Here is a 102,494-nt window from a genome sequence, read left to right on the forward strand (position 1 = left end):
GCAGCCAGCCAAAGAACTGCGGCGACAGTGGGGCTTTGACGGTCGCCAGCAAGCGCCCATCCTGGTTCTCAAACACAACGGCGTCGAGCCCGAACTTGTCGATGAGCGGGTTCATCGCACGATCGTCGAGTTCCAGTACCACGGTGGTTTTGTCGGCAGCATAAACACCAAATGATGGTGAAACGTGATCCTCAAGCACATAGCCCGCAATACGCGGATCTTTGGTCGCGGACTCTTCGGACACCGCAACGTCGAGCATACGATCGACGCGATAAGGCGTGAACGGCTGATGACCCGAGCCGGCATTAGCCCATTTATCTCGAAACCCGATCATGTAATAGAGTTCGTCGGAGTAGATAAGGCGCACGGGTGTGAGCTCGTAGGCCTTTCCGTCATGATTAAGGGCCTTTTGCTTGGCGGCGTCGTAGTGGAAGTAACGAAACCGAATCTTGCGTTTTTCGCGCATAGCCTGCTGAATCAAGTCGATGTTGAGCAGGGCATCGGAGTTTTGCATCTTCACGCGCGAAGGCACATCGACGCGCTTGTGCATCAGCTCGCGTTCGTCCAGGCTGGCGAGGCTCTGCAGCTTGCCGATGAGGTGGTCGGTCAACTCATCGGTCAAAAACGGCGAACTCTGCACGGCGTCAACAAGCATGATGAGCTCTTGCAGGTCGAGCGGGCGCGAAGCCAGGGCCCATTCCCTGCCACCGCGCTGGTCAATATCAAGTCCAAAGTCGCGAAGTGTTTGCAGGTCGCGATAGATGGCCTTTCGTTCGGCCTCAAGATCGTGATAGGCGAGCTCCTCGATGATCTGCTGTGTTGTGAGCCCGTGCGCGCTGTCGGTCTTTTCCATCAAGGTTTTAAGCAGGAACAGAAGCCTGAGCTTTTGATTTGGTCTGTTCGCCACGTTGTCTCCTTTCGCCGGCAGGGTAACAGCCGAAGATACAAAACAAGACCCGTTATTGGGACTCATTGTAGCCCGCGCGACCGTAGTATTCGCAGCAATAAGAGTCCGAATAGGGCGAAAGGTGGTTAAACGGAAATCGGCGGTTTGGCTGGCTGGTGTGACATGCGCTCTATTGGCTTGGGGCCGGTTCCGGTTTACAAGGATCAGAACAGGAGAGATGCGATGGCAGACATCAAAGTCTTTGCCGAGAATCTTGAGGATTCAACCAAGGAGCAGATCGAGGAGATTTCCAGCTGCCCGGCGTTTGAAGGCGCCAAGATCCGCATCATGCCCGATGCCCATAAGGGCAAGGGCTGCGTGATTGGCTTTACGGCAAACTTGGGCGACAAGGTGATTCCCAACCTGGTGGGGGTCGACATCGGATGCGGGATGTATTGTGTGCCGCTTGCGGAGACCATTGCGCGCGACGACCTCATTCAGTTCAATCGCGATGTGAAGCGCGCGGTGCCCACGGGCTTTAGCCTTCATCGCGATCCTGCCTGCGTACTCGCGGACTTTGACATGGAGTCGCGTGATTGGCTGCAGGATAAACGCAAGGTTGAGCGCTCCATGGGCACGCTGGGCGGCGGCAACCACTTCATTGAACTCGACGAGGACGAGGATGGGTGCCAATATCTGGTCGTGCACACCGGCTCGCGCAACATGGGCAAGCAGACGGCGGAGCACCATCAGACGCTGGCGCAGAAGACGTGCACGGCAGACATCCCCGACGAGCTTAAGTATCTCGTGGGAGATCTTTCTGCCGAGTATCTCGTCGATATGCATAACTGCCAACGCTTCTCGAATCAGAACCGCAAGGCGATTGTCGCACAGATCGTTGAGCGTACGGGAATTCGACTCGACGGCGACGGCTTTACTACCATGCACAACTACATCTCGGAAGGTGGCATGATTCGCAAGGGCGCCATTAGCGCTCATGCGGGCGAGATGGTGCTGATTCCGTTTAACATGCGCGACGGTGCCGTTATTGCGCGCGGCAAGGGAAACGAGGACTGGAACTGCTCGGCGCCGCACGGGACGGGTCGCGCGATGAGCCGCACCAAAGCGTTCCAAACGCTCGATACCGGGTCGTTCGTTAACGAGATGCGCGATGCCGGCATCTACTGTCCGAGCGCATGCGAGACGACGCTCGATGAGTCGCCCGAAGCGTATAAGCCTGCGGAGGATGTACTGAGACTCATGGACCCGACGGTCGATGTTGTTCACCGACTCAAGCCGATTTGGAATTTTAAGGCTACTGGTAAACGTGGTGGGCGTTAGGAGGGTTGCGATGACGCTAAAGATGGACTCCAGGGACGACCGAATTGGACGCTCCGTGAGCATGGACGAGATGCTGAGCTTCTCGGGCGTGATGTCGCCGTCCGCGAATCGGTGTGGCGGGAATCGTGGAGAGCGTGATGATGAGGGTTTTGACCTCAGCGGTTTCCGCAACCGACTGGCTTCTGGACTCGACCGTGGTGTGGAGACGTCGCTTTTCGAAACTCCTCGTGTGTTGAAAACCGGTATGTCGGTTGATGATGCGCTAGGCGGTGGCGTTGGGTTGGGCAAGCTCAGCGTGATTGGCGGTGCGCATGAAGACGTTTCGAACGTGCTGACACACGCGGTACTGCGCTTGAGCGAGCAGTGCGCTGTGCTTTACGTGCCGATTCGGGAGCGTGAAGAGGATGCGATTGCCCGGCTTATTCGCGCCGAGATGGATGACAAGGTGTCAGAGGATCCCGAGGAACAACAGGTTGAGACAATCCGCGCAACGATGCGCCTCAAGCAGCGCAACTTGGGCATCTTTGCCGAAGACAACATGACCATGGACCTTTTAACGAGCTGGTTGCTCGGCGACCAAACGTGGAACAGAGCAGTGCTAAAGGACGCCGTAGTCGTAATCGACGGACTCGAAATGCTCGACGACAACCGCCCGGTAAATGTGATCCTGCGCGACCTGCGCAACATGCTCAGCCCAACATCCGCCATCCTGGCAGGTTGCTTTGCGGCGGAGGGCCAAGACAACGATGTGGCATTCGCCGAGACCCACTGCAATGCAGACGCTTTAGTCTGCATACTTCATGGGGATCAGGTCGACAAAGACGACGTAAAGCTCATTTATAGGCGTGTTCTCAGTTGGAGCTCAATGCGGTGACGGTTTGGCCCCGAGACACGTGTGCCTCGGGGGTCATTTTGTTATTAGGGGATGGAAAACTGTATTCAACGCAGGAGACGTAACCATCGATGCAATCCGCGACCATCTGGACTAGGGACAGGGTGATAGGGCAATGATTACGTTCGTGCAAAAATTCTTGCAGCTTCGAACCGTTGCATCCAATGTCCGAAGAGCCCCTTGCGCCCAATTTGACCTGCTACAGCCAAGCCTGTGAAAAGCGTTTCAGCACATAGTTATTAATCCGCAGGGGCCTGTTGCCTGCAAAACCACACCGCTAGCCTAAATGTTGCCTGTTGGGAAGGCCGGGCGAATTAGCCTTGTATCGTAGGACGTTTGAGATGCCGAAGTATCGAAAGGGATGCTGCAATGAGTTGGGAAAATGTTGAAATTAACAGAGAAAAGCTAATGGATGTTAAGGGAGTGCTTCAGTTATCGGCGGATTTCTCTCCAATCATTCAGAACCAGATGTTCGATGTCGATATGCATGGATTCCCAGTCTTTACAGATAAGAACATGGCATTATTGAATATGTTGTTTGACAACGATGTTGCGTATGCCAAGGTCGCAGAGTCTAGCTATGAAAAAGAAATGAAAAAAATATTTAAGGGGATGTTCAATTCGGCCACTCCAGAGGAACAGCAAACGAACATCCGACGTGCTGTCTATCGAGTTAATAGGGATAACTCGACAAGCTTGCCAACTCTGTCCGGAAGTAAAAAGGAAAGCGCGTCTAAGAAGCCAACACAGAAATATATCGTTGAGCTACTGAAAATATCGAGCGGAGAACGGCTAGATGGAAAAGAGCCGGACAAAAAAGCCGAGAACAAGGAGCTTGAAAGTAAGCTGACGGGTGGGTCCTTGCTTACAGCTCGGGCAATTATTGACATGATTCCATTTGATCGCAATTCGAACAAAGCTGTCGAGAACGCCCTTTTGGCGGGCGAAGCTGACTTGGTTTATAAAATTGCTCACGCAGCCGAAGAAGCAGTAAATAACGCGTTGATACGGGAAGCAGAGGAGAAGAATGATACGGGCACTGCCGTAAATAGGGTCGACAAGAACAATTTTTCTTTTGCCACCAAATTCTGTCACCACGCATGCAGAAGAATAGGTGGGGGATATGGCAAGTACTGTATTTATGATTCAGTGGTCCATGAATTTCTTCCTTATTACGCGTGCGAATATTTAGATGCTGATACCCTCGGCAAAATTTGTGGGTTCAAACCAGAGCGCACTACGTTTAAAGAGCAATACAAGAAAGTAAATGAGCAAATTGAAGCATGGAAGCGACTCTCGGCTCAAGATGCTTCTGAAAAAGGCGAAGGCTATGGATACGAGTGCTATCGAAATCTGTATGATGCGGTTCTCGACGCCATCAATAGATGGAGGGATGCTTGGAGGCTTTGCCCAGATAGCCAAAGCTGCGTAATTCATCATCACTTGGATGGTGATCAATGCGAGAAGTTGGATTATTGCAATTTCGATCGTTTTGTTTGGTATTTCTTTAAAAATCAATGGCGCAAGGAAAAGGCAAAAGAACTGCTAAAAGATTGGGGAGAACTTCCTTACAACTTATAGCTATGAATCCGAACGGTCCCAGACGTTCTTCCTGGAGTTGCGCCTTTTTCGGGAGCAACTCCTTTTTCTCTAGACCCAGGCTTTTAGGACGAATAGTGTGCCCACGTCAGGGGTATCGGCGCAGGCCGATGCCCCTATTTTAGCTGCTAAATCCACGGAGTATCTGCTGTCTTTGAAGCTCTGCAGGATCCGTCAACGCGAGCGATGCCGATATATATCCAACCAGCCGGGTTCTTCTTCTTTGTTGTCGGTGCACTCTTCTAGCAAGTCATCTATCCGGTCCAGCTTGATCTCTTGCAAGGCAGCGCATTCTTCCGGTAAGGGTTGTGTCACTTTCTTTGCTTTGAACACGGGCGACAGCATCAAGTTCGTATGTGCCCATCCGGCAAAGCAGCTGCCGTAGGGGATAGAGCCACATCTGATCCGCCCATCGCCATCGGGATACAGGCAGTCCAATTTCGAGTTTGCTACCAGACAATAACAAGGACCTGGTGCCCATGGCCGGCAGTCGATCTCAAGAATGTCGCCCTTTCTGTACGGCGTGGGCAGGTCGACATATGCCCCCTTGAACCACGGGCCAAAGATTCCACCCACAATGCAGTCGAGCACCTCGCCACATTCGCCCTCTTCTTCCCTGCAGATGTACTGGATTTCGCCGCCGGCGTTTGCGTAGTAAGTGTAGTCTGGCTGTAGAAAGCCGTCGTATGGATATGAACAGCTCGGGTCGTTGGCAAGGTTGAACAGCTCGATCATCCAGTATGAGGACGACAGGTCTGTCATTTTGCTCCACTTGTCTGCGTATGCCTTCATTGCCGCAAGGGCGGCCTGCCACGATGCCACGGGGAAGGGGCCATGCGTGATGGCGGATCCCACTTCGTTGTCGACAAAGCTAATTTCGCTAATAAGCAGTACCTTCCTGTTCCCGTCGACGGCCTTTAGCGCGTTCAAGCAGTCATCGATGTAGTTGATACAGATCTCTGGTCCGTACCAAGAAAAGGTCTCATCTGACGAGCTGCGCTCGGCAGCAACCAGCCTGCTGAGCATCTCCCGTTTGCGGTTGATTTCTATCGACGCGCCACCGATGATTTGCGAGTAATGATCGCCATTCAGGAGCTGCGGATTATGCAGCAAATGCTCTCGCAGCTCCGGAGAGTCGATCAAGTTGATTATTTCTTCGTGCACGATAGTCTCCGAGTTGTTGGTGCGACTTCTTGTGGATTCGGACATGGCGGCCTTTATTCAAATAGCTGCGGGTACTTCTCCTTGAGCGGCGCCTGATCCAGACGCAGCTCTTCCAGGTTGCGCTTTGCCTTGGACTCCATCCTTATGGTGTCGATAAACGCGATGAGTGAGTCGACATACAGGTCGCCGCGCAGGTACGCCTGGGCTGCGATTAAAATTCGCTGCTCGTCTTCGAGTGGTTTGCGATAGTACTCAAGATTTAGGTAAAGCGGGTCTGGCTCGCCGATGTAGAGGGGAAACGTCTCGTTGTAGGTAATCGAGCAGCCAGTGGCACACATGTTGCTGATATCCCCTGCATGGCGATAGTGCTCGAGGCGCTGCTGCGCATGATCAAGCCATTCGTCAGAACGGTCTGCCTGCCGAAGCTCTGCCTCGAGCTTTGTCCGGTCCCACGTGGGCAGATCGAACAGCGTGAACGGCTCGCGGGCACTGCCTTGCGGCGTCCAGACGATATCGCCGGTGTGGAACGGCGTGGGGATATCGACCCAGATGAACTCGAATGCGATCTCCCAATCGTTCTCAACGGGGCCGGCGGAAGGGCAATAGACGGAAAGGGCCTCGCCTTTACCGTTCACCATGAGCCAATCTTCCCGGTGATGTTCTTCGTCGGCATCGAGCGGACACCGGGTGATGCGTACGCGTGCCTCTGGACGGCTCGCCAGCTCATCATCACCGCGCAACGCCTCGGCACATTTCTCATAACAGCTGAATGGCGCGCCGAAGGCCCCGCAAAGTTGCCCATCGGGTACAATCTCCTCTTCATACTGATATACGTAGCCCGTCCCACTCGTAAACGCATCGACGCACCGCTTGTTGTAATCGATTGTCCAGCGCAAAAAAGCATGGAAATCGGGGATGGCCGGCCTTCCAAGACCGGCAAGGGTTGCCTCCAGCGAACAATTGGGCATGGTTCGGGCGATCTCCTGCCAAGCTTCGCATTTCTGATCGAGCGTGGCGGTCTTCGAAAACCAAACCAGATAGGCGGCCTCAATGGTGTCGGGTTGAAAATTGATGCGGCGGAGATGCTCCCGAATGTCCCGGGAGTCCACAAAATCCAAGATGTCCATGGTTAGCTCCTCTTTGTTTTGAATCGTGCCGGCGGGGCTATCGTGTCATCGAACAGCTCCGGATAGCGGGTCTTGAGCCCGCCGTCTTCCCCTTCAAACCGCTCGGCTTTTTTCTTGACCAGCGCCTGCAGCTCGTAAAGGCTCGATAGCGCAATAAGTGAGTCAAGACCCAGATAGCCGTCGAGATATGCCCGCACGCCGTACAGAATTCTCGCCTCCGGCTTGAGCGGGGTACGGCAGTATTCCATATCGAGAAGAAAACAACTCGGCTCTCCGATATAGACGGGGTACTCCAGGGGATATTCAATCTGACAGCCGTAGGCGTACATGTCGCTCGTATCGCCATTTTGCCGATGGTGTCTGAGCAGGTCGTCGGCATTTTTTGCGGCGCATTCCCTGTAGGTGGAAGGCGGAAGCTCATCCATGACCCGCTGCGTGGTCCATGTCTGCATATTGAGAAGCAGCATGGGGTCGCCAGGGTCGCCGTGACGACAAATGATGTCGCCGGCGTGGAATGGCGTCGGGATGTCAAACCACATCAACTCAAAAGCGAAAGTGGGGTCTTCGCCCTCGCGTTCCATGTCGATGCAGCTCAGCTGGCAGTCCATAATTTCGCCTTTTGCGTTGAGCATGAGCCTGTCGGCGGCATAGTAGTCTTCGTCCGGATCGATCGGGCGGCGCGTTATTTCTATCGAGGTAGGATTTTCCTCCTCAAGCTCATTCCAGATTGCCTCGAAACATTTTTCGTAGCTGGTGTAGGGGCCATAATTGCACCCGCTCTCATGGGGACTTCCCGTCTTGTCCTCAAAGAAATACATGTGCTTGCCAGGCTGTTTGAACCGGGCGATTTTCTTGCGCTCCCATCTGATGACGTCGCGAAGAAAGACATGGAAGTTGGGGATATTGAACGTGCCGTATCGCCTGTTCATCGCACAATTGGGCATGTTGTTGATAATCTTTTGCCAGCCCTTGATCTTCTGCCGTAGCGCCTTTTCGTTCGAACGGGCAACAATAAATGCCGCCTCGGACGTGGTGAACTCGTAGCCGATGTCTCTCAAATGCTCCTTGATGTCAGGCGAGTCGAGAAACTCGAGAATGTCCGAACGTATAGCGTTGGCACTGGGACCGGCCGATGTGCGGTATGGCTGCAGGCAGTCGTGTACGACCGATCCGTCCGACCATTGTTTGCCGTAGCTGGGGTCATCGTGCAGCTTTTTTGAGAGTTCGAGCATAAAGGAGCAATCATCGGGCAATTCGCCGGTATAACGTTCGGCGGTATAGAGGGCAGAGGGCGTGAAGTCGTCGAGGAAGCCGTCCGTGAAATCCCTCAAGCGGAGATTGCCTTCCTCAACGCCGTAGATTTTGCTCGGATAGGCACACCAAACCTGGCCTTTGAACGAACTATCGTAGTCGTCTTCGAGCACGATGGCGAAACGGGGGCCGTGGTCGAAGGGCCGACTATCGATCTTGATGATGTCGCCGGGGGACCAGGGGGTGTAGAAGACCTCGCCATTGGCGCAGAAGTGCTTGCTATTGTTCCACGGCAAGTGATCGATGCTTTGGTGCGGAGTCCGCTGATTCCGGCGATCGCTCAAAAAGACCAAATCGCCAGCCATGGTCGCGGCGAATATCAGCGAGGCTTGAGCGCACGGGCGGTCGTGTAAGTCTTCGGCGGTATAGAGCTTAATCTGCCAGAATGATTCGGACCAATCTTCATCGGGGTCATCATCGACGTATTGCTTCATGAGGGTTTGCGCAGCTCCCCATGAGGCAACGGGGAAGGGGCCGTCAAAGGTGTCGTGCCCGCGCTCCTCTTCACTGTAAAACATGCCGGAGACCAGCAAGATGCCGTGGTCGCGGTCAACGTTGTAAAGCATATCGAGCGCGCTGTTGAGCTGGTCAAGGCCGGAGTCAATCGCTTCAGCGTAATCCGATGAGACCTCTTTGCGAAGCTGCTCGAGCATGGCTCGTTTTTCGTCGAGCGTCTTGAGGGAACCGCCGATGATTCTACAGAGGGAGCCATCTGCCATTCCCATGTGTTTGAACATATGAACACGCAGCTCATCGTCCTTGATGCAACTGCAAACGAGCTCCCTGCCGGCATCGGTGATCACGGTATCTGCTTTGCTGTCCATAGCAACCTCCAATTCGGTCGTTGCCGTTAGCATCCATCAGAGGTTGTGCTTTGTGGTCCCATTAACGGGTCTGATATGAATCTCGCGGCAAACATACTTTTGGAAACGCACTGGTGCATGGGGGGTGCGCGTACTGAAAGGATTGCCATGGAGAATATGATGCTGGATCTTGTGACGAATAGCGCCGGTATGGCGTTGACCCTTTAATCCTGGCAACCGGCGCAACCTTCCTCTAAGAAGGGATCGACCGTCGCATCGAACAGCTCCGGGTAGCGGTCCTTGAGCCAACCGTCTGCATCCTCGAAGCCGCGTGCCTTTTTCTCCGCTAGTGCTTGTAGCTCGCACGCGCTGGCCATCGCGGCGAGTGAGTCAACCGCCAGGTCGCCTTTGGCATATGCCCTGACGCCGTAAAGGATTCGCTCCTCTGACTTGAGCGGCTTGCGGTAATAGTCGATGTCCAAAAGAAAGCCCTCAGGCTCCCCAATGTAGAAGGGGAAATGCAAGGCGGATGAGACTTGGCAGCCGTAAGCGTACATGTCGCTGGTGTCGCCGTCATATCGGTGCCAGCGCAATAGCTTGTCGGCCTTTTGAACGAGCCGCTCTTTGTAGACGGAGGAGGCCAGTTCTTTGTCGACTCGTTCGGATCCCCAGGTTTGCAGGTCAAACAGCACCATCGGCTCGTCGGGGCGTTGGAGGTTGCAGACGATGTCTCCGGCATGGAAGGGCGTTGGGATATCAAACCACATGTCCTCGAAATCGCTGGCAGTGCCCGCCTCGTCCCACTCGCTTTTGTTGCGGTAATCGCAAGACATTACTTCGCCGTTCGCATTGAGTAAGACCATGTCGTCAGCATAGTGGTCTTCGTCTGGGTCGATGGGACGACGAGTGATTCTGACGGCTTTGGGATCGTCACCGTCGAGCTCTTTCCAGATTGCATCGAAGCACTTTTGATAACTGCTGTACGGGCCGTAAAGAAGGTCGTATTGGTCACGCCTGCCCCACGAGTGGTCCTCAAAGAAATATAGACAATGGCCGTCCGTCATTTTAAAGTGCGCGAGCTTTCTGCGCTCCTGCTTAATGACATTGCGCAGAAAGGTATGGAAGTCCGGGATGCTGACCGTGTCATTTCTGCGGCTCATGGTGCAATTGGGCATATTGTCGATGATCTTTTGCCAGCCTTCGAGCTTTTGCTGTAGCGTTGCTTTATGCGAGCAATTGACGATGAAAGCCGCTACGGGCGTGGTGAGCTCGTAGTTGATTCGTTGAAGATGCTCCTTAATGCTGCGCGAGTCCAAAAACTCAAAGATGTCCGGACGAATATCCAGCTCACTTTGGCTGGTGGGTTTGCGGTGCGGCTGCAGGCAATCGTGCCCGACCGAGCCTTCGGACCACTGCTTGCCGTAGTCAGGGTTGTCGTGCAGCTTCTGCGAAAGCTCGAGCATAAAGGCACAATCGTCCGGCAGGTCGCCGGTGTAGCGCTCGGCGGTGTAGAGGGCAGAGGGGATGAAGGGGTCCAAGAGACTGTCGCTGAAGGTGCCGGATGAAAGCGAACCCTCCTTAACGCCGTGATATTTGCTGGGGCCTGCACACCAGATCTGTCCTCGGAGCGTGTGCTCGTAGTCGTTTTCGAGCACAATGACAAAGCGAGGCCCGTGGTCGAAAGGCCGACCGTCGATTTTGAGGATGTCGCCCGGTACCCACGGCGTGTAGACGGGCTCGTTGTTCGCGCAGAACCGCCTGCTATCGTTTCGCCAGGCGCTTTCGACATGCGATCTGCGAGTGCGGTGATTGCTCAGATCGCGGAGGAATATGAGCTCGCCATCCTTGGTTGCCGCAAACGACAGGGAGGGCTGCGCCGCTTGATGCTCGTGCAGGTCTTCCGAGGTGTAGAGATTAATCTTCCAGTACGATTCGGACCAGTCGTCGTCAGGATACTCTTCGACGTAGCGCTTCATGAGCGATTGCGCGGCTTCCCAGGATGCGGTGGGGAAAGGGCCATCAAGGGCGTCGGCGTCGCGCTCCTCCTCGTTGTAGAACATGACGTGCAGTAGGAGGATTCCGCGGTCGCGCTCGACGCTGTCGAGCATTTCAAGCGCGCTGTTGAGTTGGGCGAGATGCGAATCGATATCTTCGGCCAGCTCCGGCGAAACCTCCTTGCGGAGTTGCTCGAGCATGGTGCGCTTTTCGTCAAGCGTCTTCATCGACCCGGCGATGATTGGCGCCGGCCAGTATAGGTATTTGCGCATGTGGTCTCGCAGCTCTTGGCTTTTGATGCAGCCGAGGACGAGGTCCTTGCCGGCATCGGTGATGCCATCGCTTGCTTGGTTGTTCATGTCGGCCTCCTTATCGATTGTTACCGGCATGATGAAACGGACGCGGCGATAGCTAGTCCCATTAACGGGACCAAGTTGCAGTTCGATGTGACAAAGGGACAGTCCCTCTGCCACATTCCAAATATTGCCTTTACGTGTTGATGCACACGGTGTGCAATAATACTCGCACTGTGCAATAGCGCACAGGATGAGTAACAAGGAGGACGCTTGTCCCAGCTCGAGAAATGTGATCGCCGGTCCCTTCGCTCGCAGCGTGCCCTTCGCCAGGCACTTGCTAGCGAGCTTGCCGAAAGCGGCGACCTTTCGCGCATTAATGTCGCGTCGCTCACCGAGCGCGCTGGCCTTACGCGTCGCACGTTCTATTCGCACTACCGCGATATTCCCGACTTTATCAATCAAATCGAGGACGGTTTGCTGGCCGAGATTCGTGAGCGCATTGAGCTCATCACTGCAGCTCAGCTGCCCGATCTCTATCACAACATCGATGAGCTCGAGCCGGCGCCCGGTTCGGTTGAGCTGCTGCGTTATCTTGCGGCCAACCGCGACTTAATCGGTGCGCTGCTGGGTCCGGGCGGCGACCAGGCCTTCATTAAAAGGATTATCGACACCGCACGTGAGGCCGTGGCGCCGCGTGCGCAGACGGGCATTTTGGGCCTGGCGCTGGGCACGTTCTTTGACTACTACGTCACCTACGTCGTGAGTGCCGAGGTCGGCATGATTCAGCGCTGGTTTGAGCGTGACCTTTCCGAATCGCCCGAGACCATGGCGCGCATCATGACGGTTATCGCCTTTGTGCGCCCCGGCGACCTGTATGGCCAACCCATCGATATCAACGTGCCGGAATACGGCATGAAGCTATTGAATCTGCAGCTCGAGAACGCGGCCGACACCGCCGCAACCGTCGAGTCCAACAACTAAGAGGAGAAACAGATGAGCAAACTCGTCGAGGGCATTAAAGACCGTGTGGTCGCTGCCGCACGCGAGGCCGCGCCCGCCGTGGTGGACGCTGCGCAGAAGGCCGCGACCGCCGCTGCCGAGAAGGTCGCCGAGGCAGTTACCGATGCCAAGAACACGGCAGGGGAGACGTCCATCGCTAGTGAGCCCGCCATCGCCGCCGAGCCCGCAGCCGCCACCGCCGCCCAGGCCCCCGAAGGCGCGATCTTCAACCCCGAGGCCGCCCGCGGCAACCTGCACCTGGGCATCGATGTGGGCTCTACCACCGTCAAGCTCGCCGTGCTCAGCGACGACAACCAGATCGTCTACGCCAAGTACCAGCGCCATCACACCGACGTCCGCGCCTGCGCCCGCGACCTGTTCGAGGGCGCTGCGACCGTGCTGCCGACGGCCCAGATGACCTGCGCCATTACCGGTTCGGGTGGTCTGCTGCTCTCCCAATGGCTCGACCTGGAGTTTGTCCAAGAGGTCATTGCCAGCAAGCGCGCCGTCGAGACCCTCATCCCGTCTACCGATGTCGCCATCGAGCTGGGCGGCGAGGACGCCAAGATCATCTACTTCGACAACGGTATCGAGCAGCGCATGAACGGCACCTGCGCCGGCGGTACGGGCGCCTTCATCGACCAGATGGCAACCCTGCTGCACACCGACGCGAGCGGCCTCAACGAGCTCGCGGCCAACGCCACCACCATCTATCCCATTGCCAGCCGCTGCGGCGTCTTTGCCAAGACCGATGTGCAGCCGCTGCTCAACGAAGGCGCCCGCCCCGAGGATGTGGCCGCTTCCATCTTCCAGGCTGTCGTGACTCAGACCATCTCGGGCCTGGCGTGCGGCCGCCCCATCCGCGGTAACGTCGCCTTCCTGGGCGGCCCGCTGCAGTATCTCTCCGAGCTGCGCCACCGCTTCTACCTCACGCTCAACCTGGACGAGGAGCACCGCATCGTGCCCCAAAACGCCCACCTGTTTGTGGCGAGCGGCGCCGCCATGGCGCACGAGTCCAGCAAGCTCAGCACGTTCCCACAGCTCATCGAGGCTATCGATGCCCTGGGTGACACACAGGGTGTCGAGGTCGAGCGCCTGGATCCGCTCTTTGCCACCGACGAGGATTTTTCCGAGTTCAAAACCCGCCACGACCAAGAAGTTGTCCCCAAGGGCAAGCTCGACGGCTACACCGGCCGCGTGTTCATCGGCATCGATGCCGGCTCCACCACCATGAAGGCCGCGCTCGTGGGGGAGGACGGTCAGCTGTTGCACACCTGGTACGGCAACAACAACGGCGACATCCTGGGCACGGCCAAGGTCATCATGGCCGATTTCTACAACCACATCCCTGCCGGCTGCACCATCGGCCACGTGACCACCACCGGTTATGGCGAGGCGCTGCTCATCGAGGCGCTCAAGGCCGACTCCGGCGAGATCGAGACCGTCGCGCACCTGCGTGGCGCCAAGGCGTTTCTGCCCGGCGTCGAGTTCATTCTGGACATCGGCGGCCAGGACATGAAGTGCCTGCGCGTGAAGGACGGCGTCATCGAGCACATCATGCTCAACGAGGCTTGCTCGTCGGGCTGCGGCAGCTTTATCGAGAGCTTCGCCGTCTCCATGGACATGGACGTGCGCGCGTTCGCCGATGCCGCCATCCATGCCAAGGCCCCCGTCGACCTGGGCAGCCGCTGCACCGTCTTCATGAACTCTCGCGTGAAGCAGGCGCAAAAGGAGGGCGCCACGGTGGGCGACATCGCCGCCGGCCTGTCCTACTCCGTCATCAAGAACGCCCTGTTCAAGGTCATCAAGCTGCGCGACCCCAAGGAGATCGGCAGTCAGGTGATCGTCCAGGGCGGCACCTTCATGTCCGATGCCACGCTGCGTGCGTTCGAGCAGCTCACCGGTGTTCACGCCGTGCGTCCCGACATTGCCGGCTGCATGGGCGCCTATGGTGCGGCCCTGCTCGCCCGCGATCGCGCCGGCGCCGACGGCACCTCGACCATCCTTTCGGCCGAGGACATCGCGCACCTCACTGTGACGCAAAAGCACGTCCGCTGCGGCCGCTGCTCCAACAACTGCCAGCTTACCGTCAACGACTTTGGCGGCGGTAGGCGCTTTATCACCGGCAACCGCTGCGAAAAGGGCGCCGGCCACAAAAAGCAGAAGACCGAGGCTCCCAACCTCTTCAAAAAGAAAAACGAGCTGCTCTTTGGCCGCGAGGTCCTGAGTCCCGACGAGGCCCCGCGCGGCACCGTCGGTATCCCGCGCGCGCTCAACATGTACGAGAACTACCCCTTCTGGCACGCGTTCTTTACGCGCCTGGGCTTTAGCGTGCAGCTGTCCGACCAGTCGAGCAAGAAGACCTACCAGGCGGGCATCGAGTCCATGCCGTCCGAGAGCGTGTGCTATCCGGCCAAGATGAGCCACGGCCATGTGATGAACCTTATCGACCGCGATGTCGACTTTATCTGGATGCCGTGCGTGCGCTGGGAGCGCAAGGAAGATCAGACGGCTGGCAACTGCTACAACTGCCCCATCGTCATGAGTTACCCCACGGCGCTGGCGCTCAACATTGACGAGATCCGCGAGCAGAACATCGAGTTCCTGTACCCGTTTGTGCCCTATCACGATAAGACCGAGCTCAAGCGCCGCTTGTACCAGGTGCTCGCCGTCGACCGCGTGGCCGACGCCGAGGCCGGTCGCGGTCGCGTGCGCGGACCCAAGATCACCCGCTCCGAGATCGATGCCGCCGTCAATGCCGCCTATGAGGCCGACGCCCGTTTCCACGAGGATATCCAGACCATGGGCGAGGAGGCTCTTAAGTGGGTCGAGGACCACGGCGGCCACGGCATTGTGCTCGCCGGCCGTCCCTACCACAACGACCCCGAGATCAACCACGCCCTGCCCGAGCTTATCTCGAGCTTTGGCTTTGCGGTCTTTACCGAGGATTCGCTCGCGCATCTGGTGAAGCCCGAGCGCCCAATCCGCGTTGTCGACCAGTGGATGTACCACTCGCGCCTCTACGCCGTGGCCCGTTTTGTGACGATGCGCAACGATCTGGACCTGATCCAGCTCAATTCCTTTGGCTGCGGCCTCGATGCCCTGACCACCGATCAGGTGCAGGAGATTCTGGAGGCCAGCGGCAAGATTTACACCGTGCTCAAGATCGACGAGGTGTCCAACCTGGGCGCCGCGCGCATCCGCATCCGCTCGCTCATGGCGGCGCTCAAGGACCAGGAGGCCGAGCGTCTGGCCGAGGCAACCGCTGCGGGTGAGGCCTACGAGCAGGGCGATGCCGCGCCGGTGGCGCCCTCCACGGATGCCCCTGCGTTCGCGAGCCGTAAGTACACGTTCGAAGCGCAGCGTGAGAGCGCCTCGACTGCATGGCCCAAGGTGCCCTTTACCGAGCAGATGCGCGACGAGGGCTACACCATTCTGTGCCCGCAGATGGCGCCAATCCACTTTGACCTGGTCAAAGAGGTGTTCCGTGGTGCCGGCTACAACCTGGAGCTGCTGCCCTCGACCGATCACGACGCCGTCGAGGCCGGCCTGCGCTACGTGAACAACGACATCTGCTACCCGTCCATTTTGGTGACCGGTCAGATTATGGAGGCCATCGAGAGCGGCCGATACGACCTGTCCAAGACCGCCGTAGTCATCAGCCAGACCGGCGGCGGCTGCCGTGCCACCAACTACATCGCGCTCATCCGCAAGGCCCTGCGCGAGAGTGGTCATCCCGAGATCCCCGTGATCTCGCTTTCGGCCGTGGCGCTCGGCGAGGACAACCCCGGCTTCAAGATTACGCCGGCGCTGCTTAAGCAGGCTGTGTACGCGGTGCTCTTTGGCGACGTGATGATGCAGATGCTCTACCGCTGCCGCCCGTACGAGGCCACGCCCGGTGCCGCCAACGCGCTCTACGAGGAGTACATGGCGCGCGCCCGCAAGCTCGCGCCCAAGTTCAACAGGCATAACTACACCAAGCTTGCTCGCGAGGCCATCCGCGCGTTCGACACCATGCCGCTTGTGGGCGAGGGCACCAAGCCGCGCGTAGGCGTGGTCGGCGAGATCCTGGTCAAGTTCCACCCCACGGCCAACAACCACGTGGTCGATGTCATCGAGCGCGAGGGTTGCGAGGCCGTGGTGCCGGGCCTGCTCGACTTCTTCCTGTACTCCATGAGCAACGCCGAGCTGCAGAAGGACGAGCTGGGTAGCTCTGCTACCACGCGCGCTGGTATGCAGGCGCTTATTAAGCTCGTGGACTGGATGCGCACGCCGGTGGAGGAGATGCTCGAAAAGTCCCGCCGCTTTGAGGCGCCCGAGCGCATCGGCACCATGGCGGACAAGGCCCGTACGGTTCTTTCGGTGTGCAACAACATGGGCGAGGGCTGGCTGCTCACGGCCGAGATGCTCGACCTGATCGATCACGGCGCACCCAATATCATCTGCACGCAGCCCTTCGCGTGCCTGCCCAATCACGTGGTGGGCAAGTCTGTGATTAAGGAGCTGCGCCGCCAGCATCCCGAGAGCAACATCGTCGCGGTGGACTACGACCCCGGCGCGTCCGAGGTCAACCAGCTCAACCGCATTAAGCTCATGATCAGCGTGGCCAAGGAAAACATGCGCGCCGGCAAGGGCTTTAAGCTCGAGAAGGTGGCGCCGCTCGCGATGGACGAGGTCACCGGCCAGATGCGTGCCCACGATGGCTGCGTGAGCTGCGGACCGGCCAGCGAGGAGGCCGTGGCGTCGGTCGCCGAGCGTCTGGGGCGTGGCATTAAGAAGTAACTGGCCTGCTATGGGCTAGATATGAGACAAACGGGTGGTAGCCGTACCGGCCACCACCCGTTTTTGCTGGACATATGTTGCGTAAATGGGCTTGTTAACGCCTTCAGCGGACTCGGATTTCGGAAGTGCGGGGAAAAACGCGAACCTCCCGAGCACACTCCTCTTTTGGGCTCTCGTTACCTGCGGTTTTGTTGCTAGAATAGTCGGTCTGGTCGACGAAACTCATTTTTTCACCGCACTTCCGAAAACGACGTCTCGGTGGCACAAAAAATCGCCCTCGGAGCCCTGAGTTAATGAACAGGTGTAGCCGTTCACCGCGTAAAAGCGTCCGTTTGTAGAACCAGCCCCCGGCTCGTAGCCTCCATACGGTTGAATAAAAACACATCTATGGAATTACGTAAGAGAGGACCGTTTCATGAGCTACAAGACCGTTTGCGTTGCCGGCGGCGGCGTGCTGGGAAGCCAGATTGCCTTTCAGGCTGCCTACTGCGGCTTTGATGTAACGATTTGGCTGCGCAGCGAGGGCAGCATCGGCCGCACTCAGCCCAAGATCGATCATGTGCGCGAGGAGTACATCGCTGCTATCGAGGGCATGGCGGACGGCACGGGCGAGTGGTGCGCCGGTATCGCCGATAGCGACCAGACCTTCGATAGGGAGGCGGCACTCGCCGCCGTTGAGCGCGCCTACTCCACACTCAAGCTGGAGCTCGATCTTGCCGAGGCCGTGGCCGACGCCGACCTGGTCATCGAGTCTATGGCCGAGGACACCCAGGCAAAGATCGACTTCTACAAGAAGCTCGCCCCGGTTCTCCCGCAAAAGACCGTTGTCGTGACAAACTCCTCCACGCTGCTGCCGAGCACCTTTGCCAAGTACACCGGCCGCCCCGAGAAGTACCTATCGCTACACTTTGCCAACTCTATCTGGAAGAACAACATGACCGAGGTCATGGCCCAAAGCCAAACCGACAAGCGCTATTTCGATGAACTCGTCGACTTTGCCAACGACATCCGCATGCTGGCGCTTCCCGTCAACAAGGAAAAGAACGGCTATCTGCTCAATTCCATGCTGGTGCCATGGCTGCTTTCGGGCCTCGACCTGTATGTCTCGGGCGTGAGCGATCCCAAGAGCATCGACCTCGCATGGACGCGCGGCACCGGCGCTCCCAAGGGCCCGTTCCGCGTATTCGACACCGTGGGCATCCAGACGGCGTACAACATCGTTATGCAGTATCAGAAGGTCCCGGGCCTGGTGAGCCCGCTGCTCAAGAAGATGATGATGCCCTACAACTTTAAGGCTATGGCGTCCGTCCTCAAGAAGATGCTCGACGAAGGCAAGCTGGGCGAAAGCTCGGGCGAGGGCTTCTTCAAGTACTAAAAAATGATCCCTCGGCAACATTGGGAAACGTATCATTTGCAGCGTCATGCGCCGCATGGCCCGTGTGCTATTTCGGCGCATGACGCAAAAGAAACTGATGTGTGGGGATAGAGAGGAAACGGTAATGAATCGGCAAATCGTGCTTAAGCAGGATATCCTCGACGCGCTTTCCGCCGTCGGTATGTGCGCAGGGCAGACGGTTATGGTCCATTGCTCGCTCAGCGCGCTTGGATATGTGTGCGGCGGCGCGCAGCCGGTGATCGAGGCGCTGCTCCAGATGGTGGGCGAGGCCGGTACCATCATGATGCCGACGCAATCATGGAAAAACTTGGACCCCGAGAGTGGTGTCCATTGGCAAGAGCCGCAAGAATGGTGGCAGCTGATTCGCGATAACTGGCCTGTCTATGACAAGCGCATTACGCCCACCAACACGATGGGTGCCGTGGCTGAGATGTTCCGGACGTGGCCGGGCACGTTTCGCAGCGATCACCCAGCGCGTTCAGTGGCGGCAAACGGCCAGCATGCGCAATTCCTGACGGAGAACCACGACCTGAGCAACATCTTTGGCGATGGATCGCCCATCGCGCGTCTGTACGATTTGGACGGCTATGTTCTGCTGGTGGGCGTTGGCTATGACAAGAATACGTCACTGCATTTGGCAGACGCCCGTGCGCAGTACCCCGGCAAGCACGACTGCGTGGAACACAGCGCGATCATGGAAAACGGCCAGCGCGTGTGGAAGGAGTACCGCACACTTTTTGTCGACGGCGAGGACTTCGACGAGATCGGCGCTGCTTTTGAGCGTGAATGCCCGGTGCGTACGGCGCCTCTCGGTAACGGAATGATTCGCTTTATGCGCCAACGCGAGCTTGTCGATTTTGCCGTGGACTGGATTGAGCGGCATCGCGGCTGCCTTGAATAGTTCGGGGGCGGAAGCATTGGGGGTTTACGGTAGTATGCGACAAGATCTGAATAGGTCGAGCAAGAGCTGTGGCGCGCGTTGACGTTTGCCCAATAGAACGCAAAAAAATGCACCGTTCGCCGATACTCCTCTCGCGAGTGGTTGCCATATGGTTTGATGTTAGAAACACATAGTTTCCGGCGGGCCGCGGGTGACGTTTGCTTTGATATCGGAGGTACCAAGTATGTTTTGCACTCCGTTAAACAAGTATCGGGCTGGTTAACATGAGCCGCCGTGCTATCTCGATAGCCCTTGCAGTGGTCTGCCTGGCTGTGCTCCTGGGCGCTGCAGGGCAGTTTGCTATAAATCGAGAAACATCCTATATGCAGGAATGCGTTTCCGAAGGCTTTGCCATTGATGGTTACTATCGGGATGACAAAACAAGTCTGGAAACTCTGGCCTTTCATGAAGAGGATAACCATCGTTGGCAACTGGTCGACAAAGACGGCAGCTGCGTTGACGGGCAGTTTAAGCGTACGGACGACCCCAATATTTTGGTATTAACGAGGGAATACGGCGAAAAAATCGGTACGGTCCACGTGGCGTATATATCGCGCCGACGCAATCAGGGGCAGATTTACCTAATTAGAAATACTGAGGTGACCCGATTTTATCTTGTGAGCACCGATCCGGCGTTTACGGTGGAGTCTGGCGATGTCGATGCGGACGTCTGATTCACGGCAATAAAGCAGCGAGCGGGGCGCGAGTGTGAGCTGCACCCCGTTATTTGCCCGTGTCCGTATCGCGTCTGCGCCTCGTCGTAACTTGTGTCTGTGCGAGCATTCATCCCGCGCCGGCATCACTTCACATCGAACTCCACGCGATCGAGTTCGGGCACGTTAAGGTCGATGAGCTTGCGAGCGACGTGGCGGTCGCGTGCCCCGAGCGCCTCGCTTGTCGTCACATGGGCGACAATCTCGCGCTCGACGATGCCTTCCTCGTCACCTTCGGTAGCCGAGGTCTCGACGGCGACGGTGTAATCCTTAAAGCCTGGCAGCACCGCCGCAAGCTCGCGCGTGGTTTCGGTCACGCCGTAGCCGTCCTGCACGCCGGCCTGCGCCGAGCCAATGGACCCCGCGGTCATAACGATGCAGGGGATGGCAAAGACTACCGTGCCCACAATGATGCGGCTGCGCACCTTGCGTGACAGCTCGTTGACCTCGGCGTCTTCCTCAGCGGTCACAATACCGTCGCCGTTCAGGTCGCGCTTGAGCGGCACGCGCAAAAGAAGCAGCACGGCTTCGGCAGCCAGCGCGATAAAGACCACGTTGATGCCAAACTCGTAGAGGGCTGAGAGGAACAGCGACCCGCTCGCGATGGCAATGCCATAACCCGCCGCGCACAGGGGCGGCATGAGCGCGGTTGCCACGGCCACGCCGGCGATGAGCGTCGAGGGCTCCTGGTCGCGCGAGTTGCCCAGGCCGCCCGCAAAGCCGCCCGCGAGCGCGACGGCAAGGTCCCACACGGTGGGCGTCGAGTTGTCGACGATGGCGGCCGTGGCGGTGCCAAGGGGCGAGAGCTTAAAATACAGCGTGGACGTGACCAGGCAAAAGGCCATTTGTAGAGCCAAGCCCGCGACGGCTTCGACGGTAATCTCGCGGTCGAGCGTGGCGATGCCGTATGCCATGGCAAGGACCGAGCCCATGAGCGGGCAGATGAGCATGGCGCCCACGATGGCGATGCTCGAGTCGATATCGAGGCCGATGCTTGCGATGAGCATGGCGATGATGAGGATGCACAGGTGAGAGCCGGTCAGGCGTGCCCCGTTTACAAAGCGCTTGCGGATTACGTGGTAGGGCGCGCGTCCCTCGCGAATGTTGAATGCGCGCTTTAGGAAGCGGGTGGCGTTCTCCATGGCCTCGCTATGGGCGGGGCGGATGCCGTGGCGCCGGTGATGGCGTTCGCGTAGTCGCTTGATCTGTTGTTTATCGAGTTCCATGTCCACCTCGTTCTGGCACGGGCCGCGCAACGCGCCCGTTGTCTTAACTCTACACCGTGGCGGGCAGGGTGCTAGTTGGATGCGAAATCCGATAGGGCGGATGACGCGGGAGCAAATGCAAATCACAGACTCAATTCCATCCCGCAAGAATATGATGCATCAGTTCCTACATATGTGACGAAATTGTGTAGCACGAGAGCGCGAATTTCAAAAAATCCGCCGGTGACCAATGTTGCGCAACAGAATTCAAAAAACAGCTCCTACATTTTGAAGCGTATGGATACATCCGTGTCAAAGGGAGAAAGCCATGGCAAACTACAGTCCACAACACTTTGAGCCTCGGGCCAAGGCCGTCAACGTCAAGGGCGTTGCCAACCGCGCCGTCGCAGCCGTTTTGACGGCGGGCCTCATCGCTCAGCCGCTCATGTCGCCGCTGGCGGCAATCGCTGCACCGTCAACCGATAACGGCGATTCTGTTCAGGGGGGGGGTAGTTCTGTAGAGAATACCGTTGCCGCCGGTAACCAAGCGGTCGTAAAGACGGCTGCCCAGCTGGCCGAGGAGTCGGCAAAGCAGCTCAAGGACGCTCAGGCCGCCTACGATGCCGCCCAGAAGAAGGCCGACGCGGCGGGCCAGTCTCAAAAGCAGGCGCAGCAGCAAAAGAATCAGGCCTCGCAGGCTGTGAGCGACAACGAAATCGAGCAGAACGCAGCAGAAGTCGCCGCGCTCCAGGAGAAGATTGACGAGCTCAAAGCCGCCGTCGAAAAGACCGAGCAGCAGCAGAAGAAGCTGGGCGACCTGAACGATCAGCTTGAACAGGCCAACAAGAGTGTCGAGGATAAGACCCAGGCGCTCAAGGACGCCAAGGCAAAGCAGGATGAGGCCAAGAAGGCCCTCGACGATGCGCAGGCCAAGCTCGAGGCCATGGGTATGGACGAGTACGAGGCCGCCAAGAAGGCCGTCGAGGACGCGCAGGCAAAGCTCGATGATGCCAATAAGGCCGTTACTACTGCACAGGCCAATCTGGACCAGGCCAAGGCTACCGAGGCCAACGCTCAGCGGGAAAAGAAGGACACTGAGGCCGCTCTGACTTCCGCCCAGGCCAAGAAGCAGGAGACTGCCGCTGCTCTCGCAGCCGCAACCACCGCGCGCGATAACGCCCAGCAGAAGTTCAACCAGGCGCAGGCCGCGCTCGATGCTGCCGTCTCGGGTACGGGTGTTGACCTGAGTGCGCTTGAGGCCGCCAAGAACGCTGCTGCTGGTGAGCTCAAGACCGCGCAGGCCGCGCTCGAAGCCGCGACGACTGCAGACGCCACCGCACAGGCGAACCTGCAGGCGGCCCAGAATACCGTCGACGCCGCCCAGCAGAAGGCCAACGCCGCCAACGCTGCCGTGGCATCTGCCCAGTCTGCATACGATGCGGCAAACAAGGAGTACAACGCCGCCGCCAGCGAGCGCGACGCCGCCAAGGCCGCATACGAGAAGGCGCAGCAGACCGAAGCAGACAAGAAGGCCGCGTACGATAAGCTTGTCGAAGTTCGCAAGCAGAAGCGCAGCGAGTGGGAGGCAGCCTGCGCCGCTTCGAACGCCGCGGAAAAGGCTTATGACGCTGCTAATGCCCAGGTTGAGGCTCTTGAGCAGCAGATTGCCGACCTCAAGTCGAACATGACCGTTGACCAGGAAGTCATCAGCCAGGGCATATTCGGCTTCATGAATTACATCGTCGGCGGCAGCCAGTTCACAGCCACACAGAAAAAGAACGCCCAGGAAGCCGTATCGATGCTGACCGGTGCCGCTGACAAGGCCGAATGGTATGACCAGTACGTCGATCATGACATGTCTCGCGACACCAACCCGCTCTCCCTGGAGCAGATGCGCAACGCCTTGACATATCTCGACACCCAGAACAACCTCCGCAAGGCGAACGGTCAGTCGGCGCTCAGCGTCAGCCTCCGCATGACTGCGGCAGCCGCCCTTAATGTATCATATTCATCGAACATCTGGGGGCACTCGGGCTGCTACTGGGACAATGGAGAAAATCTTGCCGGCGGCGGCGGCGCATATACCGGCGGCGAGACCGAGGATACGCTTGGCTGGCCATATACCGGTCTCTACACTCAGGAAAAAGAGGCATTCGATAAGTACGTCGAGAAGAATAGTGACCTTGGAAACCATCGATATGATTCCTACTATATCTACCAGCACTACAGCAGCATCTACCATGAGTGCGGGCACTATCTCAACATCATCGATGCCGGCACGAAGGCTATCGGCATCGCGACCGGTAGCGGTAAGAACACCGATTCCGAGGTAACAATCTTCGATTACAGCTCTTTTGACAGTGAGGCTGATTTCACTGTCTCCGAGTTCAAGAAGCTCCTGAACGACTACATCGATTCCGCATACAACGCAGGCGGCACGCAGGAGCAGAAGGAGCAGCTGAAGCAGCTTCAGAATAAGCTGGCGGAAGCGCAGAAGACCTTCGGTACTACCAAGGAAGCTTATTTCGCAGCGGTAAATAAGCAGGATGCGGCGCATGACGCCTATACCGCGGCAGACACGAACGTGAACACCGCCAAGGGCGAGTACGAGAAGGCTAAGTCCGGCACCGCCGCCGCGAAGACGACATACGACGCCGCCGAAGCCAAACTCAAGGGTATCGACGTCAAGACGCCCCAGACCAAGCTCGATGCCGCCAAGGGCGAGGCCGCTACTGCCCAGGCAGCTCTCGATAAGGCAAACGCCACGCTTGCTGACAGCAAGACGAAGGCAGCTGAGGCCGCTGCTCACAAGGCGAAGGCTCGCAGCGCCCGCGACGCCGCCAAGGTAAAGTCCGATCAGGCCAACGAGGCGTATGACAACGCTACCGCTTCGGTCAAGGACCTTGCCGCCAAGTGCGATGCCGCCAAGACGGATCTTGCGAACAAGCAGGGCACGCTTAACGATGCCAAGAAGGCCGACGACACTGCCCAGGCTGGCGTTGACAAGGCTCAGGCCGCAGATGTGCACGCCGCAACCGCTCTTTCGGGCGCCAAGCAGGCAGTTGCCGCCAAGACGCAGACCCTGTCCGACGCACAGGCGAAGGCCAAGGCCGCCGAGGACGAGCTTGCCACCGCAAACAAGGCCTTCGAGCGCTTCGCCGGTGCCCAGAAGGCGGTCGACGACGCCAAGGCCGCCTATGACGCTGCCGTGGCCAGTGTCGCCGATGCCCAGAAGCAGCTCGAGGCCGCCAACGAAGCCGTCGTCGATGCGAACCTCGATATCGTCAAGGCCAAGGCCGAGCTTGCCAGCGATGAGGCACTCAAGGCCGATCTTGAGGCTGTCGACCACAAGGCATCCCTTGCCGCGGGCACGACGGGCAACGAGAAGCTGGTCAAGCTGAACGCTGCCTACGCTCGCTATAAGGCCGCCGTCGATGCCGCCGCTGGCCTCAAGGCTGCTCTGAGCGATGCCGATGCCAAACTGTCCGATGCCAACGACGCCTATGCCGCCGCGCTGGCTGAGCTTGGCGATGCCAAGGATGCCCTGGCTGCCGCGCAGGCCGAGTACGACAAGTATCATCCCAAGGCTGAGCCGCAGGCCAAGCCTCAGGTTGCGCAGGCTGCTGCAAAGGCCCCCGTTGCCAAGAAACAGGCTGCGCCTGCCGCGCTCGCCCAGACTGGCGACAATTCCGCTCTTGCGGGCGAGGTGTTCGTCATCGGCGGTATTACGCTCGTGGCCGCTGGTGTGACGCTGAGCGATCGTCGTCGCAAGCAGATGTAGCGTTTCGAGCGTAGTTTCTGCAACGAACTTCAATTCATAACGGGACCGTCTCGTTAGCCAAACGATAAGGCCGGCGCGCTGTTAAATGCAGCGCGCCGGCCTTTCTTTGCGTTGGTATCAAAAAGCCCGGTCGGTAGCCGCGAAAGCTACCGACCGGGCAAATCGTAGGCAATATGGTCGCTGTCGAGCAACTGCTCGACTTAGCCCAGCAGGCTCAGACCCACGGAGACAAACGCCAGGATAACGCCGACGATGGACTCGCCACCGAGCAGACCGCTGGCGACGACCAGGCCCTGCTCCTGGAAGGCGGCATCCTTGGAGGCCTTCTCCTCGTCCGAAAGACCGGCAGCGGCGTCGCGGCGTGCGGCCCACTTGTCGTAGGCGAGCTTGACGCAGGAGCCCAAGAAGGCCGTGAGCGACATGTAGAACGGCAAGTAGACGCCCAGGCCGATCATCATGGCCGGAATGCCGAGCCAGTACATGACGATGCCGGCGATAAAGCCGCCTGCAAACCACGGCACGCTCGGGATGCCCGAGACCATGGTGGCGACGACGCTTGCCTGCGCGGCTACAAAGCTCTTGTCGGGGCCGAAGGCGTCCGGACCATAGGCGGTGACGAGCGCGACCATGACAGCGGCGGCGACCAGGGCGCCCACGATGCCGCCGATGGCCTGGCCGATCCACTGAGCGCGCGGGTTGGTACCCAGCACGGCGCCGGCCTTAAAGTCGTTCATGACGTCGCCCGCAAGGCCGCACGCCACGGCTACGATGCCGGCGATGAAGAACAGCTTGACCTGAGCGATCTGTGCGAAGGCAGCCACGATGAGCATGACGATGAGGCCAAAGATCTCCATGGGGTCGATGCCCGTCTGGCCGCAGCTCTGTGCGCTCATGATGGTGGTGACAAAGGTGAACAGCGTCACGATGACGGCCGGAACGGGGCCAAGGTCGAGCGCGATGGCGACGATCACGGCGATGGCGGCAGTACCCAGGCCGATGATGCCGGCGTCGAGCTTAAGCGAGCCCGAGATGAGCGACTGCTCGTCGGTGTCGGTGGAGCTGTCGGCGGCAAGGCCACGGACGATACCGGCGACCTGCGGCAGGATGTCCTTGAGGACGACGGCGACGCCAAAGCCCATCATAAGACCCATACCGAGGGACTTGACGATACCCTGGGCGGTTACGACGTCGAATAGACCGGCAGCGGTGCCGCCCACGATGATGCCAAAGTTACCTAGCAGCGCGCCGGCAAACCAGAAGGCAACCGGGGCGAAGCCCACCAAAAAGCCGATGGAGAGCAGCATGGGCGAGTTATAGATGGCAAAGGTCACGCCGGGGATATTGAGCGTGCACAGCATGCTGGGCACCACGCCCAGAGCGTCGCGAAGAACGCTGTAGATGCCTGCGATGGCCATGGAGCCAAAGAGCTGCTTGCCGGTCTTGCCGCCGGCCTCGGTAGCACGCAGGGTCTGAGCTGCGGCATTGCCGGTGGGGAACTCCAGCGCGGCGTCCACGATAAAGTGACGGTGGATGAGTGCCGTGGCCAGCAGGCCCAGGATAGTGCCGGCGAGTGCCACGATAAACATGTCGAGCCAGCTGATCTGGTCGGCATAGCCCAGCATCCAAGCGCCCGGGATGGTAAACGCCAGACCGCCGGCGACCATGGCGCCTGCGGACATGATGGTGTGGGTGACGTTTGCCTCGTTGAGGTTGGCGTTGCCCATGAGCTTCAGGAAGAACAGCGAAATGACGGCAGCGAAAATGATCGGCCAGGGGAGTGCGCCCATCTTGAGGGCCGTGTAGGCCGAGCTTGCCGTGATAATCACGCAGCCAAGGACGCCGACGACGACGCCGCGCAGCGTGAGTTGCCCGCGCATCGAGGCACGGTTCGAGGGATTGCTCATATAAAACTCCTTTGCGTATATCCGCTTCCCCCGGGAGCGCCGTTACGGATACGGCGCGGGAAGTCGGGTTACCAAGGGCCGCCGCGTGAGCTCGCGCGCGACCGCGCATCAGTATAGCGGCAGGGCGGCTCATTTGGGGGTAGTCTTTTTGGGACGGGGCTTTTTTAGCTGCCCTTTGACAGTTGACGAATTATCTGGGATTGGGGCAAATATCAACCGACATATTGGGGTAGCTAAAATTGCCCCGTCCCAAAATGACTACCTGGGATGGCTGGTTCGGGTAGGCGATATACTGCTGGGCAGACGAAAGGAGCGCCGACGATGCTTAATGGGTGCGCATACATATTGACGGTCGACGTGGGCAACACGTTCATTCGCTTTGGTCTGTTTGCCGAGGATTCGGCTGCGGCGCAGGAATGCCCGCTTGCGACGTGCGAGATCACGACGCCGACCCGTATTACGGCCGATGAAGCGCGTATGCGTCTCGCTCAAGTCATGGCCGCGCTGGCGGCCGATGCGGGCATGCCGGGCACACTTGTGCCCACGGCTGCCGTGCTGAGCTGCGTGGTGCCGGCGCTCGAGCGCCCGTGGAAGACGGCGTTTTCTCGCACCTGTACGGGGCGCGTGCTCACTGTGGGACCGGGCCTCAAGACCGGCATGCCTGTGCACTACGATGACCCGGCCGAGATCGGTCCCGACCGCATCGCCGACGCCGTGGCGGCCCGTGCCGTCTACGGCTCTCCGTGCATCGTGATCGACCTGGGCACCACGACCAATATCGAGGTCATCGACGCGCACGGCACCTTTGTCGGCGGCGTTATCGCTCCGGGGCTGGCGCTCGGCGCCCGTTCGCTCTCGGCAGCTGCGGCGCGCCTGCCGCAGGTTGAGCCCTCGGCGCCGACGCATGTGATCGGTCGCAACACGCGCGAGGCCATGCGTTCGGGCGTGGTTCTGGGCGAGGTGGCCCGCATCGACGGCATGCTCGACATGGTGCTCGCCGAGATGCGCGCGACCAAGGCCGCGGGGGAGGGCGACGTGCCCATCGTCATCACCGGCGACGATGCCGACCCGCTCGCGGCGTTGGTCGGCCACAGCCTGACGGTCGACGACGCGTTGACGCTGCGGGGTCTCGCCGAGCTGTACCGCATCAACCAAAAGCCCCGCCGCGTGTAAATGTGAGGGCGCCGGTGGGACAAACGCCCTACCTTTCACCTGCTACAATGGGTCAAACTATTGCGATTACGGAGGTGTCTGCCATGTCGGACGATCTTCATCAAACTTCGTCAGGCAAGCGCCTGGACGTCATTAGCTGGGACGAGTTCTTTATGAGCGTGGCCATCGCCGCGCAGCGCCGCAGCAAGGACCCCAACACACAGGTGGGTGCGTGCATCGCCAGCACCAACCACCGCATCCTTTCGGTGGGCTACAACGGTACGCCCTCGGCGCTCAACGACGACTTTTTCCCGTGGGGTACGAGCGACGACCCGCTGCAGGACAAGCACAACTACGTGGTCCATGCCGAGGCAAACGCCGTGCTCAACTACCGTGGCTCGCTCAAGGACCTCGAGGGCTCCACGGTCTACGTCACGCTGTTCCCGTGCCACGACTGCGCCAAGATTTTGGCGCAGGTGGGCGTGGGCGAGGTTGTCTACCTGGACAACAAGTACGCCGACACCGATGATGGACGCATCAGCCGCCGCATTCTCGACTCCTGCGGCATCAGCTACCGCCAGGTTATCGTCGATGTTCACATCGGCACCGAGGGGCAGGCTCGGCAGTAGCGCGTGGCAACGCCAGCTGGCAACAAAAAGCAGCTAAAAAGGCCCCGTCCCAAATTGACTGCTCGTGAAAGTCGTGTCCGCACGCATGGCTGGCGCCTAAGCGGGTACATGGCTGTAGTAACATAGCCCCTGTCCGCGGGCGTGCCCGCGTTATTGTGAGAAAGGAGCCCCTGTGGCTGTTAACGAAGAGCTGCTTAAGAAGGTTCTTGAAGAGATTCGCCCCAACCTGCAGGCCGATGGCGGCGATATGGAGTATGTGGGCGTCGACGACGAGGGCGTTGTCAAGCTGGAGCTGCAGGGCGCCTGCGCCGGCTGCCCCATGAGCTCCCTAACCCTTTCCATGGGTATCGAGCGCATCCTGAAGGAGCATGTGCCCGGCGTTACCCGCGTTGAGCAGGTCAATGCTTCCGGCGAGGCCGAGGATCTGTACGACGAGTACGCGCCGTTCTAAGATGCGAAAGCTGCGGACGGCATACTCCGCATAGACGTTGCGCCCAAATATGCGGCTGCGAGCGCAAGGCCCGCGGCCGCATTTGTATGTAGGGAGTAGGAGGGTCGACATGCTCAACGACTTCTACCATATGCTTGATCCTGTCGCGATCTCGGCGGGCCCCATCACCATCTACTGGTATGGTCTGGCCTATGTGGTCGGCGCTCTGCTCACGGCGGTCGTCATGTACCGCACACAGCGTCGCTGGGGCTTTAACATCACGATTGACGACCTGACGAGCGTCGTGGTCGGCGTGGTCTTTGGCCTCATTATCGGTGCGCGCCTGTTCTACGTCGTCTTTTACGGTGATGGCTACTACTGGGCGCACCCGCTCGAGATCTTTGCCACCAACGAGGGCGGCATGAGCTTCCACGGTGGCCTGGTCGGCGGCATTATCGGCGGCATCATCGTGTGCCGCATGTATAAGCTCGACGCCTGGACCATTGCCGACCTTGCAGTTATCGGCGCGCCGCTGGCGCTGTGCCTGGGACGTTGCGCCAACTTCGTGAACGGTGAGCTGTGGGGCAAGCCGACCGATCTGCCGTGGGGCGTGGTCTTTGGCGGGACTGCGGGCGAGATGCCTCGTCACCCCTCCCAGCTCTACGAGGCATTTCTGGAGGGCATCGTGCTCTTTTGCATTCTGCAGGTGCTCAGCCGCAAAAAGCCGCTACTGCCCCAAGGCACGTTTATGGGCGTGTTCGTGATGGGTTACGGCATCGTCCGCTTCCTCGTCGAGTTCGTGCGCGTGCCCGATGCGCAGTTGGGCTATCTGCTGGGTGGCGTTATCACCATGGGTCAGCTGCTGAGTTTGCCGCTCGTGATCGCCGGCCTGGCGCTCATTATCTTCGCCCGACACCGCAATCGCCCCCAGCGCATCTACCTCGACGCCTAACCACCACATACCACCACAAAGGGGACAGGCACCTTTGTGGTGGTTTTGCCGAGTTTGATAGGTTTCTAGAAAGGCTCTTTGGACTGTGAAGGATTCCGACCTCTCCACAACGGCTGCGCGCGATGCCGCTCGCATCGTCTGGTTTAAGCGCTACCCCGCCAAGCAGACGCTCATCGCATTTTTGCTCGCGCTGTTGGCGACCACGGCGTTTTCCATCGATCCCGCGCCGGTGTCGAGCAACGCAGTCTTGGCGATTGACCCCAAAGCCTCGGGCATGCTGTACGTGTGCTACGAGGTACTCCTCTCGTTTGCCGGCCATACCGACGCGGTCATGCTGCTTGCACTTGCCTGCCTGCTCACGCTGCCGTTTCGCTACGTGTTCTTTGGCCGCGGCGACACCTGGCGCCCATCAATCATTCTGCCGTCGCTGTTTTTCGCCATCTGCATGGTGTTCGGCCGCAGCTACGACCTCACCGACTCGGCCGAGATCGTCCTTGGCGACAAAGCTCGCATCATCTGCGCCTGGATTGGCGGCGCGGGCTGGATGCTCCTGGCGATCGTTGCCTTCTACCTTGCCTTTGAGTGTCTAGATTGGCTGAGCTCTCGGCGCATTCCGTTTTCCGAAGCGCACTTTGGCCGCATATGGCGTGTGGCTCACGCCGTACTCTCGGTCCATCCCTTTGCCGGGCCCTTCCTGGTGCTTATGATCGCCTGGGCGCCCACGCTCATCGCTTCGCTGCCCGGCCTTTTTATGGGAGATACGGGTGCGCAGATTCGCCAGTGGTTCAACTATCCCAACGGCACGAGCGACTACCTGCGCCTACTCAACCCCAACGTGCTGCTCAACGGACATCACCCCGTGGTGCACACGGCCATTATCGGCTCGTGCGTTCAGCTGGGGCTTTCGCTGTTCAACAGCGCTAACGCGGGCCTCATCATCTATACCTGCACTCAATTTGTCATCACGGCTGCCTGCATGGCCTATTCCATCTCGTCGCTGCGCAAACTGGGCGTGAGCCTGCCGGTCCGCGGCGTGATCTTGCTGTTCTTTGCGTTTATGCCGATGTTCTCTAACTACGCGGCGTTGCTCACCAAAGATGTGCTGTTTGCCGACGCGTTTTTGGTGCTGCTGGTACAGACCGTCAAGCTCGTGGCATGTGGCTTGCCCCGTCGTGATGCCAATGTCGAGCGAGCGGGCGAGAAAGCCCCCGTGCTCTTTGCGCGCCACGACTGGCTGCTGCTCGCTCTGGGCGCCATGGGTTCCACGTTTCTGCGCAACGGCGGCCTGGTGTTTCCCCTGGCGGCATGCGTAATCGCGTCGGCGTTTTGCGCATGGGACGCGCATGTGGCTCGTCGTGCAGCCAAGCAGGCTGGTGCTGCGCCTTCGGGCGCCATCTCGCGCTTCCGCTGGGTGGGAGTTCTTGCGGTGCTTGCACTCTGCCTTGCCTTTAATATGTACTTCACCAAGGTCTTTATGCCGGCGCACGACATCACTCCTGGTTCCAAGCGCGAAATCCTCTCGATTCCGTTTCAGCAGACCGCTCGTTTCGTCCAAAAGCACGACGGCCTCAACTCGGGCGTCAACCCCACGGTTAAGGAGGACGGCACCATCGTGGAGGCTCCTTGCGACGGCTTGGTGACCGACGAAGAGCGTGCCGTGATCGACCGTGTGCTCAAGTACGAGAATCTGGGCCGCCGCTATAACCCGGATAAGTCGGATGCCGTCAAAAATTGCTTTAACGAATACGCCTCGCAGGAGGACATCAAGGCCTATTTTGAGGTGTGGGCCCAGATGTTCAAAAAGGATCCTGAGTGCTATATCTCGGCGCTCATCAATAACTATTACGGCTACTTTTATCCGAGTGCCCGCGATGCGTGGGTCTACAGCACGGCGCGCAGTGCCGAGATTATGGCGCGTCCCGACAATCTCAAGTACTTCGACTTCCATCCGGTCGATAGCAAGGTTGTGCGCTGGTGCGACCACCTGATCAACCTGTATCGCGTGGCGGTGCAGCGCATCCCGTTTATCTCGCTCACCATGAGCTCGGCCACTTATGTGTGGATCATGATCGCCGCGGTGGTCTACCTGCTGCGTCGTCATTCATGGCGTGCGCTGGCGATTTGGGTGCCACTGATGGGTGTGCTCGCCATGTGCCTGATTGGCCCGTGCAACGGGTCGACCTACATGCGCTACCTGTATCCGGCCATCGCCTGCATGCCCTTCGCCATCGGCGCCACCGTCACCCGCAGCGACTTCCTCTGGTCCTAACTTGGTGCATTGGGGTCAGGTTACTTTGCACCAAAGGGTGGCATCATCACGACGCCTTCATTTTGGGGTTTATCTCGCAGGCCAGTAGGTATATCATAACGACGTTTGTTTATATTGCCCGAGCATCTGCGCTGGGCTTTAGGTCGAAACCGATAGGAGACACGTATGTCCGGACACTCTAAGTGGGCCACAACCAAGCATCGTAAGGGCGCGCAGGACGCCAAGCGTTCCGCCCTTTTCTCCAAGCTCAGCCGCAACATCACCGTTGCTGCCCGTCTCGGCGGTGACCCGCTGCCCGAGAACAACGCCAGCCTCGCCGCTGCCGTTGCCAAGGCCAAGGCTCAGTCCATGCCTAAGGACAAGATCAAGTCCGCTATCGACAAGGCTTTTGGTTCGGGCGCCGATGCTGCCGTCTACGAGAACATCGTGTACGAGGGCTACGGTCCCGCCGGTGTCGCCGTCTACGTCGACTGCCTGACCGACAACCGCAACCGTACCGCCGCTGATGTCCGTTCCGCCTTCTCCCACGCTGGTGGCAACCTGGGCACCTCCGGCTCCGTTGCCTTCCAGTTTGAGCGTAAGGGCCAGATCGTCGTCGCCAAGGAGATCCTGGACGAGAACGCCAAGAAGGAGACCATGATCGCCAACGGTGCTGCCGGTGACGAGGATGAGTTCATGATGGCCATCGCCGAGGCCGGTGGCGAGGACTACGAGGACGCCGGCGAGGAGTGGATCGTCTGGACTACTGCCAACGAGGTTATGGCTGTCTCCAAGGCGCTCGAGGAGCAGGGCGTCCAGGTCAAGGGTTCCGAGACTACCATGGTCCCGACCACCCCGACCGAGGTCTCCGGCGCCGACGCCAAGAAGGTTCAGCGCCTCATCGACCGTCTTGAGGAGCTCGACGACGTCCAGGACGTCTACAGCACCATGGACATGACCGACGAGGTCATCGCTGCCCTCGAGGAGGAGTAGCGCCTGCACGGGTTAAGCCGTGCATATCTGGGCATAATGAAGCGAGCATGCAAGCCTCGTGGAATAGATGAGCCGGATCCGCGTGCGTAGAGCACCGGACCCGGCTCTTTTATAATGATGCGAACCGTTTTGCATTTCGAGAGCCGAGATTTGAAGGGAGCGCCGCGTGCGCGTACTCAAACGAGCCCTAGCGATCGTGTACCTTGCCGCTACCATCGTGGCGCTGGGTACGCTTGTCTGCCAGTTTTGGGGGCCGTATACGTATCGCTTTATGTTGCTGATGCGCGACTCCATGCCGCGCATCGTCGTCACGGCGTGCGCCGGCGTCGTGGCGATCGGCGTACTGGTAAGCTTCTTCCGCCTGATGTTCGCCCGTCGCGAACCGTCCTGCGTGCATCCGGCGGGGGAGCGCAATATCGAGGTTACCCTTGCGGCGCTTTCTTCGTGCGCCAGGGCCGCTGCCGAGCGCGACGACCGCGTGATGGTCGAGCATGTCGAGGCCCGCGTCCAAGGCTCCGACGATTCGCACGTCCGTTTTAAGGTCGAGGCTATCGCGCTTGACGACCGGGACGTGGCCTCCCTTGCAGCCGCGATGCAGCAACGTATCGAGGAGGCCTGCGACACCATGCTCGGCACGCCGGGCACGACCGCACGCGTCCGTTTTTTGCCGTCCAAGACTACCGTCCAGACCGTGGAGGTTTCCGGTGAGTGATACCAATCAAGATAAGACCGCTCGTACGCCGCGCCTGACGATTGACCAGAGCGCCACGCCGGCGAACGAACCTGTTGATTCCAAAGCAGAGGCAACCGAGTTACAAGACGCGGCAGCCGCGGATTTTGACGAGGCTATGGGTCTCATCAAGGGTACGGGCGCTGCCATCTGGAGCTATGCTGTGCGTCATCCCAACACCACGCTTGGCGCCGTCGCTGGCTTTATCCTCGCCGTGTTGGTGCTCACGCTCGGCCTGTGGGACACACTTGTCATTGCATTCTTCGTGCTGATCGGCGCCGTGATCGGCCAGATTCGCGACGGCGAGAACGGGATCGTCAACTTCTTCGGCCGTCTGTTTAGCGGCCGCTAATATGTATTCGACTGTCGCATCCGCGGCAGGCATAAGGAGGAACCATGGCTTTTAATACGAAGGTCGATGTGGCCGATACCGAGCTCGAGGCAGACGAGACCGTCACCGCCGAGGCCGAGGACGTAACGCTCGAGGATGAGGCGCTCGTCGAGGCCGAGTCCGCCGATGATGCGGACGAGGATGATGAGGAAGCAGACGAGTCCGAGGACTCGCTGACCTATTCTAACGGCGTGATCGAGAAGATCGTCGCCATGGCCACTCGCGAGGTGCCGCACGTCTTGGGCATGAAGGGCAACCTCATGCACTTTGTACAGGAGCAGTTTGGTGCCGAGAACCTGACCAAGGGCGTGACGGTCGAGGTCACCGATGACAACCGCGTGGTCGTCAACATTTCCGTCATTATCGAGTATGGCGCCTACGCGCCCGCGATTTTCGACGACGTTAAGGCGCGTGTGTCCGAGCGCCTCGCCGCGATGACCGGCCTTGAGGTGGCGGGCGTCAACCTACGCATCGAGGATGTCATCACCCCCGAGGAGTACGAACGCCGCACCAACCAGCACGAGTAACCTGTCAAAAAGGGACAGGTTTATTTTGGCAGGTTTTATCTGCGAAAACGTCAAACGGCCGGCCGCGCAGGAACATGCGCGGCCGGCCGTTCTTTGTATGCCCCCGATGCGGGCATACCGCTCGTCTAACTAAGGGTTGCAATTGCCGCGTTCCGCGTTACCCTAATGGGCGCATTGTTTCCAAATTGTTAACGAGGAGTTGCCGTAATGGCTGACGAGCACGAAACAGAAAGCAAGGCATGGGCGATTGAGGCCGCTGCGGCAGAGGCGGCATCGCGTGCTGCCGAGGAGGTGCATCGTCCTCCGGTGGTGCCGATGGAGCGCGTTGTCGATCGCGATGTTATTGAGCAAGGCGAACGCGCCGGCCGCAAGCGCAGCCAGGAACCAGGCTTTCCGCGCTTTTTTGCCGAGCTCAACCTGGGCCTGATCCTCACGGCCTTTGCCATCGTGGCTTTCAAAACGCCCAATCACTTTGCCTTCGGCGGCACCTCGGGTGTGTCGGTCATTCTTTCTACGCTGTTCCCGACTCTGCCCGTCGGCGTCTTTATGTGGATTATCAACGCGGTCCTGGTCATCTTGGGCTTTATCTTTTTGGAGCGTAAGGCAATCCTGTGGAGCGTCTTTGCCTCCTTTGCGCTTTCGGCCTACGTCTCGCTGTTTGAGCTCTTTATCCCGACTGATGTCTCGATGACGGGCGATATGTGGCTCGACCTGTGCTTTGCCGTGATTCTGCCGGCCCTCGGCAGCGCCATCGTCTTCGATATTGGCGCCTCGACGGGTGGCACGGACATTCTGGCCATGATCCTCAAACGCCGCACCACGCTCGAGATTGGCCGCGCGTTGCTGCTGGTCGATATCGGCATCGTAACTATCGCGGCCTTTTTGTATGGCCCGCGCGTCGGCCTGTATTGCGTGCTCGGCCTGTTTGCCAAGACGCTTGTGGTCGACAAGGCCATCGAGAGCATTCACCTTCGTAAGGTCTGCACGATCATTTGCTCCGAACCCCTTAAGGTCGAGGAGTTCATCGTCAAGCATCTCAACCGTACGGCGACCATCAGCCGCGGCTACGGCGCCTTCTCGGGCAAGTGCGTGACGGTGATCATGAGCGTGCTAAGCCGCCGCGAGGCCGTGCAGCTGCGTCGCTACGCGCGCGAGGTCGATCCTGGTGCCTTTATCACGATCGTTGACAGCTCCGAGATCGTCGGCAAGGGCTTCCGCGGAACGAACTAACGCGAGCGCGCTCGTCTAACAATCAAATAACGCCCTGCGCGTTGCAAAAACGTCATCTAGGAGAATTTGTCCTCACACTGGGTGATAATGATGACAAGACATCGTTTGCGATCCAGGTGATTCGCTCAAGATTCGAAGGGATGATTTCGATGTTCTGTTCGCAGTGTGGCGCTCCCATGGGCGATAACGACAAGTTCTGTGGCGCGTGTGGTGCTCCTAATGCAGCGGCCGGTGCGGCTCCTCAGGGGCAGCCTCAGCAGGTCATGACGCAGCCGCCCGTGGTCAACGTGCCCAAGGGCTGTGTGGCTCAAGCGTTTGAGGATATGACCAAGATGCCGGGCGTACTACAGCGCGTGTGCCAGATCGCCTTTTTGCCGGCGCTTATCTGCGTCGTGTCGGTGCTCGTGCTGTTCATTCCCGTTATCGGCGGTATCGCGGCTGCTATCGGCTTTTTGGCAGCCTGTGTGGCAAGCGCGTGCGGTTCTGGCTTTGGCATCGAATGGGGCCGCGACCTGTCGCTCAAGGTCGATGACGGCATCGACCGTCCGTTGATGCGCTCCACGTCGTTTGGTCTCGGAGTCTTTTCGGGCGTCATCTCGAGCGTGCTCAAGGTCATTGCTGCCATTCCCGTTATTGGTGTAGTGCTCTCGGTAATTGAGGGCGTTGCGCTCGGCGCCGCAGGTTCGTACTCTTACTACGGCTCCTATGCGCTCGAGGCCGCGCTGTTTGGCTCGCTGGGCCTGCTTGTCCTGGCTCTGATCGCTTCGGCGGTCCTGGGCGTCTTCTTTAAGATGTTCGCCGACATTGCCGTGATGCACTTTGCGGTGACCGGTCGCGTTGAGAGCGCGTTTTCGCTCGATAAGGTCTGGGCGGCCTTTAAGAACAATAAGACTAAGCTGTTCTGCGCTTCGTTTATTCCCGAGTTTTTGACGGGCCTGATCGCCAACGTCATCACATGGATCTTGACGGCCGTCTTTGGCGCCATTGCCTCTGTTGGTATGTATAGCTACTACTACCGCCCCACGGTTATTGAGGCAATCGTTTCCGGCGGCGGCGTCACGCTCGTGCCGTTTCTGGTGCTGATCGCATTCGTCACCGTATTTCTTACGGTCTTTGGCAGCATGCTCAAGCATCGTGCCGTTGGCTACTGGGTGGCGCGTTACGCAAGCGAGTGGGCCGACGAAGACAAGGACGACGTCCTGACGTTTGTGCTGCCGTTTGAGAAGAAGGCCGCTCCTTCGGGCTATAGCGCTCCGGATGCTGCGCCCGCGCCCGAGCCGGCGCCTGCACCAGAGCCGGCGCCCGAGTCCGAGCCCGAGCCAACGCCTGAACCTGAGCCCGAACCCGAACCCGAGTCGAGTTCCGACGAGGACCTGCAGGACGAGTAGCCCTGCCGCCTGCCATTTGGGGACGGGGAGAAATGGTAGAAATAGAGCCTGACAAATGAGCGGGGGCGAACGTTGAGATAGCGTTCGCCCCCGCTTTGACATCGCGATGCGGCTATGACTGCGAGATAGTCGCGAATCGACTACTCGTCGTGCTTCTCCTCGCGGCGAGCGGCGGCGCGAGCTTCGTGGATGCCCTTGATCGCGGCATGGCGGGCGGTGCGAGCATCGTGCATGGCGTCGCGCGCCTCAGCGGCAGTCGCCTTGGCAGAGCGCAGCCTGGCGGCCAAGTCGGGGTTGGTCTCGGCAACCGCGGCGATCGTGGGGCCGTCGAGCTCCTCTTGCGTGGGCTCGGCCAAAAAGTCGATGGCATACTGGGCGGCCACCATGGAACCCTTGGCCAGTACGGTCTCGTCAATCTTGTAAAAGCAGGAATGTTGGGCGTACGTGGCGCCAATCTTGGGGTTGCGCGTACCTACAAAGGCGAGCACACCCGGTACGCGGCGCAGGTACTCCGAAAAATCCTCGCCCGAGAGCGTGCCGCGATAATGGCCTTGGCCGGCGGGGCCGAGACATTTAATTACAGCCTGACGGCAGCGCTCGCTCGAGGCCGCGTCATTTTCGACCTTGTAGTTGGCGATGGTGTAGTCGGTGAGCTCTGCCTCGGCGCCCAAGGCTGCCGCAGTATGCTCCACGATGCGGCGCATAAGCTCCGGCATTTCCTCGTGGGTCGAATCGCCGTAGGTGCGCACCGTGCCGGCGAGGTAGGCCGTGCCGGCAATAACGTTGCGCGCGGTGCCGCCGTGCAGCTCGCCGACGGTGATGACCGCCGGCTCGTAGGGGCTAATCTCGCGCGAAACGATAGTCTGCAAGGCGTTGACAATCTCGGCGGCAACCATAACGGCGTCGTGGCCGCGCTGGGGCATGGCGCCGTGGCATGAGGTGCCGCGTACGTCGATGCGGAACCAGTCGGTGTTGGCCATGCGTGGACCGGGCTCGCAGCTTACGGTGCCGGCATCGACCTCGCTCCAGATATGCGCGGCGTAGGCGCCATCGACGCCGTCGAGCACACCTGTGCCGATCATGAGCTTGGCGCCCTGGCCGTTTTCCTCACTGGGCTGGAAGACGATGCGGATCTCGCCGTGGATGTCGTCGGTCATATGGCGCAGAATCTGCAGCGTGCCGAGCATCATGGCGATGTGGCAGTCGTGGCCGCAGGCGTGCATGCAGCCCTCGTTGACGCTAGCAAACTCCTCGCCGGTCTGCTCGGTAACGGGCAGGGCGTCGATGTCGGCGCGCAGCAGGATGCGGCGGCGCGGCGTGCCGTCCTCGCGGTAGGCATCGGGCGCGGTGCCGCGAAGGGTTGCCACCAGGCCCGTCTTAAGGGGGCGCTCATAGGGGATATTCATGGCATCGAGCTGATTGGCGATGTCAGAAGTCGTGCGCTCCTCGGCGAGGCTCAGCTCCGGGTGCTTATGGAAGTGGCGGCGCTGCTTGATGATGTAGGGCTCAAACTCGGCAGCGATATCTTGGATGGCTGCGGTGATGTCGTCAGCCGCTCGCACCCCGGTCGCTGCCATAATCTGCTGTGCCTTGGTCTTCGTCATGATCGATTTGCTCCTTGCTGGGTTGATCGCAAAATCGTACAGGCTGCCTCCAGTATGCCACCTGCCACTTGGCGTGGCAAAGCAGCCGTTTGCCGCTTGGGGTTTAGTAACAAGAGTGGGGGAGTACACTCGGGGGTGTTGAATTTCCTGCCAGAGATGGGGATGCCCATGCAACATATCGATCGGATAATCCGCTCCAAGAACGTCTTTACCGCACAAGACGGCATCGATGATGCCCGTGAGCTGGCGATTGCCATCGCGGGCGACCGTATCGTCGCGGTCGGCAAGCCCGACGATGTGATCGCCGCGGCTCCCGCCGTCACGCCGGTTATCGATTACGGCGAGCAGTTTGTTTGCCCCGGTTTCCACGATGCGCACTTGCACTTCTTCCATACCTCGGTTGGCGCCTCGCCGTACATGCTCATGGATATGGGCACGTCCGAGGCAGCACTGGTACAGCACGCGCTCGAGTTTTCCCAGGACCTGCCCGATGACGCTTGGGTTGTGACGCAGGGCTGGCGCGACTACCGTTGGGACCCGACCGAGCATCCTACCAAGGCGTCGCTCGATGCGGCATTCCCCGATCGCCCCTGCGTTATGTATTCGGGCGACGGGCACACGCTGTGGCTCAACAGCCGCGCGCTCGAGGCGCTCGGCGTCTCGCGCGACAGCGAGCCGCCAGCGGGCGGCAACTACGACAAGGACGCAAACGGCGAACTCACGGGCATTGCGCACGAGGCGGCTGCCATGCAGCTGCTGCCGCGCTGCCTGGAGTGGCTGGGCGAGGACCGCATCGCGAGCGCTTACGCCGACCAAATGAAGCGTATGGCAGAGCAAGGCATCACCTCAATCTGCGATATGTCGCTCATGCCCATGCCGGGCTGCGATTTTATCCGCGACGACGTCTACGACAAACTGCAGGCAGCCGGCAAGCTGGGCATCCGAGCCCATCTGTTCCCCACGCTGCTGGATGACCAGTCGCGCTTGGAAGAGCTGCAGACCCGCTACGCGAACAACGCGCTGCTCTCGGCGCCGGGTTTTAAGCAGTTTTTCGACGGCGTGTCGAGCGAACACACGGCCTATCTCACCGAGCCCTATACCAACCCGCGCTTCCCAGGCGACCAGGGCCGTCTGACGGTTCCTGCCGAGCGTATGCGCAAGCTGGTCCTCGCTGCCGCGGAGCGCGGTCACACCGTGCGCATCCACGTCATCGGCGACGGTGCCATCCATGCCGCGCTCGATATCTTTGAGGAGGCCGCGGAACTGTACGGCCTGCCCCAGCACGGTCATAACACGCTCGAGCATCTGGAGAATTTGCTGCCTCAGGACATCGATCGCCTGCGCAAGCTCAACATCATTGCCTCGAGCCAACCCTGCCACATCACGCTCGACCCAGGTGGTCCGGAGCGCGACCTGGGCCTGGAACGCAGCCGCATCATGTGGCCGTTCGCGACCTATAAGCAGCGCGGTATTCGCCAAGCCTTCGGTACCGACAGCCCTATCACGCCCGTTACCAGCATGAACGTGCTCTACACGGCTATCACGCGCCAGGACCCCAAAAGCCACTGGCCCGAGGGTGGCTGGCTGCCGAGCGAGCGCATCGATGCGGCCACGGCTCTGCGCAACTACACCCTGGGCAGCGCCTATGCAGCGGGCGACGAGCAAAACCTCGGCAGCTTGGAGCCCGGCAAGTATGCCGACCTGGTAGTCCTGGACCAAAACCCGCTCACCATCGACCCCCAAGAACTCCAAGCCACCAAGGTTCAGGCCACCTACCTGGCAGGCAACTTGATTTACGAGCGCTAACCCCATCCGCATCGCCATTTTGCTGCACTGACTTTTCTGAATGCCGTGCCCGATAACGTTGACTCAGCTCCCGTGTGGCGCCGGAGGGGCGGGGCATAAGGTTTATCGCGAGTTCCGCACGAGCCGAAGGCCACTTAATGTGGCCTTCGTGCGAGCAGGACTGCCCGAGCAGGAAACCTTATGCCCCGCCCCTCCGGAGCCACACGGGAGCCACCGCTAAGTTATCCCCCCGCATTCAGAAAATCTAAGTGCCAAAAAATAAGATTTTTTGACTCTGTGTTGTATAACCCGCCATTCGTGGGTACCATTCAACGCGTACGCAAACAAAAAGGGTTAATTCGCGTGGCATAACCGCGCGGCCCAAAAAGGAGGAGACAAGCATGTCGTCTTTGAAGCCGCTTGCAGATCGTGTTCTGGTCAAGCCCGACGAGGCCGAGCAGAAGACCGCTTCTGGTCTGTATATCGCCAGCAACGCTCAGGAGAAGCCGCAGCGCGGCACCATCGTTGCCGTTGGCGCCGGCAAGGTCAACGACAAGGGTGAGCGCATCCCCATGGACGTCAAGGTCGGTGACGTTGTCATCTACGGCAAGTTCGGTGGCAACGAGGTCAAGGTCGACGGCGAGAAGTATCTGCTGATGCGCGCCGACGACATCTACGCCGTCGTCGAGGCCTAGTCTCGTCAGAATCTCTGATTCGTCTTTGAACGCGCCCGCCGCATAGGACTCGGAAGCGGCGACGCGAGTCGCATTTCTTTTGGAGGATTACCTACCATGGCAAAGAACATTACGTTTAACACCGATGCCCGCGCTAAGCTTGCCAAGGGCGTCAACACTCTGGCCGACGCCGTTACCGTCACCATGGGCCCCAAGGGTCGCTATGTTGCGCTGCAGCGCACGTTCGGTGCCCCGACCATCACCAACGACGGCGTTTCCGTCGCCAAGGAGATCGAGCTCGAGGACAACATCGAGAACATGGGTGCTCAGCTGGTGAAGGAGGTCGCCACCAAGACCAACGACACCGTGGGTGACGGTACCACCACCGCAACCCTGCTCGCCCAGGCCATCGTCAACGACGGTCTGCGCAACGTCGCCGCCGGCGCCAACCCGCTGGCCATCCGTCGCGGCATCGACAAGGCCGTCAACGCCGCCGTCGCCGAGATGAAGAAGCAGGCCAAGCCGGTCGAGACCAAGGAGCAGATCGCTTCCGTCGGTACCATCTCTGCCGGTGACCCCGAGGTCGGCGAGAAGATCGCCGAGGCCATGGAGGTCGTGGGCAAGGACGGCGTCATCACCGTCGAGGATTCCCAGACGTTCGACATCACCATCGACACCGTCGAGGGCATGCAGTTCGACAAGGGCTATGTCTCCGCTTACTTCGTCACGGACAACGACCGCATGGAGGCCGTGATGAAGGATCCGTACATCCTCATCACCGACCAGAAGATTTCCAGCGTTCAGGACATCATGCCCGTTCTCGAGGCTGTCCAGCGCGCTGGCCGTGGCCTGCTCATCATCGCTGAGGACATCGACGGCGAGGCTCTGCCTACCCTGGTCCTCAACAAGATCCGTGGCGCCCTCAACGTCTGCGCCGTCAAGGCCCCGGGCTACGGCGATCGCCGCAAGCGCATCCTCGAGGACATCGCCGTCCTCACCGGTGGCCAGGCCGCTCTGGACGAGCTGGGCGTGAAGGTCGCTGATATCACCGCCGATATGCTCGGTACCGCTAAGTCCGTCACCATCTCCAAGGACAACACCGTCATCGTCGGCGGCGCTGGCTCCAAGGAGGCCATCGACGCCCGTATCGCTCAGATCAAGGGTGAGATGGAGAACACCACCTCTGACTTCGACCGCGAGAAGCTCCAGGAGCGCCTGGCCAAGCTCTCCGGTGGCGTTGCCGTCATCAAGGTCGGCGCTGCTACCGAGTCCGAGCTCAAGGAGATCAAGCATCGCGTCGAGGACGCCCTTCAGGCTACCCGCGCTGCTGTCGAGGAGGGCATCGTCGCCGGCGGCGGCGTCGCCTTCATGGACGCTGTGCCCGCGCTCGATGCTGTCGAGATTGACGACCCCGAGGAGAAGATCGGCGTCGACATCGTCAAGAAGGCTCTGACCGCTCCGGTCGCCACCATCGCCAAGAACGCTGGCTTTGAGGGCGCTGTCGTGGTCGACAAGGTTGCCGAGCTGCCCGCTGGCCAGGGTCTAAATTCTGCCAACGGCGAGTGGGGCGACATGATCGAGATGGGCGTCCTCGACCCCGTCAAGGTCAGCCGCGTCACCCTGCAGAACGCTGCTTCTGTCGCCAGCCTGATCCTCATCACCGAGGCCACCGTCTCCGATGTGCCCAAGAACACTCAGCTTGAGGACGCTATCGCTGCTGCTACCGCTGGTCAGCAGGGCGGCGGTATGTACTAAGGCCGACAAGGTCTAGAACTCCCACCGGGAATCCGCAGGGCGTGACGGGGGTTTCTCTCCGGAACGTCCTCGGACATGCAAAGAGGCTCCGCATCGCGCTTCGCGCTGCGGAGCCTCTTTGCGTCCTGCGGAATGTTCCGGAGAGAAACCCCCGTCACGCCCCCGGATTCCCTGCGTTTACGGCCTTGGGGTCGGCTCGCGGAGAAGGACGCGGTTGATAGGGATGCGTGTCCCGGTCGCTGTTTCGCGCTTTGCGCGAAAGGTGCGCTGCTTTGGGGTGGGTGGGGGACGGGGTTGTTGCGGTGACTTGTCCCCTTCGCTGTTTCGCGGCTTTGCCGCGGAAAGCGCGACACTTTGGGATGGGTGGGATATATGGTCGACGCGCCACTCTGTTCTGGACGTATTTCTGCTGCGTTCCCCCCGCCACAAATTACCCTTGGCATACTTGCGCGAATACTCGCTCGTGCTACACTTGCAATTGCTGTTTCAGGGCGGGGTGAAATTCCCCACTGGCGGTAAATCGGGCGGTGTCAAAGGGGCGCCGTGGCGCAGGCGAGATGCCTGCGACCGAGCCGATGAGTCCGCGACCCGTGTGTGCGTTGGTTCGCATGCCGGCTGAACTGGTGAGATCCCAGTACCAACGGTTAGAGTCCGGATGAAAGAGGCAGGTGATCTTATGTCTGAACAGTCGCAACATATTCATTTTGAGAACACGAATAGGTGGAGCACCAAACAGCTCGTTACCATGGCGCTGATGTGCGCCCTGGGCGCCCTGTTTATGTATGTGCAGCTACCCATCCTTCCTTCGGCGCCGTTTTTGACGTATGATCCGTCGCTGGTGCCGGCGATGGTGTGTGGGTTTGCGTATGGCCCTGGTGCCGGCACAGCTGTTGCCGCCATGGCGATCGTAATCCATGCGCTTACCACGGGCGATTGGGTCGGTGCGCTTATGAACTTGGTTGCTACGCTGGGCTATATTCTCCCCGCGGCTATCGTCTACCAGAAGATGCACACCTATAAGGGTGCCGTGATTGGCCTGGTGCTCGGTGTTGTTGCCGCTACAGCGCTGTCTATGGTCGCAAACCTTACCATTGGCGTTTGGTTCTGGTATGGCTCGGTCGATGTGATTGCCCCGCTCATGCTTCCTGCCGTGCTACCGTTCAACCTCATCAAGACCGTGCTTAACTCGGTGCTCACGCTTGCAGTGTACAAGGCGGTCTCCAATCTCATCACGCCTAAAAAGGACCAGGTCAAAGGCCGCGCATGATTGAGTGTCGGGGCGTTTCCTTTAGCTATGACGGTGCCGTGCCGGCGCTTGACGGCGTCGATTTGAACATAGAGGACGGCGAGTTTTTCTGCATCCTCGGCGGAAACGGATCGGGCAAGTCGACGTTTGTCAAGCATTTGAACGCGCTACTGCAGCCCGATGCGGGAACGGTGTGCGTCAACGGCATGGACGCGTCCGATCCCGAGCTGGTCTACGACATTCGCTCGACCGCGGGCATGGTGTTTCAGAATCCCGACGACCAGCTCGTGGCGACGCTTGTCGAGGACGATGTTGCCTTTGGTCCCGAGAACTTAGGGGTGGAATCCGCCCAGATCGCACAGCGCGTGCGCGAGGCGCTGAAGGCCGTGGGCCTGGTGGGCTTTGAGCGCCACGAGACCCATGCACTTTCGGGTGGCCAAAAGCAGCGCGTGGCGCTTGCCGGCGTGCTCGCCATGGAACCGCGCGTGCTCATATTGGACGAGGCTTCTTCGATGCTCGATCCGCGTGGACACAAGGGCCTCATGAAGGCTTGCCGCGCGTTGCACGATCGCGGCATGACCATCGTGATGATTACGCACTTTATGGAAGAGGCCTCCGAGGCCGATCGTGTCGCGGTATTTCGGGCGGGGCGCGTTGCCATGCTCGGTACGCCCGAGGAAATCTTGACGCGGGCGGACGAACTTGCGCAGCTCAATCTGGATATGCCAGCGTCGTGCTGCTTGGGCATGGAGCTTCGTGCGAAGGGCGTGCCCGTTCATGCGCAGGTGCGCGAGGTGGATATGGTCGCCGAGATTGCGCAGACTTATGCCGAGCGAAGTGGGGCAGGCACCGTGGGGCAGTCTTCCGCACCCCAATCGGAAATCGTTGGCGGTACGGTTTCGGCAAGCAACGAAGATGACGTACCAGAGCCCGTCATCGAACTATCCCATGTTTCGTATAGCTATTCGCTGAGCGCCCGCGAGCGTCGTCGCTGGCGCAAGCGTTCGGCTGTCGCGGACAAATCAAACAAACAAGCCCTTTGGGGAAACGACCCCAGCAGCCCGTGGGCGCTGCGCGATGTATCGCTGACGGTGCGCCGCGGCGAGTTCCTGGGCCTTGCGGGTCATACCGGTTCGGGTAAGTCGACGCTGGTCCAGCATCTCAACGGTTTGATTCGTCCCCAGGAGGGATCCGTTCGCGCGCTGGGGCTCGATCTGTCAAACAAGAAAGACGCCGCCGCGGTTAAGGCAAAGGTCGGCGTGGTGTTTCAATATCCCGAGCGTCAGCTGTTTGCCGAAACCGTGGCGCAGGACGTGGCGTTTGGTCCGCACAACCTTGGCTTGCCGCAAGATGAAGTCGACCGTCGTGTCGAGTCATCGCTCTCGCGCGTGGGCCTCGACCTTTCCACGGTCGGCGACAAGAGCCCCTTTGAGCTTTCGGGCGGCCAGCAGCGCCGCGTGGCGTTTGCCGGCGTGCTTGCCATGGAACCCGAGGTCCTGGTGCTCGATGAACCCATGGCGGGGCTCGATCCGGCTGCGCGCAGGGATTTCCTTGAGCTTATCGATCGACTTCACCGTGATGGCCTGACCGTTGTCATGGTTTCGCACAGCATGGATGACCTGGCCAATTGCTGCGACCGTATCGTCGTAATGAACGAAGGCGCGGTGTTTGCCGAGGGAACCCCCGAGCAGGTGTTTGCGCATGCCGATGAGCTCAAGTCGATCGGCTTGGGCGTACCTGCTGCTCAGCGCATGGCGTTGGCGCTCGCGGAAGCGGGCGTGCCGCTGCGTCGCGGCGGGCTCTATACGGTTGAGTCGTTGGCCGACGAGTTGGCAGATTTGCTGATCGGTCGCTCGGACGGTTCTTCTAACGTCTCGGACAAGGCCAAATCCGAAACGGTCACGCGAGAGGAGGGTTGCTGATGGAGGCGTTTTCGTTTGGCAGCTACTATCCCGGCGATAGTGCAATCCACCGCCTGGACCCGCGAACCAAGTTGCTCTTGGGCTTTGTGTTTCTGATCACGACGCTCACGGTCAGTGGCTTCCGCGGACTGGCCCCGGTCGCAATTTTCGTTGTGCTGATCTATGCCGTGTCTCGGGTGCCGGCTCGTCGCGCTCTGTCGTCGATGGCGCCGCTGCTGGCGATCGTCGCGGTGGTCGCGGTGCTCAACTTGTTTACCGATCAGAGCGGGCGCATCCTGTGGCAGCTCGGCTTTCTGCAGATAAGCGAGGGTTCGCTGCATTCCGCCGTCTTTATGACGTGCCGCCTGACCTTGATGATGGCCGGTATGAGCGCCATTACGCTCACCACACCGACGCTCGACCTCACCGCGGGCTTCGAGCGCCTGCTCGCGCCGTTTGCGCGTGTGGGACTTCCTGCGCACGAGCTCGGCATGATTATGGGCATCGCGCTGCGGTTTATGCCGCAATTTGCCACCGAAATGAAACAGACGGCCGATGCGCAGGCCAGCCGCGGCGCGCGCGTGACGGGCGGTCCGCTCGGCGGTGTGCGCATGCTCGGCAGTATGGCGATTCCGCTGTTCACCGGCGTGTTCCGTCATGCCGAGACGTTGTCTGCCGCCATGGATGCCCGTTGCTATCATGGCGAGCAGGGCCGCACACGTCTGCATGCGCTTGCATTTGGCCGCGGCGATGCGTTGGCGGCGGTGGTGACGGCGTTGCTGCTCATCTGCGTCATCGTCATCAATCTTCAACTTGTTTAGGCGCGATTTGAGCGCAAGAAAGGGGTCCCTATGACCGACAACGACCGCACGGCTCAGCTTGAGCGCGCCTGTTTGTATCTCAGGCGCATTCCGGCGTGGTATCTGGCCACGACCGATGTGGCCGACGGACATCAGCCCCGCGTGAGGCCGTTTTCGTTTGCCATGGTCGATGACGGCAAACTGTGGTTTTGCACGTCGCGCGACAAGGATGTGTGGGCGGAGCTGAGTGCGAATCCCAAGTTCGAGCTCTCGGGCTGGAAGCCGGGGGAATGTTGGATCGTATTGACCGGCGAGGCCGCACTTGAGGACGACGCAGTTGCGAGCGACAAGGTGCGTCAAGCGGGTTTTAAGCACATGGTGGGCATCGGCGAGGAACACGAGAGTGCCAACGACGGCCGCCTTGCTTTCTTTTCGGTCCGCAACATTGCCGCGCGCTTCTGCGATATCGACGGCAGCGAGGAGCGCCTGGAGCTCTAGCTCACACAAACCAGGCTTCCGGGGTAGTTAATTTGGGACGGGGCTATTTTAGCTACCCCCATATGCCAGTTGACAATTATCCTGGCCAACTAATTCATTGGCAGTTAAGGGATAGCTAAAATAGCCCCGTCCCAAATTAACTACCCATCTCAAATTAGCTAGTGGCAGGAGGAACCGTGGACGGATTGAATACGGTGTTGGAGTATCTAACGTCGGTGCCGGCGTGGTATCTGGCGACGAGTGTGGACGGGCAGCCGCATGTGCGTCCGTTCTCGTTTGCACAGATTCAGGACGGCAAGCTGTGGTTTGTAACGGCGCGTACTAAAGATGTGTGGCAAGAGCTGCTGCAAAATCAGCGTTTTGAGGCCACGAGTTGGTGGCCGGGCCATGGTTGGTTGATCTTGCGCGGGCGTGCGGGTCTGGATGACCAGGCCGCTCCCGATATGCGCGAGGCAGGATGGAAACATCTTGAGCGCTTGAGCGAGCACTATGAGGGGCCTAACGACCCCACGCTCGTCTTCTTTAGCGTCGAGGATCCCGAGGCGTATATCTGCAACCACGATGAATGGGTGCCGGTCGAGCTGTAGTCAGGCTAGCTCATCTTAACAACTTAGTATCCGCATGGGCGGGCCCCGTATTGCCCGGCGCCGTAAGGAGTGCCGGTCAATACGGGGCCCGCTCCAATTTGTCAATTCCTTCAAGCAAATATGTCGGGCGTGTTTCAATGCATGAAGACGCAAACTATTTACGTAAATATGTATTCTCTGGTGCTAAAGTTTCAAACCACTTCATAACGACGACTGCGGAATGCGCATCGGTGCCTACATCGCAGACAAGGAGTCTGAAATGTCTTTGAAGGTTGGAATCGTCGGTGCGGCGGGATACGCCGGAGCCGAGCTTATTCGCCTCATTCTCGGCCATCCCGAGTTTGAGCTTGTTGCCATTACGTCCAACGCCGATGCTGGCCAGCCGCTGTCCGCGGTGTACCCGAGCTTTGCTGGCATAAGCGATCTGGTTTTTACCACGCATGACGCCCCCGAGCTCAAGAGCTGCGATGCGGTCTTTCTTGCCGTGCCGCACACTGCCGCCATGGCACAGGTGCCTGCGCTGCTCGCCGCGGGTGTCTCCTGCTTTGACCTTTCGGCCGATTATCGCCTGAGCGACCCGTCCGTCTTTGAGATATGGTATGCCGCCGAGCACACGAGCCCCGAGCTGCTCAAGACCCGTGCCTTTGGTCTGCCCGAGCTGTTCTGCCAGGACCTGGAGGCCGCCGCATCCGACCATGCCGACGGCAAGCCCGTGCTGGTCGCCTGCGCCGGTTGCTATCCCACCGCAACGAGCCTTGCCGCCGCGCCCGCCGTGCGCGCCGGCTGGGTTGCCCAGAGTGGCCCCGTGATCGTTGACGCTATCAGCGGTGTGACGGGTGCCGGTAAGTCCTGTAACGCCCGTACGCATTTTTGCAGCGCGGACGAAAACCTGGAGGCCTATGGCGTGGGCAAGCACCGTCACACGCCCGAAATTGAGCAGATCTTGGGCCTAACCGATCGCGTCGTCTTTACCCCGCACCTGGCACCGCTCAAGCGCGGTCTACTCTCTACGGTAACGATGCCGCTTACGCCACAGGCTATCGATACCTTGACCCTTGAGGACGTTGTCGACCATTACAAGCAGTTCTACGCCGGTCGCACCTTCGTGCGTGTATTCGATGCCGGTCAGCAGCCCAAGACGGCTTCGGTCGTCGGCACCAACGCCGCCCAGATCGGCCTCGCGCTCAACAAGCGCGCGGGCGTGCTGGTGGCGACGGGCGCCATCGACAATCTGTGTAAGGGTGCAGCAGGCCAGGCGGTCCAGTGCGCCAATATCGTCTTTGGTTTTGACGAGCGACGAGGCTTGCCCACAGTGGCGTGCCCGGTGTAGCACATTCGATTGTTAACGATTTGGTAGTCGGGCATCGAGTGGGGCGCCACTCTTAAGCTGGTTTCATGATCACGACTGGCATGGCGCACCAACCGATGTCCGTTTTTTGTTTGACATAAGGAGTCATAAAGACGATGAATACCGAGCTGTTTGATATCAAGATTCGCGCTATCGAGGGTGGCGTTACGGCTGCGGCTGGTTTTAAAGCCGCAGGCATCCACGCTGGGTTCCGCAAGAATCCCGAGCGCCTGGATTACGCCCTCGTCGTGCCCGATAAACCCTGTCCCGGTGCCGGCGTGTTTACCACCAATCGCTTTTGCGCGGCGCCCGTGCAGGTGAGCCGTGCCAACCTGGGCGGTGCCGACAAGGGCTACGGCATCATCGCCGGCGTTTCGGTCAACTCTGGCAATGCCAACGCCGCCACGGGTGAGACCGGCCTTGCATGCGCGCGCGAGACGTGCAGCATCGCATCGCAGGTCATCGGCTGCGAGCCCCAGCAGATTCTAGTTGCCTCAACGGGTGTGATTGGCCAGATTCTGCCGATCGACACGTTTGAGACCGCCATTCCTGCTGCCTACGAGGCGCTCTCCGCCCACGGTGGCGCCGATGCCGCTCGCGCCATCATGACGACCGACACGCACTCTAAGGAGTACGCCGTGTCCTACGTCAGTGAGGCTGCGGGTCATGAGGACAATGTCTATACGGTAGGAGGAATGTGCAAGGGCTCGGGCATGATCATGCCCAACATGGCCACCATGATCGCGGTCATCACTACCGATGCCCCCGTTGAGCCGGCGGCACTTCATGCCCTGCTGCTCTCGACCGTCAAGCAGACCTTTAACAAGGTAACGGTCGATTCCGACACCTCGACCAACGACACCTGCATCATGCTTGCCTCCGGCGCCGCCGCAGATGCCGAGCCTATCGTCGAGGGCTCCGATGCCTTTGACGAGTTGGCATTTGCCGTGCACGAGGTGTGCGAGAGCCTGGCGCGCAACATCGCCGCCGACGGCGAGGGCGCATCCAAGCTCGTGACGGTCAACGTTACCGGCGCCGTGAACGACGAGGAGGCCGATATCGCCGCCCGTGCCGTTGCCAACTCGCCCCTCGTTAAGACTTGCATCGCCGGCCACGATTGCAACTGGGGCCGCGTTGCCATGGCGCTCGGCAAGTGCGGCGTGCGGTTTGACCAGGAAGACGTTTCAATCGACATGATGGGTATGCCCGTTTGCCGCGATGGCCTGACTGTTCCCTTTGACGAGGACGAGGCCTTGCGACGTTTCGAGGCGCCCGAGATCGTAATCTCGGCCGACCTGGGCGCAGGCGACGCGGCAACGACCGTGTGGACCTGCGACCTCACGCATGAGTACATCTCCATCAACGGCGACTACCGTTCCTAGATTCCGGGCACGCTGCGCATCTTGCCGCGATTGCGGACAGCGGAGCACGGCGCGATAACGATACGAAAGACGAGGCAGATTATGAAATTCGCACGCGATTGTCGTTCGAGCGAATCCAACGAAGTTACCGCTCAGCTGCTGTTCGAGGCGCTGCCGTGGATTAAGAACCTGACCGGTAAGACGGTCGTTATCAAGTACGGCGGCGCCGCCATGGTCGACGAGCAGCTGCGTCGTGACGTGATGAGCGACATCGTCCTGCTCAAGATCATCGGCATGCGCCCTGTTATCGTGCACGGTGGCGGCAAGGCCATCAACGAGGCGCTCAGCCACTATGACATCCCCGTCGAGTTTAAGAACGGCCAGCGTGTGACCACGCCTGCCACCATGGATATCGTGCGTGAGGTGCTGGGCGGTAAGGTCAACCAGGAGCTGGTCGCGGCGCTCAACCACCATGGCAACCTGGCCGTGGGCGTGTCGGGCAGCGACGCCGGTACCCTTATCGCCGAGCCACTCGACCCAGAGCTCGGCCGCGTAGGCAAGGTCACGCACGTCAACACCGACTATATCGAGCGTTTGCTCGACAGCGAGTACATTCCCGTTATCGCCACGGTCGCGGCGGGGGAGGACGGTGGCTTCTTCAACATCAACGCCGATACCGCCGCCGGTGCCGTTGCGGCAGCGCTCCACGCGCACAAGGCGATTTTCTTGACCGACGTCGACGGCCTGTACAAGGACTTTAGCGACAAGGACTCGCTTATCTCCAACCTAACGCTCGACGAGGTTAACGAAATGCTCTACGGCGGCGAGGTCGATAAGGGCATGATTCCCAAGCTGCGTGCGGCCGTCGATGCGCTTACCGGCGGCGTATTTCGTGCCCACATCATTAACGGTACTACGCCGCATTCGCTGCTCCTGGAGCTGCTGACCGATGCCGGCGTCGGCACCGTGATCCATTCCACCGAGACGGCTTACGAGTTCGATACACATCCGCATCCGCTTTCGACGTTTGCTGCGCGTCTGACCGAGAACCTCGACGAGGTCGAGAAGCTTCAGACGGTCTAGCTGACCCGCAGCCGCCCCATTCCTGCACCCATAGGTCTGCGCCGTCCGGCGCTCAACGAAAGGCATCCCATGTCACTTGCAGCTCAGCAATCGCTTGAATCCCATTACGTTATGCATACCTTTGGCCGCTCTCCGGTCGAGTTTGTCGAGGGTCACGGCATGAAGCTCACCGGCGACGATGGCCGTGAGTACCTCGACTTTCTTGCCGGCATCGGCGTGTGCAGCCTAGGTCATGGCGACCCGGCTGTGCTCTCGGCGCTCGAGGCACAGACCAAAAAGCTCATGCATGTCTCCAATTACTTCTACATCGAGCAGCGCGGGCAGGTCGCGGCGCTGCTGTCCAAGCTTGCTAACGACGACGTAGATGGTGCGCGCGTGCTTGCCGATGCCATTGTCGCCGGCGATGAGACCACGGCAGCTGCTCTTGGTGCCCCGGCTGCGGATGAGCAGGTTTGGGAGACCTTCTTTGCCAACTCTGGCGCCGAGGCCAACGAGGGCTCGATGAAGCTCGCGCGCCTGTACGCCAAGCGTGCCGGTAATGGCGGCAACACCATCGTGTGCATGCGCGGTGGCTTCCACGGCCGTACGCTCGAGACCATTGCCGCCACCATGCAGGATTGGCTGCAGGATAGTTTCCGCCCGCTGCCGGGTGGCTTTGTGGCCTGCACGCCCAACGATGTCGATGAACTGCGTGCAATCTTTGAGCAGCTGGGGAGCGAAATTTGTGCCGTGATGCTCGAGCCGATCCAGGGTGAGAGTGGCGTGCACCCCATGACCGAGGAGTTTATGGCGGCGGCGCGCGACCTAGCACACGAAGTGGGCGCCGTGCTTATCGCCGACGAGGTCCAGTGCGGTCTGTTCCGCTCCGGCAAACCGTTCGCTTACCAGACCTATGGCGTGGAGCCCGACATCATGAGTCTTGCCAAGGGCATCGCCGACGGCGTTCCTATGGGCGCCGTGGTGGCAAAGAAAGAGATCGCCGACGTGTTTAAGCCCGGCGATCACGGTTCGACCTTTGGCGGTAGCTGCTTGGCCATCGCGGCGTGCGCCGCGACGCTCTCCGCGCTCGTGCGCGGCGATTATGCCGACCATGCTGCCAAGGTAGGCGCCTATATGGAGGCAAAGCTCGCCAAGTTACCGCACGTTACCGAGGTGCGCGGTCGCGGCTTGATGCTCGGCTGCGACTTGGATGACGCAGCAGGCGATGCGCATGATATTGTTGCCCGCGCGTTGGCCGCCGGTGCCGTGATTAACGCTACGGGTGCCCATACGCTGCGTTTCCTGCCGCCGCTCGTCTGCGAGGAAGCCGACGTGGATGGTCTGATCGAGATTCTGTCGGGTGTCTTGGGCTAACGCGGCGCAATAACTCAATTTGGACCGGGTTCCGGACTGCGGGTGTGCCATATGCGGCACGATTCAACGGTCTGGAGCCCGTTTTGCCTTAGATTTGCTAAGGCAGGGAGACCTGCTGGTCAAAAAACATCAAATATGAGTAATGTTACCGATTTGGTAGCAGCAATTTTGGACTAATAAGGCCAGATAGCAAGTCGAAATGGCGATGAATGCACGATTTTGATCCAATTGTTAGTCCCTATAATGGACATATGTTGCATAACTTAAGCAAAAACTATCTTTTTATATGTTGCAAACAAAGTAGCAGTACTCATATTTGCCGTTTTTTGACCACAGCCTTTGTGACAGACGTGCTGGCGGGTTCGAATCCCATGCGCTGGGCCCAAAAAAGAAAGGCTCCCATTGCTGGGAGCCTATCAAATCAGTGGTGGGTGATGAGGGATGTCCGCGTGCGGCTTCGCCGCCCGCTTCCGCTTCGGGCCTACGGCCCTCGCGTGCTGCGCCGGAAAACGCTTCGCGTTTCCTCAGCTCCGCACCCTGTCGGGTTCGAATCCCTCTGCGATGGGCCCAAAAAAGAAAGGCCCCCATTGCTGGGAGCCTATCAAATCAGTGGTGGGCGATGAGGGATGTCGCGTGCGGCTTCGCCGCCCGCTTCCGCTTCGGGCCTGCGGCCCTCGCGTGCTGCGCTGGAAAACGCTTACGCGTTTCCTCAGCTCCGCACCCTTGCGGGTTCGAATCCCTCTGCGATGGGCCTGAAAAAGGAAAGGCCCCCATAGCTGGGAGCCTATCAAATCGGTGGTGGGCGATGAGGGATTCGAACCCCCAGCCTTGTGCGTGTAAAGCACCTGCGCTAACCGTTGCGCCAATCGCCCGTGCGGAGAGAGTATAGCAAAACAATCGCCTCATTCACCTCATATCCATTAAAGGTAACTGGCGCGTGTCACAGCGGAGCTGATTCAGTTGAGATTGCCTGAACATTCCGCCCCTCTTTACGCCCTCGGGTATACTCAAAAGCTACTGATTCGATTTGATGCCCAGCAACAGCAGAGGGGATAGTATATGTGCGGTTTTGTCGGTTTTGTCGGTGGGACGGATAACCAATCCGAGGTGCTCACCAAGATGATGGACCGCATCGTCCATCGCGGTCCCGACATGGGCGGTCAGTTTATCGACGGCCGCGTTGCCCTCGGCTTCCGCCGCCTGTCGATCCTCGACCTGACCGAGGCTGGCGCCCAACCCATGGCCAACGAGGACGGTAGCGTCGTCATTGTCTTCAACGGCGAGATCTACAACTTCCAAGAACTCCGTTCTGAGCTCGAGGCCAAGGGCTACAAGTTCCACTGCGGCGCCGACACCGAGAGCCTCCTGCACGGCTACGAGGAGTGGGGCGAGGCCGTTCTCGATCGCCTGCGCGGTATGTACGCCTTCGTCATCTGGGACAAAAAGAAGAACAAGCTTTTTGGCGCCCGCGACATCTTTGGCATCAAGCCGCTCTACTACTATCCCATGGCCGATGCGGGCGACGGCGCTCCGGGCGTGCTCTTTGGTTCCGAGATCAAGAGCTTCCTGGACTACCCGCACTTCCACAAGGCGGTCAACAAAAAGGCTCTGCGTCCGTACATGACGCTGCAGTATTCGGCAACCGAGGAGACCTTCTTCGAGGGTGTCTACAAGCTGCCGCCGGCGCACTACTTTACCGTCGATATCCCGACCGGCAAGATGAACATCGAGCGCTACTGGGATTGCGATTACTCTGCCGTCGAGAAGCCGTTCGAAGAGTATGTCGATGAGCTGGACGAAGTCGTGCACGAGAGCGTCGAGGCCCATCGCATCGCCGACGTCAAGGTCGCGTCGTTCCTCTCCGGTGGCGTCGACTCCAGCTACATCGCCGCTTGCCTCATGCCCGACAAGACCTTCTCGGTGGGCTTTGACTACAAGAACTTCAACGAGACCAACTACGCCAAGGAGCTTTCCGATAAGCTCGGCGTCGAAAACGTTCGCAAGATGATTACCGCCGACGAGTTCTTCGGTGCGCTCGAGGACATCCAGTATCACATGGACGAGCCGCAGTCCAACCTGTCTTCCGTGCCGCTGTGGTTCTTGGCCGAGATGGCCCGCAAGGACGTCACCGTCGTGCTTTCGGGCGAAGGCGCCGACGAGCTCTTTGGCGGCTACGCCTACTACGAGGACACGGTCCCGGTGCGCAAGTACAAAAAGATGGTGCCGCTGCCCATCCGTCGCGCGCTCGGTAACCTGGCGCTGCATATGCCGTACTTCAAGGGACATAACTTCCTGGTCAAGGGTGCCGAGATCCCCGAGAAGTCGTTCCTGGGACAGGCTCTGGTATGGCCGGAGCGCGAGGTCGACGGCGTGCTCAAGCCCGAGTACAACACCGGCGATGGCGCCTTCGAGCTTGCCGCTCCCATCTATGCGCGCGTGAAGGGTCAGCCCGAGCTGGTCAAGAAGCAGTACCTGGACATGAACATGTGGCTCCCGGGCGACATTCTGCTCAAGGCCGACAAGATGTGCATGGCGCACTCGCTGGAGCTGCGCGTGCCCTTCCTGGACCGCAAAGTCATGGAGTTCGCCGAGCACATTCCCGACCGCTACCGCATCAACGAGAACGGCAACAAACAGGTACTCCGCCACGCTGCCAACAAGTCGCTGCCCGATGAGTGGGCCACCCGTCCCAAGGTGGGCTTCCCGGTGCCGATTATCTACTGGCTGCGCGAGCAAAAGTGGTACGACTATGTCAAGGAGTACTTCACCGCGCCGTGGGCAAGCGAGTTCTTCGATACCGACGAGCTCATGCACCTACTCGATCTGCACTTTGCGGGCAAGGGCGATTTCCAGCGCAAGATCTATACGCCGCTCGTGTTCTTGGTGTGGTACAAGCGCTTCTTTATCGACGAGGACCAGCCCACTGTTCAGGCTGCCTAGCCTCGGCTTACGAACGCCTGCGCGTAACGGCTCCTCCGGGAGCCGTTTTTGCGTGGGTGCGTTTCAGTTACTATAAAAACCGTCCCTGCCAAATGGCTGAGAAAGGTGAAAGATGCACCATTCGGATTCCGCGACCGTGACCACGGTCGATACGCTTGCCAAGCTTCTCGATGTGTGCGGCGAGCTGCGCGCATCAGAGCAGGTTGACGAGCGTGCCGTGACCGGCTGCTCGTTTGATTCGCGCGCGGTCTCGGCAGGTGACGTGTTCTTCTGCAAAGGTGCTGCCTTTAAGCCCGCGTTTTTGAGCATGGCGCTCGATGCTGGCGCCGTCGCATTTGTGTGCGAGGAGTCGCTGGTCGAGTCTCTGGAGCCGCTGGCGAAGGAGAGCGGTGCTGCGATGCTGGTTGTTGATAGCGTCCGCACGGCCATGGCCCTGTTGCCGCCGGAGGTCTACGACCGTCCCGACCACGACGTCAAGATCGTGGGCATCACCGGCACCAAGGGAAAGACCACGGCCGCTTTTATGCTCCAGTCCATCATCAAGGCGGCGGGCGAGTCTTGCGGCATGATCGGCTCGGTGAGTACCGACGATGGTATCGAGTGCTACGAGAGCACCAATACTACGCCCGAGGCCCCCGAGGTCTGGCGCCATATCGCCAACTGCCGCACGTCCGGTCGCCAGTCCATGGTCATGGAGGTCTCGAGCCAGGCGCTCAAGTACCAGCGCGTCGAGAACCTGCCGTTTGACGTGGCGTGCTTCCTCAACATCGGCCGCGACCACATCTCGCCGATCGAGCACCCGACCTTCGAGGATTATTTTGAGAGCAAACTCAGGATCTTTGACCAGGCAAAGACCGCCGTGGTGAATCTGGGCACCGAAGAGGTCGACCGTGTGCTGGAGGCAGCGTCGACGGCCGAGCGCTTGGTGACCGTTGGCGTCGAGCATCCCGAGGCAAGCCTGTGGGCGAGCGACGTACGCATGGTCGGCTTTAGCATCGAGTTCAACTTGCATGGCCTGTGTGCCGACGAGTCCGAGGCGGGGGAGAAGGTCCTGCTGGGTATCGCGGGAGACTTTAACGTGGAGAACGCGCTGGTCGCTATCGCCGCTGCGCGCGAGATCGGCATCGGTATCGATGCCATCAAGAAGGGCCTCTCCAAACTGCGTGTGCCGGGCCGCATGGAGGTCGTGGAGTCGAAGGACGGCCGCGTGATTTGTGTCGTTGACTACGCGCACAACCAGCTTTCGTTCCGCTCGCTTTTCTCGTCGGTGAAGCGCGCGTTTCCCGTCAGCCCGGTCATCGCAGTGTTTGGTGCTGCCGGCGGCAAGGCGCAGGAGCGCCGCGAGCAGCTTCCGCGCGAGGCCGCACCATATTCCGACCTGATGATCTTTGCCAACGAGGACCCGGCTCACGAGGACCCGATGAAGGTCTGTCGCGAGCTTGCCGAACATGTTCCCGACGATACGCCGAACAAGATTATCCTCGATCGCGAAGCCGCTGTGCATGCGGCGTTCAAGGCGGCGCGCGAGGAGTACGTCAACCCCGATGCTCCCACCATTGTTTTGCTGCTGGCAAAGGGTGACGAGGAGCTCATGCACGTGGGCGACGAGTTCGTGCCCATCGAGAGCGACCTTTCACTGGCCAATCGCCTGATCGATGTTACCCAGTTTGACTAATGAACCATGATGGCGGCGGCGCCCTGAGTGCGCTGTCGCCATAAGCGTGTTCCCCCGATCAAAACATGCCGTCCAAGTCCAAACCCTTCTACGTAAACGGAGTAACCATGTCCCACAACACCCTGCCGACCGTTGCCGAGCTTTCGGGCGAGATGCGCGAGCGCTTGGCCAAGGTTAAGTACGTCTTTACCGACCTGGACGCCACCATGCTCGCGCCCGGCTCGTGCGTGCTGCGCGACAACGACGGCAACCCCTCGACCAAACTCGTCGAGGCTGTCGTGGCGCTCGCTCGCGCTGGTATTCAGGTGGTTCCCACCTCGGGCCGCAACCGTACCATGATCCACGAGGACGCGCGCGTGCTCGGCCTCAACTCCTACATTGGTGAGATGGGCGGCCTGGTCATGTACGACCTCAAAGCCAACGATTGGGAGTATCTGACCGGCGACATGCCTTACGACCCCGCCTGCGGCCTTACTCCGCACCAGGTGATCGAGCAGACCGGCGTGTGCGAGAAGATCCTTGCTCGCTGGCCGCACAAGATCGAGTACCACAACGACATGTCGACCGGCTACAAATACCGTGAGGTCACCGTCGGCATGCGTGGCGACATTCCCGATGATGAGGCCCAGGCCATTCTCGACGAGGCCGGCTGCGGTCTGGTCTGGGCCTGCAATGGCCACCTGACGCATCTGTCCAAGCCGACGACGCTCGAGCTCGATCGCGTCGAGGACGGTCGCGCCTTTAACATCAACCCGGCGGGTCTCGACAAGGGCGTGGCGGTCGCGCGCTTCTGCGAGCACCTAGGGATCGAGCGCGAGGAGACGCTCGCGCTCGGCGACTCCGAGTCCGACTTCTACATGGCCGATCACGTGGGCACGTTCTGCCTGGTCGAGAATGGTCTGACCAGCGCTGGCGCGCCCGAGTTCCTGGACGCCTGCGACAACGCCTTTGTCACCCGCGGCAAGATTGTCGACGGCTGGGTGGCAACGGCTGAGTTGCTCGTTGCGGCCCGTTCATAGCACGGCGCATCACGCGTTGCCGCATTTTTCGAGAGAGAATCTGGTGAGGTAATGTCCGATATCGAGAATCTGGTCGGGGACACGCGCCCCATCGGCGTGTTCGACTCGGGCCTGGGCGGCCTGACGGTCGCACGGGCAATTGCCACGGCGCTTCCGCACGAGTCTGTTTACTACTTTGGCGATACTAAGCGCTGCCCTTACGGCACTCGCACCGAGGATGAGGTGCGCTCGTTTGCGCTGCAGGCGGGGCGCTGGCTTTCGAGGCACGACGTCAAGATTATGGTCATCGCCTGCAACACGGCAACGGCCGCGGCGTTGCGTCTGGCCCAGCAGGTGCTCGACGTTCCTGTGATCGGCGTGATCGCGCCGGGCGCGCGTGCGGCCATCAACAGCACCCGCACGCGCCGCGTGGGCGTGCTCGCCACTAACCTCACCATCCGTTCGGGTGCCTACACGCGCGCCATCCAAGACCTGGATGCCGGCGTGGACGTGTACGGCTGCCCTGCCTCGAGCTTCGTCGAGGTCGTTGAGCACGAGCTCGCCTCGGGCGCGCATCTGCAGGAGCAGTGGCTCGAGAACGAGGACATCTTCGATACGCCTGCCGTGCGTGCGCTGGTGGGCGCCACGGTTGAGCCGCTGCGCGACCACGGTATCGATACCGTGGTGCTCGGCTGCACGCATTTTCCGCTGTTGGTGGGACCTATCCGCCATGCGCTGGGGCCTGGGGTGCGTGTGGTGAGTTCCGCCGAGGAGACCACGAGCGAGCTGACCGATATCCTCACGCGCCGCGAGCAGCTGGCGGGCGACGCCGCCGAGCCGCAGCATCGTTTTGCCACGACGGCCGATAACATTGCTGAGTTTGCGGTGGCGGGCAGCTTTATCTTTGGACAGCCGCTCAAGAGCATAGAACATATCGATATCGATGAGCTGAAATAGATGTAAGGTCACCGACCAAAGGCTCGCTTTCACCTTTTGCCGAAAGGATATTTCTATGGAGTACATGCAGGTCAACCGCGCCAACGGCCGCGCCGCCGATGAGCTGCGCCCCGTTAAGCTCACCCGTGGCGTCATGAAGCACGCCCACGGCTCGTGTTTGGCCGAGTTCGGCGACACGCACGTGCTGTGCGCCGCTACTATCGAGGAGGGCGTGCCGGGCTGGCGCAAGGGCGCCAAGGCCGGTTGGGTAACGGCGGAGTACGCCATGCTACCGGCATCGACCGGCAAGCGCTGCAAGCGCGAGCACGCCAACCGCAAAGGCCGCTCCATGGAGATCGAGCGCCTCATTGGCCGTAGCCTGCGTACCGTCGTCAACATGAAGGCGCTCGGCGAGTACACCGTCACCGTCGACTGCGACGTGATCCAGGCCGATGGTGGTACACGTACGGCAAGCATTACCGGCGCCTGGGTGGCGCTGCACGACGCCCTCGCCATGTGGGTCGAGGCAGGCAAGATCGAGCGCATCCCGCTTACCGGCCAGGTGGCTGCCATCTCCATGGGCGTTGTCGACGGCAATACGCTGCTTGACCTCGATTATTCCGAGGACAGCCATGCCGAGGTCGACATGAACCTCGTCGCCACCGACACCGGTGAGATGATCGAGCTCCAGGGCACCGGCGAGCAGGCGCCCTTCGACCGCAAACGCCTCAACGCCCTGCTCGACCTGGGCGACAAGGGTATCGCCGAGCTCATCGAGCTCCAGCGCCAAGCCCTCGCCTAACCAGCCAAAAAGGGACAGGTTTATTTTGGTAGGTTTTATCTGCGGAGACGTCTAGACACAAGACTGCCGTTGATTGAGAGGGGAGAGGCAGAGGCCCTCGTTGCCCTCGGCGCGGCATTGCTATAGAGACAAGGAGACCACTCATGGCACTTGAGAAGATCGACATCGACACCCTCGACCCGGCGGCGACCATCGTCGTGGCAACAGGAAACGCTCATAAGCTCACCGAGATCGAGGCCATTTTGGGCAAGGTCATGCCCGAGGTGCGCTTTGTGGCGCTCGGCCAGCTGGGCGATTTTGAGGACCCTGAGGAAAACGGCACGACGTTTTTGGAGAACGCCATCATCAAGGCGCAGGCTGCCGTCGAAGAGACGGGGCTCATGGCCATTGCCGACGATTCGGGCCTGGTCGTTGACGCGCTGGACGGTGAGCCCGGTGTGTATAGCGCGCGCTACGCGGGCGTTCACGGCGACGATGCCGCCAACAATGCCAAGCTGCTCGTTAACCTGGAAGGCGTGGCGGACGAGGACCGCACCGCGCGCTTTATGAGCGTCGTTGCGCTTATCGACACGGACGGTTTGGTCACCTATGGTGAGGGCGCCTGCGAGGGCGTTATCGCACACGAGGGTCGCGGCGATCACGGCTTTGGCTACGACCCGCTGTTCCTGCCGGTCGACACGCCGGGCAAGACCATGGCTGAGCTGACGGCGGACGAGAAGAACGCCGTCAGCCATCGTTTCCACGCGCTTGAGCATCTGTCCGCCAAACTGACGGGCGAGGAGTAGGCTGTGCGTGCGGTGGTGCAGCGCGTGCTCAACGCCGGCGTGACGGTCGACGGCGAGTGCGTGGGCAAAATTGGGCGCGGCTATCTGGTGCTGCTGGGCGTGGGCCACGGCGACACGCGCGCCGAGGCCGATAAGCTGTGGGGCAAGCTCCGGGGCTTGCGCATTAACGAGGACGAGAACGGCAAGACCAACCTGGCACTTGCCGATGTCGACGGCGAGGTGCTCGTGGTGTCGCAGTTCACGCTGTTCGCCGATTGCCGTCACGGCCGCCGCCCATCGTTTACGGATGCCGGCGCGCCCGATGTCGCCAACGAGCTTTACGAGTACTTTTTGACGCTCGTTGCCCAAGATGTCGAGCACGTGGCACATGGCATCTTTGGCGCCGACATGAAGGTCGACCTGGTCAACGATGGCCCGTTCACCATCGTCCTGGACACGGACAACCTTTAGGTTACTCGGTTTTACCAAACCGCGTAACAACTGGTCATGCGAGGTTGTCGTCTGGTACGTATTTGGGACGGGGCTTATTTAGCTACTTGCGTGTGGTGGCAGCAGGGTGCTATAGTATTAGAGTTTTGTCTATCTTAGGGGTATTATCCCCTTTTTGAATTGCACCTTCTGGAGGCCCTGTTCATGGAAGAGATGGAAGTCAATCACGTCGACGACATCCACGAGAAGCTGACCGATATGGTGGGCGATCGCGTCAAGGTTAAGGCCAACATGGGCCGCACCCGCGTCGTCGAGCGCATGGGCACCATCAAGAGCGTCCACCCCGCCGTCTTTATCGTCGAGGTTGACGAGCGTCGCGGCCGCAAGTCGCGTCAGTCTTATCAGTATATCGATGTCCTCACCGGTCAGGTTGAGCTGTTCGACCCCGAGAGCGGCGAGCATATCTTTACCCCGCTCGGCAATCAGCTCGAGGAGCATTAACGGTGACCGATCGGTCCCTGACTCTTTCCGCGCCGGCAAAGATTAACCTCTACCTGGGGGTTCATACCGAGCGCGATGACCGCGGCTACCACAGGGTCGATTCCCTGATGGCAGCCGTCGGTCTTTCCGATACCGTGACGGTCACGCCGGCACAGGCGCTGACCGTCCAGACGGTTCCGGCATCAGATTTTCCCATGCAAAAGAATACGGCGTATCGGGCTGCGGTTGCTATGGCCGAGCATTATGGTCGCGAGGCAAACATCTACGTGACGATTGAGAAGCACATTCCATTGTGCGCCGGCTTGGGCGGCCCCTCGACGGATGCGGCCGCGGTCATTGTCGCCTTGGCGGAGCTCTGGGGAATTGACCGCACCGATTCCGCGCTCGACGATATTGCGCGGGGCATTGGTGCTGACGTCCCGTTCTTTTTGCACGCGAGCCCTGCGTTCTACGTGGGTGGGGGAGACGTGCTGGCAACCGAGTACCCCGTGCTGCCCGCGACACCCGTCGTGCTGGTCAAGCCGCGGGAGGCGAGCGTTTCGACAATTGAAGCCTATCGACGTTTTGACGAGGCCCCGGTGCCTGCGGACAAGCCCGGCGCGATGGCTTCTGCCTTGCGTGCTGGTGATGCCGAGACGGCATATGCGCTCATCCATAACAACCTGGGTGTCATTTCCGCACAGATGGAGCCGCAGATTCAAACGGTTCTCGATTGGCTGCATAAACAGGACGGCGCCGTTGCTGTAGATGTGTGCGGATCGGGCGCCTGCTCGTTTGCCATTTGCGACACCGCCGCCACGGCCGGAAGGCTTGCCGGCGCTGCCCAGCAAAATGGCTGGTGGGCCTGCGCAACGGAGCTCATTTCCAACACGGTTCAGATCGACGCGCCAAAGAAATAAAAAATTCTCTAGCACGTGGCGGAAATCTTTGTTACTATAGTCGAGCTAACGGGTTGTGGCTCAGTTTGGTAGAGCACTGCGTTCGGGACGCAGGGGTCGCTGGTTCAAATCCAGTCAACCCGACCAGAGCATGAGGAGGGACCGCTTCTTGCGGTCCCTTTTTTTAGCTATTGTTGTGATACCGCGATACCCGCGGTATACTCATTCGAGCTTGTCTCGCTGTATTGTGGAGGTCTACATGTTTGGACTGAGGGCTCCTGAGCTCATCATCATTCTCGTCGTTGTCCTGATCATCTTCGGGCCTAAGAACCTGCCGAAGCTCGGCAAGTCCCTCGGCTCTACCGTCAAGAATATCCGCGAGGGTATGGAGGGCGACGATAAGGCCGAGACCAAGCAGGCCGAGGAGGTCGTGGTCGAGCAGTCCGAGGAGGACAAGGAGATCGCTGAGCTCGAGGCCAAGCTCGCTGCTGCCAAGAAGAAGCAGGCAGAGGACAGCGACGCGGACGCAGAGTAGTCCCATCCCTTTGGGGTGAGCACCTGACCGGCTTGCCCGCAGGCTAGCCGGTCTTTTTTGTTTTGTTGACAGTTGATTGTTTGATCAGAGTTGGGGAGATATCCGTATGGACGCAAGCCAGATCGTACTGACCGCTGAGGGCCGCCAGAAGCTCGTCGAGGAGCTCGCTTGGCGTGAGGGCGATTACGCCAAGGAGATCGTCGAGGACATCAAGGAAGCCCGCGCGTTCGGCGACCTTTCGGAGAACTCCGAGTACGATGCCGCCAAGGACAAGCAGGCCCAGAACGCCGCTCGTATTGCCGAGATCCAGGCCATCCTCGCCAACGCTCAGGTTGCTGCCACCACGGGCGATCTGACCGTCTCCATCGGTTCCACCGTTTCTCTGATTGATCCCAACGGTGAGGTCATGGAAGTCACGCTCGTCGGTACCACCGAGACCAACTCGCTCGAGCACAAGATTTCCAACGAGTCTCCGGTTGGCCATGCCATCATCGGTCACGGCGAGGGCGACTCCGTCGAGGTCGTTACGCCTTCCGGCAAGACTCGCGTCTACACCATCGCCAAGATCGCACGCTAGACCACGGTCCCGCGTAAAGGTATGTTTTCGCTCCCCGGGACCGAATCCTGGGGAGCGTTTTAATTTGAGGAGCTAACTTATGGCAGAGAACCAGAACGCCGCCGATCAGGCATCGACGCTCAACGACGAGCGCGCCACCCGCCTGGCCAAGCGCGCCGCCCTGTTCGAGGCGGGCCAGAACCCCTATCCCGAGCACTCTGAGCTTGAGGACTACGTCGCCGATATCGAGGCTAAGTACGCCGGGCTTGCCGATGGCGAGGACACCGAGGACGTCGTGAAGATCGCCGGCCGCGTGGTCGCCAAGCGCGGTCAGGGCAAGATCATGTTCATCGTCGTGCGCGATGCGACTGCCGAGATTCAGCTGTTCTGTCGCATCAACGACATGGACGAGGCTACCTGGAATACGCTCAAGGCCCTCGACCTAGGTGACATCCTGGGCGTGACCGGCGTGGTCGTGCGCACCCAGCGCGGCCAGCTTTCCGTTGCCCCAAAGAGTGCGACCCTGCTTTCCAAGGCCGTTCGTCCGCTGCCTGAGAAGTTCCACGGTCTTTCCGACAAGGAGACCCGCTATCGCCAGCGCTATGTCGACCTGATCGCCAACGACGACGTTCGCGAGACCTTCCGCAAGCGCTCGCAGATTCTCTCCACCTTCCGCCGCTTTATGGAAGCCGACGGCTACATGGAGGTCGAGACCCCGATCCTGCAGACCATCCAGGGCGGCGCCACGGCTAAGCCGTTCATTACCCACTTCAACGCGCTCGATCAAGAGTGCTACCTGCGTATTGCCACCGAGCTGCACCTCAAGCGCTGCATCGTCGGCGGTTTTGAGCGCGTCTTTGAGATCGGCCGCATCTTCCGCAACGAGGGCATGGACCTCACCCACAACCCCGAGTTCACCACCATGGAGGCCTACCGCGCCTTCTCCGACCTCGAGGGCATGAAGGCGCTTGCCCAGGGCGTCATCAAGGCGGCCAACAAAGCCATCGGCAACCCTGAGGTCATCGAGTACCAGGGCCAGACCATCGACCTTTCTGGTGAGTGGGTCAGCCGTCCCATGACCGACATCGTCTCCGACGTGCTCGGCAAGCAGGTCACCATCGATACGCCGGTTGAGGAGCTTGCTGCCGCCGCGCGCGAGAAGGGCCTGGAGATTAAGCCCGAGTGGACTGCCGGCAAGATTATCGCCGAGATCTACGATGAGCTGGGCGAGGACACCATCGTCAACCCCACGTTCGTGTGCGATTACCCCATCGAGGTCAGCCCGCTTGCCAAGCGCTTTGAGGACGACCCGCGCCTGACGCACCGCTTTGAGCTGGTTATTGCCGGTCACGAGTACGCCAACGCATTCTCCGAGCTCAACGACCCGGTCGACCAGGCTGAGCGCTTTGCCGCCCAGATGGCTGAGAAGGCCGGCGGCGACGATGAGGCCATGGAGTATGACGAAGACTACGTGCGCGCCCTCGAGTACGGTATGCCTCCCGCGGGCGGCATCGGCATCGGTATCGACCGCGTGGTCATGCTGCTTACCAACCAGGCTTCCATCCGCGACGTGCTGCTGTTCCCGCACATGAAGCCCGAGAAGGGTTTCCAGTCCGGTGCCGCTGCCGCCAAGGCTGCCGAGGCCGGCAACGCCGCGAGCCCGTTCGTCAAGCCGCTCAAGCCCACGGTTGATTATTCCAAGATTGCCGTTGAGCCGCTGTTTGAGGAGTTCGTCGACTTTGATACCTTCTCCAAGAGCGACTTCCGCGCCGTGAAGGTCAAGGCATGCGAGGCCGTCAAGAAGTCCAAGAAGCTGCTGAACTTTACGCTCGACGACGGCACCGGCACCGACCGTACCATCCTCTCCGGTATTCATGGCTACTATGAGCCCGAGGACCTGGTCGGTAAGACGCTGCTCGCCATCACCAATCTGCCTCCGCGCAAGATGATGGGCATCCCCAGCTGCGGCATGCTCATCAGTGCCATCCACGAGGAGGAGGGTGAGGAGCGCCTCAACCTGATCCAGCTCGACGCCTCCATCCCCGCCGGCGCAAAGATGTACTAGGGGGTTACGGCGGTTTACCAAACGCCGTAACCGCTCGACGCTGCGCGCCGCCCAGAGCGACAATTTGTCATTCAAAAGGCAAGGCATGACCAGAAGGTCTACGCCTTGCCTTTTTCATGCCAACTTGTTCGCCCTGGACGTCGCTCGCTGTTGGTCCCATTACATCGGCGTTGACATTGTTGTTGAGTAGTCGTTGGGGACGTTCTTAAACGACTGGTTATTTAAGAACGTCCCCAACGACTACAACGCACGAGAGTGGATAATCTCCCACTTTTGGCGCGTATGCGGACTTAAAACGGGAGATTATCCACTCTCGTGGAATGGGTGTCCGATAATCCACGCTCGTTGGGCCGATGCGGGCGCATCTGCCGTCCTGCGCGAATGACTCGGCATCTTCATAAACCCAACGCTTACGAAGCGCATGCGTTTCGTGCTAGGCTGGTTCCACCACATAAGTAGTCGCAGACGCACGTAACACGGGCGGGCGAGATGAAGTCCCAACAGCTCCATCTCGCCCGCCCGTTTTTGTTGGCGGCGCCGCGACGCAACACAGAGAGGAATCTGCCCTTTATGCCTATCAACAAACGAGAGAGCTTGCTGTTCACCTTTATCATGTGCTTTTGCATGGTGCTCTGGATGAGCATCTACAACGTTACCCTGCAGCATGGGGCCATCAACGGCGAGGTTGTTGCCGCCGCGTGGCTCAGCTTCCCCGTTGCCTACATTTTTGCCATGTGCTGCGACTGGTTTGTTGCCAGCCCCCTTGCCAAGGGTTTCGCCTTTAAATTCCTGGTCACGCCATGCAAGAGCTCGCCGCTTGCCATGACGCTCGCCGTTAGCTCCTGCATGGTCGTTCCTATGGTCATCATCATGTCGCTCTACGGTGCGTGTGAGGGCCTGTTCCACATGCCCGGCGGCCCGCTCGCCAACCTGCAGATGCTGCCGATGATGTGGCTCATCAACATCCCGCGCAACTTTGTCATGGCCCTGCCTTGGAATCTGCTGGTGGCCGGCCCGGTTGCTCGCTATGTCTTCCGTCGAGCCTTCCCCATGGGCACGGTTTTTGAGGAGCAGCATATGGAGCTCGTGCGTATGCCGGGCGCTCCCGCTGCCGATGCAGTCAATGACGTTGCCGAGAGCATGGACGTTGAGCCCGTCTGCTAGACAGCAGCGCAAAACCAAACCGCCAAGCGGACCAGAGCGATTCCTTTTTTGTAGACGTTGTCGCGCGGCTACGGGTGGGAAAGGTCCCAACGGTTAACATATACTCCATATGGGTAAAGAGACCAAAGCGCCGCCACGAGTGGCGCTTTGCGTTTGAAAAACTAGCTCGTCTAAGAGGAACTAGCATGTTAGACCGTTTTACCGATCGCGCGCGCAAGGTCATGTCCATGGCCAAGCAAGAGGCGCTCGATCTTCATTCAAATAAGGTGGGTACCGAGCATCTGCTGCTCGCGCTCGCCAAGGAGGACGAGGGCATTGCCGCCGAGGCGCTGCGTTCGCTCGATATCTCCTACGACGACATCATGGACACCCTCAAGGAGGTCCAGACTACCGTTCCCGAGTCCAGCGAGGAAACCGAGGCCGCCAAGCTCGCCTTTACGCCGCTCGTCATTAGTGTGATGGAGCGCTCCTTCCGTGTGGCACGCGAGAACAACCAGACCTATGTGTCGACCGAGCACTTGCTCATCGGCATTGTCGAAGAGGGTAACGGCATGGCCATGGACATCCTCATGCGCCTGGGTGTGTCGTCTGCTTCCATCAAGAAGGCCATCGAGAAGCTTACCGCCAAGGACCAGGACAAGAAGCGCCCGCTCGCTGGCGCCGGTGCCGGGCGTCCCGGTGCGGGTCTGCCGTTCTTTAGCGGCTCGGACGCCTCACAGCAAAAGGGGAGCGGCACCGACACGCTCAAGCAGTTCGCCACCAACCTCACGCAGAAGGCGCGCGACGGCAAGCTCGATCCGGTGATTGGTCGCGAAAAAGAAGTCCAGCGCATGATGGAGATCCTTTCGCGCCGCACCAAGAACAACCCGCTTATCCTGGGCGACCCCGGCGTGGGCAAGACGGCCATCGTCGAGGGCCTGGCACAGCAGATCGCCGCCGGTAACGTGCCCGAGAACCTTATGAACCAGAACATCTGGACGCTCGACCTGCCGGGCCTTGTTGCGGGTGCTAAATATCGCGGTGAGTTTGAGGAGCGCCTCAAGAACGTGATCCAGGAGGCAACCGAAGCCGACGACGTCATCCTGTTTATCGACGAGATGCATACCATCATCGGTGCTGGTTCCGCCGAGGGCTCCATCGATGCAAGCTCCATGCTCAAGCCCGTGCTTGCGCGCGGTGCCTTCCAGATTATCGGCGCCACCACGGCCGAGGAATTCCGCAAGTACCTCACCAAGGACCCGGCCTTCGAGCGTCGCTTCCAGACCATCGATGTCGAGGAGCCGAGCGTCGAGGACACGGTCAAGATCCTGACCGCGCTCAAGCCACGCTACGAGGAGCACCACCACGTTCGTTACACGCAGGGTGCCATCGAGGCCGCCGCGAACCTTTCCAACCGCTACATCCAGGATCGCTTCCTGCCCGATAAGGCCATCGACCTCATCGACGAGGCCGGTGCCCGCGCTCGCATCGCCGCGAATCGCGCGCCCGAGCCGGTGCGCGAGGCCGAGCATCGCATCGAGGAGCTCAAGGCTGCCGCGCAGGAGGCCACCGAGAGCGACGACATGAACAAGGCCGCCGAGATCACCGAGCAGCAGAAGGCTGCCGAGATTGAACTCGCCGAGGCCAAGGCCGCCTGGGCCGCCGAGCTCGACGCCAGCCCGCTCACCATCGACGTGAGTCAGATTGCCGACATTGTGTCCGTGACTTCGGGCGTACCGGTTTCCTCGCTCACCGAGAGCGAGAGCCGTCGCCTGCTGCAGACCGAAAGCGTGCTCAAGACCCGCATCATCGGCCAGGATGAGGCAGTCGAGGCCGTCGCCAAGGCAGTGCGCCGCAGCCGTTCGCCGCTCAAGGACCCGCGTCGCCCCGGCGGCAGCTTTATCTTCCTGGGTCCCACCGGCACGGGCAAGACCGAGCTCGCCAAGACGCTCGCCGAGTACCTCTTTGGCAGCAAGGACGCGCTCATCAGCTTTGACATGTCGGAGTTCGGCAGCGAGTTCGAGGTCTCCAAGCTCATCGGTAGCCCTCCGGGTTACGTGGGCCATGACGAGGGCGGCCAGCTCACCAAGGCCGTGCGCCGTCACCCGTACTCGGTTGTGCTGTTCGACGAGATCGAGAAGGCGCACCCCGACATCTTCAACATTCTGTTGCAGGTGCTGGAGGAGGGTCGTCTGACCGATAGCCAGGGCAAGACGGTCGACTTCCGCAACACGGTGATCATCATGACGTCCAACGTGGGCGCCCGCGAGATCGCACAGGATGCGAGCGTTGGCTTTGGCACCACCGGCGAGCAGGGTCTCACGTCGAGTGAGATCAAGGGCCGCGCGATGGGCGAGCTCAAGCGCCTGTTCCGCCCCGAGCTGCTCAACCGTATCGACGACATTGTGGTGTTCCAGAAGCTCTCGGGCGAGAATCTCACCAAGATCGCGCACCTGCTGGTGGACGATCTGCGCCAGCGTCTGATCGCAAACGGCATGAACATCAAGCTCACCGATGCGGCCTACGACAAGATCGTGGCCGAGGGCACTGACCTCACCAACGGCGCACGTCCGCTGCGCCGTGCTATTCAAAAGCTCATCGAGGACCCGCTGTCCGAGGAGCTTCTGGCCGGCGAGTGGGGCGAGGGCGATACCGTCCTGTGCGACGTGGCCGATGGCAAGTTTGTCTTTAGCCACGGCACGGGCGAGATCCCGGCACCGCGTCCGGCAGGCACGCTCGGTGGCGATTCCGCCCCGGCGGCACCGCACATCGGCAACGCCGCGCCTGTGAGCAGTGGCGTGAGCTCGGGCCCCGGCGGCATGATGCAAGCCGGTTCCGGCGCGCTGTAGGGCGTAACAAAAACCTTGTGTCCACGAGGGCGTTCCAAAGGAGCGCCCTTTTTCTGTTGGAAAGGCCCCTTCGTTCAAGGTAAATCTCATTAAACATACCAACGGCGTATGCATAAACGCTGATCAAGTGTTGAGGTTGATTGAAGGGTCCAACGTCCCTTCGGCACTGCCCGTCTAAGATGCTTTATCTTGATAAAGTGGCGTTTCCTCACCGTTAGCCGATGATGCAAGGGCGCTCGGCGTTTTCGACTGGTTTATGCACGCAAAGTCTGGGAATATACAAGTCGCATATCTTACTGTCTAACCAGTTGCGCCAAGGAGGCACCATGGACTACAAGATTACCGGCTACGAGCCCGCCCAGCTGTTCCATTTCTTTGAGGAGGTCAGCGCGATCCCCCGCGGGTCTGGCAACGAGAAGGGCATCAGCGATTTCCTGGTTGCGTTTGCCAAGGAGCGCGGCCTCGATGTGTATCAGGACGAGGTCTACAACGTCATCATTCGCAAGCCCGCATCTGCCGGCGCCGAGAATGCCCCGACCGTGATGCTGCAGGGCCACATCGATATGGTGTGCGACAAGTTGGGTTCCGTTGAGCACGACTTTACGACCGATGGAATCGACCTGGTCGTCAAGGATGGCGTCCTCACCGCCAACGGTACCACCCTGGGTGCCGACAACGGTATCGCCGTCGCTCTGATGCTCACTGTTCTCGATGACGATTCGATCGTTCACCCCGCCCTCGAGTGCGTATTCACCACCGACGAGGAGACTGGCCTGGTCGGCGCCGAGACGCTCGACAAGTCCCAGATTAGCGCCCGCACCATGATTAACCTTGACTCCGAGGAAGAGGGCGTTGCTACCGTCAGCTGCGCCGGCGGCGTCGTCGTTACCTACACCTGCCCGATCGCGCGCGAGCACAAGACCGGTAGTACCCTCACGCTCGACATCTCCGGCCTGCTGGGCGGTCACTCCGGCGGCGATATCCACCTGGAGCGCGGCAACGGCAACCTCATCATGGCTCGCATCATCGACCGCCTGATGGTTGCCGGCGAGCCTGCCATCGTTAGCTTTAACGGCGGCACCAAGGACAACGCCATCAACCGTGAGTGCAAGGCTGTTCTGGTCTATGCCGACCACGCTGCCGCCGAGACCTCGGCCCAGATCGCCCGTGGCATCATCGCCGACGTTACCGCCGAGCTCGAGGTCTTCGACCCCGGCTTTACCTGCACCGTCGAGATTGCCGATGACGCCGAGGTCGAGGCCATGGACCAGAAGTCCGCGCTTGCCCTCATTCGCGCTCTGCGTCTTGCCCCCAATGGTGTGATCCGCCGCAACGTCGCCACCGACGGCTCCGTCGAGGTTTCCTCCAACATCGGCGTGGTTGCCACCTCTGACGACCAGGTCAAGATCATGCTGTCCCCGCGCTCCTCGATCACCTCGCTGCAGAACGAGTTCAAGGACCGCCTGCAGACGCTGGCCGATGTCTTGGGTTTCGACGCCAAGTTTGAGTTCGAATATCCCGGCTGGAGCTATGCCGAGCATTCGCCGGTCCGCGACGTCTTTGTCGAGAGCTATCGCGAGCTCTTTGGCTCCGAGTTGCGCATCGAGTCCATTCACGCCGGCCTTGAGTGCGGCCTGTTTGCCGAGGCCCTGCACGGCCTGGACGCCATCGCCGTGGGCCCGACGCTCTCCGATGTCCACACCCCGGACGAGAGCATGGAGCTCGCTTCTGCCGAGCGCTTCTACGAGCTGCTCATCGACGTGCTCAAGCGCCTCGCCGCGTAAAGGTTGCGCTAGCAGCAGTCCGAGCCACGTGCTAGCGGATTGCAAATGACAATACGAGAGGGGGCACCCGAGCTTTTGCGACGGGTGCCCCCTCTCTTCTTTTAGGAAATGTGAATTGATTGGCGCCTAGCCCATATCCGCCTTGATGAGGTCGAGGGTGCGCTGGCAGTTTTCGCGGACGGGGCCGAGCATATGCTCGCGCAGGTCCGCCATGCCGGGCAGGTCGGCATATTCATCCATGATCTCTTCCATGCAAATGGGTACCTCGTAGGCGAGGTCCATCATGGTCGCAAAGCAAAACTTCTCAGATAGCCCGGCATCGGTGAGCGCCGTCTCCAGCGCGGGGTCGCCCATACCGTGGTATCGGCGGATAGCACCTGGACCGATGCGCCCCACACGATTTTCGCCGCCAACGCTCATAGCAAGGCGTGCCCGACGTCGCATGCTCTCATACGCCAAGCCCGATGCGACATCGTACATGGGTGCGAGCGCCGCGTTTGTGCCTTTGCCAAGGACGAGCGAGTAGTTTTTAGCGTGTGCGTCAGGCGCTCCGATAATGGCGTTATAGAACAACATATAGGTAAAAAGCACAAGATTCATGTGGTGGGGGACTGTTTTAATCAGTCGTTCTTGGATGTCTCGTGTGGTTGGTCCTCCGTCGGCGGTGTATTTCTGGCTTGGCAATACACCGAGCGCCTGGCAAAAGTCCTCCTGATGCAGCCTTTCGATATTTCCGCCGCTATTGACCATTCTGTCGTACCGTTCAACGACGAGCGCGGCTTCGTCTTCAAATGTGCAATAGGAGACGTCGGCAGTTGGAATGCCAACACGCCGAGCCGTTTTCATGCAGACGAATTCGTTTAAGGCCTGATGTTTGAACCCAACGACACCATTTTTGAAGATATGGGTAGTGGGGGATGACCCTAGACATTCGCACCATTGGCCATCATGCCAAGCTAGTGCAAATTTGCCTTGATTGCCGCCCAGGGACCAGCTTTCGTTGGAGCCCATCCATGTCTCTCTTTCGTCATCGCGGATTGCTTTGAGCTTATGAGCGATTTGAGAATTGGTAAGCGGGCGGTATGCGGAGACCCTGCCACGGACGGCGTCTAATTGATCGGTTCGACAAAACTGAACGGCCCCCGCGCAGTCAAGACCGATATGGCACAAGAGGGCGACGGGGTTGTTGGATGCAACGTCATGCTCGGCGGCAATAGCGCGACGCTGCTCTTGACTGTCGGGCAAAAGGCCAAATAGGAACGGGCGGACGATGTTATGGCCATACGTGCGATTGGAAAGCGGCATTGTTAGCGATAGCGGTGCTCCGCGATAGGTTGGGGCGTATACAAAGCTGCAGAGTCCATGCTCGTCTTGCCGGAGAGTGCCTGCGATTTCGCCACAAATGAGGGTCGCAAGCTCCATCTCTGCCATTTATTTCACAACCTTACAGCCAAAGGAGAGGTCTGAAGTGTCGGAAAGGCCTTGCTCGGCTGCGATTTGGGCCAGCAAGGCACCATAGGAAGATGGCGTTCCTTGTCGGGCGGGTCGTCTGCCTACACTTGGCTTGGGCAGGGCATTCGAGTTCGCGATAGGGAGGTCCGCTATCGTCGTCGGATGTTTAAAGGGTGATGCGATTGGGTCGTTATCGCTTTGCACAAAGAGACTTATGCCGAGTGCGTTAAAGACGGTCAGCAGCTTGTCGAGTCGAATGCCAGTGGCGTCTCCTAGCTCGAGCGATGCGAGCAGGCGCTCCGAAACACCGGCCATTTTAGCGAGGGCGGCACGGGTGAGACCCTGAGCCTCGCGTGCCTGACGCACATAGATGCCAGCTTGCCGCGGTGTGGTGATGGGAAGGGTATCCATGGCGATCTCCTAACGTGCAGACTTTTGCATATCAGTATGACATGCAAAAGTCTGCACGAAAAGGCATTATGTAAAACTCTGCATGAGACCTCTACATTGACGTTGAGCTTATGAGAGGCGTTTTTTATATCGCGAGAATCCCCAGATGCTCAAGCAAGATCTTAAGCCCGATGAGGATGAGCACGACGCCACCCACGATGGTGGCAGGCTTTTCGTAACGCGCGCCAAAGGTGTGGCCGATCGCCACGCCGGCGATGGAGAAGATAAAGGTCGTGATGCCGATGAGCGACACGGCGGGCACGATGTCGACCGAGAGCGCGGCAAATGAGATGCCCACGGCTAGGGCGTCGATTGAGGTAGCGATGGCGAGGATCAGGTACTCGACCAGGTCAATCTTTTCGGCATCCTTGCCGTCGCCTTCATCCTCGTCCTCGGTAAATGCCTCCCACAGCATTTTGCCGCCAATGAAGGCGAGCAGGATAAAGGCGATCCAGTGGTCGATGGGGCCGATGATGCCCATGAATTGACTGCCAAGCGCCCATCCGATTACGGGCATGCCGGCCTGAAAACCGCCAAAGAACAGGCCGAGCACCACGGCGACCTTAAGGTTGATCTTTTTCATGCCGAGACCCTTGCAGATGGATACGGCAAAGGCGTCCATCGAAAGGCCAACGGCGAGCAACACGAGCTCTGCGAGTCCCATAGTCTGGCTCCATCTCTGCGGGCGAACCCGCGTGTACTTCTGGCGGGGGAGCAACAAAAAAAAGACCCATGGCGTACGCGCTGCGCGCACAACCACGAGTCTCGTTCATTAAGGCAAGCCAGACCGTTTCGGCCAGTATGTTGACTTACCGCGCCACCGGAGGCGAACCCGGTCACGCGACTACTCCCTCATTCATGTGAATCCCGATGCTACCACATAAGCAGCTCATTTGGGTTGGGGCTCTCAGCTGTGTTCGCTCATTCTGTAAGCATCGGATTTCGCAAGCGCCGCAGGGACAAACCGTGAGAAACTATTTAGCGTTTATGGAGCGTACACGATGGGAGCGATGCCTTGGATAAGAACGAGCTGCAAAAGCGTATGGAACAGGCTATTCGCCTGACGGCACCTGGCCAGCCGATCCGCACCGCCCTCGATATGATCATCGCCGGTCACCTTGGTGCCCTCATTTGCGTCGGTGACACCGAAAACGTGCTCGCTGCTGGTAACGACGGCTTCCCGCTCAACATTTCGTTCACCTCGAACCGTCTGTTCGAACTCTCCAAGATGGACGGCGCCATCGTTATCGACGGCGACCTCACCCAGATTCTGCGCGCCAACTTCCATCTCAATCCCGATCCCTCGCTCGCCACGAGTGAGACGGGCATGCGTCACCGTACTGCCGCTCGCATGTCGGTGCTCACCGATGCCATCGTGATCTCGGTCTCGGCCCGTCGTGCCGTCGTCAACGTGTACGTCCACGGCAAGAGTTACGAGATCCAGCCCGTCACCACCATCATGAGCTCGGTCAACCAGCTCGTCGCCACGCTTCAGACCCCCCGCCAGTCGCTCGACCGCTCCTTGCTGCGCCTGACGGCCCTTGAGCTCGACGACTACGTCACGCTCGCCGACATCACCGGCATCTTCTCGAGCTTCGAGATCATGCAGCAGGCAAAGACCGAGCTTAAGGATTGCATCGTCAAGCTGGGTAATCAGGGCAAGCTTGTGCAGATGCAGCTCGAGCAGCTCGCGGGCTCCAGCATGGATACCGAATACGACTTGATGATCCGCGACTACGCAAGCGATTCCTCTGAGGCCAACGCCGAGAAGATCCGCGCCGAGCTGAGCCGCATGACGCCTAAGGACCTGTCCGACCCGCAGCACGTGGCGGCAGTTCTGGGCTATGACGACCTGGACGAGGATTCCGTCATGACGCCGCTGGGCCTGCGCACGCTTTCGCGCGTGTCCGTCGTGCGCGACGGCGTGGCCGAGAAGATCGTCGACGAGTATGGCTCGCTGCAGGAGCTCATGGACGACATCAGCGAGGACCCGGAGCGCTTGGGCGACTTTGGCGTCAACAACCCTGCCATTCTTGCGGACTCGCTGTACCGCATGAAGGGCACCAAACAGGGGAACGCATAATGGCGCCCGTATGCGCCGTGGTCGTTGCCGGCGGTAGCGGCCAGCGCTTTGGAAATCCCGGCGGCAAGCAGCTCGTTAACGTGGCGGGCCGTCCGCTCATGAGCTGGTCCATCCGCGCGTTCGATCGTAGCGACAAGGTCGGCCACATCGTCGTGGTTTGCCCTGCCGAGCGCCGTGCCGAGATGCGCCGCCTGGCCATCGACCCGTTTGACTATGACACGCCCATCAGCTTTGCCGATGCCGGCGATACTCGTCAGGATTCCACCCGCGCCGGCGTGCACGCGGTGCCGGCGGGCTTTGAGTACGTCGCCATTCACGACGGCGCTCGTCCGCTCATCACGACCGAGGCCATCGATCATGCCATCGATGTGCTCGTGAGCGACCGCGCCCTCGACGGTGTCGTGTGCGGTCAGCCCGCAATCGACACGCTCAAGATCGTCGACGGCGATAATATCGTCGAGACGCCGCCGCGTGAGCTCTATTGGGCCGCGCAGACGCCGCAGATCTTTAGCGTCGACGCCATGAAGCGCGCTCACGCCGCAGCCATTGCCGAGGGCTTTATCGGTACCGATGATTCGTCGCTGGTCGAGCGCATGGGTGGACGCGTCCGCTGCGTCCAGAGCCCGCGCGACAACCTTAAGGTTACGGTGCCCGAGGACCTGCGCCCCGTAACCGCGATTCTGCTTGGCCGCATGGCCGAGGGAGAGGACCTTCCCCATGTTCAGTAACCTGCGCATTGGCCACGGCTACGACGTCCACCGTTTGGTGGAGGGGCGTCGATGTATCATCGGCGGGGTCGACATCCCCTACGAGCGCGGCCTGCTGGGCCACTCGGATGCCGATGTGCTTGCACACGCGCTGGCAGACGCCATTCTGGGAGCCTGCCGCGGGGGAGACATCGGCAAGCTATTCCCCGACACCGATCCCGCCTACGAGGGTGCCGATTCGATGGTGCTGCTCGCTCGCGTGATGGACTATGCGCGCGAGCTGGGCTTTGAGTTTGTCGATGCCGACTGCACCATTACCTGCCAGCAGCCCAAGATTACCCCGCACCGCGATGCCATGCGCGCCAACCTCGCCCATGCTCTGGGCGTTGACGTCGAAAACGTGGGCGTCGCCGCCACTACGACCGAAAAGCTCGGTTGGGAAGGCCAGGGCGAGGGAATCGGCGCCTGGGCCGTCTGCCTGCTACAGAAAACCGTTAAGGAGTAACGAATGCGTATCTACAACAGCGCTACCCATAAAAAGGAAGAGTTCCAGCCCATCGAGTCCGGCAAGGTTCGCATGTACGTGTGCGGCCCCACGGTCTACGACAACATCCACATCGGCAATGCCCGCACGTTCATCAGCTTTGACGTGATTCGTCGCTGGCTCATCGCGAGCGGCTACGAGGTCACGTTCGCCCAGAACCTCACCGATGTCGACGACAAAATCATCAAGCGCGCCAACGAGCAGGGCCGTACGGCTGCCGAGGTCGCGACGGAGTTCTCCGACAAGTTCATCGGCGTCATGCGTGCCGCCAACGTGCTCGATCCCGATGTGCGCCCCCGCGCCACCAAGGAGATCGGCCCCATGATCGCCATGATCAAGACGCTCATCGAGCAGGGCCATGCCTACGCAGCCGATAACGGCGATGTGTACTTTGCCGTGCGCAGCGATCCCAGCTACGGTCAGGTCTCGGGCCGCAACATCGATGACCTTATGGTTGGCGCGCGCATCGAGGAGAACGAGGACAAGAACGACCCGCTCGACTTTGCCCTGTGGAAGGCCGCCAAGCCCGGCGAGCCCAGCTGGCCGAGCCCTTGGGGCGAGGGCCGTCCTGGTTGGCACACCGAGTGCGCCGCCATGGTGCATCGCTACCTAGGCACTCCGATCGACATCCACGGCGGCGGCTCCGACCTTGCCTTCCCGCATCACGAGAACGAGTGCGCCCAGGCCACCTGCGCCTGGCACCAGGGCTTCTCCAACACCTGGATGCACACAGGCATGCTGCTGGTAGACGGCGAGAAGATGTCCAAGTCGCTCGGCAACTTCTTTACGCTGGCCGAGGTCCTCGAGCAGCACTCCGCTGCCGCTCTGCGCCTGCTGATGCTGCAGACGAGCTATCGCTCGCCGCTCGACTTTTCTTGGGAGCGCCTGGAGGGTGCCGAAAACTCGCTCACGCGTATCGCCGGTACGGTCGAGAACCTGCGCTGGGCCGCGAACCATGCGACGGCCGATGCCGATGAGGCAGCATCCGAGGCGTTTGCCGCCAAGGCCGCCGAGACCCGCGCTACCTTTAAGGAGTGCATGGACGACGACTTTAACACCGCCGGCGCCATGGGTGCCGTCTTTGGCTTTGTGACCGAGTGCAACCAGTACCTGGAGCAAGCGGGCGACGCTGCCGACAAGACCGCTGCCCTGGCCGCCGCCGATACGCTGGTCGAGCTGCTCGATACGTTTGGCGTTGAGCTCCCCGAGCCCAAGGTCGAGCTGCCGCTGGGTCTGCTAGGCGTTGCCGCCGGCTTGGTCGCCTACACGGGCGACGACGTGGACGAGGCCGCTGCCAAGATTCTCGAGGCCCGCGCCGAGGCCCGCGCCGACAAGAACTGGGATCTGGCCGACGCCATCCGTGACCAGCTCAAGGACCTCGGGCTGACGATCGAGGATACTGCCGCGGGCACTCGTATTAAGAGTCTCTAGTATTTGTCGACCGCTCGAGGTGCGGCAGATTGCCTTGAAAGAGGAGGGCATAGACCTGGTGGTCATGCCCGACGATTGAAAGGCAAGGTGCCGTGGCTCGGACGGTCGATTCTTGTTCGTTATCTATTTAAGGAGGCCGTTTTATGGCCGACAATCGCAAGCGTGCGTCTCGTGGCGGCAAGCAGGCTGCTTCTGTCTCGCGTCCGATTCGCCGCAATGACCGCACTGCCGCGCCCAAGGGTCAGCGCGATCGCGCCCAGGCCGCACGTCCGCAGCGCGATCGCAACCGCGACGCTGTCCAGGCTCCCAAGGGTGAGTTCATCGAGGGTCGCCGTGCTGCTGCTGAGGCGCTGCGCACCGGTTTTCCCATCAAGTGCGCGCTCATTGCCGAGGGCGGGGAGCGCGATGCCGCCTTGTCGCGCCTGGTCGACGACCTCAACGCTGCGGGCGTCCGCATTAAGTATGTGCCGCGCGCGCAGCTCGACGCACTGTCGAGCCACGGCGCTCACCAGGGCATCGCGCTCGAGGTTGGCAACTTCCCTTACGCCGATGTCGCCGACATCCTCGACCGCGCGGGTGACGGACCGGCGCTCGTCGTCGTGCTCGACCATGTGACTGACGACGGCAACTTTGGTGCCATCGTGCGTTCCGCCGAGGTTGTGGGCGCTGCCGGCGTCATCATCGCCAACAAGCGCGCCGCCGGCGTGACCGTGGGCAGCTACAAGACTTCAGCCGGCGCCGTTATGCATCTGTCTATCGCGCAAGTGCCCAACATCGCCCGTGCGCTCGACGATCTTAAGGCCGCCGGCTTTTGGGTGGGCGGTGCCTCCGAGCACGCCGAGGGCAGCTGCTGGGACGCTCCCTTCGAGGGCCGCGTGGCACTTGTCATGGGTTCGGAGGGTGACGGCATCTCGCGCCTGGTGCTCGAGAAGTGCGACTTTTTGACCAAGCTCCCCCAGCGCGGTATGACCGAGAGCCTCAATGTGGCCCAGGCGACCACCGCGCTGTGCTTTGAGTGGCTGCGCCGCAACGCCGGTGAGCTCATGGGGGAGGAGTAGCGCATGTCCAAGAAGAACCGCGCCAAGTCCAAGGCCAAGCGCTTTGGCGAAGGCTCGGCCAAGCCGATTGTTTCGGCCGCAACCTATGGCGTGGGCGGCAATGCGTTTGCGCAGGCCATCGCCGATCCGGTCTCGACGGTGCACTCCAATAAGCCCGAGCTGCTGGTGGTCGACGGCTACAACGTGATTCACTGCACGCCGCGCTACGAAAAGCTCGTCTACGACCATTCCGATGATCCGTATTCCAGCGACGTCCACGATATGGCGCGCACGGCGCTCATCAACGACGTTGCCGCGTTTGCCCAGGGCCGCTACGAGGCCGTGATCGTGTTCGACGGTGCGGGCAATATCTCCAGCGAGCGCCCCAACCTGCCGGCCCGCGGCGTGCGTATCGAGTTCTCGCCGACGGGCGTCTCTGCCGATACCGTGGTGCAGAAGCTCTGCATCGAGGCGCGCGAGGAAGGCCGCGCGTGCTCCGTGGTGTCGAGCGACGGCACGATCCAGGCCGTTGTCATGGGCAAGGGCGTTACGCGCATCTCGAGCCGCATGCTGGTGGACGAGATCAAACAGATCGATAACGATGTTCACGAGGCAGAGGAAGCTCCGCAGATCAAGATGACCCTGGGTAGCCGCCTGAGCCCCGAGGCCCTGGCCAAGCTCAAGGCGTTGCGCGGACGGTAGGGGAGCTGGCGGGGCAATGCTGCTTTGCTAACTCCATTCAGCGATGTCGATCATTCTTTCGAGGCGCCACGTTAGCGCCTCTTTTAGATAAGGCAGTCTCGCTGCTAGGGCATCGTTTTTAGACAGAATCTCGATTGCCTCGTCGACAAAGCCTTTGAGTTTGTCTCCATCGAACCAGCCCATGTCCTCGACGAGCAGCATTTGTTTGGCGGGGCTTGAATGAAACTGCGCGCTGGTAAAACTGTGCTCTCCCGCCCTAAGCTCCTCAAGAGAAATGTTGCACCAGAGCGATGAGCCCGAATCGAAGATGGGGGCTGGCCTGCAGACTAGTGAGTTGACGTTTCGCACGAGGCCGAAGTTGCGCCAATGACGATCGTAGTTGGCGATGATGTCGTCGCACACGATCATGCGGTCAAGGGCATCCTTAACGCCTGTCACCCCGAGCTCCTCGCAGTTTGCTACATATCGCTCGTAGTCGGTTAGCCGTTCATCTGCGTTTGCGTGCTGGTTTACATAGAACGCAGGGACATACTCTTCTTCATCAGTTAAGAAGACATCGCATATGCTCATGGCGGAAGTGCCCGTGCCCTCGAGCGAGTAAGGCACATAATCGCAGGCGTTTAGGATGCGCCGGTGGAGCGCGGTCGCCACCAGCTCGTTATAAGGTTCTTGGTTCAGGTGCGCTCCTGCCTTATGCAGAATTCGACGCCCGCCCTCGCACGTCCAGTACTTTTGAAGATTGCCGTCCGAGGTGTTATCGGGCTTTGCGGCAGCCGCTTTTCCCTCTGGGGCAAAGGGCGCAATGGACAGCGAGACGTCATCAAAGGCGTTATTGAAGAAGTTGATATCCTCCCAGGCGAGACCGGAATCTTGGGGTCTAATCCAATACTGGTCGGATAGGGAGAGGCCGAGATTTCGCTGTACGAGTTCATCGGGAACATCGACTGCGGCTTCTGCAAGCAGGGAGGTTAGCCCAATGCGTGCGAGTGGGATACCGCGGCCGCGCCACCAGATGCGGAAGGAGTCGAGCGATACGGGTTTGCTGGGAGCAAAAACTCCAATAGGGGCGTGGGCACGATCGACGTCGGCGCCGATGTGGGTGAAGTCTTTCCGTGATCTGCTGTAGACCAGCTGGGCTACTTCGTGCGTGCGGTTCATGAGGGTAAATGCGATTTCGCTTTTCCCATGCCCGCGACGAGGCCGTCCCCCTCTTTTGGTTGCGGAGCGGAGTCGCGTGTCTACGCTGTCTTTGTCGATAAGCCACACGCCAGAAGCCTTGCGGGCGGTCAGCGCGCCGTTCTTAATGAGCTCCTGCACCCTGCGCGGGGTGATGCCGAGCAGCTCGGCTGCTTCCTTTGTAGTCAACATCGCGAAACCCTTCGCCAAAACGAATAGTTTTATATAGCCAATTGTAATTAAAACTATTCGTTCTGGCGAATGGTTTTAAGATTGAGGGCATACTGACAGAAATGAACGGGCCTGGTATGCGCTGTTGCTGGATTTTGCATATTTGTATATCGCCGTGCGGCCTGTTGCGCCCCGTCCGCAATTCCATTATTCTTAACAGGCTTCGCGCGAAAGCGCCAAGTGTGCCAGTGTGGCGCAACGGTAGCGCAACTGATTTGTAATCAGTGGGTTGCAGGTTCGATTCCTGTCACTGGCTCCATGAGAGTTTCGGGCTCTGTTCCTTGTGGGACAGGGCCCGTTTCTTTTTTGTTGATAAGTATCGGGCAAAGCGTCCGTCTCGTCCCCCAATTAGTCTCAATCTGTAACACCAAGACGGTTTAATCGTTTCTAACTGTTACAGAATGAGACGTGAGCTGGGGTCTCTGCGTAATATCTCAATCTGTAACAGATAGGGGAGAAAATGTTCTCTAGATGTTACAGATCGAGACAAAGGCCGGACCGGCTCCAGTCATCCACGCTCGGTCAAGCCAGAGAAGCGCGATCACGACCTATATATAGGTGTAAATAAGCCGGTATCGAAGTTCGATCCTGAAGGTGTACTCCACTACACCAAAGTGTTGCCTCGGGAAATGTCACCAGCGTAGCGAAATTCACCGTCCTTCATATCTAAACCCAACAAAATCGCAGGTCACAGGTATATAGATACGCCCGGCACCGTGTATCTAGAGGTTTTCGTTGACAGCCCCCAAGGTGGCATCGTATTATCTTCTTCGTTCGCGGGGGCGGCGGTCCAAAAGACCAAAGAACCTGCGGATACTTGAACGATTGGGAGTTTGCCCGAGTGGTTAATGGGGACGGGCTGTAAACCCGTTGGCTCTGCCTACATAGGTTCGAATCCTATAGCTCCCACCCGTCAAGTGCCTGTATAGCTCAGTCGGTAGAGCACTTCGTTGGTAACGAAGAGGTCACCAGTTCAAGTCTGGTTGCAGGCTCCATCCGGCGGTGTAGCTCAGTTGGTTAGAGCACACGGTTCATACCCGTGGCGTCACTGGTTCGAATCCAGTCACCGCTACCATAGGTAACACGGTGGCTTCTCAATAGTATGTTGAGAGGCCACTATGGTATAAAGGCAAAGTCCCGTCCGGGGACGACCTGTTAAGAGGAGGGCTTTATGGCCAAAGAGAAGTTTGAGCGCACTAAGCCGCATGTTAACATCGGCACCATTGGTCACGTCGACCACGGCAAGACCACGCTGACCGCTGCCATCACCAAGGTTCTCTCCGAGACCGAGGGCTGCAAGGCTGACTTCACTGCGTTCGAGAATATCGACAAGGCTCCCGAGGAGCGCGAGCGCGGCATTACGATTTCCGTCTCCCACGTTGAGTACGAGACCGCTTCCCGTCACTACGCTCACGTTGACTGCCCGGGCCACGCTGACTACGTCAAGAACATGATCTCCGGTGCTGCTCAGATGGACGGCGCTATCCTGGTCATCGCCGCTACCGACGGCCCCATGGCTCAGACCCGCGAGCACATCCTGCTCGCCCGTCAGGTCGGCGTTCCCTACATCGTCGTCTTCCTGAACAAGTGCGACATGGTCGACGATGACGAGCTCATCGACCTTGTCGAGATGGAGACCCGTGAACTCCTCTCCGAGTACGATTTCCCCGGCGACGACATCCCCGTCATCCGTGGTTCCGCTCTGGGCGCTCTCGAGGGCGACGCCAAGTGGATGGACGCTATCCGCGAGCTCATGAACGCCGTCGACGAGTACATCCCGACGCCTGCTCGTAACAACGACCTCCCCTTCCTGATGGCCGTTGAGGACGTTATGACCATCTCCGGCCGTGGTACCGTTGCTACCGGCCGTGTCGAGCGCGGTGAGCTCAAGCTCAACGAGCCCGTCGAGATCGTCGGCATCAAGGACACCCAGAACACCGTCGTTACCGGTATCGAGATGTTCCGTAAGTCCATGGACTTCTGCGAGGCTGGCGACAACGTCGGTCTGCTGCTCCGCGGCATCAAGCGCGAGGACATCGAGCGCGGCCAGGTTCTCTGCAAGCCCGGTTCGGTTACCCCGCACACCAAGTTCACCGGCGAGATCTACGTTCTGACCAAGGAGGAGGGCGGCCGTCACACCCCGTTCTTCGATGGTTATCGTCCTCAGTTCTACTTCCGTACCACCGACGTTACCGGTACGGTCAAGCTTCCCGAGGGCACCGAGATGGCTATGCCTGGTGACCACATCACCATCGAGGGCGACCTCATCCACCCGATCGCCATGGAGGAGGGCCTGCGCTTCGCTATCCGCGAGGGTGGCCACACCGTCGGTTCGGGCATCGTCTCCACGATCATTGAGTAAATTAGCTCTCTGATATAGCTGACTTAGAGAACCCGGCACTTATATGGGTGCCGGGTTCTTTTCTGCAATGGACATTGAGTCGTTGCTGGTGTCGAGAGGATCGATAATGGTCCTTGGTACACCGTCGATTAGCTCTCGCTGGCTTCATTGATGTGTTCCAAATATGAATGGATCCACCGAGAACCAATTGACTCGAGGTTTTCGTTGACAGCCCTTACGTAGAGCTGATAAAGTACCATCTCGTGCCCGTACGGGGCGGAAATGAAAGGTTCAGGATACATGCGTACTCTAGTTACTCTTGCGTGCACTGAGTGCAAGCGCCGCAACTATACGACCACTAAGAACAAGGCGAACATGCCTGATCGTATGGAGATCAAGAAGTATTGCCCCTGGTGCCGTCACCACACGCTGCACAAAGAGACCCGCTAGTCTCTAGTCACATACGCCAGTAGTTCAATTGGTAGAGCATCGGTCTCCAAAACCGAGTGTTGAGGGTTCGAGTCCTTCCTGGCGTGCCAGTCATTATTCCGTAAGCTCCCATTGGGGGCTTACGGTTTACTCATGTATAAGCGCATTGCGCGGAGGTAACCCAAATGGCCAACAAGAAGAACAAGAAGAAGGCTCAGCAGCCGGCACCCGCCAACAACGCTGCCGCCAACTCCAAGGTTGAGGCCAAGAAGGCCGTTGCCAAGAAGAACGAGAAGGCTGCGAAGTCCAAGAAGAACGAGAAGCCTGGTTTCTTCGCCCGCACCAAGAAGTATTTCGCTTCGGTCAAGTCCGAGATGAAGCGTGTCACGTGGCCCGATAAGAAGGAGCTCGTGAACTACTCGGTCGTCGTTTGCGCGTCTCTGATCGTCGTCGGCGTCGTCATCGCTCTGCTCGATGCTGGCTTTGGCGAGGCTCTTGCTCTGTTCTCTGGATTGAGGGGCTAAACCATGTCTAAGCGTTGGTACGTCGTTCACACTTACTCTGGATACGAGAACCGCGTTAAGTCTGATCTCGAGCATCGTATCGAGACTATGGGCATGCAGGACCGTATCTTTGATATCGAGATTCCTATGGAGCGCGTCACTGAGATTAAAGAGGGTGGCAAGCGCGAGACCAAGGATTCCAAGATTTTCCCGGGTTATGTTCTGGTCCGCATGGAGATGGATGACGATGCATGGACGTGCGTTCGCAACACGCCCGGCGTCACCGGTTTCCTGGGCGGCAACGGCAAGCCCGCTCCGCTTTCCCGCGACGAGTACAATAAGATGACTCGTCGTCCCGGTAAGGGTGATTCGCCCAAGCGTACCTCGGTTGATATTGAGGTCGGCACGTCCGTCCGCGTCACCGATGGCCCGCTTACCGACTTTGATGGCAAAGTCTCCGAGGTTAACACCGAGGCTGGCAAGCTCAAGGTAACGCTGATGATCTTTGGCCGCGAGACGCCGGTCGAGCTCGACTTTAACCAGGTCGCTGTCATCGCTTAAGTTTTCGTCCGTTCGCGCGAGCGTGCTTCTTCTGTGACTGCTCATCTCAGGAGTGCTTCTAACACGTGCGTGCTTACGATATAGCAAGTACTTCACACTCGTGATTCGAAAGGAATGACCATGGCTGAGAAGAAAGTTGCCAACGTCATTAAGCTCCAGATTCCTGCTGGTGCCGCTAACCCCGCTCCTCCCGTCGGCCCCGCCCTGGGCGCTGCTGGCGTGAACATCATGCAGTTCTGCCAGGCCTTTAACGCCGAGACGCAGGACAAGAAGGGCGACATCATCCCCGTTGAGATCTCTGTCTACGAGGATAAGTCCTTCTCCTTCATCACCAAGACCCCGCCGGCGGCTCACCTCATCAAGAAGGAGCTGAACCTCAAGTCTGGTTCCGCTAAGCCCCAGGCCGACAAGGTTGGTCAGCTCTCCCAGGAGCAGCTCACCAAGATCGCCGAGATCAAGATGCCGGACCTCAATGCCAACGACATTGACGCCGCCAAGAAGATCATCGCCGGTACCGCCCGCTCCATGGGCGTCACCATCGCTGAGTAGCGATTTCTTTAGGTAATGACGGGTGTTCCGACCGGGGCGCCCGTTATATGTGTGCAATAGGGCACACGATACGATGTGGGAGGGCTCACGCCCGTTTAACCACAGGAGGTAATGCACATGGCTAAGCATGGTAAGAGCTATAACGCCGCTGCCGAGAAGATCGACCGCGCCGCGCTCTACACCCCCCTTCAGGCTGCCAAGCTCATCAAGGAGCTCGACACCGCCAAGTTCGACGAGACCATCGAGGCCCACTTCCGTCTGGGCATCGATACTCGTAAGGCTGACCAGAACATCCGTGGTTCCATCTCCCTGCCCCACGGCACCGGCAAGACCGTTCGTGTTGCCGTCTTCGCCGAGGGCGAGAAGGCCCGCGAGGCCGAGGCTGCCGGCGCCGACATCATCGGTTCCGACGAGCTCGTCGCCCAGATCCAGAAGGGCGAGATCAACTTCGACGCCGCTATTGCTACGCCGAACATGATGGCCAAGGTTGGCCGCATCGGTAAGATCCTTGGTCCCCGTGGCCTCATGCCGAACCCCAAACTCGGCACCGTGACCATGGACGTCGCCAAGATGGTCTCCGAGCTCAAGGCTGGCCGCGTTGAGTACCGCGCCGACCGCTACGGCATCTGCCACGTGCCCCTGGGCAAGAAGTCCTTCTCTGAGCAGCAGCTCGTCGAGAACTACGCTGCCCTGTACACCGAGATCCTGCGCGTCAAGCCCTCTTCTGCTAAGGGCAAGTACGTCAAGTCCATCTCCGTGTCTTCCACCATGGGCCCTGGCGTCAAGGTCGATCCCGCTGTCCAGCGTGACTTCCTGGCTGAGTAACTGCTAGTTACTGCCTCAGCAAAGCAAACATTGCTAAAGGAACCCAGTTCTGCCTCGTGCAGGACCGGGTTCTTTGCTATCTCGGGGCAAAACCACCACAAAGGGGACAGGCACCTTCGTGGTGGTTTTGCCTCGGTTGCTCCAAAATCCCCACTTCGCGTCGTTTCGACTGTGTTGCACTTTAGCGCGATGTAGTGAATACCCGAGGTTGAAAGGAGCCAGACATGTTCTATAACACGCAGCAGCTCCTAGGCCTAGCGCTGCTAGATGGGATAGCGCGCTAGGGTTGCAATCTCGCTATAACGATGAGTTGTACCCGGGTGCGCTATCGTCCGCTGCTTTTGGGCGTGATGAGCGACACGGGTATTTTTCTATCTTGGGGCACTCCATCTCTCCTGAAAGCCATCTGTATCTCAGGCCTATCAGGAGGAAATCATGAGTCGCAAAATCGCAATCTTTGACACTACGCTGCGCGACGGGGAGCAGCCTCCCGGCGTCAGCATGAATACTGAGGGAAAAATCGTTATCGCACGTCAGCTGGTGCGCATGAACGTCGATGTGATCGAGGCGGGCTTTCCCATCTCGAGCCCCGGCGATTTTCGCTCGGTGCAGGAGATTGGCAAGATCGCGGGCGACCGGTGCACGGTATGGAGTCTCACCCGTGCGGTCGACTAGGATATCGAAGTGGCCGCAGAAGCCCTCAAGACGGCTCAGAGGCCCCGTATCCATACCGGCCTGAGGTAAGCCAGCCATCTGCGCGATAAGCTCCATATGACCGAGGATGAGGCTAGCATCAGTCGGTGGCCCTAAGTGGGATTCGACCGATCCGGCGGCCCCACGCCGCGAGCTTACCGGCGGCATTTACTTTGGCAAGCACGATCGTTTCTACGACGAGGACGACGCGGGCGCTAATGGCGCTGCGGGCCAGCGTGCGGTCGATGTGATGGAGTACCGCGAGTTCGAGGTGGAGCGCATTGCCCGTCAAACGTTCGAAGCGGCCTGCAAGCGTCGCGGTGACGTGACGAGTGTGGATAAGCGCAACGTGCTGGAGACGAGCCGCATGTGGCGCAAGGTCGTGCATCGCGTGCATGATGAAGAGTGCCCCGATGTGCAGCTCGAAGACCTGCTCGTCGATAACGCCGCTATGCAGCTCATCAACCGACCGGGCGACTTTGACGTCGTAGTTACGGAGAACATGTTCGGCGACATTCTCTCCGACGATGCTGCACAGATTACGGGCTCGCTCGGCATGCTCGCCTCTGCTTCGCTGGGCGACGGCGTTTCGCTGTTCGAGCCGAGCGCTGGCAGCGCGCCCGATATCGCAGGGCTCGGTATTGCCAATCCGCTCGCACAGATCCTGTCGGCGGCAATGCTGCTCACGTACGCGCTCGACATGGGCGAGCAGGCCGTCTTAGTCGAAAATGCCGTGGCCCATGTGCTCGACGAGGATTGGCGTACCCGCGACATCGCCGACGCCAACACCCCTGCCGATAAGATCCTCGGCACCGCTCAGATGGGCGATAAGGTCATCGCCGCCCTATAGCGTCGAGAGTCCGGAACCACCACAAAGGTGCCTGTCCCCATTGTGGTGGTTACCAGGGGGTTCTGGCGGTCGAGGACTCGATGGCCTCGTGGCGCTTGAGCTCGCGGCGCATGGTTTGCGAATTGAGCCAGGCTGCTTGCCAGCCACGGATGGGGTAGCGCGTCTCGTCGAGTTCAAACTGCGTATAGCCGCAGGCGTTGATGATCGTTGCCCCGCATGCGTGCTGACGCTCGCGCTGAAAATCGCAACCGTAGCTTTGGTGCACATGCCCGTGCACCATGTAGTCCGGATTCCAGGATTCGAGTGCCGTGTTAAGGCATTCGAATCCTCGATGCGGTAGATCATCCAGATCGCCCACGCCGGCGGCGGGCGCATGGGTGAGCAAGATGTCGCAGCCGCCGACCATCCTCACTTTGTGGGACAGCTTGCGCACGCGCTTGGCCATCTCGCGCTCGGTGTACATGTTGGCGCCATCTCGGTAGCGCATGGAGCCGCCAAGCCCCGCAATGCGAACGCCGCGATACACGTACACGGTGTCTTCGACACAGATGCAGCCGCCCGGTGCATGACGTGCGTAGCGGTCATCGTGGTTGCCGCGGACGTAGATGAGCGGTTTGTTGATGACCGTGACTAAAAACTCAAGATAGTCCGGGTCCAGGTCGCCGGCAGACAGAATCAGGTCGACACCCTCAAAGCGCTCCTTGCGAAAGCACTCCCAAAGGCATCGTTCTTCGGTATCTGCTATGGCAAGGATCTTCATAGGGCGGTAACCCCCGGCTCATCGTCGAGCTGCGGAATGGTGCCCACCACGTTGTCCGCCAGCCAATTCATCTCGACAATCTGCGTGCTCGGCAGTGGGGGAAAGCCCTCAATCTGCACCACGCCGTCTTGGCTATGGAGCTCGCCGCCAAATGGATTGATGGAGCCCTCGACGATGCCATTGCGGAGTAGCTGAACAAGCTTGCGCGTCTGGTAGGGTAGGCCCGGAGCATAACGGATGTCGATAACACCTGAGCTCATGCCGTACCAGTAGTTGACGGCGCGAACCTGGCTGTCGTCACTGGTCTCATCCCAGGTGCCATGCAGCAGGCTTCGCACGATAAGCTCGTAGTATCGGCCCCAGTTCCATACCGGCATGGCAATGCCGACAGCCTTGCCATCGACCAGACGGTGAAGTCCGTAGGCCGTGGGGTCTTCGAGTGACTTTGACATGTCGGCGCCGGTCATGACGCTCACACCTTCGCGGCACATGGCCTCGGCAAGGCCTCCGGCGGGCACATCGCCCCAAGTCAGGATAATTTGCGCACGGGGGTCGAGCAGCGAGGCGCCAATCGCAAAGGCGTTGATCTCGCTGAGCGCGCCCGAGGCGAAGACCGACGCGTGGTAACCGATGCGGTGGTTGTCCGCCATGCTGGCGGCAAGGGCGCCCAAGAGAAATTTGGCCTCGTACATCTTGCCAAAGTACGAACGGACGCTTTGGTGGGGAAGGCCGATAGAGCAGTTGAGGAATCGCACCTGAGGATACTCGACGGCAGCCCTGAGCGTGTATTCCATCAGGCGGTGCGAGGTCGAGAAAATGACGTTTGCTCCATGTATGACAGCCGTTTCCACGGCGGCGTAGAACACGTCCGGATCGTGGCAGTTTTCGAACGCCTCGGTGCGCACGATGCCGCCAAAGTGCTCGTCAAGATATTGGCGCCCTTGATCGTGCAGGCTGTCCCAGCTCGATGTCGCACAGGGGAATTCGTGGATAAAGGCGATGCGCAGGGGATTGGTCGCCGAGTAGACGGTCTTGCCCATAAAGAAGTTGAGCACGCCGGAGGTGGACTTGGCGGGCAACTCTTCCTCGTTGGGTTGAGGGGCTTCGACAAGATCGACCTTGTCCTCGTCACTTTTGCCGGCAATGACCAGCTCGCGCCAAATCTTGCACAGGCGGTTAACGACGATATCCGTCGGCGTATCCAGCAGGCGGTCCTGGTTGTACACATTGAGGTAGACGAGCATGGCGTCGGCGGGCGCAATGTCCAGATGGTCGCCACCTGCGCGAAGGTAAGCGCGCTTAAAGAGCAGGAAGGTGTGGCGCAGGTAGTCGACCTTTTTCTGCGGCCATTTTTCGATAAGGTTCTGACCGAGCATCTTGGCGAGCGTCTCGTAGCTTCCCTCGCGCGAGAACTCGATCTCGTATAGGGGACAGACGTGCCAAAACGCACAGAACTCACCGTACAGGCGGCTTTCGACGGAATCCCATTTGCCGGGGTAGAGACGGGTGACCTTGGCGGAAACCGTTGGGGCGTCCAGGAATTTGAGGACACTGACGCGCTTGTTGCCCTCTTGGACGTAAAACCGATGCATGAACTCGGTTACGATGACGGGATCGCGATAGCCCTCGGTCACCTGGATGTCGTAGAGGTTGGACCACTTGCGGGCGAACTCGGTGTTAAACGGCAGCAGGGGCATAAAGTTGCACGAAAAGGCGGACTGGCGGCCCTTGGTAACCGTACCGACGACCATTTCGAGCGGAATATCCCGCAGGCCGACGTTCTCTCGCTGACCTAAGGGGAGCTGAGCAACCAGGCTATCGAGGTCCGTAAGGTACGGGTGCTCGCTTTGGCTGATGGCGCGACGGCGTCCCTGCTCGCCGCGCTTGCGTGCTTGACGATAGGCCTCTTCCATGGTGTCTACTCCCTTAGTCGTTTAAACAACTATATATACCATGGTACCACGAATGAAAACCACCACAAAGGTGCCTGTCCCCTTTGTGGTGGTTTAGGCAATGATGGGGGCGATGGCGCGGATGCAGGCGTCGGCAGCGGTGAAAGTGGTGCTGTCGTCGCTGACGATAAAGATGATCTTTCCTTTGATGCCAAAGTCGCCGATCTCGCTAAAGAGCACGTAGGGCTCCTTGTCAAAGCCCGAGATGGGCGAGACGGCCGTTTTGGTTGCGCTCGTGAGCTCGTCTGCCAGCGCGTCAAGGGAAGCCCATTTAGACGTGTCCTTTACGGCGACGGGCACGGTCACGCGCCCAAAGGGCATCAGATGCACGAGTGTGTTCTTGGAGATGTTGGAGTTGGGCACAATGATGGTCTGTCCACAGGCATCTTCGATGGTCGTGTGGCGCCAGGTGATGTCTTGGACCACGCCGGATACGCCGCCGACCTCGATATTGTCGCCGGGCTTGATGATGCCCATAAACGTCACTTGCATGCCGCCGATAAGGTTTGAGAGAGTGTCCTGAAAGCCGAGCGAGATGGCGATGCCGCCGACGCCAAGAGCGGCGACGAGTGCGTTTGCGTTGATGCCAAAACAGTTGTCGAGGATAAAGCTGCCGCCGATCATCCAGATGACGGCGCGCGCGATGTTGATGAAGATGCTCGATGAAGGGAGTGGGTTATCGTCGCGGTTAAGCAGGTGGTGCAGGGTCTTGGACGCGACTTTGGCGGCAACGGCGGTGCCGATGGCCAGGATGCCGGCCCAGATGATGTTGTGGACCCATCGTTGTGCAAAGAAATGAAGAATTGGCTCAAACAATTCCATGTAGGGAAACCTCCTCATGATCGTCCAACCATGATACCCACCAAGAAGCCCGTCCGATCAAATTCTGACGGGCTTCTGTGCTCGATATAAGGTTTGCACGGCGGGGCTGCAAGGCCCGGCGGTGTAGCTTAGCGTCGACGCTTCCAGATAATGCCGAGAATGATGATGACGATGCCGCCGATGAGGCATGCGCCGACCATAGCCAGCGTGCGGTCTCCCGTTGCGGCGAGCTTACCGGTCGTCTTCTTGGTGATGACCTTCGTGGTCGTCGTATCCGTCTGAGGCGAGGGCTGAGGCGTCGGGGCCGGTGTGGGCGTGGGGTCCACGGCGGCGGAGCCAAAGCTGATGGTGCCCGCGAGCGAGGCCATCTTGCTCTCCCAGCTGTTCTGCCCGATCAGCGCCCTTAGTGCTGACTCGCAGGTACCCCACTCGGTGTGCTTGGTGGCGTTTGCGAAGGTGGGGAAGTCGGTCGTGTTGGTGATGATGTAGTTGTTGGTGGCGACGGTATAGGTCTTGGCGGGGTCGAGCGTGCTGCCATCCTTGGTGAGTGTGGCGCTCACGATGCGCTTGCCTTCGGACTGCGTCCAATCGATTGTCACGTTGATGCCGCCGAAGGAAAGGACACTGCCGGAGTCGTCGCGCCACTTGTACATGTCTTGCGCCTCCTGCTCGGTGTGGCCGGCCGCCACGTAGGCTTGCTGAAGCTCGTAGCTGTGATTGCACTCGTCACTGATCTGCAGCGAGTGCTCGAGCGCTGCCAGGAAGTCCGCACCGGTCATGGTCCAGGTCTCCACGGTGTTGCCGTAGGGCGAGATAGCGATGACGTTGCCGGCGGTCACATCGCCCGCCGCGATGCCGCCGCGGATGCCGCCCGCGTTCTCGATGGCAAGGTCTGCGCCCGTCAGGTCAAGATAGGAGCCGCAGATCACATGTCCGATGGTCTGGGCCTTGGTGGTGTCGCCCTTCTTGCTGGGACGGAAATCGGCGGTGCGCACCATTTCCCAACCATGCGTGCCTGCGGCGTCCTCGCCGTAGAAATAATTGGTAGAGCTCGTGCCGAGCACCTCGCTCGATGCGGCGCTAAAGGCATCGTCGAGCGGCTTGATCTTGTTGTTGCTGACCTCATCAAGGATGCTCTGATAGGTGGAGCCCTTGTTGGGGTCGGTCAAAAGAACGTTTACGTCCTTGGCGGTATAGAGCTTCTCGTCGCTTTTGCCTGCGTATACCGCCACCGTGTCATCGTCGGTGCTTTCGGTGCCCTTGGTGTCGTACTCGTAGGGGACGGAAAGCAGTCCCACCTCGGCAAAGGCACTGCCCGCCTCGACAACGTGGATTGTCTTGCCGTCGGCTCCCGTCACCTTCTCGTTAAGGTTGATGTGCTCGTGGCCTGCGATAAGGGCATCGACGCCACGGAGCCGCGTGGCAAAGGTCTTGGCGTCGAGCGTGTGCGCGATACACACAACAACATCGCAGCCCTCCTTGCGCAGCTGCTCCGCCTCGGCATTGATGGCGTTCGCGGCACTCGAGAAGCTGGTGCCCGCGACCAGGTCCGCGCGCAGCGAGGAACCTAGCGACTCATCCATGGCTCCGACGACGCCGACCTTAATCTTGTAGTTAAACGTGGAACTGTCCTCGCCGTCCTTCCAAGTGCGGTTGAGCGTCTTGGTGATGCTCGAGCTCCATACGCCGTTCGAGGACGTTGCATTCGCGCAAAGCATGGCGAAGGGCGTACCGGTGGTGCTGTGGCCGGTCATGGCGCGGAGCTTGTCCGCGCCGTAGCTCCAGTCGTGGTTGCCCGGCGTGGTCGCGTCGTAGCCGTCGGCATAGAAGGTGTCCATGAGCTCGGCGATGCTTTTGCCCTCGCTCATGGTGGCGAAGGACTGTCCATGGAAGGTGTCACCCGCATCGAGCAGAAGATCGGGGGCGTTGCCCTGGGCGCTATAGAGGACTGCCAGTCCGTCAAAGCCCACAGTGCCGGTGCCCTTGCTTGCGTTGTAGCTGTACTTGTAGCTGCCGTGGATATCGTTGGTGTGCATGACGGTCACGGAGTCGTTGATCGCCTGGGGCAGATCGCTCGCAAGGGCGAGGCTGGGTGCGCCAGTGAACACGCCGGCAAGCAGCGCGGCGGTTAACGCAAGGCAGGGGACGAATCTTTTCATGGCAGTCTCCTTAGTCCTTAACAAAAACCACCACAAAGGTGCCTGTCCCCTTTGTGGTGGTTTTCTAAGTCGTTAGCTTAGCAGCATGCGGTCGTTGGCGAGCTCGCCGCCCGAGACCTCCTCGAACTTCTGCAGCAGGTCGGCGACGGTGAGCGACTTTTTCTCGTTGCCTGCCACATCGTAGATCACGTGGCCCTCGTGCATCATGATCAGACGGTTGCCCAGACGGATGGCGTCGTTCATGTTGTGTGTGACCATGAGCGTGGTCAGGTGGTTCTCGACGACGATTTCCTCGGTCAGGTTGAGCACCTTCGCTGCCGTCTTGGGGTCGAGGGCCGCCGTGTGCTCGTCGAGCAGCAGCAGGCGCGGCTTGGTGAGCGTGGCCATCAGCAGGGTGAGTGCCTGGCGCTGGCCACCCGAGAGCAGGCCGACCTTAGCGTTGAGGCGCGTATCCAGACCAAGGTCCAGACGCTTGAGCAGCTCAACGTACTCGTCCTTCTCGGCCTTGGTGACGCCCCACGAAAGACCGCGATGCTGGCCGCGGCGCTTGGCGAGGGCCAGGTTCTCGGCGATCTGCATGTCGGCTGCGGTGCCGCGCATGGGATCCTGGAACACGCGGCCCAGGTACTTGGCGCGCTGCGACTCGCTCAGGCGCGAGATATCGGTGCCGTCGAGCTCGATAACGCCCGAATCGAGCGGATACACGCCGGCGATCATGTTGAGCAGCGTGGACTTGCCGGCGCCGTTGCCGCCAATCACGGTTACAAAGTCGCCGTCGTTAAGGGTGAGGTCGACACCGGTGAGCGCGCGCTTCTCGGTGACGGTGCCCTTGTTAAAGGTCTTCTTGACGTGTGAGAGCTTAAGCATCAGCCTCATCTCCCTTCGTGTAGGAGCTGCGGAGCTTATATCGCTCCCAAACCACGGGCACGCACAGGGCCACGGCCACGATTACGGCGGAGAGCAGCTTCATGTCGTTGGCGTCCATGCCCAGCTGCAGCACGATGGCGCGGATAAGGAAGTACACCACGGAGCCAAAGACGGCGGAGGCAAGACGGACGCTAAACTGCGTGAGTCCGCCGGGCAGCAGGCGACCGAGCACTTCGCCGATGACGATGGCGGCAAGGCCGATAACGATGGCGCCTGTGCCCATGCCAATGTCGGCATACTTTTGGCTCTGGCAGATAAGCGCACCCGAAAGGCCGATGAGGGCGTTGGAGAGCACGAGAGCGATCATCTTGGTGGAGTTGGTGTTAACGCCCAAGGCGCGGATCATGTACTCGTTGTTGCCGGTGGCGCGCAGCGCGGAGCCGATCTCGGTACCAAAGAACCAGTACAGGATGGCAACGATGGCCACGGCGAGCAGGATGCCCAAGATGATGGCAACGGTGGACTGCGGCAGACCGGTCATATTGCTGACGGCCGAGAACACGGTGCCCTTGGCAAGGATGGGCGTGTTGGATTTGCCCATGATGCGCAGGTTGACGGACCACAGGCTAATTTGGGTGAGGATTCCAGCGAGGATCGCGGGAATCTCGAAGACGGTGGTCAGAATGCCCGTGACCGCGCCCGCGATGGCGCCGGCGCACATGCCGGCCAGCACGGCGAGCAGCGGGTCGACGTTATTGTTGACGATGAGTACGGCGCAGACACAGCCGCCGAGGGCAAAGCTGCCGTCGCAGGTCATATCGGGGATGTCGAGCAGGCGGAACGTGATAAACACGCCAAGCACCATAATGCCCCAGAGGACGCCCTGCGAAACGGCGCCCTGCAATGCAATGAGCATGCTTCATACCTCCTAGGATAGGGTGGACACGTGATGTTCCATAATAGCGGTAACAATGAATATAAGAGCGGCAGGCAAACGTTTTGTTTTATCTGAAACAAGCAGGGCGAACGTCGGTCTATGACGTTCGCCCCAATGACTCAGATATTGAATAACGCAGCTATAGTGCGAGAACGAACCCTAGATGCGTTATGGCGCATGGCGCTACTCGTCCAGGGCGGAAAGGTCGATGCCCAGCGCCTCGGCCATCTCGTCGTTCTTGACGACGACCAAGTCCTTGCTCGAGAGGTGCTCGACAGCCATATCCTCGGGCTTGGCCTCGCCCTTCAGGATCTTAACGGCCATCTCGCCCGCGGCATAGCCCAGGTCCTCATAGTTGATGGAGAGGGTGAACAGACCGCCGGCCTTGCACATGCCCTCCTCGCCGGTAACGAAGGGGAGCTTGTTCTCCTTGCAGATCTGACCGACCTGCGAAGCGCCCGCGGCGATGGTGTTGTCGGTGGGGGAGTAGAGCGCGTCGACCTTGCCCACGGCGGACTCGACGACGGACTGGATTTCGTTGGAGCTCGAGACGGTGAAGTCGGTGTACTCCAGGCCAAGCTTGTCGAGTTCCTTCTTGGCGGCCTTGATTTGGACGTCGGAGTTGGACTCGGCGGTGCAGTAGAGCAGGCCGACCTTCTTTACGTCGGGCAGGACCTTCTGCATCATCTCGAGTTGCTCGGCGACCGGGGTAAGGTCGGAGGCGCCGGTGACGTTGGTGCCGGGCCTGTCGTTGTCCTGGACCAGGCCGGAGGCGGCGTAGTCGGTGATGGCGCAGCCCACGATGGGGATATCCGCCGTGGCACCGGCAGCAGCCTGTGCGGCGGGCGTGGCGATGGCGTAGATCAGGTCGACGCCATCGCCCACGAACTTGTCGGCGATGGACTTACACGTGGACTGGTCGTTCTGGGCGTTCTTCTGGTCGATCTTGACCTTAAGGCCGCTTTTCTTGATGGCCTTGACAAAGCCGTTGTTGGCGGCATCGAGTGCGGAGTGCTCGGTGAGCTGCAGAACGCCGATGGTGTAGTCGGAACCGGCGGCAGCAGAGCCGGAACCAGAGTTGCCGCCGCATCCGGCGAGCGGGGCGAGCGCGAGCAGGCCGGCGGAGACCAGAAGGCTCCTGCGGCTGATGGTGATGTCCTTCATATCATTACCCCCAGTATAAAAATGGCTGGAAACACTGCACTGGGACAAAGTGCAAGTGGAACTATAGTAACGCCGATGTTCATTTTTACAACAGCCTGGCGGGTTTTTTAATACAGAACCGGATAGGCGGTACGGGTAGTCGAATGGGTGGCAGAGATGCTTATGCGGCGGAGACGGCGTCATCATCCTCGTCCAGGGCGGCAAAGAGTTTCTTGCCGTCAAGGAGGCGCGTGCTGACGTTTCTCATACGGGTGATCTCGACGGTGCGCAGCGTATCGTCGGTGCCTCGGGCGTCGTAGACCGTTCCCAGCAGATACGAGATGCCATCGCGCTGCCTGATGGCAAAGGGTCGGAGCGTCATCCGCACCGCTTCGGTTTCGCCACGGGCGAGGGTACTCGAGATATCAAAGCTGACGGTCGTTCCGTGGTCGATGGCCTGCTCGACGAGCTCGCACGTGTCGATGCGCTTGATGGGCGTGCGTGTTGCCTTGGTAGCCTTGCTGCCTGCGCTTGGAGCGGGTTCGGGTGTATCGAGGTAGTCGCGAACGTCGGCACTCGCCATGGCAACTAAATGCTGCGCCATGCTCTTGCGGATAGCGATAGGCGTGGAGCGGTTGCGCATGACCATGCCGTGGAGCCGGATGATCTCTTCATCGGTGAGCGGGCGGGTAAGAAGTTTGTAGCCCACGCCGCGTTTGTAGTCGATTTCGTATCCGGCGTGACGAAGCGCGGATATCGAGGTGTAGATGCTGCGCCGCGCCGCCGAGATGGGCATGCGGGTGGGGTCATCGGGATGGGCGAGGTGCTCGATTAACTCATCGGAAAGCAATGCCTTGTCTTCGCCGGTGTTTTCGCTCAAGAGCTGCAGGATGCGCACGGCGCGATAGGCCGCCATCGAGGCGGCGCCTCTGGTCGTGGTCTCATAGTTTTCAACAACGGCTTCGGTCATAACGCCCACGTCCTTTCCATTTTGGGTGGCGACGGTACGGAGCCTAGGACGCGGGGCTTGCCTAGGGGCGCAGGGCGCTCTGGGCGGTCGGTAGTCGTCGGCAGGCGGCGGGTCGAGTTTTCAACAGCCCTGCTCAACTAACCAAAACCTTGCCAAAAGCTTGACGGGTGCTGTTGAAAAAAAGCGCCCCTCGGCTTGCCGAGAGGCGCTGGCGCGATGCGCTGTAACGCGCTGGGTGGCGCTGTGGCGATTAGAAGTCGGCGTTGCCCACGGTGCGCGGGTGCGGCAGGACGTCGCGGATGTTGCCCACGCCGGTGAGGTACATCACCAAGCGCTCGAAGCCCAGACCGTAGCCGGCGTGCTTGCAGGAACCGTAGCGGCGCAGGTCAAGGTAGTACTTGTACTGCTCGGGATTCATACCCAGGTCCTTGATGCGGGCCTCGAGCAGATCCAGGCGCTCCTCGCGCTGGGAGCCGCCGATAATCTCGCCGATACCGGGAACCAGGCAGTCGGCGGCGGCGACGGTCTTGCCGTCCTCGTTCATGCGCATGTAGAACGCCTTGATCTCGGCCGGGTAGTCGGTTACGAAGGTCGGGCGCTTAAAGTGCTCTTCGGTCAGGAAACGCTCGTGCTCGGTCTGCAGGTCGATGCCCCAGCTGACGGGGTAGTCGAACTGGTGACCCGCGGCGACTGCCTGCTCCAGGATCTCGACGGCCTCGGTGTAGGTAACGCGGGCAAAGTCGGAGTTTGCCACGTGGTTCAGGCGCTCGACCAGGCCCTTGTCCACAAACTTGTTGAGCATGTTGAGCTCGTCGGGGCAGGTGGCCATAACGTCCTTAAGGACGTACTTGAGCATGGCCTCGGCGTTATCCATGTAGTCGTTAAGGTCGGCAAAGGCCATCTCGGGCTCGATCATCCAAAACTCGGCGGCGTGACGCGTGGTGTTGGAGTTTTCGGCGCGGAAGGTGGGGCCAAAGGTGTACACGTCGCCAAAGGCCATGGCAAAGTTCTCGGCATTGAGCTGACCGGACACGGTGAGGCTCGCATGCTTACCAAAGAAGTCCTGGCTCCAGTCGACCTCGCCGGACTCGGTGAGGGGCGGATTTTTGGGGTCGAGCGTGGTCACGCGGAACATCTCGCCGGCACCCTCGCAGTCACTCGTGGTGATGATGGGGGTGTTGACGTAGACAAAGCCCTGCTCCTGGAAGAACCGGTGGATGGCGGCAGCCGCGACAGAGCGGATGCGGAACACGGCGCGGAACAGGTTAGTGCGCGGGCGCAGGTGCTGCTGGGTGCGCAGGAACTCGACGGTTGCGCGCTTCTTCTGCAGCGGGTAATCCGGGGCGCTGACGCCCTCGATCTCGATGGAGGTGGCAGAAAGCTCGAAGGGCTGGGGCGCATCGGGGGTCAGCTTGACGGTGCCAGTGCAAATGAGTGCGGCCGAGACGTTTTGGTGGGCGATCTCGTCGTAGTTGTCGAGCGCCTCGCGGTTCATGACGACCTGCAGGTCGCGGAAGCAGCTGCCGTCGTTGAGCGTAACAAAGCCAAAGTTCTTCATGTCGCGGACGGACTTGACCCAGCCGGCGACAGTGACGGTCTGGCCGCCGAGCGACTCGGCATCGGCATAGAGCTGCGCGATTTTGGTGCGGTTCACGTATCCTCCCATAGCGGTTGAATGATAGTTATCCATACAGTTCGATATTCTAGCAGCTCGGCTCATTTGGGCTATACAGATAAGGCATTGGCGGGATGGTTTTTCAAACGAAAAGCGCCCGCGGCCAAATGGTCGCGGGCGCTTGACGAGGTGCCTTTTGGCTGTGTGGCACGGGGCCTGGCTACTTGGTCTTGGCTACCAGCAGCGGGTCGCCAAGCTTGACGAGCGGGTTGCCGCCGATAAGCGTTCCAGACTCGCCGACATGGTCGATGCTCTTAAGACGATCGAGCTCGGAGACGATGACGGTCACGATGTCCTCGTGACCGGCGGCCTTAATAGCCTCGCGGTCGAAGCTGATGAGCGGCTGGCCTGCCTTGACCACATCGCCCATCTCGACAAAGCGGGTAAAACCCTTGCCGTTCATTTCCACGGTGCCCAGGCCAACATGGATGAACACGCGAAGACCGTCCTCGGTGATCATGCCGATGGAGTGGTTGGTGACGGTGGTGGCGCCGATGCGGCCGTTGGCGGGCGCATAGATGGTGTCGGTGATGGGCTCGATGCCATAGCCCTGACCGAGCATGCCCGCGGCGATGGTCTCGTCGGGAACCTCGTCCAGATTGACGAGTACGCCGTTGACAGGGGCATAGATGACGCCTTCGCGGGTAGCGAAGCTTGCTGAGGGCGGAACGGACGCCTCGCCCGACGAAGTGAACGTGGACTTGAGCGAATCGAGCAGACCCATAGTTGCCTCCAACGTATCAAGCGCGCCTGTTGCACGCGTGTAATGTAGCCGGAAACGTTACGTATGTGTTTCCCGGCACGGTCAGCGTCCCTATTTTACGCTGTGAAACGATAGTGCTGAGCTGGGATTATGTGATATATCAGTTGAAAGGGAACTTATTGCGGGAGTGTTTCTGCGCCGTGGGTCCAACTGGGGTACGCTTGAGGACGAAAAAATAGTGCGCACGAATTGCGCGAAGGGAGCACCAATTGATTATCGAGAGTCATGCGCTGTGGGGCGAGGAGCCGACTGAGGAATATCCGGCGACGTTTACCTATTTGGGCGCCGAGCCGCTGCCCGATAAGCCTAATGGTCGTCGCCCGGCAGCGATCATCTGCGGCGGAGGCGCGTTTACGCACATCGCTCCGCATGAGCAAGATCCGGTGGCGTTTGCGTTTTTGGATCACGGGTACCAGGCTTTTGTGCTCAACTATGTGACAAGCGGCACGGGCGACGTGAGTTTTCCGCACCCGCAGGCCGATCTTGCCAAGATGGTCGCCACGGTGCGCGCTAATGCCGACGAATGGCATGTCGACCCCAAGCGCGTGTGCGTCGTGGGCTTTTCGGCGGGCGGCATGCTCTGCGCCTCGTTAGCAACGCAGTGGAAGACCGGTCCCTTTGCGGCGCTTGCCGGGGTGCGTCCGGATGATATTCGCCCCGACGCCGTGGTGCTGGGCTATCCATTGCTCGACCTTGCCTATGTGCGCGACACGCAGACGCGCGATCCGCGCATTGACCTGCGCGTGCCCAAGACGGGCGGCAAGACGGGACGTGATTTGCTTAACGACTACCTGTCGATGGTGACGGGCGGTGAGGCAACCGACGAACACTTGGCCGACATCTGCCCCACCACGCATGTTTCGCGCCAGATGCCGCCGACCTTTGTGTGGGGCGTGTCCGACGACAAGACGGCGCCGATCGCGCAGGTCTACCCGTTTGCGCAGCGCATGGCCGAGGAGGGCGTCGCATGCGAGATGCACGTCTTTGACCAGGGCGGCCACGGCCTTTCGCTCGGCAACGCCAACACCGCAGTCGACAACGAGGACAAGCAGGTGGCGGTCCGTCCTTGGATTCGTCTAGCCTTCCGCTTCCTCGAGCGCCACGGGTTTTAGTTACGGCGTTTTACCAAACGCCGTAACTGCTCGACGCTGCAAGCCCGCCAGGGAGGCAATCTGCCTTTCAACTTCGGCGGCATGACCAGAAGGTC

The 102,494-nt window shown here is 59.9% G+C and carries 84 protein-coding genes, 7 tRNA genes and 1 riboswitch (1 of these 92 cut by a window edge); of the genes, 68 read left to right on the plus strand and 23 right to left on the minus strand.

The genetic code is table 11. From position 1 onward, the window contains the following. Window positions 1-907, minus strand: the 5' portion of a protein-coding gene (locus DXD94_RS05565; protein WP_158564798.1) for a YafY family protein. 104 nt of this gene lie to the left of the window's left edge; 907 of the gene's 1,011 nt are visible here — the first part of the coding sequence; it begins with the start codon at window positions 905-907; its stop codon lies beyond the left edge, outside the window. Window positions 908-1,129: 222 nt separating this feature from the next. Between DXD94_RS05565 and DXD94_RS05570 the strand changes: the two genes are divergently transcribed. The 3 genes from DXD94_RS05570 (at window position 1,130) to DXD94_RS05580 (ending at window position 4,700) form a co-directional block, all read left to right on the plus strand. Further along, window positions 1,130-2,227, plus strand: coding sequence for an RtcB family protein (locus DXD94_RS05570; RefSeq protein WP_117763473.1), 1,098 nt, complete (start codon window positions 1,130-1,132; stop codon window positions 2,225-2,227). A gap of 61 nt (window positions 2,228-2,288) precedes the next feature. Beyond that, window positions 2,289-3,101: a hypothetical protein gene (locus tag DXD94_RS05575; protein ID WP_147347127.1), complete on the plus strand. Its 813-nt coding sequence runs from the start codon at window positions 2,289-2,291 to the stop codon at window positions 3,099-3,101. 387 nt (window positions 3,102-3,488) lie between these two features. Beyond that, the gene (locus DXD94_RS05580) at window positions 3,489-4,700 is read left to right on the plus strand and encodes a hypothetical protein (RefSeq protein WP_117763475.1); all 1,212 of its coding nucleotides are present in this window, start codon (window positions 3,489-3,491) and stop codon (window positions 4,698-4,700) included. 192 nt (window positions 4,701-4,892) lie between these two features. On the opposite strand, the gene DXD94_RS05585 is transcribed toward DXD94_RS05580, so the two are convergent. From DXD94_RS05585 to DXD94_RS05600, 4 genes are all read right to left on the minus strand, one after another. Further along, a complete protein-coding gene (locus DXD94_RS05585; RefSeq protein ID WP_117763476.1) occupies window positions 4,893-5,927 on the minus strand; it encodes a hypothetical protein in 1,035 nt (344 codons plus the stop codon). Between the two features lie 8 nt (window positions 5,928-5,935). Next, complete coding sequence (locus tag DXD94_RS05590) at window positions 5,936-7,009, minus strand: hypothetical protein (RefSeq protein ID WP_117763477.1); 1,074 nt, start codon at window positions 7,007-7,009, stop codon at window positions 5,936-5,938. 2 nt (window positions 7,010-7,011) lie between these two features. Further along, window positions 7,012-9,123 carry a hypothetical protein gene (locus DXD94_RS05595; RefSeq protein ID WP_147347129.1) on the minus strand — a complete coding sequence of 704 codons (2,112 nt, stop codon included), beginning with the start codon at window positions 9,121-9,123 and terminating at the stop codon, window positions 7,012-7,014. Between the two features lie 224 nt (window positions 9,124-9,347). Beyond that, the gene (locus tag DXD94_RS05600) at window positions 9,348-11,477 is read right to left on the minus strand and encodes a hypothetical protein (protein WP_117763478.1); all 2,130 of its coding nucleotides are present in this window, start codon (window positions 11,475-11,477) and stop codon (window positions 9,348-9,350) included. A gap of 207 nt (window positions 11,478-11,684) precedes the next feature. On the opposite strand from DXD94_RS05600, the gene DXD94_RS05605 reads away from it, so the two are divergent. The 5 genes from DXD94_RS05605 (at window position 11,685) to DXD94_RS05625 (ending at window position 20,205) form a co-directional block, all read left to right on the plus strand. Next, on the plus strand, window positions 11,685-12,395 hold the full coding sequence (locus DXD94_RS05605; RefSeq protein ID WP_117763479.1) for a TetR/AcrR family transcriptional regulator: 711 nt from the start codon (window positions 11,685-11,687) through the stop codon (window positions 12,393-12,395). Between the two features lie 12 nt (window positions 12,396-12,407). Continuing rightward, window positions 12,408-17,195, plus strand: coding sequence for a 2-hydroxyacyl-CoA dehydratase (locus DXD94_RS05610; RefSeq protein ID WP_117763480.1), 4,788 nt, complete (start codon window positions 12,408-12,410; stop codon window positions 17,193-17,195). A gap of 415 nt (window positions 17,196-17,610) precedes the next feature. After that, window positions 17,611-18,570 carry a 3-hydroxyacyl-CoA dehydrogenase gene (locus tag DXD94_RS05615; RefSeq protein WP_117763481.1) on the plus strand — a complete coding sequence of 320 codons (960 nt, stop codon included), beginning with the start codon at window positions 17,611-17,613 and terminating at the stop codon, window positions 18,568-18,570. Between the two features lie 124 nt (window positions 18,571-18,694). Continuing rightward, on the plus strand, window positions 18,695-19,492 hold the full coding sequence (locus tag DXD94_RS05620; protein ID WP_117763482.1) for an aminoglycoside N(3)-acetyltransferase: 798 nt from the start codon (window positions 18,695-18,697) through the stop codon (window positions 19,490-19,492). A 263-nt stretch (window positions 19,493-19,755) separates the two neighbouring features. Further along, window positions 19,756-20,205, plus strand: a complete 450-nt coding sequence (locus tag DXD94_RS05625) for a hypothetical protein (protein WP_117763483.1) — start codon at window positions 19,756-19,758, stop codon at window positions 20,203-20,205. 125 nt (window positions 20,206-20,330) lie between these two features. Here the strand turns inward: DXD94_RS05625 and DXD94_RS05630 are convergent, their stop codons facing one another. Beyond that, window positions 20,331-21,470 (minus strand): DUF389 domain-containing protein, encoded by a 1,140-nt coding sequence (locus DXD94_RS05630; protein WP_117743830.1) that lies wholly within the window; start codon window positions 21,468-21,470, stop codon window positions 20,331-20,333. Window positions 21,471-21,777: 307 nt separating this feature from the next. On the opposite strand from DXD94_RS05630, the gene DXD94_RS05635 reads away from it, so the two are divergent. Then, the gene (locus DXD94_RS05635) at window positions 21,778-25,230 is read left to right on the plus strand and encodes a CAP domain-containing protein (RefSeq protein WP_117763484.1); all 3,453 of its coding nucleotides are present in this window, start codon (window positions 21,778-21,780) and stop codon (window positions 25,228-25,230) included. 200 nt (window positions 25,231-25,430) lie between these two features. Here DXD94_RS05635 and DXD94_RS05640 read toward each other — a convergent pair whose 3' ends face one another. Beyond that, window positions 25,431-27,134, minus strand: coding sequence for an OPT/YSL family transporter (locus tag DXD94_RS05640; RefSeq protein ID WP_117763485.1), 1,704 nt, complete (start codon window positions 27,132-27,134; stop codon window positions 25,431-25,433). A gap of 321 nt (window positions 27,135-27,455) precedes the next feature. Between DXD94_RS05640 and DXD94_RS05645 the strand changes: the two genes are divergently transcribed. From DXD94_RS05645 to DXD94_RS05695, 11 genes are all read left to right on the plus strand, one after another. Then, a complete protein-coding gene (locus DXD94_RS05645) occupies window positions 27,456-28,307 on the plus strand; it encodes a type III pantothenate kinase (RefSeq protein WP_117763486.1) in 852 nt (283 codons plus the stop codon). 83 nt (window positions 28,308-28,390) lie between these two features. After that, window positions 28,391-28,915 carry a dCMP deaminase family protein gene (locus tag DXD94_RS05650; RefSeq protein WP_117763487.1) on the plus strand — a complete coding sequence of 175 codons (525 nt, stop codon included), beginning with the start codon at window positions 28,391-28,393 and terminating at the stop codon, window positions 28,913-28,915. Between the two features lie 172 nt (window positions 28,916-29,087). Further along, window positions 29,088-29,366: a NifU family protein gene (locus DXD94_RS05655; RefSeq protein WP_035137589.1), complete on the plus strand. Its 279-nt coding sequence runs from the start codon at window positions 29,088-29,090 to the stop codon at window positions 29,364-29,366. Window positions 29,367-29,475: 109 nt separating this feature from the next. Then, window positions 29,476-30,297, plus strand: coding sequence for a prolipoprotein diacylglyceryl transferase (lgt, locus tag DXD94_RS05660; RefSeq protein ID WP_117763488.1), 822 nt, complete (start codon window positions 29,476-29,478; stop codon window positions 30,295-30,297). An 85-nt stretch (window positions 30,298-30,382) separates the two neighbouring features. Next, window positions 30,383-32,566 (plus strand): DUF6020 family protein, encoded by a 2,184-nt coding sequence (locus DXD94_RS05665; protein ID WP_233540325.1) that lies wholly within the window; start codon window positions 30,383-30,385, stop codon window positions 32,564-32,566. Window positions 32,567-32,731: 165 nt separating this feature from the next. Beyond that, a complete protein-coding gene (locus DXD94_RS05670; RefSeq protein WP_006234926.1) occupies window positions 32,732-33,538 on the plus strand; it encodes a YebC/PmpR family DNA-binding transcriptional regulator in 807 nt (268 codons plus the stop codon). Between the two features lie 166 nt (window positions 33,539-33,704). After that, window positions 33,705-34,250, plus strand: a complete 546-nt coding sequence (locus DXD94_RS05675) for a hypothetical protein (protein ID WP_147347130.1) — start codon at window positions 33,705-33,707, stop codon at window positions 34,248-34,250. Next, window positions 34,243-34,620 (plus strand): DUF2273 domain-containing protein, encoded by a 378-nt coding sequence (locus DXD94_RS09810; RefSeq protein WP_233540326.1) that lies wholly within the window; start codon window positions 34,243-34,245, stop codon window positions 34,618-34,620. The genes DXD94_RS05675 and DXD94_RS09810 overlap by 8 nt, the downstream gene beginning before the upstream one ends. 44 nt (window positions 34,621-34,664) lie before the next feature. Beyond that, on the plus strand, window positions 34,665-35,186 hold the full coding sequence (locus tag DXD94_RS05685) for an Asp23/Gls24 family envelope stress response protein (RefSeq protein WP_117763490.1): 522 nt from the start codon (window positions 34,665-34,667) through the stop codon (window positions 35,184-35,186). 207 nt (window positions 35,187-35,393) lie between these two features. Further along, a complete protein-coding gene (locus DXD94_RS05690; protein ID WP_117734269.1) occupies window positions 35,394-36,416 on the plus strand; it encodes a YitT family protein in 1,023 nt (340 codons plus the stop codon). 149 nt (window positions 36,417-36,565) lie between these two features. Beyond that, window positions 36,566-37,804, plus strand: coding sequence for a zinc-ribbon domain-containing protein (locus DXD94_RS05695; RefSeq protein WP_158550184.1), 1,239 nt, complete (start codon window positions 36,566-36,568; stop codon window positions 37,802-37,804). Between the two features lie 140 nt (window positions 37,805-37,944). On the opposite strand, the gene DXD94_RS05700 is transcribed toward DXD94_RS05695, so the two are convergent. After that, on the minus strand, window positions 37,945-39,408 hold the full coding sequence (locus DXD94_RS05700) for a M20 family metallopeptidase (RefSeq protein ID WP_117734271.1): 1,464 nt from the start codon (window positions 39,406-39,408) through the stop codon (window positions 37,945-37,947). A gap of 168 nt (window positions 39,409-39,576) precedes the next feature. Here DXD94_RS05700 and DXD94_RS05705 point away from each other — a divergent pair, with 168 nt between their 5' ends. The 12 genes from DXD94_RS05705 to DXD94_RS05760 all read left to right on the plus strand — a co-directional run bounded on the left by DXD94_RS05705 (window position 39,577) and on the right by DXD94_RS05760 (window position 53,799). Further along, complete coding sequence (locus DXD94_RS05705; RefSeq protein WP_233502086.1) at window positions 39,577-41,214, plus strand: amidohydrolase; 1,638 nt, start codon at window positions 39,577-39,579, stop codon at window positions 41,212-41,214. A gap of 380 nt (window positions 41,215-41,594) precedes the next feature. Next, entirely contained in the window at window positions 41,595-41,888 is a 294-nt protein-coding gene (gene groES / locus DXD94_RS05710; protein WP_022094351.1) for a co-chaperone GroES, read from the plus strand. Between the two features lie 96 nt (window positions 41,889-41,984). Continuing rightward, window positions 41,985-43,622, plus strand: coding sequence for a chaperonin GroEL (gene groL / locus DXD94_RS05715; protein ID WP_117763491.1), 1,638 nt, complete (start codon window positions 41,985-41,987; stop codon window positions 43,620-43,622). A gap of 478 nt (window positions 43,623-44,100) precedes the next feature. Continuing rightward, a riboswitch (FMN riboswitch) is annotated at window positions 44,101-44,293 on the plus strand. A gap of 5 nt (window positions 44,294-44,298) precedes the next feature. Continuing rightward, window positions 44,299-44,889: an ECF transporter S component gene (locus DXD94_RS05720; RefSeq protein WP_117763492.1), complete on the plus strand. Its 591-nt coding sequence runs from the start codon at window positions 44,299-44,301 to the stop codon at window positions 44,887-44,889. Continuing rightward, window positions 44,886-46,790 (plus strand): energy-coupling factor transporter ATPase, encoded by a 1,905-nt coding sequence (locus DXD94_RS05725; RefSeq protein ID WP_117763493.1) that lies wholly within the window; start codon window positions 44,886-44,888, stop codon window positions 46,788-46,790. Before DXD94_RS05720 ends, DXD94_RS05725 begins: the two co-directional genes overlap by 4 nt. After that, window positions 46,790-47,590 carry an energy-coupling factor transporter transmembrane protein EcfT gene (locus DXD94_RS05730; RefSeq protein ID WP_117763494.1) on the plus strand — a complete coding sequence of 267 codons (801 nt, stop codon included), beginning with the start codon at window positions 46,790-46,792 and terminating at the stop codon, window positions 47,588-47,590. Before DXD94_RS05725 ends, DXD94_RS05730 begins: the two co-directional genes overlap by 1 nt. A gap of 30 nt (window positions 47,591-47,620) precedes the next feature. Next, window positions 47,621-48,067: a pyridoxamine 5'-phosphate oxidase family protein gene (locus tag DXD94_RS05735; RefSeq protein WP_117734276.1), complete on the plus strand. Its 447-nt coding sequence runs from the start codon at window positions 47,621-47,623 to the stop codon at window positions 48,065-48,067. Window positions 48,068-48,243: 176 nt separating this feature from the next. Beyond that, window positions 48,244-48,654: a pyridoxamine 5'-phosphate oxidase family protein gene (locus tag DXD94_RS05740; protein WP_117743817.1), complete on the plus strand. Its 411-nt coding sequence runs from the start codon at window positions 48,244-48,246 to the stop codon at window positions 48,652-48,654. 259 nt (window positions 48,655-48,913) lie between these two features. Continuing rightward, on the plus strand, window positions 48,914-49,984 hold the full coding sequence (argC, locus tag DXD94_RS05745; protein WP_117763495.1) for an N-acetyl-gamma-glutamyl-phosphate reductase: 1,071 nt from the start codon (window positions 48,914-48,916) through the stop codon (window positions 49,982-49,984). Window positions 49,985-50,118: 134 nt separating this feature from the next. Further along, complete coding sequence (gene argJ / locus DXD94_RS05750) at window positions 50,119-51,384, plus strand: bifunctional glutamate N-acetyltransferase/amino-acid acetyltransferase ArgJ (protein ID WP_199568400.1); 1,266 nt, start codon at window positions 50,119-50,121, stop codon at window positions 51,382-51,384. 81 nt (window positions 51,385-51,465) lie between these two features. After that, window positions 51,466-52,446 carry an acetylglutamate kinase gene (argB, locus tag DXD94_RS05755; protein ID WP_117763497.1) on the plus strand — a complete coding sequence of 327 codons (981 nt, stop codon included), beginning with the start codon at window positions 51,466-51,468 and terminating at the stop codon, window positions 52,444-52,446. A gap of 69 nt (window positions 52,447-52,515) precedes the next feature. Next, window positions 52,516-53,799, plus strand: coding sequence for an aminotransferase class III-fold pyridoxal phosphate-dependent enzyme (locus DXD94_RS05760; protein ID WP_117763498.1), 1,284 nt, complete (start codon window positions 52,516-52,518; stop codon window positions 53,797-53,799). Window positions 53,800-54,595: 796 nt separating this feature from the next. Here DXD94_RS05760 and DXD94_RS05765 read toward each other — a convergent pair. After that, window positions 54,596-54,671 (minus strand) — tRNA-Val (locus DXD94_RS05765). A 187-nt stretch (window positions 54,672-54,858) separates the two neighbouring features. Between DXD94_RS05765 and asnB the strand changes: the two genes are divergently transcribed. From asnB to DXD94_RS05845, 16 genes are all read left to right on the plus strand, one after another. Then, window positions 54,859-56,739, plus strand: coding sequence for an asparagine synthase (glutamine-hydrolyzing) (asnB, locus tag DXD94_RS05770; protein WP_117763499.1), 1,881 nt, complete (start codon window positions 54,859-54,861; stop codon window positions 56,737-56,739). A 112-nt stretch (window positions 56,740-56,851) separates the two neighbouring features. Then, window positions 56,852-58,414 carry a Mur ligase family protein gene (locus tag DXD94_RS05775; RefSeq protein ID WP_117763500.1) on the plus strand — a complete coding sequence of 521 codons (1,563 nt, stop codon included), beginning with the start codon at window positions 56,852-56,854 and terminating at the stop codon, window positions 58,412-58,414. A gap of 107 nt (window positions 58,415-58,521) precedes the next feature. Further along, on the plus strand, window positions 58,522-59,433 hold the full coding sequence (locus DXD94_RS05780) for an HAD family hydrolase (RefSeq protein WP_117763501.1): 912 nt from the start codon (window positions 58,522-58,524) through the stop codon (window positions 59,431-59,433). Window positions 59,434-59,484: 51 nt separating this feature from the next. Continuing rightward, entirely contained in the window at window positions 59,485-60,369 is an 885-nt protein-coding gene (murI, locus tag DXD94_RS05785; RefSeq protein ID WP_117763502.1) for a glutamate racemase, read from the plus strand. 55 nt (window positions 60,370-60,424) lie between these two features. Beyond that, the gene (gene rph / locus DXD94_RS05790) at window positions 60,425-61,150 is read left to right on the plus strand and encodes a ribonuclease PH (protein WP_117763503.1); all 726 of its coding nucleotides are present in this window, start codon (window positions 60,425-60,427) and stop codon (window positions 61,148-61,150) included. 143 nt (window positions 61,151-61,293) lie between these two features. Beyond that, a complete protein-coding gene (gene rdgB, locus DXD94_RS05795; RefSeq protein ID WP_117734287.1) occupies window positions 61,294-61,935 on the plus strand; it encodes an RdgB/HAM1 family non-canonical purine NTP pyrophosphatase in 642 nt (213 codons plus the stop codon). A 3-nt stretch (window positions 61,936-61,938) separates the two neighbouring features. Continuing rightward, window positions 61,939-62,385, plus strand: a complete 447-nt coding sequence (gene dtd / locus DXD94_RS05800; protein WP_117734288.1) for a D-aminoacyl-tRNA deacylase — start codon at window positions 61,939-61,941, stop codon at window positions 62,383-62,385. Window positions 62,386-62,568: 183 nt separating this feature from the next. Then, window positions 62,569-62,865: a Veg family protein gene (locus DXD94_RS05805; RefSeq protein WP_006234957.1), complete on the plus strand. Its 297-nt coding sequence runs from the start codon at window positions 62,569-62,571 to the stop codon at window positions 62,863-62,865. 2 nt (window positions 62,866-62,867) lie between these two features. Further along, complete coding sequence (ispE, locus tag DXD94_RS05810; protein WP_233540327.1) at window positions 62,868-63,764, plus strand: 4-(cytidine 5'-diphospho)-2-C-methyl-D-erythritol kinase; 897 nt, start codon at window positions 62,868-62,870, stop codon at window positions 63,762-63,764. 49 nt (window positions 63,765-63,813) lie between these two features. Beyond that, window positions 63,814-63,890, plus strand: a tRNA-Pro gene (locus DXD94_RS05815). Window positions 63,891-64,002: 112 nt separating this feature from the next. Next, window positions 64,003-64,278, plus strand: a complete 276-nt coding sequence (tatA, locus tag DXD94_RS05820) for a twin-arginine translocase TatA/TatE family subunit (protein ID WP_022094895.1) — start codon at window positions 64,003-64,005, stop codon at window positions 64,276-64,278. Window positions 64,279-64,384: 106 nt separating this feature from the next. Then, a complete protein-coding gene (greA, locus tag DXD94_RS05825; RefSeq protein ID WP_006234960.1) occupies window positions 64,385-64,855 on the plus strand; it encodes a transcription elongation factor GreA in 471 nt (156 codons plus the stop codon). 79 nt (window positions 64,856-64,934) lie between these two features. Beyond that, window positions 64,935-66,899, plus strand: a complete 1,965-nt coding sequence (gene lysS, locus DXD94_RS05830; RefSeq protein WP_117763504.1) for a lysine--tRNA ligase — start codon at window positions 64,935-64,937, stop codon at window positions 66,897-66,899. A gap of 570 nt (window positions 66,900-67,469) precedes the next feature. Then, complete coding sequence (locus DXD94_RS05835; protein WP_117734290.1) at window positions 67,470-68,063, plus strand: DUF2798 domain-containing protein; 594 nt, start codon at window positions 67,470-67,472, stop codon at window positions 68,061-68,063. Between the two features lie 185 nt (window positions 68,064-68,248). Then, window positions 68,249-70,891 carry an ATP-dependent Clp protease ATP-binding subunit gene (locus DXD94_RS05840; RefSeq protein WP_117763505.1) on the plus strand — a complete coding sequence of 881 codons (2,643 nt, stop codon included), beginning with the start codon at window positions 68,249-68,251 and terminating at the stop codon, window positions 70,889-70,891. A gap of 326 nt (window positions 70,892-71,217) precedes the next feature. Continuing rightward, on the plus strand, window positions 71,218-72,675 hold the full coding sequence (locus DXD94_RS05845; RefSeq protein WP_117743099.1) for an aminoacyl-histidine dipeptidase: 1,458 nt from the start codon (window positions 71,218-71,220) through the stop codon (window positions 72,673-72,675). 126 nt (window positions 72,676-72,801) lie between these two features. Here DXD94_RS05845 and DXD94_RS05850 read toward each other — a convergent pair whose 3' ends face one another. From DXD94_RS05850 to DXD94_RS05860, 3 genes are all read right to left on the minus strand, one after another. Further along, entirely contained in the window at window positions 72,802-74,106 is a 1,305-nt protein-coding gene (locus tag DXD94_RS05850; RefSeq protein WP_117763506.1) for a type II toxin-antitoxin system HipA family toxin, read from the minus strand. Further along, a complete protein-coding gene (locus DXD94_RS05855; RefSeq protein ID WP_117734294.1) occupies window positions 74,107-74,538 on the minus strand; it encodes a helix-turn-helix domain-containing protein in 432 nt (143 codons plus the stop codon). A gap of 124 nt (window positions 74,539-74,662) precedes the next feature. Then, window positions 74,663-75,241 carry a manganese efflux pump MntP family protein gene (locus DXD94_RS05860; RefSeq protein ID WP_117763507.1) on the minus strand — a complete coding sequence of 193 codons (579 nt, stop codon included), beginning with the start codon at window positions 75,239-75,241 and terminating at the stop codon, window positions 74,663-74,665. Window positions 75,242-75,619: 378 nt separating this feature from the next. On the opposite strand from DXD94_RS05860, the gene disA reads away from it, so the two are divergent. The 6 genes from disA (at window position 75,620) to DXD94_RS05890 (ending at window position 81,081) form a co-directional block, all read left to right on the plus strand. Beyond that, window positions 75,620-76,660, plus strand: coding sequence for a DNA integrity scanning diadenylate cyclase DisA (gene disA, locus DXD94_RS05865; RefSeq protein WP_370448123.1), 1,041 nt, complete (start codon window positions 75,620-75,622; stop codon window positions 76,658-76,660). Next, window positions 76,660-77,388, plus strand: a complete 729-nt coding sequence (gene ispD, locus DXD94_RS05870; RefSeq protein WP_035137545.1) for a 2-C-methyl-D-erythritol 4-phosphate cytidylyltransferase — start codon at window positions 76,660-76,662, stop codon at window positions 77,386-77,388. Before disA ends, ispD begins: the two co-directional genes overlap by 1 nt. Then, complete coding sequence (gene ispF, locus DXD94_RS05875; protein WP_117734297.1) at window positions 77,378-77,872, plus strand: 2-C-methyl-D-erythritol 2,4-cyclodiphosphate synthase; 495 nt, start codon at window positions 77,378-77,380, stop codon at window positions 77,870-77,872. The genes ispD and ispF overlap by 11 nt, the downstream gene beginning before the upstream one ends. A gap of 3 nt (window positions 77,873-77,875) precedes the next feature. Further along, on the plus strand, window positions 77,876-79,342 hold the full coding sequence (gene cysS / locus DXD94_RS05880; RefSeq protein WP_117763509.1) for a cysteine--tRNA ligase: 1,467 nt from the start codon (window positions 77,876-77,878) through the stop codon (window positions 79,340-79,342). 143 nt (window positions 79,343-79,485) lie between these two features. After that, window positions 79,486-80,400 (plus strand): 23S rRNA (guanosine(2251)-2'-O)-methyltransferase RlmB, encoded by a 915-nt coding sequence (gene rlmB, locus DXD94_RS05885; protein ID WP_117763510.1) that lies wholly within the window; start codon window positions 79,486-79,488, stop codon window positions 80,398-80,400. Between the two features lie 3 nt (window positions 80,401-80,403). Then, window positions 80,404-81,081 carry an NYN domain-containing protein gene (locus DXD94_RS05890; protein WP_055285223.1) on the plus strand — a complete coding sequence of 226 codons (678 nt, stop codon included), beginning with the start codon at window positions 80,404-80,406 and terminating at the stop codon, window positions 81,079-81,081. Between the two features lie 27 nt (window positions 81,082-81,108). On the opposite strand, the gene DXD94_RS05895 is transcribed toward DXD94_RS05890, so the two are convergent. Continuing rightward, window positions 81,109-82,449 (minus strand): DNA-binding protein, encoded by a 1,341-nt coding sequence (locus DXD94_RS05895; RefSeq protein WP_117763511.1) that lies wholly within the window; start codon window positions 82,447-82,449, stop codon window positions 81,109-81,111. A 223-nt stretch (window positions 82,450-82,672) separates the two neighbouring features. Here DXD94_RS05895 and DXD94_RS05900 point away from each other — a divergent pair. The 13 genes from DXD94_RS05900 to DXD94_RS05960 all read left to right on the plus strand — a co-directional run bounded on the left by DXD94_RS05900 (window position 82,673) and on the right by DXD94_RS05960 (window position 89,239). After that, window positions 82,673-82,747, plus strand: a tRNA-Thr gene (locus DXD94_RS05900). 568 nt (window positions 82,748-83,315) lie between these two features. Next, window positions 83,316-83,397: transfer RNA gene (locus tag DXD94_RS05905), tRNA-Tyr, on the plus strand. A 10-nt stretch (window positions 83,398-83,407) separates the two neighbouring features. After that, a tRNA-Thr gene (locus DXD94_RS05910) sits at window positions 83,408-83,483 on the plus strand. 3 nt (window positions 83,484-83,486) lie between these two features. Further along, a tRNA-Met gene (locus DXD94_RS05915) sits at window positions 83,487-83,563 on the plus strand. A gap of 96 nt (window positions 83,564-83,659) precedes the next feature. Next, window positions 83,660-84,850 (plus strand): elongation factor Tu, encoded by a 1,191-nt coding sequence (gene tuf, locus DXD94_RS05920; RefSeq protein WP_089572520.1) that lies wholly within the window; start codon window positions 83,660-83,662, stop codon window positions 84,848-84,850. Between the two features lie 279 nt (window positions 84,851-85,129). After that, a complete protein-coding gene (gene rpmG / locus DXD94_RS05925; RefSeq protein WP_102372646.1) occupies window positions 85,130-85,279 on the plus strand; it encodes a 50S ribosomal protein L33 in 150 nt (49 codons plus the stop codon). 13 nt (window positions 85,280-85,292) lie between these two features. After that, window positions 85,293-85,368: transfer RNA gene (locus DXD94_RS05930), tRNA-Trp, on the plus strand. 75 nt (window positions 85,369-85,443) lie between these two features. Then, window positions 85,444-85,782, plus strand: coding sequence for a preprotein translocase subunit SecE (gene secE, locus DXD94_RS05935; RefSeq protein WP_117583102.1), 339 nt, complete (start codon window positions 85,444-85,446; stop codon window positions 85,780-85,782). A 3-nt stretch (window positions 85,783-85,785) separates the two neighbouring features. Further along, window positions 85,786-86,322, plus strand: coding sequence for a transcription termination/antitermination protein NusG (gene nusG / locus DXD94_RS05940; RefSeq protein ID WP_099432095.1), 537 nt, complete (start codon window positions 85,786-85,788; stop codon window positions 86,320-86,322). Between the two features lie 120 nt (window positions 86,323-86,442). Beyond that, complete coding sequence (rplK, locus tag DXD94_RS05945; RefSeq protein WP_022093893.1) at window positions 86,443-86,871, plus strand: 50S ribosomal protein L11; 429 nt, start codon at window positions 86,443-86,445, stop codon at window positions 86,869-86,871. 117 nt (window positions 86,872-86,988) lie between these two features. Beyond that, on the plus strand, window positions 86,989-87,696 hold the full coding sequence (gene rplA / locus DXD94_RS05950; protein ID WP_117763512.1) for a 50S ribosomal protein L1: 708 nt from the start codon (window positions 86,989-86,991) through the stop codon (window positions 87,694-87,696). A gap of 435 nt (window positions 87,697-88,131) precedes the next feature. Beyond that, window positions 88,132-88,371 (plus strand): hypothetical protein, encoded by a 240-nt coding sequence (locus DXD94_RS05955; RefSeq protein WP_233505177.1) that lies wholly within the window; start codon window positions 88,132-88,134, stop codon window positions 88,369-88,371. A gap of 106 nt (window positions 88,372-88,477) precedes the next feature. Beyond that, on the plus strand, window positions 88,478-89,239 hold the full coding sequence (locus DXD94_RS05960; RefSeq protein WP_117763513.1) for an isocitrate/isopropylmalate family dehydrogenase: 762 nt from the start codon (window positions 88,478-88,480) through the stop codon (window positions 89,237-89,239). Window positions 89,240-89,288: 49 nt separating this feature from the next. On the opposite strand, the gene DXD94_RS05965 is transcribed toward DXD94_RS05960, so the two are convergent. From DXD94_RS05965 to DXD94_RS06010, 10 genes are all read right to left on the minus strand, one after another. Then, window positions 89,289-89,999, minus strand: coding sequence for a metallophosphoesterase (locus DXD94_RS05965; RefSeq protein ID WP_117763514.1), 711 nt, complete (start codon window positions 89,997-89,999; stop codon window positions 89,289-89,291). Next, window positions 89,996-91,912, minus strand: a complete 1,917-nt coding sequence (locus DXD94_RS05970; protein WP_117763515.1) for a BMP family ABC transporter substrate-binding protein — start codon at window positions 91,910-91,912, stop codon at window positions 89,996-89,998. The genes DXD94_RS05965 and DXD94_RS05970 overlap by 4 nt, the downstream gene beginning before the upstream one ends. Window positions 91,913-92,005: 93 nt before the next feature. Next, complete coding sequence (locus DXD94_RS05975) at window positions 92,006-92,773, minus strand: mechanosensitive ion channel family protein (protein ID WP_117743090.1); 768 nt, start codon at window positions 92,771-92,773, stop codon at window positions 92,006-92,008. A gap of 128 nt (window positions 92,774-92,901) precedes the next feature. Continuing rightward, window positions 92,902-94,932 carry a bifunctional UDP-sugar hydrolase/5'-nucleotidase gene (locus DXD94_RS05980; RefSeq protein ID WP_117763516.1) on the minus strand — a complete coding sequence of 677 codons (2,031 nt, stop codon included), beginning with the start codon at window positions 94,930-94,932 and terminating at the stop codon, window positions 92,902-92,904. A 72-nt stretch (window positions 94,933-95,004) separates the two neighbouring features. Next, entirely contained in the window at window positions 95,005-95,799 is a 795-nt protein-coding gene (locus DXD94_RS05985) for an ABC transporter ATP-binding protein (RefSeq protein ID WP_117763517.1), read from the minus strand. Further along, the gene (locus DXD94_RS05990) at window positions 95,792-96,715 is read right to left on the minus strand and encodes an ABC transporter permease (protein ID WP_117743087.1); all 924 of its coding nucleotides are present in this window, start codon (window positions 96,713-96,715) and stop codon (window positions 95,792-95,794) included. Before DXD94_RS05990 ends, DXD94_RS05985 begins: the two co-directional genes overlap by 8 nt. A 204-nt stretch (window positions 96,716-96,919) precedes the next feature. After that, the gene (locus DXD94_RS05995; RefSeq protein ID WP_117743086.1) at window positions 96,920-97,900 is read right to left on the minus strand and encodes an ABC transporter substrate-binding protein; all 981 of its coding nucleotides are present in this window, start codon (window positions 97,898-97,900) and stop codon (window positions 96,920-96,922) included. Between the two features lie 160 nt (window positions 97,901-98,060). Beyond that, the gene (locus DXD94_RS06000) at window positions 98,061-98,849 is read right to left on the minus strand and encodes a hypothetical protein (RefSeq protein WP_117763518.1); all 789 of its coding nucleotides are present in this window, start codon (window positions 98,847-98,849) and stop codon (window positions 98,061-98,063) included. 250 nt (window positions 98,850-99,099) lie between these two features. Next, window positions 99,100-100,503: an asparagine--tRNA ligase gene (asnS, locus tag DXD94_RS06005; protein WP_117743084.1), complete on the minus strand. Its 1,404-nt coding sequence runs from the start codon at window positions 100,501-100,503 to the stop codon at window positions 99,100-99,102. 181 nt (window positions 100,504-100,684) lie between these two features. Continuing rightward, complete coding sequence (locus DXD94_RS06010) at window positions 100,685-101,248, minus strand: PTS glucose transporter subunit IIA (protein ID WP_117763519.1); 564 nt, start codon at window positions 101,246-101,248, stop codon at window positions 100,685-100,687. 248 nt (window positions 101,249-101,496) lie between these two features. Here DXD94_RS06010 and DXD94_RS06015 point away from each other — a divergent pair, with 248 nt between their 5' ends. Then, window positions 101,497-102,399, plus strand: a complete 903-nt coding sequence (locus DXD94_RS06015; RefSeq protein ID WP_117763520.1) for an alpha/beta hydrolase — start codon at window positions 101,497-101,499, stop codon at window positions 102,397-102,399. Window positions 102,400-102,494: the final 95 nt, after the last annotated feature.

Origin of the sequence: Collinsella sp. TM10-22, from assembly GCF_003466125.1 — a bacterium.
GTDB lineage: Bacteria > Actinomycetota > Coriobacteriia > Coriobacteriales > Coriobacteriaceae > Collinsella.

What these genes read in the sequence shown, in the direction of transcription:
- DXD94_RS05850 (WP_117763506.1), bottom strand. Translation starts at nt 74,106, where the DNA reads ATGGCAGAGATGGAGCTTGCGACCCTCATTTGTGGCGAAATCGCAGGC.
- DXD94_RS05805 (WP_006234957.1), top strand. Translation starts at nt 62,569, where the DNA reads ATGGAAGAGATGGAAGTCAATCACGTCGACGACATCCACGAGAAGCTG.
- DXD94_RS05690 (WP_117734269.1), top strand. Translation starts at nt 35,394, where the DNA reads ATGGCTGACGAGCACGAAACAGAAAGCAAGGCATGGGCGATTGAGGCC.
- DXD94_RS05720 (WP_117763492.1), top strand. Translation starts at nt 44,299, where the DNA reads ATGTCTGAACAGTCGCAACATATTCATTTTGAGAACACGAATAGGTGG.
- DXD94_RS05580 (WP_117763475.1), top strand. Translation starts at nt 3,489, where the DNA reads ATGAGTTGGGAAAATGTTGAAATTAACAGAGAAAAGCTAATGGATGTT.
- DXD94_RS05570 (WP_117763473.1), top strand. Translation starts at nt 1,130, where the DNA reads ATGGCAGACATCAAAGTCTTTGCCGAGAATCTTGAGGATTCAACCAAG.
- DXD94_RS05645 (WP_117763486.1), top strand. Translation starts at nt 27,456, where the DNA reads ATGCTTAATGGGTGCGCATACATATTGACGGTCGACGTGGGCAACACG.
- rplK (WP_022093893.1), top strand. Translation starts at nt 86,443, where the DNA reads ATGGCTGAGAAGAAAGTTGCCAACGTCATTAAGCTCCAGATTCCTGCT.
- argC (WP_117763495.1), top strand. Translation starts at nt 48,914, where the DNA reads ATGTCTTTGAAGGTTGGAATCGTCGGTGCGGCGGGATACGCCGGAGCC.
- lysS (WP_117763504.1), top strand. Translation starts at nt 64,935, where the DNA reads ATGGCAGAGAACCAGAACGCCGCCGATCAGGCATCGACGCTCAACGAC.
- rph (WP_117763503.1), top strand. Translation starts at nt 60,425, where the DNA reads ATGGAGTACATGCAGGTCAACCGCGCCAACGGCCGCGCCGCCGATGAG.
- rplA (WP_117763512.1), top strand. Translation starts at nt 86,989, where the DNA reads ATGGCTAAGCATGGTAAGAGCTATAACGCCGCTGCCGAGAAGATCGAC.
- tatA (WP_022094895.1), top strand. Translation starts at nt 64,003, where the DNA reads ATGTTTGGACTGAGGGCTCCTGAGCTCATCATCATTCTCGTCGTTGTC.
- DXD94_RS05685 (WP_117763490.1), top strand. Translation starts at nt 34,665, where the DNA reads ATGGCTTTTAATACGAAGGTCGATGTGGCCGATACCGAGCTCGAGGCA.
- DXD94_RS05955 (WP_233505177.1), top strand. Translation starts at nt 88,132, where the DNA reads ATGAGTCGCAAAATCGCAATCTTTGACACTACGCTGCGCGACGGGGAG.
- argB (WP_117763497.1), top strand. Translation starts at nt 51,466, where the DNA reads ATGAAATTCGCACGCGATTGTCGTTCGAGCGAATCCAACGAAGTTACC.
- DXD94_RS05730 (WP_117763494.1), top strand. Translation starts at nt 46,790, where the DNA reads ATGGAGGCGTTTTCGTTTGGCAGCTACTATCCCGGCGATAGTGCAATC.
- ispD (WP_035137545.1), top strand. Translation starts at nt 76,660, where the DNA reads ATGGCGCCCGTATGCGCCGTGGTCGTTGCCGGCGGTAGCGGCCAGCGC.
- DXD94_RS06010 (WP_117763519.1), bottom strand. Translation starts at nt 101,248, where the DNA reads ATGGGTCTGCTCGATTCGCTCAAGTCCACGTTCACTTCGTCGGGCGAG.
- rlmB (WP_117763510.1), top strand. Translation starts at nt 79,486, where the DNA reads ATGGCCGACAATCGCAAGCGTGCGTCTCGTGGCGGCAAGCAGGCTGCT.
- DXD94_RS05855 (WP_117734294.1), bottom strand. Translation starts at nt 74,538, where the DNA reads ATGGATACCCTTCCCATCACCACACCGCGGCAAGCTGGCATCTATGTG.
- ispF (WP_117734297.1), top strand. Translation starts at nt 77,378, where the DNA reads ATGTTCAGTAACCTGCGCATTGGCCACGGCTACGACGTCCACCGTTTG.
- DXD94_RS05780 (WP_117763501.1), top strand. Translation starts at nt 58,522, where the DNA reads ATGTCCCACAACACCCTGCCGACCGTTGCCGAGCTTTCGGGCGAGATG.
- DXD94_RS05705 (WP_233502086.1), top strand. Translation starts at nt 39,577, where the DNA reads ATGCAACATATCGATCGGATAATCCGCTCCAAGAACGTCTTTACCGCA.
- DXD94_RS05650 (WP_117763487.1), top strand. Translation starts at nt 28,391, where the DNA reads ATGTCGGACGATCTTCATCAAACTTCGTCAGGCAAGCGCCTGGACGTC.
- DXD94_RS05725 (WP_117763493.1), top strand. Translation starts at nt 44,886, where the DNA reads ATGATTGAGTGTCGGGGCGTTTCCTTTAGCTATGACGGTGCCGTGCCG.
- secE (WP_117583102.1), top strand. Translation starts at nt 85,444, where the DNA reads ATGGCCAACAAGAAGAACAAGAAGAAGGCTCAGCAGCCGGCACCCGCC.
- DXD94_RS05635 (WP_117763484.1), top strand. Translation starts at nt 21,778, where the DNA reads ATGGCAAACTACAGTCCACAACACTTTGAGCCTCGGGCCAAGGCCGTC.
- DXD94_RS05845 (WP_117743099.1), top strand. Translation starts at nt 71,218, where the DNA reads ATGGACTACAAGATTACCGGCTACGAGCCCGCCCAGCTGTTCCATTTC.
- asnB (WP_117763499.1), top strand. Translation starts at nt 54,859, where the DNA reads ATGTGCGGTTTTGTCGGTTTTGTCGGTGGGACGGATAACCAATCCGAG.
- DXD94_RS05860 (WP_117763507.1), bottom strand. Translation starts at nt 75,241, where the DNA reads ATGGGACTCGCAGAGCTCGTGTTGCTCGCCGTTGGCCTTTCGATGGAC.
- disA (WP_370448123.1), top strand. Translation starts at nt 75,620, where the DNA reads ATGGAACAGGCTATTCGCCTGACGGCACCTGGCCAGCCGATCCGCACC.
- lgt (WP_117763488.1), top strand. Translation starts at nt 29,476, where the DNA reads ATGCTCAACGACTTCTACCATATGCTTGATCCTGTCGCGATCTCGGCG.
- DXD94_RS05585 (WP_117763476.1), bottom strand. Translation starts at nt 5,927, where the DNA reads ATGTCCGAATCCACAAGAAGTCGCACCAACAACTCGGAGACTATCGTG.
- DXD94_RS05980 (WP_117763516.1), bottom strand. Translation starts at nt 94,932, where the DNA reads ATGAAAAGATTCGTCCCCTGCCTTGCGTTAACCGCCGCGCTGCTTGCC.
- DXD94_RS05990 (WP_117743087.1), bottom strand. Translation starts at nt 96,715, where the DNA reads ATGCTCATTGCATTGCAGGGCGCCGTTTCGCAGGGCGTCCTCTGGGGC.
- DXD94_RS05575 (WP_147347127.1), top strand. Translation starts at nt 2,289, where the DNA reads ATGGACGAGATGCTGAGCTTCTCGGGCGTGATGTCGCCGTCCGCGAAT.
- murI (WP_117763502.1), top strand. Translation starts at nt 59,485, where the DNA reads ATGTCCGATATCGAGAATCTGGTCGGGGACACGCGCCCCATCGGCGTG.
- DXD94_RS05965 (WP_117763514.1), bottom strand. Translation starts at nt 89,999, where the DNA reads ATGAAGATCCTTGCCATAGCAGATACCGAAGAACGATGCCTTTGGGAG.
- DXD94_RS05615 (WP_117763481.1), top strand. Translation starts at nt 17,611, where the DNA reads ATGAGCTACAAGACCGTTTGCGTTGCCGGCGGCGGCGTGCTGGGAAGC.
- DXD94_RS05895 (WP_117763511.1), bottom strand. Translation starts at nt 82,449, where the DNA reads ATGTTGACTACAAAGGAAGCAGCCGAGCTGCTCGGCATCACCCCGCGC.
- DXD94_RS05995 (WP_117743086.1), bottom strand. Translation starts at nt 97,900, where the DNA reads ATGAAGGACATCACCATCAGCCGCAGGAGCCTTCTGGTCTCCGCCGGC.
- DXD94_RS05985 (WP_117763517.1), bottom strand. Translation starts at nt 95,799, where the DNA reads ATGCTTAAGCTCTCACACGTCAAGAAGACCTTTAACAAGGGCACCGTC.
- rpmG (WP_102372646.1), top strand. Translation starts at nt 85,130, where the DNA reads ATGCGTACTCTAGTTACTCTTGCGTGCACTGAGTGCAAGCGCCGCAAC.
- DXD94_RS05630 (WP_117743830.1), bottom strand. Translation starts at nt 21,470, where the DNA reads ATGGAACTCGATAAACAACAGATCAAGCGACTACGCGAACGCCATCAC.
- DXD94_RS05890 (WP_055285223.1), top strand. Translation starts at nt 80,404, where the DNA reads ATGTCCAAGAAGAACCGCGCCAAGTCCAAGGCCAAGCGCTTTGGCGAA.
- rdgB (WP_117734287.1), top strand. Translation starts at nt 61,294, where the DNA reads ATGGCACTTGAGAAGATCGACATCGACACCCTCGACCCGGCGGCGACC.
- DXD94_RS05775 (WP_117763500.1), top strand. Translation starts at nt 56,852, where the DNA reads ATGCACCATTCGGATTCCGCGACCGTGACCACGGTCGATACGCTTGCC.
- groL (WP_117763491.1), top strand. Translation starts at nt 41,985, where the DNA reads ATGGCAAAGAACATTACGTTTAACACCGATGCCCGCGCTAAGCTTGCC.
- DXD94_RS05760 (WP_117763498.1), top strand. Translation starts at nt 52,516, where the DNA reads ATGTCACTTGCAGCTCAGCAATCGCTTGAATCCCATTACGTTATGCAT.
- greA (WP_006234960.1), top strand. Translation starts at nt 64,385, where the DNA reads ATGGACGCAAGCCAGATCGTACTGACCGCTGAGGGCCGCCAGAAGCTC.
- DXD94_RS05695 (WP_158550184.1), top strand. Translation starts at nt 36,566, where the DNA reads ATGTTCTGTTCGCAGTGTGGCGCTCCCATGGGCGATAACGACAAGTTC.
- DXD94_RS05960 (WP_117763513.1), top strand. Translation starts at nt 88,478, where the DNA reads ATGAGGCTAGCATCAGTCGGTGGCCCTAAGTGGGATTCGACCGATCCG.
- DXD94_RS05735 (WP_117734276.1), top strand. Translation starts at nt 47,621, where the DNA reads ATGACCGACAACGACCGCACGGCTCAGCTTGAGCGCGCCTGTTTGTAT.
- DXD94_RS05835 (WP_117734290.1), top strand. Translation starts at nt 67,470, where the DNA reads ATGCCTATCAACAAACGAGAGAGCTTGCTGTTCACCTTTATCATGTGC.
- DXD94_RS06000 (WP_117763518.1), bottom strand. Translation starts at nt 98,849, where the DNA reads ATGACCGAAGCCGTTGTTGAAAACTATGAGACCACGACCAGAGGCGCC.
- argJ (WP_199568400.1), top strand. Translation starts at nt 50,119, where the DNA reads ATGAATACCGAGCTGTTTGATATCAAGATTCGCGCTATCGAGGGTGGC.
- DXD94_RS05625 (WP_117763483.1), top strand. Translation starts at nt 19,756, where the DNA reads ATGAGCCGCCGTGCTATCTCGATAGCCCTTGCAGTGGTCTGCCTGGCT.
- DXD94_RS05610 (WP_117763480.1), top strand. Translation starts at nt 12,408, where the DNA reads ATGAGCAAACTCGTCGAGGGCATTAAAGACCGTGTGGTCGCTGCCGCA.
- DXD94_RS05975 (WP_117743090.1), bottom strand. Translation starts at nt 92,773, where the DNA reads ATGGAATTGTTTGAGCCAATTCTTCATTTCTTTGCACAACGATGGGTC.
- cysS (WP_117763509.1), top strand. Translation starts at nt 77,876, where the DNA reads ATGCGTATCTACAACAGCGCTACCCATAAAAAGGAAGAGTTCCAGCCC.
- DXD94_RS05620 (WP_117763482.1), top strand. Translation starts at nt 18,695, where the DNA reads ATGAATCGGCAAATCGTGCTTAAGCAGGATATCCTCGACGCGCTTTCC.
- DXD94_RS05670 (WP_006234926.1), top strand. Translation starts at nt 32,732, where the DNA reads ATGTCCGGACACTCTAAGTGGGCCACAACCAAGCATCGTAAGGGCGCG.
- DXD94_RS05600 (WP_117763478.1), bottom strand. Translation starts at nt 11,477, where the DNA reads ATGAACAACCAAGCAAGCGATGGCATCACCGATGCCGGCAAGGACCTC.
- tuf (WP_089572520.1), top strand. Translation starts at nt 83,660, where the DNA reads ATGGCCAAAGAGAAGTTTGAGCGCACTAAGCCGCATGTTAACATCGGC.
- nusG (WP_099432095.1), top strand. Translation starts at nt 85,786, where the DNA reads ATGTCTAAGCGTTGGTACGTCGTTCACACTTACTCTGGATACGAGAAC.
- groES (WP_022094351.1), top strand. Translation starts at nt 41,595, where the DNA reads ATGTCGTCTTTGAAGCCGCTTGCAGATCGTGTTCTGGTCAAGCCCGAC.
- DXD94_RS05970 (WP_117763515.1), bottom strand. Translation starts at nt 91,912, where the DNA reads ATGGAAGAGGCCTATCGTCAAGCACGCAAGCGCGGCGAGCAGGGACGC.
- DXD94_RS05590 (WP_117763477.1), bottom strand. Translation starts at nt 7,009, where the DNA reads ATGGACATCTTGGATTTTGTGGACTCCCGGGACATTCGGGAGCATCTC.
- DXD94_RS05840 (WP_117763505.1), top strand. Translation starts at nt 68,249, where the DNA reads ATGTTAGACCGTTTTACCGATCGCGCGCGCAAGGTCATGTCCATGGCC.
- DXD94_RS05640 (WP_117763485.1), bottom strand. Translation starts at nt 27,134, where the DNA reads ATGAGCAATCCCTCGAACCGTGCCTCGATGCGCGGGCAACTCACGCTG.
- DXD94_RS05700 (WP_117734271.1), bottom strand. Translation starts at nt 39,408, where the DNA reads ATGACGAAGACCAAGGCACAGCAGATTATGGCAGCGACCGGGGTGCGA.